The 115,343-nt window shown below is 47.3% G+C and carries 94 protein-coding genes, 1 tRNA gene, 1 other RNA gene, 1 pseudogene, 1 riboswitch and 1 other annotated feature (1 of these 99 running past the window's edge); of the genes and pseudogenes, 14 read left to right on the top strand and 83 right to left on the bottom strand.

Features of this window, described 5'->3' with window-relative positions; genetic code table 11:
- Positions 1–195: 195 nt before the first annotated feature.
- The 7 genes from QOX44_RS06355 to QOX44_RS06385 form a co-directional block, all read right to left on the bottom strand.
- On the bottom strand, positions 196–1,545 hold the full coding sequence (locus QOX44_RS06355) for a plasmid recombination protein (protein WP_283682307.1): 1,350 nt from the start codon (positions 1,543–1,545) through the stop codon (positions 196–198).
- Between the two features lie 171 nt (positions 1,546–1,716).
- Positions 1,717–1,953, bottom strand: a complete 237-nt coding sequence (locus QOX44_RS06360) for a hypothetical protein (protein WP_283682179.1) — start codon at positions 1,951–1,953, stop codon at positions 1,717–1,719.
- Positions 1,954–2,026: 73 nt separating this feature from the next.
- Positions 2,027–2,260: a complexin-2 gene (locus QOX44_RS06365; RefSeq protein ID WP_283682180.1), complete on the bottom strand. Its 234-nt coding sequence runs from the start codon at positions 2,258–2,260 to the stop codon at positions 2,027–2,029.
- Between the two features lie 97 nt (positions 2,261–2,357).
- Complete coding sequence (locus QOX44_RS06370) at positions 2,358–3,500, bottom strand: helicase RepA family protein (protein WP_283682181.1); 1,143 nt, start codon at positions 3,498–3,500, stop codon at positions 2,358–2,360.
- On the bottom strand, positions 3,490–3,825 hold the full coding sequence (locus QOX44_RS06375) for a plasmid mobilization protein (protein ID WP_118475137.1): 336 nt from the start codon (positions 3,823–3,825) through the stop codon (positions 3,490–3,492). The genes QOX44_RS06370 and QOX44_RS06375 overlap by 11 nt, the downstream gene beginning before the upstream one ends.
- Positions 3,815–4,906 carry a site-specific integrase gene (locus QOX44_RS06380; RefSeq protein ID WP_283682182.1) on the bottom strand — a complete coding sequence of 364 codons (1,092 nt, stop codon included), beginning with the start codon at positions 4,904–4,906 and terminating at the stop codon, positions 3,815–3,817. Before QOX44_RS06380 ends, QOX44_RS06375 begins: the two co-directional genes overlap by 11 nt.
- Positions 4,906–5,094, bottom strand: coding sequence for a transcriptional regulator (locus QOX44_RS06385; RefSeq protein ID WP_024739120.1), 189 nt, complete (start codon positions 5,092–5,094; stop codon positions 4,906–4,908). The genes QOX44_RS06380 and QOX44_RS06385 overlap by 1 nt, the downstream gene beginning before the upstream one ends.
- Before the next feature lie 337 nt (positions 5,095–5,431).
- Here QOX44_RS06385 and QOX44_RS06390 point away from each other — a divergent pair, with 337 nt between their 5' ends.
- Positions 5,432–5,965, top strand: coding sequence for a helix-turn-helix domain-containing protein (locus tag QOX44_RS06390; protein ID WP_283682183.1), 534 nt, complete (start codon positions 5,432–5,434; stop codon positions 5,963–5,965).
- A 13-nt stretch (positions 5,966–5,978) separates the two neighbouring features.
- Positions 5,979–6,308 carry a TfoX/Sxy family protein gene (locus QOX44_RS06395; RefSeq protein ID WP_283682184.1) on the top strand — a complete coding sequence of 110 codons (330 nt, stop codon included), beginning with the start codon at positions 5,979–5,981 and terminating at the stop codon, positions 6,306–6,308.
- 222 nt (positions 6,309–6,530) lie between these two features.
- Here the strand turns inward: QOX44_RS06395 and guaA are convergent, their stop codons facing one another.
- The 12 genes from guaA to QOX44_RS06455 all read right to left on the bottom strand — a co-directional run bounded on the left by guaA (position 6,531) and on the right by QOX44_RS06455 (position 19,858).
- The gene (gene guaA / locus QOX44_RS06400; protein ID WP_283682185.1) at positions 6,531–7,823 is read right to left on the bottom strand and encodes a glutamine-hydrolyzing GMP synthase; all 1,293 of its coding nucleotides are present in this window, start codon (positions 7,821–7,823) and stop codon (positions 6,531–6,533) included.
- 254 nt (positions 7,824–8,077) lie between these two features.
- Positions 8,078–8,284, bottom strand: a complete 207-nt coding sequence (locus QOX44_RS06405) for a hypothetical protein (RefSeq protein WP_283682186.1) — start codon at positions 8,282–8,284, stop codon at positions 8,078–8,080.
- A gap of 222 nt (positions 8,285–8,506) precedes the next feature.
- Positions 8,507–9,784: an L-cysteine desulfidase family protein gene (locus QOX44_RS06410; RefSeq protein ID WP_283682187.1), complete on the bottom strand. Its 1,278-nt coding sequence runs from the start codon at positions 9,782–9,784 to the stop codon at positions 8,507–8,509.
- A 156-nt stretch (positions 9,785–9,940) separates the two neighbouring features.
- Complete coding sequence (gene glgD, locus QOX44_RS06415; protein ID WP_283682188.1) at positions 9,941–11,083, bottom strand: glucose-1-phosphate adenylyltransferase subunit GlgD; 1,143 nt, start codon at positions 11,081–11,083, stop codon at positions 9,941–9,943.
- Positions 11,077–12,285, bottom strand: coding sequence for a glucose-1-phosphate adenylyltransferase (locus QOX44_RS06420; protein ID WP_283682189.1), 1,209 nt, complete (start codon positions 12,283–12,285; stop codon positions 11,077–11,079). The genes glgD and QOX44_RS06420 overlap by 7 nt, the downstream gene beginning before the upstream one ends.
- Before the next feature lie 92 nt (positions 12,286–12,377).
- Positions 12,378–13,481 carry an ABC transporter ATP-binding protein gene (locus QOX44_RS06425; RefSeq protein ID WP_283682190.1) on the bottom strand — a complete coding sequence of 368 codons (1,104 nt, stop codon included), beginning with the start codon at positions 13,479–13,481 and terminating at the stop codon, positions 12,378–12,380.
- 2 nt (positions 13,482–13,483) lie between these two features.
- On the bottom strand, positions 13,484–14,500 hold the full coding sequence (locus tag QOX44_RS06430) for a FecCD family ABC transporter permease (RefSeq protein ID WP_283682191.1): 1,017 nt from the start codon (positions 14,498–14,500) through the stop codon (positions 13,484–13,486).
- Positions 14,501–14,510: 10 nt separating this feature from the next.
- Positions 14,511–15,662, bottom strand: a complete 1,152-nt coding sequence (locus QOX44_RS06435) for an ABC transporter substrate-binding protein (protein WP_283682192.1) — start codon at positions 15,660–15,662, stop codon at positions 14,511–14,513.
- Positions 15,659–16,642 carry a hypothetical protein gene (locus QOX44_RS06440; RefSeq protein ID WP_283682193.1) on the bottom strand — a complete coding sequence of 328 codons (984 nt, stop codon included), beginning with the start codon at positions 16,640–16,642 and terminating at the stop codon, positions 15,659–15,661. The genes QOX44_RS06435 and QOX44_RS06440 overlap by 4 nt, the downstream gene beginning before the upstream one ends.
- 99 nt (positions 16,643–16,741) lie before the next feature.
- Positions 16,742–17,986: a sirohydrochlorin cobaltochelatase gene (locus QOX44_RS06445; RefSeq protein WP_283682194.1), complete on the bottom strand. Its 1,245-nt coding sequence runs from the start codon at positions 17,984–17,986 to the stop codon at positions 16,742–16,744.
- 256 nt (positions 17,987–18,242) lie between these two features.
- Positions 18,243–18,441: riboswitch (cobalamin riboswitch) on the bottom strand.
- Positions 18,442–18,490: 49 nt separating this feature from the next.
- The gene (gene cobI / locus QOX44_RS06450; RefSeq protein ID WP_283682195.1) at positions 18,491–19,177 is read right to left on the bottom strand and encodes a precorrin-2 C(20)-methyltransferase; all 687 of its coding nucleotides are present in this window, start codon (positions 19,175–19,177) and stop codon (positions 18,491–18,493) included.
- Positions 19,178–19,216: 39 nt separating this feature from the next.
- Positions 19,217–19,858, bottom strand: a complete 642-nt coding sequence (locus tag QOX44_RS06455) for a precorrin-8X methylmutase (RefSeq protein WP_283682196.1) — start codon at positions 19,856–19,858, stop codon at positions 19,217–19,219.
- A gap of 296 nt (positions 19,859–20,154) precedes the next feature.
- Between QOX44_RS06455 and QOX44_RS06460 the strand changes: the two genes are divergently transcribed.
- On the top strand, positions 20,155–21,366 hold the full coding sequence (locus QOX44_RS06460) for an IS110 family transposase (protein ID WP_283682197.1): 1,212 nt from the start codon (positions 20,155–20,157) through the stop codon (positions 21,364–21,366).
- A 154-nt stretch (positions 21,367–21,520) separates the two neighbouring features.
- Here QOX44_RS06460 and QOX44_RS06465 read toward each other — a convergent pair whose 3' ends face one another.
- The 13 genes from QOX44_RS06465 to QOX44_RS06525 all read right to left on the bottom strand — a co-directional run bounded on the left by QOX44_RS06465 (position 21,521) and on the right by QOX44_RS06525 (position 37,831).
- Positions 21,521–23,041: a cobyric acid synthase gene (locus QOX44_RS06465; RefSeq protein ID WP_283682198.1), complete on the bottom strand. Its 1,521-nt coding sequence runs from the start codon at positions 23,039–23,041 to the stop codon at positions 21,521–21,523.
- A gap of 2 nt (positions 23,042–23,043) precedes the next feature.
- The gene (locus QOX44_RS06470) at positions 23,044–24,102 is read right to left on the bottom strand and encodes a pyridoxal phosphate-dependent aminotransferase (protein WP_283682199.1); all 1,059 of its coding nucleotides are present in this window, start codon (positions 24,100–24,102) and stop codon (positions 23,044–23,046) included.
- A gap of 66 nt (positions 24,103–24,168) precedes the next feature.
- On the bottom strand, positions 24,169–25,131 hold the full coding sequence (cbiB, locus tag QOX44_RS06475) for an adenosylcobinamide-phosphate synthase CbiB (protein WP_283682200.1): 963 nt from the start codon (positions 25,129–25,131) through the stop codon (positions 24,169–24,171).
- On the bottom strand, positions 25,128–26,540 hold the full coding sequence (locus QOX44_RS06480) for a cobyrinate a,c-diamide synthase (protein ID WP_283682201.1): 1,413 nt from the start codon (positions 26,538–26,540) through the stop codon (positions 25,128–25,130). Before QOX44_RS06480 ends, cbiB begins: the two co-directional genes overlap by 4 nt.
- Complete coding sequence (cobK, locus tag QOX44_RS06485) at positions 26,537–28,507, bottom strand: precorrin-6A reductase (RefSeq protein ID WP_283682202.1); 1,971 nt, start codon at positions 28,505–28,507, stop codon at positions 26,537–26,539. Before cobK ends, QOX44_RS06480 begins: the two co-directional genes overlap by 4 nt.
- 4 nt (positions 28,508–28,511) lie before the next feature.
- Positions 28,512–29,246: a precorrin-3B C(17)-methyltransferase gene (cobJ, locus tag QOX44_RS06490; protein WP_283682203.1), complete on the bottom strand. Its 735-nt coding sequence runs from the start codon at positions 29,244–29,246 to the stop codon at positions 28,512–28,514.
- Positions 29,239–30,384 carry a cobalt-precorrin 5A hydrolase gene (locus tag QOX44_RS06495; protein WP_283682204.1) on the bottom strand — a complete coding sequence of 382 codons (1,146 nt, stop codon included), beginning with the start codon at positions 30,382–30,384 and terminating at the stop codon, positions 29,239–29,241. The genes cobJ and QOX44_RS06495 overlap by 8 nt, the downstream gene beginning before the upstream one ends.
- A gap of 32 nt (positions 30,385–30,416) precedes the next feature.
- Positions 30,417–31,184: a precorrin-4 C(11)-methyltransferase gene (cobM, locus tag QOX44_RS06500; RefSeq protein ID WP_283682205.1), complete on the bottom strand. Its 768-nt coding sequence runs from the start codon at positions 31,182–31,184 to the stop codon at positions 30,417–30,419.
- A gap of 54 nt (positions 31,185–31,238) precedes the next feature.
- On the bottom strand, positions 31,239–32,504 hold the full coding sequence (gene cbiD, locus QOX44_RS06505; RefSeq protein WP_283682206.1) for a cobalt-precorrin-5B (C(1))-methyltransferase CbiD: 1,266 nt from the start codon (positions 32,502–32,504) through the stop codon (positions 31,239–31,241).
- Between the two features lie 387 nt (positions 32,505–32,891).
- Complete coding sequence (metA, locus tag QOX44_RS06510; protein WP_283682207.1) at positions 32,892–33,812, bottom strand: homoserine O-acetyltransferase MetA; 921 nt, start codon at positions 33,810–33,812, stop codon at positions 32,892–32,894.
- 75 nt (positions 33,813–33,887) lie between these two features.
- Positions 33,888–35,852: an NAD-dependent DNA ligase LigA gene (gene ligA, locus QOX44_RS06515; RefSeq protein WP_283682208.1), complete on the bottom strand. Its 1,965-nt coding sequence runs from the start codon at positions 35,850–35,852 to the stop codon at positions 33,888–33,890.
- Entirely contained in the window at positions 35,849–36,616 is a 768-nt protein-coding gene (locus tag QOX44_RS06520) for a pseudouridine synthase (protein ID WP_283682308.1), read from the bottom strand. The genes ligA and QOX44_RS06520 overlap by 4 nt, the downstream gene beginning before the upstream one ends.
- A 273-nt stretch (positions 36,617–36,889) precedes the next feature.
- Positions 36,890–37,831 (bottom strand): SH3 domain-containing protein, encoded by a 942-nt coding sequence (locus QOX44_RS06525; protein ID WP_283682209.1) that lies wholly within the window; start codon positions 37,829–37,831, stop codon positions 36,890–36,892.
- A 279-nt stretch (positions 37,832–38,110) separates the two neighbouring features.
- Between QOX44_RS06525 and QOX44_RS06530 the strand changes: the two genes are divergently transcribed.
- Positions 38,111–38,183, top strand: a tRNA-Arg gene (locus QOX44_RS06530).
- A 601-nt stretch (positions 38,184–38,784) separates the two neighbouring features.
- Here the strand turns inward: QOX44_RS06530 and QOX44_RS06535 are convergent.
- Positions 38,785–39,735 carry a DUF5688 family protein gene (locus QOX44_RS06535; RefSeq protein WP_283682210.1) on the bottom strand — a complete coding sequence of 317 codons (951 nt, stop codon included), beginning with the start codon at positions 39,733–39,735 and terminating at the stop codon, positions 38,785–38,787.
- Between the two features lie 343 nt (positions 39,736–40,078).
- The gene (efp, locus tag QOX44_RS06540; protein WP_283682211.1) at positions 40,079–40,636 is read right to left on the bottom strand and encodes an elongation factor P; all 558 of its coding nucleotides are present in this window, start codon (positions 40,634–40,636) and stop codon (positions 40,079–40,081) included.
- Positions 40,637–40,869: 233 nt separating this feature from the next.
- Here efp and QOX44_RS06545 point away from each other — a divergent pair, with 233 nt between their 5' ends.
- A complete protein-coding gene (locus tag QOX44_RS06545; protein WP_283682212.1) occupies positions 40,870–42,264 on the top strand; it encodes a dihydroorotase in 1,395 nt (464 codons plus the stop codon).
- Positions 42,265–42,298: 34 nt separating this feature from the next.
- Here the strand turns inward: QOX44_RS06545 and QOX44_RS06550 are convergent, their stop codons facing one another.
- The 24 genes from QOX44_RS06550 to argC all read right to left on the bottom strand — a co-directional run bounded on the left by QOX44_RS06550 (position 42,299) and on the right by argC (position 72,166).
- Complete coding sequence (locus QOX44_RS06550) at positions 42,299–44,938, bottom strand: ABC transporter permease (protein WP_283682213.1); 2,640 nt, start codon at positions 44,936–44,938, stop codon at positions 42,299–42,301.
- Between the two features lie 4 nt (positions 44,939–44,942).
- Positions 44,943–45,608, bottom strand: a complete 666-nt coding sequence (locus QOX44_RS06555; protein ID WP_283682214.1) for an ABC transporter ATP-binding protein — start codon at positions 45,606–45,608, stop codon at positions 44,943–44,945.
- A 118-nt stretch (positions 45,609–45,726) separates the two neighbouring features.
- The gene (locus tag QOX44_RS06560) at positions 45,727–46,671 is read right to left on the bottom strand and encodes a sensor histidine kinase (RefSeq protein ID WP_283682215.1); all 945 of its coding nucleotides are present in this window, start codon (positions 46,669–46,671) and stop codon (positions 45,727–45,729) included.
- Positions 46,672–46,927: 256 nt separating this feature from the next.
- Positions 46,928–50,083 (bottom strand): InlB B-repeat-containing protein, encoded by a 3,156-nt coding sequence (locus QOX44_RS06565; protein WP_283682216.1) that lies wholly within the window; start codon positions 50,081–50,083, stop codon positions 46,928–46,930.
- A 290-nt stretch (positions 50,084–50,373) separates the two neighbouring features.
- Positions 50,374–50,722: RNase P RNA component class A (gene rnpB / locus QOX44_RS06570), an RNA gene on the bottom strand.
- Positions 50,723–50,824: 102 nt separating this feature from the next.
- Entirely contained in the window at positions 50,825–51,178 is a 354-nt protein-coding gene (locus QOX44_RS06575) for an arsenate reductase family protein (protein ID WP_283682217.1), read from the bottom strand.
- Between the two features lie 43 nt (positions 51,179–51,221).
- Entirely contained in the window at positions 51,222–52,892 is a 1,671-nt protein-coding gene (locus QOX44_RS06580; RefSeq protein WP_283682218.1) for a nucleoside kinase, read from the bottom strand.
- 29 nt (positions 52,893–52,921) lie between these two features.
- Positions 52,922–53,707 carry a Nif3-like dinuclear metal center hexameric protein gene (locus QOX44_RS06585; RefSeq protein WP_283682219.1) on the bottom strand — a complete coding sequence of 262 codons (786 nt, stop codon included), beginning with the start codon at positions 53,705–53,707 and terminating at the stop codon, positions 52,922–52,924.
- 57 nt (positions 53,708–53,764) lie between these two features.
- Complete coding sequence (locus tag QOX44_RS06590) at positions 53,765–54,469, bottom strand: tRNA (adenine(22)-N(1))-methyltransferase (protein ID WP_283682220.1); 705 nt, start codon at positions 54,467–54,469, stop codon at positions 53,765–53,767.
- A 14-nt stretch (positions 54,470–54,483) separates the two neighbouring features.
- Entirely contained in the window at positions 54,484–55,581 is a 1,098-nt protein-coding gene (gene rpoD / locus QOX44_RS06595; RefSeq protein WP_283682221.1) for an RNA polymerase sigma factor RpoD, read from the bottom strand.
- A gap of 45 nt (positions 55,582–55,626) precedes the next feature.
- On the bottom strand, positions 55,627–57,387 hold the full coding sequence (gene dnaG, locus QOX44_RS06600; protein ID WP_283682222.1) for a DNA primase: 1,761 nt from the start codon (positions 57,385–57,387) through the stop codon (positions 55,627–55,629).
- A 6-nt stretch (positions 57,388–57,393) separates the two neighbouring features.
- The gene (locus tag QOX44_RS06605) at positions 57,394–58,401 is read right to left on the bottom strand and encodes a deoxyguanosinetriphosphate triphosphohydrolase (protein ID WP_283682223.1); all 1,008 of its coding nucleotides are present in this window, start codon (positions 58,399–58,401) and stop codon (positions 57,394–57,396) included.
- Positions 58,402–58,555: 154 nt separating this feature from the next.
- On the bottom strand, positions 58,556–60,856 hold the full coding sequence (locus tag QOX44_RS06610) for a DNA internalization-related competence protein ComEC/Rec2 (RefSeq protein ID WP_283682224.1): 2,301 nt from the start codon (positions 60,854–60,856) through the stop codon (positions 58,556–58,558).
- Between the two features lie 4 nt (positions 60,857–60,860).
- Entirely contained in the window at positions 60,861–61,814 is a 954-nt protein-coding gene (locus QOX44_RS06615; RefSeq protein ID WP_283682225.1) for a GerMN domain-containing protein, read from the bottom strand.
- Positions 61,815–61,835: 21 nt separating this feature from the next.
- Positions 61,836–63,317, bottom strand: a complete 1,482-nt coding sequence (locus QOX44_RS06620; protein ID WP_283682226.1) for a sensor histidine kinase — start codon at positions 63,315–63,317, stop codon at positions 61,836–61,838.
- Positions 63,262–63,951 (bottom strand): response regulator transcription factor, encoded by a 690-nt coding sequence (locus QOX44_RS06625; protein ID WP_283682227.1) that lies wholly within the window; start codon positions 63,949–63,951, stop codon positions 63,262–63,264. Before QOX44_RS06625 ends, QOX44_RS06620 begins: the two co-directional genes overlap by 56 nt.
- Positions 63,952–63,969: 18 nt before the next feature.
- On the bottom strand, positions 63,970–64,671 hold the full coding sequence (locus QOX44_RS06630; RefSeq protein WP_283682228.1) for a helix-hairpin-helix domain-containing protein: 702 nt from the start codon (positions 64,669–64,671) through the stop codon (positions 63,970–63,972).
- Between the two features lie 102 nt (positions 64,672–64,773).
- Positions 64,774–66,855: a glycogen debranching protein gene (locus QOX44_RS06635; protein WP_283682309.1), complete on the bottom strand. Its 2,082-nt coding sequence runs from the start codon at positions 66,853–66,855 to the stop codon at positions 64,774–64,776.
- 198 nt (positions 66,856–67,053) lie between these two features.
- Complete coding sequence (locus QOX44_RS06640; RefSeq protein ID WP_283682229.1) at positions 67,054–67,482, bottom strand: DMT family transporter; 429 nt, start codon at positions 67,480–67,482, stop codon at positions 67,054–67,056.
- Positions 67,467–67,625: a hypothetical protein gene (locus tag QOX44_RS06645; RefSeq protein WP_283682230.1), complete on the bottom strand. Its 159-nt coding sequence runs from the start codon at positions 67,623–67,625 to the stop codon at positions 67,467–67,469. The genes QOX44_RS06640 and QOX44_RS06645 overlap by 16 nt, the downstream gene beginning before the upstream one ends.
- A gap of 34 nt (positions 67,626–67,659) precedes the next feature.
- Entirely contained in the window at positions 67,660–68,850 is a 1,191-nt protein-coding gene (locus QOX44_RS06650; RefSeq protein WP_283682231.1) for an aspartate aminotransferase family protein, read from the bottom strand.
- Positions 68,850–69,737 carry an acetylglutamate kinase gene (gene argB, locus QOX44_RS06655; protein ID WP_283682232.1) on the bottom strand — a complete coding sequence of 296 codons (888 nt, stop codon included), beginning with the start codon at positions 69,735–69,737 and terminating at the stop codon, positions 68,850–68,852. The genes QOX44_RS06650 and argB overlap by 1 nt, the downstream gene beginning before the upstream one ends.
- 83 nt (positions 69,738–69,820) lie before the next feature.
- Complete coding sequence (gene argJ / locus QOX44_RS06660) at positions 69,821–71,044, bottom strand: bifunctional glutamate N-acetyltransferase/amino-acid acetyltransferase ArgJ (RefSeq protein WP_283682233.1); 1,224 nt, start codon at positions 71,042–71,044, stop codon at positions 69,821–69,823.
- Between the two features lie 81 nt (positions 71,045–71,125).
- Entirely contained in the window at positions 71,126–72,166 is a 1,041-nt protein-coding gene (gene argC / locus QOX44_RS06665; RefSeq protein WP_283682234.1) for an N-acetyl-gamma-glutamyl-phosphate reductase, read from the bottom strand.
- A gap of 290 nt (positions 72,167–72,456) precedes the next feature.
- Between argC and QOX44_RS06670 the strand changes: the two genes are divergently transcribed.
- Positions 72,457–73,683, top strand: coding sequence for an argininosuccinate synthase (locus QOX44_RS06670; protein ID WP_283682235.1), 1,227 nt, complete (start codon positions 72,457–72,459; stop codon positions 73,681–73,683).
- 133 nt (positions 73,684–73,816) lie between these two features.
- Here the strand turns inward: QOX44_RS06670 and QOX44_RS06675 are convergent, their stop codons facing one another.
- The 5 genes from QOX44_RS06675 to QOX44_RS06695 form a co-directional block, all read right to left on the bottom strand.
- Entirely contained in the window at positions 73,817–75,832 is a 2,016-nt protein-coding gene (locus QOX44_RS06675) for a HelD family protein (RefSeq protein WP_283682236.1), read from the bottom strand.
- 71 nt (positions 75,833–75,903) lie between these two features.
- Positions 75,904–76,716 (bottom strand): DNA-3-methyladenine glycosylase family protein, encoded by an 813-nt coding sequence (locus tag QOX44_RS06680; protein WP_283682237.1) that lies wholly within the window; start codon positions 76,714–76,716, stop codon positions 75,904–75,906.
- Between the two features lie 72 nt (positions 76,717–76,788).
- Entirely contained in the window at positions 76,789–78,360 is a 1,572-nt protein-coding gene (locus tag QOX44_RS06685; RefSeq protein ID WP_283682238.1) for an ATP-binding cassette domain-containing protein, read from the bottom strand.
- Between the two features lie 311 nt (positions 78,361–78,671).
- Positions 78,672–79,277 (bottom strand): HD domain-containing protein, encoded by a 606-nt coding sequence (locus tag QOX44_RS06690; protein WP_283682239.1) that lies wholly within the window; start codon positions 79,275–79,277, stop codon positions 78,672–78,674.
- A gap of 81 nt (positions 79,278–79,358) precedes the next feature.
- Positions 79,359–79,679 (bottom strand): LPS biosynthesis protein, encoded by a 321-nt coding sequence (locus tag QOX44_RS06695; protein ID WP_283682240.1) that lies wholly within the window; start codon positions 79,677–79,679, stop codon positions 79,359–79,361.
- Positions 79,680–79,859: 180 nt separating this feature from the next.
- Between QOX44_RS06695 and QOX44_RS06700 the strand changes: the two genes are divergently transcribed.
- Complete coding sequence (locus QOX44_RS06700) at positions 79,860–80,765, top strand: helix-turn-helix transcriptional regulator (protein WP_283682241.1); 906 nt, start codon at positions 79,860–79,862, stop codon at positions 80,763–80,765.
- Positions 80,766–80,768: 3 nt separating this feature from the next.
- On the opposite strand, the gene QOX44_RS06705 is transcribed toward QOX44_RS06700, so the two are convergent.
- Positions 80,769–85,196: an efflux RND transporter permease subunit gene (locus tag QOX44_RS06705; RefSeq protein ID WP_283682242.1), complete on the bottom strand. Its 4,428-nt coding sequence runs from the start codon at positions 85,194–85,196 to the stop codon at positions 80,769–80,771.
- Between the two features lie 220 nt (positions 85,197–85,416).
- Here QOX44_RS06705 and QOX44_RS06710 point away from each other — a divergent pair, with 220 nt between their 5' ends.
- The 3 genes from QOX44_RS06710 to QOX44_RS06720 all read left to right on the top strand — a co-directional run bounded on the left by QOX44_RS06710 (position 85,417) and on the right by QOX44_RS06720 (position 87,451).
- Positions 85,417–85,824, top strand: a complete 408-nt coding sequence (locus tag QOX44_RS06710; protein ID WP_331488344.1) for a DUF4430 domain-containing protein — start codon at positions 85,417–85,419, stop codon at positions 85,822–85,824.
- Between the two features lie 29 nt (positions 85,825–85,853).
- Positions 85,854–86,384, top strand: coding sequence for a hypothetical protein (locus QOX44_RS06715; protein WP_283682243.1), 531 nt, complete (start codon positions 85,854–85,856; stop codon positions 86,382–86,384).
- Between the two features lie 98 nt (positions 86,385–86,482).
- Positions 86,483–87,451, top strand: coding sequence for an AP endonuclease (locus tag QOX44_RS06720; RefSeq protein WP_283682244.1), 969 nt, complete (start codon positions 86,483–86,485; stop codon positions 87,449–87,451).
- Here the strand turns inward: QOX44_RS06720 and QOX44_RS06725 are convergent.
- The 5 genes from QOX44_RS06725 to QOX44_RS06745 form a co-directional block, all read right to left on the bottom strand.
- Entirely contained in the window at positions 87,448–89,241 is a 1,794-nt protein-coding gene (locus tag QOX44_RS06725; RefSeq protein WP_283682245.1) for a S41 family peptidase, read from the bottom strand. The two genes, QOX44_RS06720 and QOX44_RS06725, sit on opposite strands and share 4 nt — an antisense overlap.
- Positions 89,242–89,314: 73 nt before the next feature.
- A complete protein-coding gene (locus tag QOX44_RS06730; protein ID WP_283682246.1) occupies positions 89,315–89,869 on the bottom strand; it encodes a uracil-DNA glycosylase in 555 nt (184 codons plus the stop codon).
- 72 nt (positions 89,870–89,941) lie between these two features.
- On the bottom strand, positions 89,942–90,775 hold the full coding sequence (locus QOX44_RS06735; RefSeq protein WP_283682247.1) for a tyrosine-protein phosphatase: 834 nt from the start codon (positions 90,773–90,775) through the stop codon (positions 89,942–89,944).
- Between the two features lie 117 nt (positions 90,776–90,892).
- A complete protein-coding gene (locus QOX44_RS06740) occupies positions 90,893–91,522 on the bottom strand; it encodes an alpha/beta fold hydrolase (protein ID WP_283682248.1) in 630 nt (209 codons plus the stop codon).
- A 58-nt stretch (positions 91,523–91,580) separates the two neighbouring features.
- Positions 91,581–92,165, bottom strand: a complete 585-nt coding sequence (locus QOX44_RS06745; protein WP_283682249.1) for a GNAT family N-acetyltransferase — start codon at positions 92,163–92,165, stop codon at positions 91,581–91,583.
- A gap of 332 nt (positions 92,166–92,497) precedes the next feature.
- On the opposite strand from QOX44_RS06745, the pseudogene QOX44_RS06750 reads away from it, so the two are divergent.
- Positions 92,498–92,665 (top strand): annotated as a pseudogene (locus QOX44_RS06750) (transposase domain-containing protein); the annotation flags it as partial.
- Positions 92,666–93,144: 479 nt separating this feature from the next.
- Here QOX44_RS06750 and QOX44_RS06755 read toward each other — a convergent pair.
- Entirely contained in the window at positions 93,145–94,098 is a 954-nt protein-coding gene (locus QOX44_RS06755) for a sugar ABC transporter substrate-binding protein (RefSeq protein WP_283682250.1), read from the bottom strand.
- Between the two features lie 297 nt (positions 94,099–94,395).
- Between QOX44_RS06755 and QOX44_RS06760 the strand changes: the two genes are divergently transcribed.
- Positions 94,396–95,607: an IS110 family transposase gene (locus QOX44_RS06760; RefSeq protein WP_283682197.1), complete on the top strand. Its 1,212-nt coding sequence runs from the start codon at positions 94,396–94,398 to the stop codon at positions 95,605–95,607.
- A gap of 167 nt (positions 95,608–95,774) precedes the next feature.
- Here QOX44_RS06760 and QOX44_RS06765 read toward each other — a convergent pair whose 3' ends face one another.
- From QOX44_RS06765 to QOX44_RS06795, 7 genes are all read right to left on the bottom strand, one after another.
- Positions 95,775–97,175: a M24 family metallopeptidase gene (locus QOX44_RS06765; protein WP_283682251.1), complete on the bottom strand. Its 1,401-nt coding sequence runs from the start codon at positions 97,173–97,175 to the stop codon at positions 95,775–95,777.
- A 21-nt stretch (positions 97,176–97,196) separates the two neighbouring features.
- The gene (locus tag QOX44_RS06770) at positions 97,197–98,582 is read right to left on the bottom strand and encodes a M24 family metallopeptidase (protein ID WP_283682252.1); all 1,386 of its coding nucleotides are present in this window, start codon (positions 98,580–98,582) and stop codon (positions 97,197–97,199) included.
- Positions 98,583–98,584: 2 nt separating this feature from the next.
- On the bottom strand, positions 98,585–99,526 hold the full coding sequence (locus tag QOX44_RS06775; protein ID WP_283682253.1) for an ROK family glucokinase: 942 nt from the start codon (positions 99,524–99,526) through the stop codon (positions 98,585–98,587).
- 44 nt (positions 99,527–99,570) lie between these two features.
- On the bottom strand, positions 99,571–100,467 hold the full coding sequence (locus tag QOX44_RS06780) for an amidohydrolase family protein (RefSeq protein WP_283682254.1): 897 nt from the start codon (positions 100,465–100,467) through the stop codon (positions 99,571–99,573).
- 46 nt (positions 100,468–100,513) lie between these two features.
- Complete coding sequence (locus QOX44_RS06785) at positions 100,514–101,467, bottom strand: sugar ABC transporter substrate-binding protein (protein WP_283682255.1); 954 nt, start codon at positions 101,465–101,467, stop codon at positions 100,514–100,516.
- Positions 101,468–101,568: 101 nt separating this feature from the next.
- Positions 101,569–102,576 carry an ABC transporter permease gene (locus QOX44_RS06790; RefSeq protein WP_283682256.1) on the bottom strand — a complete coding sequence of 336 codons (1,008 nt, stop codon included), beginning with the start codon at positions 102,574–102,576 and terminating at the stop codon, positions 101,569–101,571.
- A gap of 26 nt (positions 102,577–102,602) precedes the next feature.
- The gene (locus QOX44_RS06795; protein ID WP_283682257.1) at positions 102,603–104,081 is read right to left on the bottom strand and encodes a sugar ABC transporter ATP-binding protein; all 1,479 of its coding nucleotides are present in this window, start codon (positions 104,079–104,081) and stop codon (positions 102,603–102,605) included.
- A gap of 389 nt (positions 104,082–104,470) precedes the next feature.
- On the opposite strand from QOX44_RS06795, the gene QOX44_RS06800 reads away from it, so the two are divergent.
- The gene (locus tag QOX44_RS06800; protein WP_283682258.1) at positions 104,471–105,517 is read left to right on the top strand and encodes a LacI family DNA-binding transcriptional regulator; all 1,047 of its coding nucleotides are present in this window, start codon (positions 104,471–104,473) and stop codon (positions 105,515–105,517) included.
- Positions 105,518–105,532: 15 nt separating this feature from the next.
- Complete coding sequence (locus QOX44_RS06805) at positions 105,533–106,480, top strand: arginase family protein (RefSeq protein ID WP_283682259.1); 948 nt, start codon at positions 105,533–105,535, stop codon at positions 106,478–106,480.
- 73 nt (positions 106,481–106,553) lie between these two features.
- Here QOX44_RS06805 and ltrA read toward each other — a convergent pair whose 3' ends face one another.
- The 6 genes from ltrA to QOX44_RS06835 all read right to left on the bottom strand — a co-directional run.
- Positions 106,554–107,945 (bottom strand): group II intron reverse transcriptase/maturase, encoded by a 1,392-nt coding sequence (gene ltrA, locus QOX44_RS06810; RefSeq protein WP_283681000.1) that lies wholly within the window; start codon positions 107,943–107,945, stop codon positions 106,554–106,556.
- A 46-nt stretch (positions 107,946–107,991) separates the two neighbouring features.
- Positions 107,992–108,132, bottom strand: a complete 141-nt coding sequence (locus QOX44_RS06815) for a hypothetical protein (RefSeq protein ID WP_283680641.1) — start codon at positions 108,130–108,132, stop codon at positions 107,992–107,994.
- Positions 108,133–108,660: 528 nt separating this feature from the next.
- A complete protein-coding gene (gene leuS / locus QOX44_RS06820; protein WP_283682260.1) occupies positions 108,661–111,069 on the bottom strand; it encodes a leucine--tRNA ligase in 2,409 nt (802 codons plus the stop codon).
- A 79-nt stretch (positions 111,070–111,148) separates the two neighbouring features.
- Positions 111,149–111,370 (bottom strand) — a binding site (T-box leader).
- Between the two features lie 115 nt (positions 111,371–111,485).
- A complete protein-coding gene (locus tag QOX44_RS06825; protein ID WP_283681393.1) occupies positions 111,486–112,607 on the bottom strand; it encodes an ISAs1 family transposase in 1,122 nt (373 codons plus the stop codon).
- A 106-nt stretch (positions 112,608–112,713) separates the two neighbouring features.
- Positions 112,714–114,336 carry an AAA family ATPase gene (locus QOX44_RS06830; RefSeq protein ID WP_283682261.1) on the bottom strand — a complete coding sequence of 541 codons (1,623 nt, stop codon included), beginning with the start codon at positions 114,334–114,336 and terminating at the stop codon, positions 112,714–112,716.
- A gap of 169 nt (positions 114,337–114,505) precedes the next feature.
- Positions 114,506–115,343 carry the 3' portion of a glycoside hydrolase family 31 protein gene (locus QOX44_RS06835; RefSeq protein ID WP_283682262.1) on the bottom strand. The gene runs 1,157 nt beyond the window's last position, so 838 of the gene's 1,995 nt are visible here — the last part of the coding sequence; its start codon lies beyond the right edge, outside the window; the stop codon is at positions 114,506–114,508.

The following is a 115,343-nucleotide window of genomic DNA, read 5'->3' on the forward strand; positions in this document are numbered from 1 at the left end:
ATTGAACTCATCATACAGACTCCTTATGTTTTTTCTCAGCAATTAAACAATAAGATAAATCTGTATGATTGGGAAGAGGTTTCGATCTCTTCCCTTTATTTTTGCCAATGATAATTATACTCTAAGAAAACAGTGGACACAGCCTCTGCCATGCCCACTTTACTGTCATTCTAATTTTCTCTCGGTACACTGCTTCTATCTGTCCATTTCAAATGTTCTTTTCGGGTGTTTAGTTGCCTTTTCTTCCTGTTCTAAAGCTTTAGATCGCTCTATAATCGACTGCACCTGTTCTTTTCCCAAACAATGCTCCAGTCGTCCAAAATCTGCCGTTTTTTCCTGCAATTTATCAATCGCCTTCTCTTGCTCCATAATTCTGTTTGTTAAACGGCTAATTTTTTCTTCTTGCCGTTCAGATTTAGCAGCCAACTTCTTTCCCTGTTCGGTAAGCTGAACACATTTAATCGTCAGTGCCTTGATTACTTCTTTCAGTTTCTCTACCAATGGCAAAGCCTTTTTATCTCTATATGCCTTCGCACTCATCAGTGCCCCCGGCTCTGCCAACTGCCACTTTTCTTCCTCATCATAAGCGTAAATATTCCTTTCCATTGTCGCCTTAGACTGTACCATCTTCTCAATCTCTGTTTCTAATTTTTTCTGTCGCTTTTCCAGCTTCTCATTATCAGATAACAGCTTTTCCTTATCCTCCGCCAGCGTTGCAGTCTGCTCTTTCAATAAATCGCTTGCTTCTGAAAGTTCGGATATCTCCTGCCGGATTGCTTTGCTCTCCTGTTGGATCTGTTCCGTTTCCTGTCCCACCACAGCCTGCTGTTCAAGAATATGATTCAGTTCTTCCTTACTATCAGAAATTACCTGTTCCAACTCCGCTACTTCCTTTGCCCGTTCCTGTTTCTCAAAATCAAGTACCGACAAGTGTTTATTATGCGTTCCAAGCTGCTTCCATTCAATTCCATACCGCCCCATAATCTGGGCAATTTCCTGCTTTTCTGATTCTATCCACTGATTCCATTCCGTTGCTCCCCTCGTGCCGCCCTTAAAGCCCTGTTCTCCCAATGCTCCCTTTAAGGTAACTCTGGTATCAAGACCACGCTTGCTGTTACAAATAACCGGAACAAAATCTACATGGACATGTGGCGTTTCCTCATCCATATGCAGATGAGCAGAAAATACATGAAGATATGGATTCCGTTTCTGAAAATCTTTCATAAATTCAATCAGAATTTCCTTTGCAAGTTGCCCTTCGCCACTTTTGGCATTCATATCGTCCTTGTTTCCAATTTGAAAAACTGCTTCATGGAATAGCTTTTCCTGCTTGCCCTGCCGGATTTTTTCATAGTAATTATCAATTTTTCTGTCATTTCGTTTCTGTTTCGCATTATACCGTTCCAGAGCTTCATCAAATAATTCATGATAGACTTCTTCAATCTCTGCATGACAAAACTCCACATTGTAAATACTACGTTCTGTATCCACATTTTTTGCACTAAAGGCTCTTGTGTTATGATTGATAGAACCCTTTCCCATCATACCGCTAATCGTTCTCTCCAAGCTTTATCCTTTCTCCCTGTTTAGGGGTAATCAGTGCCGGCTACGGCACATAGCTTTGTTACTTTCGTCGAAAGTAACGCAAAAGCACTTTTGACAGCCGTTCCGTCCATCAAAAGTTGCCATTGCGTCCTGCCGGAGGCTTTTTCCGTCCTACGGACGGGCGGCTTCCAGCCTCTTTGCTTCTGCCGCCATAGCTTTTCGGATAGCCGATAGCACATTTTCTATCGTATATTCATCCCATCCGGCAAGCCATATCAATGTCCTTTCTTCATCAATCGTTAGCTCTACCTCTCCAAAGATTTCATTAAGATCAGCAATCCTCCGGGTTTCACTTTCATAAAAATATTTATTTACATTCCGAGTTCCCCACTCCGGCTGAATGATCATCCAATCACACCTTTCTCTTTGTCTGCTGTCCACAGGAGCGTGACACGCCCCTGTCCATTATCATCAAGGAAAACTACCATCGGAAACTGTCCTGCACTCCCCGCCTGTCCAGATATTCTTTTCTTGCCTGTTCCCGTTCTTCCTCTGTCGGTGCAGTTTTTGATTTTCCAAACAGGTCACGCATGACCATCCTGTCCAACTTTTTCTCCAATTCCTTCTTGATTTCTTCCTCGCAGCTTTCATCTTCCATCAAGTGAAAGCGAAGCAACTGCATAAATAATTCCTGTGATATTTGCACATTTCTCATCGTATCCCATCCTCTCCGTGACGGTATGTGACAGTTGTGACAGTTATTTCGATACTGCACTCGCTGTCAAAAATACCGTCACAACCGTCCCCAACTGTCACGCTGTTTCCGTATCGCCTTTCCAAAACCGTATTTTTCTTCCATCGTGAGTGCGGTTGCTCTTATAATAAATGCCATACTCTGCATACAATCGCCCTGAAAGAACATTCAGTTTTCTTGTAATAACATGGGGCTGAATTTCTACCTTTATCAGCGAAACCAGTTCCGTTGCTGAGCCTTCCCAAAAGAATTTATCCTTCATAACAAGTTCGTCAATCTCATCCAGTAAAGGCTCTGGCGGTTCCTTCCACAGTTCAGTTTCTGCCCTTTGCAGTTCCCACAATAACGTTTCTGTGTTGCGGATAAGGTATAGCTTTTGGTCTTGCTGATCTCTGCCCGATACTTCCAAAGTTGCGGCATTGCCTGTCCGTTTTTCTTTCTGAAGGAGAAACGCCCCATCCGCTGCACCGAGCAGTCCGCTTGTTCCCGAAATCATATCAAACTTATCATCCGCCGTCTGTTTCCTTGTGTGGTGTACGAGCAGGATACAAAGACCGTGGGCGTCTGCAAAACTTTTCAGCCTTGCCATAATCTGATAATCGTTTGCATAGCTGTAATTATCTCCACCGACTTCCCGTACCTTTTGGAGCGTATCAATGATAATCAGCCTTGTGTCTGCGTGTTCCGCTACAAACCTTACAAGCTGTTCATCCAACCCTTTCCCAAGCTGGCTGGCAGAAACAGCGAAGTATAGGTTCTCTGCACTCTCTGTCCCAAACATCCGATACAGACGCTCCTGTAAACGGCGATAATCATCCTCAAGGGCGAGATACAGTACCGTTCCTTTTCGGGTAGTATAATTCCAAAGCGGTGTGCCTGTGCTGACATGATAGGCAAGCTGTGCCATCAGAAAACTCTTTCCCAGTTTGGGAGAACCTGCAAAAATATAAGTGCCGGGGTAGAGCAAACCGTCGATTAACGGCGGCTTGCTCTGGTACTGGGTGTCAAACAATTCATTCATGGAAACTGTTTTGAGATAGGAGGGGTCTAAACTCAACTGCATTTCTCTCTGCATTTCCTCAAAACTCTTGATATTTTCCTCATACTCGGATATACTATTTTCAGCGTTTTTATGAATTGGCTGCCTTCCATCTGCGGCAACAGATGGGTTAAGGGCAGTCTTTTCTTTTTTATTCTCCATTCTCATCCTCTCCTTTCAGACCGCCAAGAATAATGGCGATTAGTTCAATTACATTCAACAGTTCCTCATCCACGCTGTTCCCTGCTTCAATCCGCTTTAACTCTGTAAGGACAGCGGCAAGTTCCAGTTTGAGTGCCTTATACACTCTCGGATTTCCCTGTACCACCACATCCTGATTCAGACAGCGGCGGTAACAGTATTCCTGTTTGGGCAGCCCCGATAAGGCAACCGCCTTGTTGATGCGTTCATTTTCTTCGGGCGATACCCGAAATCCTACTGTGATGTTTCTCCATCGGTTTTTGTTATCCCTGTTCTTAGCTGACATTTGCAATCTCTCCTTTCCCTAAATCATCTAATCTATCTGCCATTTCCGTCTGTTTTGACGGGAACAGATGAGCGTACTGGTAAGTGATGTCAATGCTTTCATGCCCCACACGGTCTGCAATCGCCACCGCCGAAAATCCCATATCAATGAGCAGACTGATGTGACTGTGCCTGAGATCGTGAATGCGGATACGCTTTACACCTGCGGCTTCTGACCCCCTGTCCATCTCGTGATGAAGATAACTTTTGGTAACTGTAAAAATGCGGTCTTTCTTCTTCAATCCGTAGAGCATTTTCAAATACTCCTGCATTTCTTCGCAAAGGAACTTCGGCATTTTGATCATGCGGTTACTTTTCTTTGTTTTCGGTGTGGTAATCACATCTTCTCCGTGTAGCCGCTGATAAGATTTGTTGATTCTGACCGTTTCTTTCTCAAAATCGAAATCCGCTGCGGTCAGTGCAAGCAATTCCCCTTCTCGGATACCGCACCAGTAAAGCATTTCAAAGGCATAGAATGAAACTGGCTTGTCCATCATCTCAAAAGAGAACTTCTTGTATTCTTCTTTTGTCCAGAACAGCATTTCCTTGTGTTCTTCACTTCCCATATTTCCCACCTTTGCGGCAGGATTGGAACGCAACTCATAATAACGTACCGCATGATTAAATATGGCTGACAGTTGATTGTGCAGTGTTTTTAGATAGGTCTGTGAGTATGGCTTTTTCTTCTCATCCCGATAGGCAAGCAGTTCATTCTGCCATGTGATAATCTCCTTTGTGGAAATCTCGCTGATTCTTAACTTGCCAAAATACGGAAGTATCTTTGTGCGGATGATATGCTCCTTTGTCAGCCATGTGTTCTCCTTCAGACGGGTTTTCACATCCCGGATATACAATTCAGTAAAAGCTTCAAAGCTCATATCAAGGTCAGACGCATTCTGCAACTGGAACATCCGCTCCCATTCCTGAGCTTCTTTCTTGGTGGCAAAACCACGTTTGCATTTCTGCTTACGCTCGCCTTTCCAGTTCACATACCTTGCCATCACATACCATGTTCCATTGTCCTCATTCTTAAATACCGGCATTACTTTTCCTCCTTTCCTGCTCCGTAGAGCCTTTCATAAAAATACTGGCGGTTCACACGCCCTGTAATCGTAATAAAACCTTTCGCTTTCAATTCCTCATTCAACTGCCGGATTAACTTATAAGCATAAGGCTTTGATACGCTTAGTTCCTGTGCCACTTCTTCGGCACGAATAAATTTGTTTTCCATATCATCAGTCCTTTCATTAAAGTTTTGTTTGGCTGCCGTTCTATCCGAGTAAAGTTCCAGCAGGCATCCCCTTTTCGGTGCTGTGCTGTCCCGATATACCGTGGTATGTCAGGTGCTCGCTTGCCTTCCGGCAAGGTCTTGGCAGTTTATGCTTTTCGGACGGTCATTCAGTTTTTCTAAGCTTTTTTGTTTAACTTTATTTTCATTATACTAAGCATATTTGTTTGTGTCAAGTGGTTTCAGGAAAAATATTAAGCTTTTTTGTTTTGTATTATCTTGACTTCGCCTAAACATATCTGCTATACTAATTACACTACATATACAAGGAGCGATGATTATGGCGATTGGAGAGAGAATACATTTTTTCCGCATTCTGCGTGGAATGACACAAAAATATCTTGGTACGATTGTCGGCTTTCCTGAACGAAGTGCCGATGTGCGTTTAGCACAATATGAAACAGGAACAAGAAAACCGAAAGCAGAACTTACTGCTTCATTGGCACAGGCACTTGATGTTTCCCCTCATGCCCTCGATGTACCCGACATTGACAGCTATATCGGACTGATGCACACTTTGTTTACCCTTGAAGATTTATATGGTCTGACTATCAGCGAAGCAGACGGAGAAGTCTGTCTGAAAGTCAGCAAGAACAAAGGAAAAGACGCTCACGAACTACTAAAAATGCTCTATGCTTGGAAAGAACAGGCGGACAAGTTATCTTCCGAAGAAATCAGTAAAGAAGAATACGATAACTGGCGTTACCACTATCCAAAGTTCGATACCACTCAAGTGTGGGCGAAAGTGCCATCACAGGAACTTAGTGACGCTTTAGTGGAAATGTTCAAAGAGCAACTCAAAAATGACGATTGAAAGTAGGTGTGTTATGGCTTCAAGTAAAGATTATTTGACTTTTGTATTAGAACAATTATCAGATTTAGACGGTATTTCCTATCGTGCAATGATGGGAGAATATATACTCTATTTCCGTGATAAAATCGTTGGCGGTATCTACGATGACCGCTTACTTGTAAAACCAGTGCCCTCTGCAATCTCACTTATGCCAACAGCAGCTTACGAATTACCCTATGACGGAGCAAAAGAAATGCTCTTAGTTGATGATGTTGACAACAAAGAGTTTCTCTGCAATCTGTTTCTTTCTATGTACGATGAACTTCCTACGCCAAAGAAAAAGAAAAGCACCTCCAAAAAATAACGACAAAAAGCCCTTAGCCATGAGTTTCATACCCACAGCTAAGGGCTTAGTTTATAATATGGATTTATTTGTTACACAACCGCCTGTCAATCATTCTCTAACCATAAAACCACTGGATTACAAGAATAATGGCTCTTATGCAACTGTTATCAATTTGTTATCAAAAGACTTTTTAAAGTGCCGCAAACCCGCATAAACACTGGATTTTTACGATGCTCCACCTTATTCCCACTCGATTGTCGCGCATGGCTTCGGGCTCATGTCGTAGCACACCCGGTTGACATTCTTTACTTCTTTCAGGATACGGTCCGTGATCTTCAGAAGCACTGGCCATTCGATCTGTTCGATCGAAGCTGTCATTGCGTCAATCGTATTGACCGCGCGGATGATGACCGGATACTCATAGCAGCGCGCATTATCCTTTACGCCAACTGACTTAAAGTCCGGAACGATTGTAAAATACTGCCATACCTTCTTATCCAGGCCGGCTTTTGCAAACTCCTCGCGCAGGATTGCGTCAGATTCACGTACTGCCTCAAGCCGATCTCTTGTGATCGCTCCAAGGCAGCGCACTCCGAGTCCCGGTCCCGGGAACGGCTGACGGTATACCATATCATGTGGAAGTCCAAGCTCTACGCCGCAGGCACGCACCTCATCTTTAAACAGCTGCTTCAGCGGCTCAACAAGATCAAACTGCAGATCTTCTGGAAGTCCGCCTACGTTATGATGAGATTTTACCATTTTTGCCGTCTTTGTACCGCTCTCAATAATATCCGGATAAATGGTTCCCTGTCCAAGGAAATCAATTCCCTCAAGCTTTCTTGCCTCTTCTTCAAACACCCGGATAAATTCACTGCCAATAATCTTTCTCTTCTGCTCCGGATCTGCCACGTTTTCGAGCTTGCCAAGAAAACGCTCTGTTGCATCCACGTAAACAAGATTTGCATGAAGCTGATCACGGAATACCTGTACCACACTTTCTGACTCATTTTTACGCATCAGACCATGGTTGACATGGACACAGACAAGCTGGGATCCGATCGCCTTGATCAGCATAGCTGCTACAACGGAAGAATCCACGCCGCCGGACAAAGCGAGCAGCACCTTTTTATCACCAACCTGCTTACGGATCAGTTCTACCTGGTCTGCAATGAAATTCTTCATGTTCCAGTTTGCTTCTGCCTTACATTCGTCAAAAACAAATTTTTTGAGCGTCTCCTGATCCGGGAGCTTATCGTACTGTTTTTCACATCTGGATGACGGGTAATCTACTGAAATCATCGGATAACCGAGATCATACAGCTCCGGTCTTACTTCTACTGCTGCACCGTCTACCATGCGGTTTTCTCCGCCGTTTAAAATGATTCCTTTTACATTATCAAGCGCTTTCAGTTCCTCTGCTGTAATATCATGCGGATGGATCTCACTGTATACGCCGAGCTCGCGCACTGCACGTGCAGCCACGGTATTTTCGGTACTGCCCAGATCCAAAATAACAATCATATCCTGTTTCATGACAAACCTCTCCTTTAACTTTTTTCTTTCTTCATTATAACGCCTGTCTCTCCAAAAATCATCAAATTTTTTTCAATTTTCTGGCAATTATAGACAGTTTATTTGTTTCTATTCTCTATTATTTCTGTTTTATTTTTTAATATTATATAAATTTCAGAATTATTTTCTTGACATTCATTAAAATCAGAGCTATTATGAAAATAACCTAAAATACATATCACAGTTAAAGGAGGTCGGAGATTATGTTAAAACTGTTACTTCATATCTTTATTCTCACAGGCGTCCTCCTCATTGTTTTCGTTGCGGCCGGATATTTCCGTTCCCGCACCGATTACCGGACAGGATGGCTTCACAGAATCGGCAGCTTTCTTTTGTATGGATACGTCAAAGTCTGCAGCGCCATCGAGTACGGTCTGGAGTATCTGAAAAGAAAAACGGTTTCCGTATTCCGCATGTACCATCCTGCAGATGGTCCCCTCTCCGGAACTGTCCAAAAGGATATGCGGCTGCATTCCCTTGGCAGCAGCTGTTGCCAGAGTACCAGACAGTTTGAATTAGGTGTCCGGAATAGATATTCATAAATTTTTAATCGTGATATCAAAAAGCGACGAGCTCCCTGCATATGGATCATCTGATCATCCATTGCAGGGAGCTCTTTTATCTGCTTTTTCATTCTGCCGTCATCATTCTTCTGTCATCATTTTTATGATCTCGCGGTTTGTCTCGCGCATTCCTTCTTTTCCAAGGCGGCCTACATTGCTGATCGTCTGCTCAATCCCCTTTGTCACGATCCCGTCTCCGCTGTAAAACTGCTGTCCTCTTAAATACATATTGTATCCTAATATTCCGGCATCCACGGAGGAAGCAATCTTCGCCGCACAGGAAGCCTTTGCTCCGTCGCATACAATACCTGAGACAATAGCGAGCGCATTTACAACCGTATGTACTACTTCCTCGTAGCCTCCGCCGCACAGATATGCGATCCCGGCTCCTGCCGCTGCGCCTGCACTGACTGCTCCGCAATATGCCGACAGACGTCCGATCCCTGTTTTCTCATGGATCGCAATAAGATTTGACAGGGCCAGTGCCCGGAGGGTTGTATCCTCATCTGCCTGCAGTTCTTTTGCATATTCCAGTACCGGCACGGAACAGGTAATACCCTGATTCCCGCTTCCTGCGTTAATGATCACCGGAAGCTCACAGCCATTCATCCTCGCATCAGATCCCGCCGCTGCCCTTGCCTTCGCACGGTTGCGCACATCACTCCCATACGTATCAAGGAGCACGCTTCCTATATTTGCCCCATAATCACCGCGCAGTCCCTCATCTGCAATCGCTGTATTATAGTCAATCTGCCGCTGCAGCACTTCCCGTATTTCCTGTGTGTCTACAGAACGAATAAAATCCCAGATCCCCTCCACATCAAGCAGGGAGCGATCGGTCAGCCCCTCTTCCCGCTCTGCCTGCACAGGCCGCTCAAAAAGCGTTTTATGATCTTTCTCTATCAGGACGATATTGGTATGATAGTTGGCGATCCGCACGACTGCGTAAGAATCGCCTCTGCTTACTGTTACAATAATATCGAAAATAATACCGTGATCAATATGCTCTACCTCTATTTTGGTGTTTTTTAAAAACGCATCAATCTGCTGCGTCTGCTCCGGCGTTACGTGCGCAATGACCTCCAGCTCATTTTCTGCTTTTCCTGCGATGATCCCGGCCGCTGCCGCTGCCGGGATCCCCTTTAAATGATTCGTATGCGGCACGATCACACTTTTTACATTTTTAATAATGCTCCCGCTCACCCCAATATGCACGCAGTCCGGTATCGCTCCAAGCGTCTCCCGGGCCTTCGCTGCAGCATAGGCAAGCGCGATCGGCTCGGTGCATCCCATAGCAGGCACCAGCTCTTCCTCCAGTATCCTGATATAGGCCGTATATCTTTTATCCGATCTGTCCATCTCGTTCTCCTTTGTTTTTTATTGTGCTGCATGTGCATAAGAAGCAGCTCACTCAAAATTTTTCTTCTGACGCAAAGAGACACGGGAATCGGATTCCTGTGCCTCAATACGCATTTGGATCAGTCTCCTTAATGGAAAGCCCAAACAGCGGTCATCTTATACTGTATGATATTTTGCAATATATACCGGGAACGTATCTGTTCCTTTCATTTCTTTTCCTGCTGTCACTGTTACGTTCTTGTCTGTGATCAGATATTCGATATTGCTGCCAGCCTCTACCACAGTATCCTGCATCAAAATACAGTTCTTTACCTTAGCGCCCTTCGCTACCTTGACGCCACGGAATAAAATACTGTCCTCAACCTCGCCCTCGATCACACAGCCGTCTGCTATCATGACATTTTTTGCACTGCAGCCATTAATATATCTCGTCGGATTATCATCACGGATCTTTGTGTAGATTCTTGGGCCTGAGAAAAGCGCATCCAGATTGTAGTCATCCAGCAGCTTCATGTTCTCATCAAAATAGCTCTTAAGGCCTGTGATGCGCGCTACGTATCCGTCGTATTTATATGCCTGGACATTAAGCTTGTTGAGCTGAGTCAGAAGAACATCGCGGTTAAAATGTTCCTGGCCGCGCACAAATGCCGTATTGACCATATCGATCAGCAGCTCCCTGTCGATCAGGTAAATACCCATGGAAAAGTTCTGTACTCCGCGTGTTTTCGGATTCACATAAATTTTTGTGATCCTTCCATCTTCAATATTATATGTATAATACAAAGCCTTGCTGTTATCAGAGGTACGCAGAAAGCTTTCCGGAAGCTCCTGCTCATTATAGGCAATACTCACATCCGCGCCTGTCTCGATATGATTACGGATCATATCCTTAAAATCAAAATTCAGCGCAATGCTCGTATCAGCCATGACCACGTACTGCTCCTTTTGTTCACGCAAAAACTCAAGCAGACTTGCCAGCGCGCTGATGCGTCCTGTATAGCGTGTCGACTCCTTCTCCGAGTATGGCGGGAAAATATTCAATCCTCCGTTCTTGCGCACAAGATCCCATTCACGTCCGGAGCCAAGATGATCCATCAGGGAGTGATAGTTGCTGTTTACCATTACGGAGATATTATCTATATCACAGTTTGACATACTTGAAAGAATAAAGTCTATCATGCGGTAACGGCTCGCAAAAGGTATAGAAGCCATCAGACGCACATTGACCAGCTCCGGGACAAGCGGATCATAATTATTCGGGAAAATTATACCGAGTGCACTCGTCTTCGCATTTACCATTGTTCGCCACCACCTTCTACATTTTTCTCTACCATTGCATTCGGTCCGATCGTTGCATTATCGCCGATCACAACACCCGGCCCTACTGTCGCAACACCATTTTCATCACCCTCCGGCATCGCACCGACAACGGCATTTTCTCCGATCGTGACCTTCTCCGCGATAATACAGTGCTTTACAACGGCGCCCGCCTTGATCACTGTGCCGCCCATCACCACTGCATCCTCGATCACTGCACCTTCCTCCACTGTAACACCGGAGAAAAGGATCGAATGCTTCACCGTTCCCTTGATGCGGCAGCCATCTGTGATCATAGAATTTTCAACGATAGCCCCTGCACTGATCTTATGCCCCGGCATTCCGCTGTTTCGGCTGTAGATCTTCCAGTCCTCATCAAAGAGATCAATACCGCTGTGCTCCGGATCAAGAACCTCCATGTTTGCCTCCCAGAGCGAAGAGATCGTCCCTACATCCTTCCAGTAACCGCTGAAATGGTACGCATACATCTTGCGCCCATCGCGCAGCAGATTCGGAATGATATTGTTTCCAAAATCATTTTCTGAATCCGGATCTGCCTCGTCCTCTGTCAGGTACTTCTTCAGGATATCCCAATTAAAAATATAAATACCCATGGATGCCAGATTCGACTTCGGCGTCTTTGGCTTTTCCTGGAACTCGGTGATCTTATCATTCTCATCAGCAACCATCAGTCCGAAACGTGACGCCTCTGACCACGGCACCTCCATAACAGCTACACTGAACTCTGCCCCCTTTTCCTTATGGAACTTGAGGAAGTCACTGTAATCCTGTTTGCAGATCTGGTCACCGGAAAGAATAATGACATATTCCGGATCATAGCGCTCAATAAATGCGAGGTTCTGATAGATCGCGTTTGCTGTTCCCTTATACCAGTCAGAGCCAGAGGCCTGCTGATACGGCGGCAGGACATGAACACCTCCATGGAGACGGTCCAGATCCCACGGCTGTCCGTTTCCGATATATTCATTCAGCACAAACGGCTGATACTGTGTGAGGATCCCTACGGTATCGATGCCGGAATTCACGCAGTTGGAAAGCGGAAAATCAATAATACGGTATTTCCCGCCAAATGGAACTGCAGGTTTTGCAAGCTTCCGGGTCAGAGCATACAGACGTGAGCCCTGTCCGCCGGCAAGAAGCATTGCAATCATCTCTTTAGCCATAAATACTTCCTCCCTGTACAAAAGTGTTTATAGCTAAAGTATACACTATATTTTTAAAAAGTGGTAGTTTTTTTGTGCATTTTTCGAAAAATTTATGTAAAAAAAACTTCCAACCCCCGCTTCTGCGCTTCCTCCAGAAGCTCTTCATTTTTTTTGTTCATTGCTGCGAATGTTTTCACACAACAGACAACCTTCTGACACTGTGCAAGCACTTTTTTGGCTTCCTGCAGCGCATCCTCTCCTATCGGCTCAAATGACTGTTCTGTTATGACACGGCATGCCAGAAATTTCGCCACTGCATAGTCTACATCATTTTCATGCAGAACACCTGCAGCAAAGGGGATCCCCTGCCTTTGGAGCTTCCGGTATACCGGTATTCCTCTCCCGTTTCCTCCGATGACAAAAATCTGAGGCTCTCCCTGTGGGCGCGCCATCTCCAGGCAGCCAAAATCAGCGTTATAGCTTCCGCTTGTCATGCCATAGAGCGTATGTATATATTCGTTTGTAAAAATCTCTTCCGGTGTCCCAAACCGCTCGATCGTATCTCCGTGTACGCAGACTACGATATCTGAAATCTTCTGCGCCAGATCAAGCTCATGCAAAGACATGATCACTGCCAGATTCTTTTCCAGCACCATATTTTTCAGAATGCCAAGCAGCTCCAGCTTATGACGGATATCCAGAAAAGACGTTGGCTCATCCAAAACGATCACCTCCGGCTCCTGGCAGATCGCCCTTGCAAGGAGCACCCGCTGGCGCTGTCCGTCACTGATCGCTGTAAAATCTTTATCCTTCAGCTCCAGGGCATGCACCAGCTCCATTGCGCTGTACACCTTCTGCCGGTCTGTATCGCTTAAGATGCCCAGCCTTCCCGTATAGGGATAGCGTCCTGTCGAAACAATATCCTCACACGTCATAAGCTCTGTGTGCATCCGTCCCGTCATTACAACAGCCAGCTTTTTTGCCACCTCTTTTCCTGACATGTGATGCATCAGCTCACGATCCAGGTAAACTGCTCCCCCGATGAGGGAAAGCTGCTTGGTGATACTTTTTAATATGGTTGACTTGCCTGCTCCATTTGGCCCGATCAGTGTCAGGATCTGGCCGCGCTTTAAACGGATCTCAATATCCCGGATCAGCGGTTTTCCGTCATATCCTACCGTCATTTTATCTGTATATACGAAATAATCGTTCATGCTCACACCTGCCTCTGTCTGCGGATCATAATATAAATTACAACGGGAGCCCCGAATACTGCCGTCACAGAGCTGATACTGAGCTCAGTCGGCGCAAATACCGTCCTTGCGATCAGGTCGCAGCCCAGGCAAAACACTGCCCCGCCCAGAAAACAGGCCGGGATCACCAGGATCGGCTTCGATGTCGCAAGGAGGTTTTTTGCCAGATGCGGTACAGCGATCCCCACAAATGAAATCGGGCCCGCAAAGGCTGTCACACATGCGGATAAGATACTCGAAAGCAGGATCAGCGCAATACGGAACAGCCGGATATTCACTCCCATATTCTGCGCATACGCTTCACCCAGCTGATAGGCGCTGATCGGCTTGGACATTAAAAAGGTGAGCACAAGTGTCACAAGGATCACAACAGACATGATTTTCACATTTTCCCAGGACATTCCGGAAAAGCTGCCCATAGACCAGTTATGCAGATTTACGATATTGCTGTCATCTGCAAAGGTGATCACAAAATCTGTCACTGCAGAACAGATATAGCCTATCATGATCCCGCTGATCACAAGTATTGACATGCTTTTTACCTGCTTTGAGATCAAAAGGACAAACCCCATAGAGATCATGGAGCCTGCAAAAGCTGCAAGGATCAGCACGCCGGAGCCTGCTACCATAGATTTTTCCAGAAGGTAGATCATGACGAAAGAAACGATCAGCTTTGCTCCCGATGAAATGCCAAGTACAAACGGACCTGCGATCGGATTGCCAAAAAAGGTCTGAAGCAAAAAGCCTGACACGGAAAGCGCACCTCCCAGAATAATAACAGCAAGTATTCTCGGCATACGGATCTCCCAGACAATATTTATCGCAGTCTCCTCACCTGTGCGGCAGAAAATAATATCCAGAATTTCTTTTACAGAAAGCTCTACACTTCCTGCGTTAATATTCCATACCGTAAATAACATGAGCAAAACTGCAAGCACTGCAAAAGCAACACAGTACCTGCCATTTGACCTTTTTTCCATAATCGTCTCCTTATTTTAACCGGTGCATATAGGTAAGCTCTGTAAGAGAAGCATCCTCACTTGTAAACATCCGATGCATATCCTCGATCATCACACCGAGCCCCGTCGTCTCCTGAAAAAGATTTTTTCCGGTGCACCAGGCATTTCCTTCCTTTACCGCCTTAAAATCTGCAAGAAGCGGGCTTTTTTCCAGAAGCTGGTCGATCGTCTCAAGCTCTCCGTCGATTGCGCTGTTGTAGATCAGATAGTCCGCGTCCTTTGCTCTCGCATAAAACTCTTCCATCTGCATATTCATTGTAGAAAGCGCATTGTCCTCTTCTCCCAGATCATCAAAAATATACCGGCCGCCTGCCAGTTCGATCATTTTAGAAACATAATCTCCACTTTTGCGTACATTTGCATAGCCATTTGTGCTGATGTAAAAAAAAGCTGCCGTCTTGCCTGTATTTTTTTCTGAGAGGACACTCTGCAGACGGTCTGACTGTTCCTGAAATACCTTCTGTGCCTGTTCCTCTTTTCCAAGCAGGACTCCGTAAAGCTTCATCCATTCGGTACGTCCAAGGGGATGACTTTCATAGCTGGAACGCTCCACCAGAACTGGTATCCCAAACTGTTCCAGCCTCTCTTTTACCTCGGGATTGTGATAGATCATCGTGGACTCCACTGCCAGATCACACTTTTCTGAGACGATCCGTTCATAGTCAGGTGCATTATATTTTCCCGCGTATGCGATCGTCCCCTGCTCCATCGCTTTCTTTGCCTCTTCAATATACCAGCCATCCGCATCCGTACCTGACAGTGTGATACACTCCAGCCCGCCGATCGAGCAAAACAGATCCATAGCAGAGGTAGCCACCAGATAAATATGATCCAGAGGCTGCTGCAGCAGGACGATATCTTCATCCAGCTCCTTTGGTACTGCTCCATTTTCCGGAACAAGCAAAAAACGTCCTCCATCTGCAATGGATATCAGCGCATATCCGTCATTATAATAATCTACTGCAAACTGATCTGCATACAAAAGCTCCAGACTGCCCGTCACTTCCATGTCCTTCCACAAAAGCTCTTTTGCTCCTGCCGTTGTCTCCTGCCTGATACACAGGCAGAAGAAGATCAGAAATATCAGAACAGGCTTTTGAAGCACTCCTTTTTTTGTTTTCATTTGTCCGCCTTTTCCAGTGTCGTAGAATCAAAGTACAGGGTATAATCAATTTCATGCGGCGTGCTCATTGCGACCGTATCCGCTGTCACTGCAAGCTCCCCGTCAAAGCCCGCTACCGGAATCTCAAATACAGAGTTTCCTTCTGTATTGACCGTCATATATTTTTCCCCGTCAACTACCATATAATCATAGTTCGGACTGCTCCATGTGATCACTGCGACCACCTCGCCGTCTGTTACGGTAAGCTGCGCCGGACTCTCCACGGTAGATTTCCCGGAGCCGCCCTCCAGTGTGACCTCTGCCATATAGCTACCGTCACTGATCCCAAGCGTTTCTGCCGATGCCAGAGCAGAATCACCTTCTTTTTCTTCTGACTGGCCTTCCTGCTGCGCCCCTTCCTCTAAAACTACCGGGTCGCTCACACTGACCTTATGGTCATACCACTTTCCCTTTTTCCCGATCAGCGCCACATCAAACTCTTCCTCCAGTACCGGCACCGGAATATCAAAGCCGTATACCGTCTCTGTATAGCCATCGCTGTATGTGACGGTATCCTCTGTCGGATCAAGCAGCTGTGCCCCCTCTTTCTGCGCATCTTCTGCCAGCCCCGGAAACAGATTCAAGATTCCTTTCGATGCAAGGCTTACGTGGATCGTCATCTGACCATCCTCCACAGTCAGTACACCGCGTCCTTCCTTTGCTTCATTCACATGGAACATCGAGCTGTCTGTATCAAATCTGGCGCTGTAGATGCCATCCTCCAGCTGCTCCTTCGTCTCTGTCTGCATTTCCTTTTCCGTCTCAGAAGCTTCCTCCGTCTGCACCTGTTCCGCCTCAGAAGCCTCCTCCGTCTGCATCTGCTCCACTGCCTCTGTTGCTGCCTCTGTTGCTGTCTCCTGCGCATATGCTGCAGGGGCTGCAGCTGCAAGTGTCATAGCAGTACCTGCCATACATACATAAAATCTGACTGAACGTTTCATATTATCTTCTCCCTTCATAAAAAGCTGCCCGGGAATCCGCATGCGGTCCGGGCAGCCAGATCTTACTTTATCTGCTGTTTACTGTGTCCAGATCTGTCCTCATTCTGCCATCGAATCAATAGCTGCCTGCGTATGTGCGACATAAAGCTCTTTTATCGCATCAATTCTTCCAAGTCCTGCGATCTGCGCGTCTACGCGTTCAAAATCTCCGGAGGCTTCAAACATGCTCTTCCAGGAATCAGCTTCACTGCCTGCCATATCATTATTTGCATGATCTCCTGCAACTACCATCAGCGGCCGCAGGATGACCTTCGTAAATCCGGCTTCCTTCACAGCCTCGATGACCGCCTCACATGCAGTATCCTCCGGCTCTCCTTCTACCGTTCCGATAAACGCATTTGTATATCCCAGCTGTGCCATCTGCGTCTGCATCTGACTGTAGCTTACCTTTGCAGTATGAGAAGTGCCATGTCCAAGGAAAACAAAGGCTGTGCCATCCTCCTCTGCCGCCTTCATGCTGTCAAATCCGGCATCCAGAACCGCGGCATCCACAACTGCCTGTGCCACTGCTGCTTTATCCTCATTGATCACGGTTGCGTCATCGCCTACTTCTCCAAGCATCGGCTCTGCGATGACTACTGATTCAAACTGGTCTGCGTACTGATCCAGCATCTCCTTCATCTCGTCATATTCTGCACCGTGCATCAGATGTGTTGGCTGTACCACCAGATTCTTTACACCATTTGCCACCGCACGGTCAAGCGCCTGCTGCATATTGTCGATCTTTTCCCCGTCTCTTGCCTGTACGTGATTGATAATGATCTGAGCTGTAAATGCTCTTCTTACAGACCAGTCCGGGTATGCCTGCGCCAGCGCGTCTTCGATTCCCTTAATGTCCTCTACGCGGCTGTCATTATAAGATGTACCAAAGCTTACAACAAGCAGCTCATTTTCACCGATCTCATCTGCATTGCGCGCATCATCCAAAGAAGCGTCCCCGGTATCCAGACCGAAATAATCAGGGCTCGCGTTTTCTCCCTCTACTAAGGCTTTTTCCTCCTCACTTAACGCATCCCACGCTTCCTTTGCAGCCGCACAGTCATCATCTGTCGTATCGGTGCGTTCCTGCACGTAGATTGCGTCAATCAGTTCTGCCGCCTTATCTGCTGCCGCCTGTGCGTCTGCGGTATTCTCTGATTCTGAGGCTTCCTCTGCCGCTTCTTCGAGCGATTCTGTCGCGCTTTGTGTCTGCCCCTCCTGTGCCATACCAGCCGTGCCGGTAAGCATTGCTGCGGTCGATACCGCCAGTCCGAGTACCATTCCTTTTACTACTTTGTTTTTCATGTCTTTTTCCTCCTGTTTTTTTCTTCTGACTTCAGAATCGGAAAATGTGACGTCCTCACAAAAGCTTCTGCATCTTTTTACGCGTCAGGAAATAATTCTTTTTACATCCGTACGCATCCTGATCTTATGGTATAAGAAAATGAGAACTTTCCTGTAACATAATAAAAACCTTTTACGCATGGTAAAAGGTCATCAAAAAAAGTGCTAAAAGCTCCTTCACTGGTACAACCAATTACTCGTGATCTGGAACATCAAGTTCCCGTACCAACACCGGGCAGGTTTCCTGGCTTATAGATCATCATATACGGCGCCTTCCCAGATTTCCCCAGTGACGTTCCTGCTTTCGCAGTGCCGTATACTCCTTAAATACAGTGACGAGATCGTACAGGATTCTCACCTGTTTCCCTTTTCGGCATATACGATATACATGCCGCACCCGCTGTTTTCTTATTCTGTTGTCTTTGTTATCTTATCACAGTTTTTTCTGGTTGGCAAGAGCGCCCCTCAGCCTTCTTCCCTGGCAATGATCAGAGAATAATACCCTGCATCCTCCGGTATTTCTTCCAGACTCCTGTAGACCCGCTCGTTTGCCATACCGCAGTTTTCTACCATACATACCTCACGCCCGCTTGCCTGAAGAAGCTGCTTGACCTGATCCATTTTTCGCCCGGACTTCATCACAACATAAGTCCCCGGCTGGTCGAGCCTGCCGTCCAGTCGATGTACGCCCGGGATTACGTGGAGCGGCTCATTCCATTCTACAAGCGGCAGATTCAGTCTGGCTGCTGCTGCACAAAACGATGTGATCCCGCTCACAAAAGCAGTCTCGTATCCCTGATCCTCCACCCGTTTTTGCAGATATGTAAAGGTAGAGTAGACTACAGGATCTCCCAGTGTCAAAAACACTACATTTTTTCCCTGTTCCAGATACGACAGGATCCGTTTTGCACCCTTTGCATGATTCTCCTCAAGCTCTCTGCGGTCATGTGTCATAGGCATGTAGACCGGGAGCAGCTCCTTATCCGCAAGCTCCGGCACTGCCTGCACCGCAATCTGATAGGCTACCGTATCCTCTACCTGCGCTCCTGCTGCCGCAATCACCTCGTTCTCCCGGATCATACGCACTGCCTTTAATGTCATCAGCTCCGGATCCCCGGGGCCTACGCCTACTCCATATAAAATTCCCTTCATCCCTGTTCTCTCCTTTTCTGTCCGGTATCTGTCCGCCTGTCAGTCCCGTTTGTCGTCTATCATATAAAGCAGCGCATTGCAGATGCACGCAGCAATATTGCTCCCGCCCTTGCGCCCGCGCGCTACGATATACGGCTTCCCGCTTTGCATGATCAGCTCCTTGGACTGTACTACATTGACAAATCCTACCGGAACACCGATGATCAGCGCCGGATCGATGCGCCCCTCCGCGATCAGCTCATACAGTCTTACAAGCGCCGTCGGAGCGTTTCCGATCGCAAATATCAGTTTTTTGTTCATTGCAGCAGCTTTATCCATGCATGCGGCTGCTCTCGTTGTCCCATCCCGCTTCGCAGTCATTGCCACATCCTCGTCTGACATAAAGCAGTACACCTCTGCTCCATAGCGTGCGAGCGCACGCTTATTGATCCCTGATCTGGCCATCTGCGTATCTGTCACGATACATACACCGCTTTTTAGCGCCTGTGTCGCCTTTTCGATCGCGTTTTCTGAAAAACACAGATTTTGTGCATAATCAAAATCAGCGCTCGTATGGATACACCGTTTCACGATGAGCTCTGTTCCGGGGACAAGCGGCGTATCTCCAAGCTCCTGCGTAATGATCTCAAAGCTTCTTTTTTCAATCTCCATCGGTCTGACTTTTTCCAGCTCTGTCTTCATCTTTTTCTCCCTTCTACTACAATATAAATATGGTTAATATCCCTTACAGCCAGTAAGGAATTATCCATCTTGTTGCTTAAGCTGTATAATGATGGAGCAATCGGTATGTCGGCTTCCTTTCTTGGACTTCGCGTCCGTTAAGTAGACTGATAACCAGCTCCTCATTCGCAGCGTTCGTTTTATGCAGGTTGAATCGCCTTAGGCGCATTCGTGTCACACCACAGTAGATTGAATAGGCAATGAGTAAAACTGGTATTTATCCATTGCATGATCAATTTTTAAGGAGTGACAAATTTATGAACGCAGTAGGTATCGATGTTTCTAAAGGTAAAAGCATGGTTGCTATTATGCGCCCTTTTGGCGAAATTGTTGCTACGCCTTTCGAGATCAAACACACAGCCAGTGATATTAATTCACTTATAGAACTCATCAACTCCATTGAAGGTGAATCCCGCATCGTGATGGAGCACACCGGACGTTATTATGAAGTCCTTGCCCATCAGCTTTCCCAGACAAATCTTTTCGTCAGCGCCATTAACCCAAAACTTATCAAGGATTTTGATAATGATTCCCTTCGCAAAGTCAAATCTGACAAAGCTGACGCCGTCAAAATCGCCCGATATGCACTTGACAAGTGGCAAAATCTCAAACAGTATAGTGTTATGGATGAATTACGCAATCAGCTCAAAACCATGAACCGTCAGTTCGGCTTTTATATGAAACACAAGACGGCTATGAAGAATAACCTCATCGGCATCCTTGATCAGACCTATCCTGGCGTCAATACCTACTTTGACAGTCCTGCACGTAGTGACGGCAGCCAGAAATGGGTTGATTTTGCATCTACTTACTGGCATGTGGACTGTGTTCGTAAAATGTCTCTAAAAGCCTTCGTAGACCACTATCAAAAGTGGTGCAAAAGAAAGAAGTACAACTTCAGCCAATCCAAAGCTGAGGAAATCTATGGAAAAGCAAAGGAGCTTGTTCCTGTACTTCCAAAGGATGAAATAACCAAACTTATCATTAAGCAAGCGGTTGACCAACTCAATAATGCCTCGGCAACTGTAGAAGAACTTCGCACTCTTATGAATGAAACAGCCTCTAAGCTGCCCGAATATCCCATCGTCATGCAAATGAAGGGCGTAGGTCCATCACTTGGTCCTCAACTCATGGCTGAGATCGGCGATGTTTCCCGTTTCACTCACAAAGGCGCAATTACAGCTTTCGCCGGTGTAGACCCTGGTGTAAATGAATCCGGCTCTTATGAACAAAAGAGTGTTCCAACCTCCAAACGAGGTTCCGCAGACCTCCGCAAGACACTTTTTCAGGTAATGGATGTTTTAATCAAAACCATGCCTCAGGATGATCCAGTTTATAAGTTCCTTGATAAAAAACGAGCACAAGGTAAACCTTATTACGTCTACATGACCGCCGGAGCTAATAAATTTTTACGGATCTACTATGGTCGGGTGAAAGAATATCTTTCGTCACTTCCAGAGTCCGAATAATCCCACAACGCTTTCTTTCAGACCAGCACTGATGTGGTGGTCTTATTGTGATACCCATTTTTTCAACCTGTATAAAATTATCAATTTTCAGCAATTTAGCCTTGACTTTTTATTTGCAGGCTACTGTCAAAATCGCGCTCCGGGATTTCCCCGATCACGCATCCTGCCTGCCTCCAAGCCCCAGTATCTCATATATCTTTTTCATATCAAGATTTTTTCTAAGCTCGTCAGCCAGAATGTCATACTGTGTCTCTTTAAATGCAGCATAGTCCATTTCTGCCAGTTGGTCCATGGAGATACCTTTTTTTTCTGCAAGTGACCGAAGCAGCGCGTTCGTCACAGTCTCACGGTCAAAAATACCGTGCACATAGGTGCCGTACACATTTTTGCAGTATCCTCCGTCTTCCTTTGCCTCTCCGCTCACGGTGTCATCCATATACGTCACCGGATATGCCCCGTCTTTTAAGCGGCTCTCCCCCATGTGTATCTCATAGCCGGAAAATGCAGCGCCGCTCATACCGCCAAGATCGCCCGACAGCGTCTGAAACCTTCCTTCTGCCCTCGTGCGCGTCTTGTTTTGCGTAAACTCTGTGTCCATCGGGATCAGGCCCATTCCTTTCATACTGCCGCCATCCTCCACGCCAAACGGATCATGCAGTGTATCACCCAGCATTTGATAGCCGCCGCAGATACCGAAGATCACCTTGCCTTTTGCCGCCTGCTTCAGGATAGCAGCCTCCATCCCGCTCTCCCGCAGCCATCTCAGATCGCCCATTGTATTTTTAGAGCCCGGCAGGAGGATCATATCCGGATCCTTTAATTCTGCAGGACGCTTTACATAACGCAGGGAGACGCCCGGAATGTTTTCTAGTGGATTAAAATCTGTAAAATTCGATATTCTGGGTACGCGTACAACTGCAAGGTCGATCAGCCCTGCCTCCTGCGACCGGTCAAAGCGCTCGCTCAGGCTGTCCTCATCCTCCACAGAGATATTGAGGTACGGCGCTACACCTACCACCGGGACTTTGCACAGCTCCTCCAGTGTTTCCAGTCCAGAGTCAAGCAGTGTTTTATCGCCGCGGAATTTATTAATGATCAGCCCCTTTACCAGCGGCCGCTCTGTCTCGTCCAGAAGCATGACAGTCCCATAAAGCTGTGCGAATACGCCGCCTCTGTCAATATCTCCGACGAGAAGAACCGGAGCATCCGCCATTTTTGCCATACCCATATTTACGAAATCGTCACTTTTCAAGTTGATCTCTGCCGGACTGCCGGCTCCCTCGATCACGATAATATCATAATCCGCAGCCAGAGAATCAAAGGTCTCTTGTACAACAGGGCGGAGCGTTTTTTTATATTTAAAATAATCTCGTGCGCTCATGGTACCGCGCACCTCTCCGTTTACGATCACCTGAGAGCCTGTATCGTTCGTCGGCTTTAAAAGAATTGGATTCATCCGGACCTCCGGCTGTATGCCGGCTGCTTCTGCCTGCATGACCTGCGCACGCCCCATCTCCAGTCCTTCTTCTGTAATAAAAGAATTCAGCGCCATATTCTGTGATTTAAACGGAGCCACACGATAGCCATCCTGATGAAAAATCCGGCACAATCCTGCTGCCAGAAGGCTCTTTCCTGCATTTGACATCGTTCCCTGTATCATGATCGTTCTGGCCATCCTTATCCCTCCTTCTGTATTTCCATGAAAGACTCTGTCAGAGCCTTCACCAGCAACTCATTTTCTTCATGTGTTCTGACTGCCACCCGAAAATACCCTTTGCAAAGTCCCGGATAATTGCCGCAGTCCCGAATCAGCACGCCTCTTTTTTCACACAGGGAAAAAAGTGCTTCTGGTCCTTTGAAAAAAATATAATTTGCCTGCGGGGGATACACCGTAAGCCCCAAAGCAGTAAACTGTTCCACCATCCACTCCCGCTCCCGAAAGATGAGAGCGCGTGCACGCCGGACGTAGTCCTCCTCCTGAAGTGCGGCAAGTCCGGCTGCCTGCGCCGGCACAGAGACATTCCACGGCTGTACCATTGCCGCCATCTGTTCAAGAAGCTCTTTATTTTCGCAAAGTCCGTATCCCAGACGCAGCCCCGCCATAGCATACCGTTTCGTAAATGCTTTCAGCAAAAACAGCCCTCTGCTTTTTTCGAGCTCTCCTTTTAAGGTATATTCAGACGGAGTCTTTACAAAATCCAGAAAACATTCATCGACAGCAAGAAAGATCCCCCGTGTTTCGCACCGCTCCAGAATACGTAAAAGCAGGCTGCGGTCTGTAAGCGCCCCTGTCGGATTATTCGGATTGCATAAAAATACAATATCCAGATCCTCCTGCAGCAGGTCTAAAAACTCCTCTCCGACCGCAAATCCGTCTTCTTCCCGCAGTCTCGCGCAGGTTATCTGACATCCGACCGATGACAGAGCCTGTCCGTATTCCGCAAAGGTAGGCGCCAGAAGCAGTGCCTTTCGCGGCTTCAGTGCCTGGCAAAGAGAAAAGATCAGCTCCGCGGCGCCATTTCCGCAGATCACCTGCTCCGGCCTGACAGCCTCGTATTCCGCAATCGCCGCACGCAGTGGCACACATCCGACTTGTGGATAATGTGCGATCTGTTCTATGCTTTTTACTGCTGCGCGCTGCACACTAAGAGGCGTACCGAGCGGGTTACAGTTTGCGGAAAAGTCAAGACAGCCCTCGTGCTCATAAATATTCCCGCCATGTATATGTTTCTCCATCTGTATTCTCCTGTGTTCTCCTATACTTATATCTCCATTGTCCTGTATACCCATCTGCTCATCCTTCTAGTGCAGGATCAGCAGACGTACAGCGACAAATAAAATCACCGCCAGAACAGATACTGCATAGAGAAGCCGATCTGCCCTGCAGATGTCCTCTGCTTCAACTGCACGAAGAGGATCCCCGATCGTCGGTTTCTTATACAGCTTTCCGAAATACCATGCATCGCCTGCAAGCTGTACGCAAAGCGCACCTGCCATAACCGCCTCCGTCTGTGCGGAGTTCGGGCTCGCATGATTGCGCCGGTCCCTCCTGTATATGCGGGCAGCCTCTTTTGCATTCAGACCGGCAAACGGCGCCGCCAGAATCATCAGCCCTGCTGACAAACGTGCCGGAATATAATTTGCCACATCATCCAGCCTGGCTGCACATCGTCCGAAATAAAGATATTTTTCATTCTTATATCCAAGCATCGAATCCATTGTATTAATGCCCTTATACAAAAACATCAGCGGTACGCCGCCAATCGCCATATAAAGCATGGGCGCGATCACTCCGTCTGACGTATTTTCCGCTACTGTCTCAACGGCTGCACGGATCACGCCCTCCTTCGACAGTGCCTTCGTATCACGCCCTACGATCATGGAAACAGCATATCTTGCTTCCTCCAACGTCCCATTTTTCAGGCGGTCACAGACCCGCATGCTTTCCTTTTTCAGTGAATTTGTTGCCAGAAGCTGATAGCACCAGAAGCTCTCCAGGACAAATCCGGCAGCGGTACTTATCCTGTATACTCCTGAAAGTACTGCAAGCGGAATGCCGCCGCACACCATACACACGATCAAAACCTCGAAAAAGCCGCCCCACAGCTCGCCTTTTTGTGATCTGGGCAAAATCCCCCGGATTCCTTTTTCAAGTGCGGCGATCAGGTTACCGATCGCACAGACGGGATGATAAAGCCGCCTCGGATCTCCAAAAATCAGATCCAGTAAAAAGCCCGCCAAAAGTGCAAATGCTGTGTATTTCATACCGATCTCCCCGCTCTCTCTTTCTTATAGCATGCACACTGCTTCAAAAACTCCCATGGCACGGCAGGATTCCCATAATAATACAGATGCGGAAAGCCTGCAAGCAGTCTCCCGTCTGCATGCATGCACTCCCACTGCCTGTTTCCAGCAGGCTTTTTTGCAGAGAATGCCTGCCCGCAATTGGTCGAATCAAAATAGTGGAATTCATGTGCGGGGACTTCTCCATACACATCCTTTTCATGCTTTTGCAGTGTAACGTAGCCAAAACGGGACAGCCTTTCCGTCCGAAATGCCCGCCCCTTTATCACACCTGTCATTTCATGCAGGCGGCCTTCCATATCTTCCATCTCCTCATGCAGATACATAAATCCTCCGCACTCTGCCATGCAGGGCATCCCCTGCGCTAATGCACTGCGGATACTTTCCCGCATACGGATATTTGTTTCCAGCTCCGCTGCGTGCAGCTCCGGATAGCCTCCATAGAGCAAAAGCCCGTCAATATCTTCCGGAAGAACTGTATCTGCAAGTGGAGAAAACGGGACAAGCTGCGCCCCCATCCCTCGCAGAAGCCGGAAATTATCTTTATAAAAAAAGCAAAAGGCTGCATCGCTTGCCACACCAATACGCACCTGCGCGCCGCGGTCCGGCTCCTTTTCTGCCGGTTTTTCATGGATCCCTTCCAGAAAAATTTCCAGCGGATCTTCTGGTTTATGAAGCTCTGCCGCCTCCCTGGCAAGCGCAAGAATCCCATCTATATCCAGTGTCTCCTCCAGAATATGCGCCAGCCTGTCAAGCTTTTCACGCAGTGCGAAAATCTCCTGCGGAAGCACCAGGCCAAGATGGCGGCTGTCAAGCGCACATTCCTCTACTCTGGGAACGTACCCCAGCACGCGCACACCTGTCCGCTCTTCCACCAGAGCCTTTATCCTGGGATACAGCATGGCAGACATCTGATTAAAGATCACACCGCGGATACGGCTGTCCTTTTCATATTCCAGAAATCCCTTTACACACGCTGCCAGAGAGCCGCTCATTCCCGCGCTGTTTACCAGAAGGATCACCGGCGTCTCGGTCACACATGCCAGATCATACGCGCTGGCAGTCTGCGTCACTCCTGCGATACCATCGTAGTACCCCATCACACCTTCGATCACTGCGAGGTCACACCCTGCCGCATTTTCTGCGAGAAGATAGCGGACGCACTCCGGTGATGTGAAAAAGGTATCCAGATTTGCAGAGCCCGTCCCTATTACCTTCTCATGAAACATCGGGTCAATATAATCCGGACCGCATTTAAACGCTGCCGTTTTTATTCTCCTGTTTTTCAGAGCCTGCAAAAGCCCGCAGGTGATCAGTGTCTTTCCGCTCCCGCTGGAGCACGCACTTAACAATACCCTTGGAAGCCTCATTCTTTTGTCTCCTTCTGACACGTAATGATATAAATCGGATTTTCCCCCATCATCATATGATAGGGGCCCGCTGTTTTTGCACGTGACACACCCATCTGTACGATCTGAGGATCCTGGAAGGAAAATTCCTTTATTGCCATAAGCGCCTCGGAAAGCGTCTCAAGTGTGATACAGTTGATCACGATCCTGACCGTCTCATTCTTTTTCAGGAGCACCCCGATGATCTCCCTTAGTTTTCCAGAGGAGCCGCCGATAAACGCATGCGTACAGGGTGGAAGGTCGTTTAGCGCCTCCGGCGCAGTACCCGATATGATCTCGACATTATCTGCGGCGAATCTCACCTTGTTTTCCTGCAAAAGGGCAAGCGCCTCCTCCTTCTTTTCCACTGCAAATACTCTGCCGCGGCGGGCACGCAGCGCCATCTCTATAGCGACCGATCCGGTCCCCGCTCCCACATCGCAGCATACCGAATCTTCTGTAAGGCACAGCTTTGCCAGTGAGACTGCCCGCACCTCTGCCTTTGTCATAGGGGCCTTGCCGCGCAGAAACTCCTCATCTGCGATACCGTGCGTTTCCGGCCGGTCACAGGCTGTCGGATGGTATGCGCAGACTACGCTCAGGCTGCTCCCCTCATATCCGGTCAGCTCCCGCGCAGGCTTCGCAAAGATCCGTTCTGTATCATAGGACAGATTCTCTCCTACATACAAAACCACATCCCCCATCCCGTACTGCGTCAGCTTTCCGGCAAGCTGCGCGACTGCATCTTTTTCTCCGAGGATCGCAAACGTTTTTTTATGGTACTTCACATATGATACAAGATTCGCTGATCTGCCGTGTGCGCTTACGAGCGCTGCGTCATCCCACGACAGGCCGATCTTTGCCATAAAGTACACGACCGATGAAATTCCGCAGATCAGCTCTGTATCATCGGGCAGCAGTCCCAGCAGCCCTTTCGCTCCGCTGAAAAATCCCACATCTCCGGAGAGTGCAACAACAACCCTCTCATATTCTGGATGCGCTTTTATGTAAGCGGCTATTCTTTCACTCAGATACTCATGGACCACGGCGTGATGCGGCATTTTCACAGCATCTGTCATACGTTTTGCCCCGATTAAAAGCTCAGCCTGTTCAAGCGCCCTCTGGCCCTGGATCGTGAGAGTTTCCTGGCTGCCCATCCCGATCCCAAGCAGCGTCACATGCTGTATCTGCTCCAGCCCGAAGCGTTCGATCAGCATTTTTTTACATTCCGGAACAGACAGTCCGGTTTCTCTGAGCGGTCTGCCAATAATGACAGGAGTAACGCCGCAGATACGGGCTGCCTCCAGCTTTTCTTCAAAGCCTCCTGCTCTTCCTGTATTTTTGGTCACCAGATACTGGCAGGAAAACTGTCTGAGCATTGCGACATTTAATTCTGTTGAAAAAGGTCCCTGCATTCCGATCAGGTGCTTTCCCTCAAAGCCATGTCTTCTGCATTCTTCCATCACAGAAGGCAGCGACAGCACACGCGCATACAATCTGTTCTCATAATCCGGTACGCACGTAAACGCTGCCAGCTCCTTACTGCCCGTTGTAAGCAGCACATTTCCCTGCGTCGTCTTGAGATACTGTGCGGCAGCAGCCGTATCCTCCACGCAGACAGCATCCATCTCACAGCTGCCTTCCCTGCGCAGTACCCGTACACGGGATATGCCTGCCGCCTCACAGGCCTTTTTGATATTTTCTGTCACTTCTGCCGCGTACGGATGCGTCGCATCCAGCACAAGCCCGGGAGCTTCTCTCTGGAACAGCTCCGTCATTTCTTCGCAGGTAAGCCGGCCCGGCCGCACCTTTAGATATTCACTTTCTGTCAGAGACCTGCTCCCATACTGTGTCGCCACACACGCCAGCACCGTCACACCGCGCTTCCCGAGAAAACGGCAAAGCTCATATCCTTCTGTCGTTCCCGCAAATACTATTACGCGATACATACGCTCACCTTTCCATCCGGTAGCCTCTCGGCGTCACCATTTTTCCATTCTGTACCTTTGTCTGCGAGTTTCCGACAAACACAGTTGTAAACATGTCGACCTGCGTGTCACGCAGCTCCCGAAGCGTCATAACCGAAGCGCATTCTCCCTGCCTTGCGATCTGTGATACGGTCCCGCAGACGGTGTCCGGAGATTTGTAGCGCATCAGCAGATCACACGCCTTCTGGAGATAATCATGACGTTTTTTACTGGAAGGATTATAAATACATACAACAAAGTCTGCCTGTGCAGCCGCCAAAAGACGCGCCTCGATCTTCTCCCACGGTGTCAGCAGATCGCTCAGACTGATCAGACAAAAATCATGGATCAAAGGCGCGCCCAGCACAGCTGCTCCGCCTGTTGCCGCCGTCACTCCTGGAATGACTTCAAGCCCGATCTGCGGATAATCTTCTCCGACCTCGTACATCAGCCCTGCCATACCGTAGACTCCTGCGTCTCCGCTGCAGATCATGGATACATTTTTCCCCTTTTTTGCCTCTTCAAAAGCCAGAATGCATCGATCGACTTCCTTTCGCATTGGAGTCGTCAAAAATTCCTTTCCGGCAAAATGCTCCTTCACCAGATCCACATAGACCGTATAGCCAATGATGACATCGCTGTTCTCAAGAGCATATACTGCCCTTCCGGTCATCTGTTCATAGGAGCCCGGTCCGATTCCCACTACGTATATCTTACTCAAAATAAGCCCTCCATTCTTTCCGGGCAGCAGCGATCGTCACGCCGCCGCCCCCTCTTTTCCTTACAAACAGCCGTCCGCCGCCGCTTGCGCATACGGCGCTGCGCTCGCACACATTATCGACTCCTGTCACCTGCTCTACAAAAGCAGACGGGGTAAACTCACCTGGTGCGCCAAGCAGCTCCTGCGGCAAAAATGTACAAAACGGCACATTCCATTCATCCGAAAGAGCCAGCAGCCCCGGTTCTTCTTTTTTTAGTTCATGACTTGCCAGAGCAAGGACCGCTTCTTTATAAAGCCCCTCCTCCGCAAGCAGCTGCTCTGCCATATCCTTTACTGCTTCTTTTTCCTTTCCCTTTCGGCAGCCCATTCCGACTGCCACTACTGGCGGCACTACCTGCACCGTAGACTCAAACGGCATACAGTTTTTATGTATCGTCACAGCAACCCCGATGCGAAGCGGCCTGTCCTGTCCAAATCCCCGCTCTTTCGAGGCTTCCGCGCCATACTCTGTCTTTGTATTTTTTACCGGATATCCGTCTCTTTTGCACAGGACCAGTCCCTCCGGGAGCGGCCCCTCCCACGGATATTCACTGTAAAAACCAGCCTGCTCTCCTGCCAGAAGCGCTGCCGAAAGCTCCTTTGCCGCTTTCATGTGAAAGATCGCACATCTGTTTTTTTTTGCAAAAACGTCGACTGCAAACCGATGGTGCAGATCTGTTGCAGTTGTAATGACGGGAACTGCTCCTAAAATATCTGCCGCTCTTTGTGTAAGTTCATTTGCTCCGCCAAGATGCCCGGACAAAAGTGAAATCACAAACCTGCCGCATTCATCCGCCACAAGCACTGCAGGGTCCTGCTTTTTTCCTGCCACAAATGGCGCGATACTGCGCACTGCGATCCCACAGGCGCCGACAAAAATAATCCCCTCCGCCTGCAAAAACTGCATCCCGGTCCATTCCTGCGTACTCTGTGAAATGCTGTCCTGCAGATAACGGCTTTTCCCGTCCAAAAATACCTCATATCCGCATGCGCGCAGCCCCTTTGCCAGCCTCTGTCCGGTCGCCCAGCCCGTAAGGCTAAAACACAGGATCGAAAGCCGCCCGGACCTTCGCGGTGTCTGCTCCCTGTCAGCTTTCATGACTCCGCCTCCTTCCGAAATGCTGCTGTATCCTACTGCGCCTGATCGTTCCCCTGGCGGAACATGGTGGTAAAGCCCGGATCATACAGCTTTGAGCGTTCATAATGAGCTGCCTTCACCGCATCTCCTATGAGCATCAATGCGGTCTTTGTGATCCCATGCTCTGCCGCTGTCTGAGCCAGTGTCCCTACCGTACAGATAAATTTCTTTTCGTCCGGCCAGGTCGCTTTATAGACAATCGCCGCCGGCGTATCAGAACGGTAGCCGCCCTCGATCAGACGTCTTGAAAGCTCCTCCAGCATTCCGGTACTTAAAAATACAACCATGGTAGCGTTGTGTGCCGCAAAAGACTGAATGCTTTCCTTTGGAGGGACTGGTGTTCTGCCTTCCATCCGTGTGATAATGACACTCTGAGAGATATCCGGAAGTGTATACTCAAGATTCAGCGCGCTGGCTGCCCCGCAAAATGCACTGACTCCGGGACAGGAATCATAGCAGATCCCCTTTTCATCCAGAATATCCATCTGCTCCCGGATCGCTCCGTAAATGCAGGGGTCTCCCGTATGCAGCCTCACTGTCATCTGTCCATTTGCTTCTGCCTGCTCCATAACGGCAATAACCTCTTCCAGCGTCATTTTTGCGCTATTATAAATCTGACATTCGCCCTTTGCATACTCCAGAAGCTGCGGATTTACAAGAGAACCTGCATAAATAATCACATCCGCCTCTTCCAGATATTTTTTCCCTCTCACCGTGATCAGATCCGGCGCTCCCGGTCCTGCCCCTACAAAATGTACCATATGTACTCCTTTCCTGACCGCCGTATATCACGGCTGATCCATCCTCTGTGATTGTTATAATCGCTCCTGCTCTTTCGCAGGATGTTTCTCTCCAAGAAGAACACGCAGCTTTTCTGCGTCCTCCGTCTCTCCTAAAAATCCATATTCATTGGAAAACATGACCGCTCCGAGCAGGATCTGGTCATATGAGCGATGATTTAAGTAAAATTGGATTTTCTGCATGACCTTTTGCATCGTTCCTTCCAGAATACCGTATTGGTCCAGTATCCGCAGCGCTTCGTCTGTCATCGTGCACGCCAGAAGCTCTCTTGCACAGTCAAGCGTTCCCCCTGCCCGGATCGCATTCGACGCCAGGATCTCCATCCGTGCATCCGCACTGTGGGAATGAGTATTCATGATACCCGCTGCCAGCTTAACAAGTTTGCCGATATGCGCTACAAATAAAATCCCCTTCACGCCCATATCAACAGCCATATCAATCGTTTTCCCAAAGTAATTGCTGCATTTTAAGCTCTTTTCAAACGGAAGCGTCATATGCTCTCTCAGATACTCTGCCCCGTAATTTCCTGGTGTCACAAGCAGATAATCCTCCCCACAGGCGTGATGCTGCCCCATCTCCACACGAATACTGTCGATCAGCGCGCGTTCACTCATGGGCTCCACAATCCCTGTAGTTCCCAGGATAGAAATCCCGCCCACGATCCCCAGTCGCGGATTAAAGGTGCGCTTTGCCCGCTCCCTGCCCTCCGGTGCATAGACCGTGATCAGGATCCGCCCCTGGTATCCATACTGCTCTGCGACAGATTGTACCTCGCGGAAAATCATCTCTCTTGGTACCCGGTTGATCGCAGCCTGCCCGATCTGCTGAGAAAGCCCCGGCTTTGTCACACGGCCGATGCCATCGCCTGCATCCAGTATAATATTACCGCTCACAAACGCAGTATCCGCTATCTCCGGACAGGTTACGGCTTCCTGTATAGTTTGACTGTCCATGTTCTTTGACATCCCGGCTTTTTCTGATACGATCTGCGCTCTCGCATAGATCAAAATCCCGTCTGTCGTATCCGGGTCATCGCCTGCGTCCTTCCTGACCGCGCAGGAGACACTGTGCTCATCTCTCACCCGGTCGACAAGAGCAAGCCGCAAAAGGATACCCTTTGGAGTCAGAAGCTGTGTCTGCAAAACATCCGTTCCCGAAAGCAGCATCTGCACAGCGCCTTTTGCTGCAGCTGCCGCGCAGGAACCTGTCGTGTATCCAAACCGCAGCTTTTTATGATTGCGTATCACATAATAATCCTCCAGTTGCTTCTCCTGTCCCATCAACTGCCTCCCTGTTTTATCCCTTACAAACCAAAACGTACTCCCGATCTGCCGCACTGCGATCCCCGGGAAGCCTTTTCTTCCACAGAACGTACATTTCTATGCAACAAAAAGCTGCCGCAGCACACATCAAAAATCCACCGGATGCGTGTTGCAACAGCCCTGCCCCGCTGGAATTTCCCGGTGCCCGCAGGTCATTCCTCTTCTGAAAGAGCATTCAGTATCTGGCTGTACAGTAACGGACTTGCGCAGGAATTTCACCCGCTTCCTGAAAATGCTCTTTCCTGTTTTGTCTTTCGCTATTATAATATTTTAGACCTCAAAAGTCAAATACTCAGAAATTTAAATCGCGACAACATTTTACGACACAACCTTTGAAATCCCGCATTAAAACGGCGTTCCCACCATATCGTACGGCGTTACCTGATACACGTAATAGTTCAACCAGTTCGTATACAGATTGTTTGCATGGGAGCGCCAGCGTAAAAGCGGGCGGTTCTGCGGATCATCGTCTGTATAATAGTTTTTCGGGATGTCAATTGCAAGCCCCTTGCCAAGATCCCTTTTATATTCTCCATCCAGCGTCACACGGTCATACTCCGGATGCCCCATAACAAAAATCCGTCGTCCACCATCCGCCATCGCAAGAAACAGCCCCACCTCATCGGATTCTGCAAGAATCGTCAGCTCCTTTACTTTTCGGATCTCCTCAATCGGCACATCTGTGTGGCGGGAATGGGGCGCGAGAAATACATCATCAAATCCGCGAACGAGAGGAACCTTGCGGTTCAGGACACGGTGCCAGAACAGACCGAACACTTTGTGATCCATAACTCTTTTTTTCAGTCCATAATGATGGTAAAGGCCTGCCTGTGCTGCCCAGCACAGATAGATCGTAGAGGTAACATGCTCCTGCGTCCAGTCCATGATCAGGGTCAGCTCCTCCCAGTAATCAACCTCCTCAAACTCCAGCATCTCTACCGGCGCTCCCGTGATGATCATTCCGTCAAAGCATTTATTCTTTATGTCATCAAATTCTACATAAAATTTATTCAAGTGACTGGTGGAGGTGTTTTTGGATTCATGCGATCTGACTTTAACAAACGTCACATCCACCTGCAACGGCGTATTAGAGAGCGAGCGCAGAAGCTGCAGCTCTGTCTCCTCCTTAAGCGGCATCAGATTGAGTATCGCGATCTGGATAGGCCGGATATCCTGATGCACCGCCCGGCTCTCATCCATTACAAATATATTTTCACGTTCCAGGATCTCCCGTGCCGGCAGATCACTTTGTACTTTAATCGGCATACCGTATTTTCGTCCTTTCTGCTCTTTATGCTACATTTCTGAAATGATTCCGGCAAATTTCTCTGTCCGCATCATTCATTTATCTGATCCTTCGGCCAGCGAAAGAAAATCCGCTTCCGATAAAATCGGAATTTCCAGTTCCCGTGCCTTTTTATTTTTTGAGGATGCAGAATTTACATCATTATTGATCAGGTAATCTGTATTTCTGGAAACGGATCCCGTCACCTTTCCGCCCCGCTCTTCAATATATGCTTTTAATTCATTTCGATTTGTAAAATGCGTCACACTGCCGGTGATCACAAAGGTTTTTCCAGAAAAAATCTGTTCATATTCTGCCGCCTGTACCTGCTCAAGTTCCAGCTCGCAAAGAAGTGCATCAAGATTTTCCCGGTTGACTGCGTCTGAAAAATAGGCGCAGACGGAGGCTGCAATGACTTCTCCCAGCCCCTCTACCTCCGCAATCTCCTCCGCTGCTGCGCTGCGTATACGGCCGAGGTCATAATCGAAATGTCTGCATAAAAGCTTCGCATTCGCCACACCAATATTCGGTATCCCCAGACTGTAGATCAGTCGCGGAAGCGTTGTATGTCTCGCCTGTCTGATACTCTGCATCAGGTTTGCATAGGATTTTTCTCCAAACCCCTCCATCTCCACAATTGCTTCTTTCTCACGATCCAGGTGAAAAATGTCCGCAAAGCTGTGTATAAACCCTCTCGCAATAAACTTTTCCAATGTCGCTTCAGAAAGCCCCTCAATGTTCATCGCGTCACGGCTTACAAACAGTGTGAATGATTTGATTTTTTTTGCACTGCACTGCTCATTTGTACAATAAAGCGTCTGCACGCCATTCAAATCACGGATCTCTGTTTTCCCAGCGCACACCGGACAGGTTTCCGGGATTCTGACCGTGTCGCTTCCTGTCAGATTCTCAGCAATCTGCGGAATGATCATATTTGCCTTGTATACTTTGACCGTATCGCCGATCCCGAGCTTTAATGCTTTCATAATGCTCAGATTGTGGACACTTGCACGGCTGACTGTTGTCCCCTCCAGCTCCACTGGTTCAAATACTGCGATCGGGTTGATCAGCCCTGTTCGTGATGGACTCCACTCAATTTCCAGAAGCCTCGTCTCCCGGATCTCATCCTGCCATTTAAACGCAATGGAATCACGCGGAAATTTTGCTGTGCGTCCCAGAGACTGCCCATACGCAATATCATCGTACGTCACAACGAGGCCATCGGATGGAATATCATAATGCAGGATTTTTTCTGCAAAGTAATCCACTGTCTCCTCTACCTGCGCCGCAGATGCCAGACGATACTCCACCACGTCAAATCCCTGATTGGCAAGCCACTCGAACTGTTCCTTCCTTGAATTATGGAAATCTACATTTTCTGCCTTCACCAGCGCAAATGCATAAAAGCGTACATGCCGCTTTGCCGTGATCTCATTATTGAGCTGGCGCACCGAACCACTGCACAGATTACGCGGATTCTTATATTTTGCGTCTGCCTCTCCGATCTCGCCATTGATCTTTTCAAATTCAGAATACGTGATCACAGCCTCCCCCCGCAGGATCAGCTCGCCCTGATAGGAAATGCGAAGCGGAATATTCTGAAATACTTTTGCATTATTTGTGATGACCTCCCCGATCTCGCCATTGCCCCGGGTGACAGCCTTCTCCAGTAAACCGTTTTTATAAGTAAGCACCACGGTCAGTCCATCCAGTTTCCAGGAGATCAGCACATCATGACTGTCGGCAAAGCTTACAAGCTCAGACCGTTCTTTGGTCTTACCCAGAGAAAGCATCGGCGCATCATGCCGCTCCTTTGGCAGGCTTTCCAGCGCCTTATATCCCACCGTAACAGTCGGACTGCCAGCCAGTACAACACCGCTCTCTTCTTCCAGACGCTGCAGTTCATCATACAGGGCATCATACTCATAATTGCTCATGATCTCCCTGTCCTCCTGATAATATGCTTTTGAAGCTTCTGCCAGCTTTTGTGACAGCTCTCTCATTCTCTCTATCTGATTCATTGATTTCCTGTTTCCTTTCGTGAATGCTCCTGCAGCTGCTGCCTTAACTGTGCCAGCTCCTTTCTCGTAATGCTGCGATACTCTCCCGGCTTCAGATTGCCAAGCTCAATATTCATGATGCGTACCCGGAGAAGCCGCGTCACCTTATAATGGAAGGCTTCGCACATCCTCCTGATCTGGCGGTTCAGTCCCTGGGTCAGCACAATACGAAACTGCTTTTCTCCTGCCAGCTCTATGCGGCAGGGACGCGTCTTTACCCCAAGCTCTTTCAGATAAACACCCTTTCGCATCTTCTCCAGAAACTCTGCCGTGATCTTTTTATCGACCGTAACCAGATATTCTTTTTCATGATAATTCCCTGCACGCATAATTTTATTCAGGATATTTCCATCATTTGTAAGCAAAAGAAGACCTTCTGAGTCCTTATCGAGCCTTCCCACAGAAAACACCCGTTTCTCTGTATCCAAAAGCTCATACACCGTTTTATCTCCCCACCTCGTATCCGTTGTGCATACTGTACCGCGAGGCTTATTCATGACAAGCAGGAGCATCTCTTTCTCCCGTCTTACCTCTTTCCCCTTTACTAAAATATGCTGTTCCGGGCGGACTTTCATTCCCTGCTGTGCCTTTTCTCCATCCACGCAGACCAAGCCGCTCTCGATCAGCCGATCCGCTTCCCGTCTGGAACAGATTCCTGCCTCACTCAGATATTTATTCAGACGGATTTCCCCCGTCACCTTTTCCTTTACAAATCCTCGATTCATACCCATACGTTTATCCTCAACTGTCCATAATTTTCCCAATTAGTTTACCACAATCCCCTCTCCCAGACAACTGAAAATACCTTCTCAGACGCATCCTCAAATTCCGAAGAGGCTCTAAAACAAAGTCTGCCGTCAGATCTCCTGAACACTTCCGGATATCTGACGGCAATCCTGTTTTTGATGATCTTATTCAGTTTTTATGCAGGCGTCCTGCTTATATCCTCCAGCAGGATCAGAAACTGCACTTTACCTGTAATCTGGCTGCTTTGTCACTTACTGCACTGCAGTCAGATACTGTGTCATAATATAACCCTCTACTGTATTTCCATTTGACGTATAGCTGATCTTTGACCACCCGCTGTCAAGATTCTCCAGCACCTCAACGGACGTCCCTGCTGTCAGTACCCCATAGAGTGTCGCTTCTGCCGATGCCTCTCCACGAACATTGACCTCTGTCGTAGTCTGCATCGTCCCTGTCGTGGTACCTGTCACAGGCTCGCCATCTGTACCATTTGCATCTGTCTGTCCCTGCTGGGCATCTCCGGAATTGTCGCTCTCCCCTGCCAGTAATGCTGCAAGCGCGTCATCCGATGCGATCACCTCATCGTACTTTTTATTTACATCCTTTAGCAGCGCCTGGACATCGTCATCCTTGCGACGCTCTTCCACCAGAGCCTTCATCTCTGCCGTCATATCCGCCCGCACGAGACTTCCCTCCGCGTTTTTTATCAGATAAAACTCTCTCAGAGACGGTACCAGCGTTTCACTGCCCGTTACCTTCGCGTCAAAGTATGCATATACAATATAGGAGCCTTCTGTCAATCCGGCCTTTGAGTATGTCATAATATTATTATACGCCTCAACCGCCGCATCCTGAGCCTCTACCTCTGTACGTGCTGCATCGTCAAACTTCTCGCACAGCTTGCCAAGCGCATCATAGTCCTTGCTTTCCTTTGCATCATAATACTGCGTCACCCACGCAAGCACATCCTTCTGATCCTTTTGCAGAGATTCACCGTTTTGCACGCTCTTTTCTGTCTCCGCCTCCTCTGTACCTGCCTCCGTCTGTACTGTATCCGGCTTCTCTTTTGGAGAGCCAAGTCCCTTCACCAGCCGAAATGCGAAAAATGCAATTACAATAAGCAGGATGGCTGCCAGTCCCAGCAAAATGTATCGCAAATTGTCAGATAGCCACTCTCTAAAATTGTCCAACATCTGTTATCCCCCTGTTTCTGAATCTGGTTTTTCCGGTCTGCCAGGTCTAAAAACAAACCTTCGCATACTGTTCACAGATTAACACAGATTGCAATAAATGTTAAAACAATTTTAGCATATTCGTATAATTATGTAAAGATTATGTTTCTTAAAGAAATTCTAAATTTAAAACAAGAAAAAATTTTTACTAAAAGATTCCCTGAAAGTTTTTTATTCTTTCGTTCAGTAATGCTTTACTTTTTCAGAAAACTGTGATAAGATAATTGAGCAATTCAATTTGCACCTGTAGCTCAGGGGATAGAGCAATGGTTTCCGGTACCATGTGTCGGGGGTTCGAATCCCTCCAGGTGTGTCGCAGAAAGCCCGTGTTTACGCGGGTTTTCTATTTTTTTATAGTCTAAAAAGGACACTACTTTGGTGTTCCACGGTGTTCCACTTTTTTGACTGCCGCCTAAAACCTCTTCTGCCTTTGTTTTTATCTTCTCATTGCTCTCGATTGGATAAGAACAATACTTGCGAGTTGTCTCTATATCACGGTGTCCCATGAAACGTTTTATTTCCTCATCTGTCATTATGTTAGATGCAAATAGTTTCGATGCACACGTTTAGAGTTACAGGTAGCGCACTCACCGTCCCCCATAATATTATTTGCAATTTCCATACGTTCCATATCAACACCCTGTATTAAATTTACTACCACCGCAGACTGACCCCAACTCATAGTCTCAAATCAAGTTCCTGTATTCCTGCCTGCTATCTAGTACAGGATAGCTGGTTACTGTATGTGCAGTTTCATCCACTTTATAAAATATAAGGTGACGCTCTGCGAGCAATATACGGGAGCCCTGTCTCTGTAAAATACAATAATGGGGAATACTGCAGGAATATAGAAAATCTTCCAGATGCATAATAGCTGTTTCAACTGGTAATACAAAAAGGACACTGCTTCATCATCACACTTTTGGTTCCATTTCCGCACCGCATACGAGCTCCAGATACTTTTTATTTCTGCTGTATTGATAAACAGAATCTCCCAGTATCTCTTCTTCCTTGACACAATTTCTGTTGATCTCGATAACCATTTCTCTCAGCTCTTCTGTCTGGATCCCTTTTTGTACCGGAATGATCATACATTCATGGACACTGCTGGGCAGTACGAAAAAGTCCTGTCCCAGTCTCTGGGCTATCTCGCTTAACACACTGTCATAAATCATACTCACTGCGCCCCAGTATTTTTCCGAATTGGTCAGCACATACATGGGGGCCTCTCTCTCACTGATGACAGCAGACACAGGATGTTCCTCTTCTATACAGTCCTTAGCAGAGTCATGAGCCATAATTTCCTCGATCATATCGGTAATGCTGTAACATCTGTAGGGTAAAATATTCAGTGTATTAAAAAATGCCGCTTCATGGATCTGATCCGCGTCTGCCTGCCACAGTCTCAGATGGTCATTTAATACCAGAATACTGCCTTTTCCAAGAACAGCGTGTTCTGTCCGGCAATAGTAAACGATTGCCAGGTCATGAAACGTTCGGTGGGGGACCTGATGCAGCATGTATTTATTTTTTTCATAGTTGACAAGCTTGCAGACAAGTCGATGTTTTACACGCGTAAAATCTGTATAAAAGGAAACATCTGCTGTTCCTTTTCTGTCACACTTCTCATATTGTTCCAGAATATATTCTGCCACTGCATCTATACTTGCTCCACTGCAATATTGCTTATAGCAGATCTCCAGTCCGATAGCCGGAGAAACATTCGTTCCAGGGGAAAACAGCGTGATCTGATGAGCCGGATTTTTGTTATTTTTTAATGTTTCGGAAATGGTCACTCTTGCTGCCTTTCCGGCTTTTTCCTGTACCTTTTTTTCAATCTGAACTAAAAATTCTCTGTATTCCAATAAAAAACCACCTTTCTAAGATATGATAACTGATATTGCCAGACGGATTTGTGTGCGGACCCGCACAGGATGCGTAAAACGCCAGATATTTGTCTCTTATTATATTTTATATTTTCACTTTTTGCAAGTGCTTTTTTAAAAAATTTAAGGCTGCTTCTGAAATATATGCTTCAACAGCACAATTCCTGAAACAGCCTTTTCTTTTCCTGTTATTGAAACAAATGCATACTTTGCACAGTCCCGCGTTTTACACGAAGCTCACAGAGCACACGTTTGCCTCGCCGGATGCATCCTTTATAGCAGGGAAATCCTTTATGCATCCACGGACAGATCCCAAAACCGATCAGACTCTGGAGAGGTACTCTCCTGTTCTTGTATCGATCTTAAGCTTGTCCCCAGTCTCAACAAACAGCGGTACGTATACAACCGCGCCTGTCTCTACTGTAGCCGGCTTTGTTGCGCCTGTAGCTGTATCGCCCTTAAATCCCGGCTCTGTATCTGTTACCTCAAGCTCTACGAACAGAGGAGCCTCTACTGCAAATACATTTCCATTATAAGAGCAAACCTTTACCATTTCATTTTCTTTTACGAATTTAAGCGCATCTCCGATCGTCTCCTGATTCAGTGCGATCTGATCATACGTCTCTGTGTTCATAAAATGGAACAGATCTCCATCTGAATACAGATACTGCATCTCCACACGGTCAATACGAGCTGCCGGGAACTTCTCTGTCGGGCGGAAAGTCTTCTCAATCACGCCTCCGTTGATGATATTTTTGAGCTTTGTTCGTACGAATGCCGCACCCTTTCCCGGTTTTACATGCTGAAACTCAATGATCTGCACAACAATTCCGTCAATCTCCAAAGTAATGCCGTTTCTAAAATCGCCTGCTGAAATCATGTGTGTTATTCCTCCTTATATTTATCCAAACAGGATTTTATCGAATCTCATTATCTGTAATATTCTATCGTATCTGCACACATTTTTCAACTGTTTTTTTAGGAAGCTTGACACCGCCGCATTCCTTCCATAAAATAGCAGTATCAGAAACAGAAAGAAGCTGTATTCTATCTGTAAAATATACGCTTTGATCTATATTCTATGAAAATTTCCAGAAAATGGAGGATTATTGTATGCTTATTAAAAACGGAACGATTCTTTCTCCTGCCACGCAGGAAGAGCTTCACGCTGATATCCGGATAAAAGAAGGTCTCATCTGCGAGATCGGTGATCTCAGCCCTGTCGATGGAGAAGAACTTCTCGATGCCAGCGACTGCATGATCGCCCCGGGACTCGTTGACGTGCATGTCCATTTCCGTGATCCCGGACAGACATGGAAAGAGGACCTGCATACCGGCGCATGCGCAGCAGCAGCAGGCGGTTTTACCACAGTTGTATGCATGGCAAACACAAAACCCGTCATTGACTCTGCGCAGCTTTTGACTGACCTGTGCAAACGCGCAGAGAATGAGCCTGTCCGTATCCGTTTTGCCGCTGCGATCACGAATGGCTTAAAGGGTGAGTCTCTTACGGATTTTGATGCGCTTTTTGCCGCAGGAGCCTGTGGTTTTACAGATGACGGCGTCCCGCTCCTCAACGAGAAGCTGGCTGAGGATGCAATGCGCCACGCAAAACGACTGCATCTGCCGCTTTCTTTTCACGAAGAGGATCCTGCATTTATTGAAAAAAGCGGCACAAACCGTACTGCTCCGGCAATCGCTGAAGACATCATGGTGGCCCGCGACTGTATGCTCGCCCTCCACACCGGCGCTCTGGTAAATATCCAGCACATCAGCTCCGCTGCTTCTGTTGCCCTTGTGCGCCTGGCAAAGTCCCTCGGCGCTCCTGTATGGGCAGAAGCGACACCGCACCATTTCACCCTGACCGAGGACGCCGTCGATGTCCACGGCACCTATGCAAAGATGAACCCGCCGCTTCGCACAGCCAAAGATCGGGCTGCGATCATCGAAGGGCTGCGCGATGGAACGATCGATATGATCGCTACTGATCATGCACCGCACAGCACACAGGAAAAGCACCAGTCTGACTTTTTCTCCTGTCCAAGCGGTATTATCGGTCTGGAAACAGCTCTGGCACTGGGCATCACAAATCTGGTGCGTCCAGGCCACTTAAGCATGATGCAGCTGATGGAAAAAATGTCTGTCAATCCGGCAAAGCTTTATTCCTTTAACGCGTGCGCCGCGCAGGATACCTCGCTCTATGCACAGGATACTGCCTGCGGAAGTCCAACAGATGATTTGCACTCTCCTCTGGTGTCTGCACACAGCGATCATCTGAAACACTCCTTGGACGGTCACAGGGCTGCATCAGATGCTTTACGACTGCCCTATGGTACGATCACGGTTGGAAGTGCCGCCGATCTCGTTATTTTTCATCCAAATGAAACGTTTGTAGCAGGAAATTATCATTCTAAATCTGAAAATACGCCGTTTACCGGCGAGACGCTGTACGGAAAAATCCGGGCTACGATCTGCCGGGGCAAGGTCACGTACCGCCCTGCCCCATAATACAGCAAAGCAGCATGCGGACCGGGGACAGCAGTTATCCCTCTGTCTCCCGCAGCCGCTCCACCACACTCTCCTTTGCGGCTCTCTGGTAGGCTATGATCGGAGCGATGACCGCGATCACCGCAAAGAATGGCAGCATGATCAAAAACGCCAGTGCATTATACCGGTACTCAAAAAACAGGATCACCTGATTCAGCGCATGCAAAACAGCATAGGAAATCGCACTTCCAAACAGGATGCTGATAATACCGGAGAGCAGCACATAATACAGCCCCTCCTCCATGAGCATGCGCTTGATCTGCTGCTGCGTCATCCCGATGCTGCTTAAAATCGCAAGCTCTCTCTTTCTGGAAATAATCCCTGTCAGAATAGAATTGATAAAGTTCAGTACACCGATCACTGCAATCACAAGGCCAAGTGCCAGTCCGATCCCCTGGATCACATTCGTCATATCACGAAACTCTTCGATAAGCGATTCCTTTGTCATGTATCCCATGTATGGATTTATATTTTCCGTATAATCTTTCACTGTTTCGATAAATGCAGGAAGCGCTTCCTCCTCCAGCGTATAGGATACCGCAAAGCAGTAACCGTCCTGTCTTGCTCCTGCCAGTTCAGATTTTGGAAGAATGATCTGCACACCGTTCACGGAATAACGGTGTTCATCCATACTGGATGGAGCCTCTGCTGTCACCGCCATGACCTCATATTCTTTCTCTATGACCTTCTCTGGTGTCACGCCGCTGATCTCCCCCGACTCTGTGCGTTCTTCGATCCACCCGGTATCCGGTGCGGGCATACGCAGCGTAACGGTATCTCCCGGTTCATAGAGTATGCAGTCCTGCGTATCATCTCCAATCACAGGTGAAACGAGAATATAACCGCCCTTTTGAAATTTTTCTATATCCAGTTTTCCTTTTAGCACGGTGAGATTCTCCAGCAGCTCATCATCATAGGCATACACATCTGTCGAAAGCTCACGGGTAGATATGCTCTGTTCGAGATGGCTGATCTCATAATCATCTCTCATGTCCAGCCTGCCCTGATCGTAATAGTCCTGATACCTTGCGACCGCCATATCGCTCATTACAATATCTTTCGCATATACAGGCGACCACATTTCATTGCGTGTCAGAATCCCCGGCTGCTCATCCAGCAGTGCAAGCATTTCCTCATCTACAACAAAATCAACAAGTCCGTTCTGAGCTGTTGCTGTATAGTTAATACTTCCGACCGTCACATCTCCGACAAGACGGCTTTTTAAATAATTGTCAATCCGGAAGCTTCCGACTGCAGTCAGGACAATACACAGAATCGATACGCTCAATGACAGGGACAGGACAACAAAGATGGTCTTCTTTTTGTTCCTGCCAAGGTTGGAAAGCGCCATGCGATGTACGCGCGCGCCTGTTTCTGATTTCTTTGTTTTTTTCCGCTTCATATTTTTCTCACTGTAGCGCACTGCTTCTATCGGAGAAACGCTGCCTGCAATCTTGCCCGGTCTGTGACAGCTGATCAGTACGGTAAGCAGGGAAAACGCAGCGCCAAACACCAGAATCCACAGATCAAAATGCAGCCTGATCTCCATGCCGTTGTGCTCCACCATTGACATCATAAACGGAAACAGACCACAGCTTGCAAAATATCCTGCAAAAAGTCCAAGCGGGATGCCAAATACCGAAAGTACAAGAGCCTGCCTGCGTATCAAACGCCGAAGCTGTTTTTTGGTCGCTCCTATGGTCTTTAGCAGACCGTAAAAACGGATGTCTCCTATAACTGAGATCTGAAAAATATTATAAATGATCAGATAGCCCGTCACCAGAATAACAAGCAAGGCAGCGCCAAGAAGCACCACCGCCATAGGATCCATAGCCTCCATGCGGCTGCTCATATACGCCCAGTTTACGCCGTATGTAAGCTCCCGGTCCGGATCATAGCCTGCATCCTTTATAACAGAACGAACCGTTTCTTCAATGTTTCTATCTGTTTCAAAATAGAGCCCCACACTGTACAGACCCACAGATTTGTCTTCCGGGTGATTTTCTCCCCATGCAAGAAAATCCTCATCTGTCCGCCCGTCTCTTAATTTCTCCCAGAAGGCACTGGAGATGTAAAGCTGCGACGCATGGCTGACCCGATCTCCCTGATACCATCCGCTCACGGTAAAGGTCTTTTCCACCGTTTCTCCCTGGAACCGGAAAACAGCCGGAAACTGAACGCCCACCTCATGCGGCAGTTTCAGCTCATCCAGGACAATCGTATCCACCACAATCTCATTCTCTTTTTGCGGCAGCTTCCCTTCTTCCAGTTCAATAAAACAATTTGTAAGCTCCTCCTCGCCCTGCGGATAACGAAGCTCCGCACTGCGTTTTAAAATATTATCTAAAACGGCAATAAACTGGTTCCACGTATAGCTGACCACACGAGGATCTTTTCCCACCTTCTCCATCTGTTCCCGTGTCGCATTTTTTAGCCCTGCATGAAATTTGCCACCGACCTCACGCATCGTCTGTTCCTGCGCGACCTGTGTCATCCCGATCCCCATTGACGCAAGCGCGGTAAAAAGCATACAGGTAAGCGCGATCGCCATTACTGCAAAGGTATTGCGCATCCGGTTGCTTTTCAGACTTCTTTCCGAAAGCCGCCGGATCGCTTTTTGATTATTGTTTTTCATCGCCCTACCTCCAGATCTTTCCGTCTTCAATACGGACAATACGGCTGCATAACTGTGCAAGCATCTCATTATGTGTGATCATAAGAATCGTCTGTCCAAACTGTTCTCCCGTAACTTTTAAAAGCCCCATCACCTCCTGCGAGTTGCGTGAATCAAGATTGCCGGTCGGCTCATCAGCCAGTACGATCGCCGGCTTTGCCGCAAGTGCCCGTGCGATCGCCACTCTTTGCTGCTGCCCCCCTGACAGCTGGTTTGGCATGGCAAATCTCCGTTCATATATGCCAAGCGATTCCATCACCTCGCGTACAAACGACTTATCTGGTTTTTCTCCGTCCAGCTCGATCGGAAGCACAATATTTTCATACGCATTCAGTACCGGAACCAGATTATAGCTTTGGAAAATAAACCCGATATTTCTGCGCCGAAAAATAGTAAGTTCCGTTTCTTTCAGATTAAAAATATCCTTTCCATCTACGATCACTTTTCCCTGTGTCGGATAATCAAGCCCGCCAAGCATATGCAAAAGCGTTGACTTTCCGCTCCCACTCGTACCTACGACTGCTACAAACTCCCCTTCTTCTACGGATAAATCTACTCCATCTAATGCTTTTACGAGACTGCTTCCGCTTCCATAGTATTTTTTCAGTCCTTCTGTTTTCAGGATCTCCATATCTTATCCCCTTTCTTTCTGGAAAATATTCCCTGAACTATAGTTCTTATATTTGAGATTATACACAGTCATTCTGACAATACCCTGACAATCCACCAAAAAAATCCTGACAATCTTGTCAGGATTCTCCCGGGGGCGCTCCATTTAATAAAAACACTGAAAAGCAGCTCCCTCCTTCTGGATTTTGCGTGCAGGTAATATACCCCTTCTCCCGGGTCAGGATCACCTGCGCCAGATACAGCCCGAGTCCGCTGCCTGGCTCCTGTTCTACGGCCTTTCCACGAAAAAAGCGCTGGAAAATTTTTGTACACTCATCCTTTGGCACTCCCGGCCCCTCATCGCAGAAATCGATTTTTGTATATAGCTCCATTGGACATATTCTGATCCGTACCACACTTCCCACAGGACTGTACTTGACTGCATTTTCCAATACATTTGTAAAGACCTCTGCCGTCCATTTTACATTATGATAAAGCTTTCTGTCATCAAACAGCTCTGTCTCAATATAGATATTTCGTGCCTGTGCCTGCGCATAGACTGCACTGACGCTCTTTGCAAGCGTCTTCCGGATACTGTGCATACCGGCTTCAAACGATACGATCCCATTTTCCAGTCTTGACGACTTCACCAGCGCTGATATAAGCCATTGCATCTTGGCTGCCTGCTGTGCAATGTGCACAGAAAACTGTTCCTGCTCTGATTTCGTAAGCGCTTTTCCCTGCAGTAATTCTGCATCCATCAGAACATTTGCCAGCGGCGTTTTAAGCTGATGAGACAGATCAGAAAGCAGCCCTGCCAGATGTTCTCTGTCGTTTTTTGCCTGCTCCTGTGCCTGCCTGGACTGACGCAGTATCCTGCGAAGCTGCGCTTCCAGCTTCGATTCCCTTGTCTCTGCCAGAAGCTCCTGTCCCGGTTCCCCGTTCTGATAATGGCGCAGCATCCGCTCCATCCTCCGCAGCAGCATAAAATAATACAAAAAAGCAGTCAGCCCTGCCAGAATGCAAAAAACTGCAGCAGCAAACAGCATGATCTGCCAGAAAACCGAAAAAGATTGTTCTGTCATACGCTCTCCCACATCCAGCGCCCATTCATCCATGACGCTGTTTCTATTACACCACTGTTGATTTTATCATATCATTTCTGACTTTTCTACATTCATTCTGCTTTTATGAAAACAGGAGCAACGATTGTCCCTTCCTCAGAGTTTTCACAGATCAGCCGCTGGATCTCTGCATAAAGAACAGAGCCCGGAAACCACTGTATGGTTCCGGGCCCTGTTCTTTTCGTCTATTACAGAAGACAGCTTATGCTTTTAAAGATTATTTCCTTCTTCTTTTGATAAATACCACCAGAAGTGCGATAAAGATCAGGCAGGAAACTCCTGCTATTACGGCAATCGCGATAACTGGCGTGTTATCCCCGGTCGCTACGCCTGCAGCCTTTGGAACAACACGGAATGTCACAGACTTCGTATCTGTTGTCCCGTCTGATACCCAATTGCTTCCATCATATACCTGCTTATTAAATGTCACCTTCAGTGTATATTCACCGGAAGCCTTGATCGCCATTGTGGTCGTATAAGGAGATGCCTTCCAGCTTCCTGTCACATTGCCGATCTGGTAGCCGGACGGACAGTAACGGTAATCACCCGGGTTCGGATTGGAATTATCCATCCCTGCTCCGGAAGCGGTAAACTTGATCGCGTCTCCTGTGTAGTATTCTCCGCCTGACTTAATATCAAGGATCGCATTATTATCTGCAGACGGTCCGTCCTGGTACGTTGCCTTAACTGCCACATCACTTCCCGGCATCGTAAATGTTGTCTGCCATCTCGATGCATCTTCGAAGGTAACATTGCCACTGACTGCTACCCATTCCTTGAATTCTTTTCCGCCTGCCGGATAATCGGAGCTGACCTTCGCCTTATCTCCCATTTTATAGAATTCATAATCGCTGTAGCCATTTGTCACATCAAGACGATACTCTTTGTTTTTGTAATGCGCTTTCACTGTCACCTCTGCGGTCGGCATCGTAAAGGTAGTTATCTCACTGTAAGCATCCTTCAAGGTAACATTTCCCGATTTTACTTCCCAGTAATCAAACTCTTTTCCTTCCGGTGCATCATCAGCTGTGATCGTTACCGTAGTACTGCTCACTGCCAGGGTATAATCTGCAGTACCGTTCTTTACATGGATCTTGTATTCGATTCCTTCATACTGCGCCTGAAAATTCAAAGCCTGTGATACCGTCACGGTCACAGAAGAGCTGTTTGCGTCAATACCAAGCGCAGCCGGATCTACTGCATTGCCGGAAGCATCTGTGATCTTCCAGCCCGCAAATGCCTGACCGGCCGGATTTGGATTCGCCGTGACCGTCACCTGCGTCCCCTGATCCACTGTCACATCTGTGGAGGAGCCATTGATCGTTCCGTTCGCCACTGTTACACGATGGGTTGGGATAACAGTTTCATAAACTGCTGTCAGATCAACTTTGCTTGCCGGCATCACGAAGCTCGTCTCTGCCTGAGAAGCATCTGCAAAAGCAACCGCTCCGCCTGTCGACTGGATCACGCCGGACCAGCCGGTAAATTTCGTGCCGTCCGCTGCTGCATTTGCCTTTACCGAAACCGTATCACCTTCTGCATATACTCCCGAAGTCTGTCCGTCTGCAAGCACTCCGTCTTTAACAGAAACGCTGTACACGGATACAAAGTTTGCTGTAATCGTCACTGCGCTCTCCGGCATTGTAAATGTTGTCTCCGGATTTGTGCTGTCTGCAAACGCGATCTGTGCGCCGCTGGCATCCGTACCGGACCAGCCGGTAAATTTTGTGCCATCTGCTACCGACGCCTTCACAGCCACTGTTTCACCCTTTGCGTAAGCTGTTTTTCCAGATCCGTCATTGAGCGTACCGCCTGTTACTGTTACTGTATAAGTCAAAGGCGCCTGAGATTCTGACTGATCAGATGTAGTGTCAGACTGCGGTGCTTCTGTCTCCTGAACCGCTTCATAATGTGCTGTCAGACTGACCTCTCCTTCCGGCATCGTAAAGGTGACAGAAGATGCTTTCAGATCCGGCAGCTCTACGTTCAGAGAATCTACAGACCAGGAGTCAAATACCAGCCCCTCTGCCGTGCGGTCATTGGCACTCACGCTCACCTGTGTGCCTGCCTCATAGGTGCCTGCACCGGAACCATCCATAACCGTCACGCCATACACTGCCGGTTCTGCCTGCTCTGACTCTGTCGGTGCCTGTGTTTCCGGCTGCTCTGACTCTGTCGGTGCCTGTGTTTCCGGCTGCTCTGACTCTGTCGGTACCTGTGTTTCCGGCTGCTCTGACTCTGTCGGCGCCTGTGTTTCCGGCTGTTCTGACTCTGCCGGCGCCTGTGTTTCCGGCTCTGCATAATTTGCGGTAAGCGTCACGTCTCCCTGCGGCATCGTAAAACCGGCCTGTGCTGCCACCGGATTATCAAGTGCTACCTCTGCCGGCTCGATCGTCCAGCCTGTGAACTCCAGCCCCTCTGCCGTGCGGTCATTGGCAGTTGCCACTACCCATGCGCCAGCCTCATAGCTGCCCGTCTGCATGCCATCCGCCAGAACACCGTCTGCGACAGTTACCGTGTACATCTGAGGTGCTTCCGGTGTCTGCGGCTCTGTCTGTACCTGTTCATAATTTGCCGTAAGCGTCATGTCACTCTCCGGCATCATAAATGTCATCTGCGCTGCTGACAGATCCATATCTGCCACCGCTGCTTCTGCCGGCTCCACCGTCCAGCCTGTAAACTCCAGTCCTTCTGCTGTACGGTCTGCTGCACTCACATTTACCTGTGCGCCCGCCTCGTAGCTGCCTGTGCCCTCGCCCTGAGCCACGGTCACATTATATACTGCCGGTGTCTCCGGCTGTGCTTCCTGATACGTTGCCTTTACTGTTACTTTCTTTTCCGGCATCGTAATCGTAGTCTCCGGACTGGAGGCATCCTCAAATACAACATCGCCCGGCTCTGCCGTCCATCCTGCAAATGCCATGCCCTCTGCCGGATCATCTGCTTTGATCTTTACCGTATCCCCTGCCGGATAGAATGCGATATCCTTTGACTCTCCTTCTGCGATCTCGCCTTCCTGAAATACATAATGATTCGACGTATCATCCTTTTTTCCGGATTTTCCGTTTTCTGTGACAAGAACATAGCCTGCCGGAGAAAGTGTGATCGCCGTTCCATCCTCCGTCATCCCGGCGCGAAATACCTGAGCCTCATCGGTATTCGTCCATGTTCCCGGAGTATCGAGTGCCACCTCTGCCCCGTCCATCATCACCGGAAGCGCTGCATTGATCAGCTTATCTCCCGGAAAAAGTATCTCATCTGCAGCTCCTGCAGATACATCATATGACACAGCGGCCATCGCCTGTGCCGCTGGCAGACATACCATCATGCATGCCAGCAAGAGTCCAAAAAATCTTTTTTGTATTTTTCTCATATAGACCCCTTCCTCTCGTCTGTCTTGATAATACAACCTTCTTTCTTTTGGTTACTGTGATTATAACACAGCTTCCGCTAAAAGCAAATAAGGGTTTTCCGATTACTTTTCTTAAGACTTTTCTAAGACACATTTTCAAATTTCCAAAGAATGCCTGCAATACAAAAGTCTGTCGTTCTGTATGTCTGTGAAAGGTACGTCGTGTCTGAAAGTATCGTGATGCAAGCAGAGCCTCATACGATGCGTTCTGCTGCGTCGTATGAGGCTCTGCTGATGGAAATCTCAGTTTTAGAGTAAGCAGGACGATAAGCCGGGTTATGTCGTGAATGGCCATCTATCCAGACCTGCCGTTGCCGGCAGGTTCCAGCGACCTACCTGAAGCTGACGGGCCGCCATATGCTTCGTTGCGGTCTTGCTTCGGATGGGGTTTACATATGCCCCTCCCGTTACCGGGAGGGCGGTAGTCTCTTACACTGCCCTTCCACCCTTACCGGTTGAAAAACCGGCGGTTCATTTCTGTTGCACTATCCTTGGAGTCGCCTCCACCGGACGTTATCCGGCATCCCTGCCCTGTGAAGCCCGGACTTTCCTCGTCTGACACCTTTCGGCATTGCCAGCCGCGGCCATTTATCCTACTTACTCAGCGGTTTTCTCCGCCAAACGCTGCTATCTTACCATATATGCTGTCTTTTTGCAATCAGCAATTATAAAATTACGCAACCGCTGCGCCTTCTGCTCAAATCAGCTGCTGCGCCCCCACTCCTTTTCCTTAAATCCTACCAGCACGGTATCCTCTCCGACAAGAATCGGACGCTTTACAAGCATACCGTCCGTGGCAAGAAGGCACAGCTGCTCCTCCTGCGTCATTTCCGGCAATCTTTCTTTGAGCTTCAGCTCCTTATAGAGCACACCGCTCGTATTGAAAAAGCGTTTCAGCTCCAGACCGCTCCTTTTATACCAGTCTGCAAGCTCCTCCCGGGAGGGATTGTCAAGCTTTATATCGCGCAGCTCGTAGGCAACTCCACGCTCGTCCAGCCATTTCTGTGCTTTTTTGCAGGTACTGCACTTTGGATAGCAGATAAATGTATATTTCATTGTGATCTCCTTTCTCTTACATCCGGTTCATCCGATGCTGTGTTTACAGGTCAAAGCAGCCGCCGCCGATGAACTCCCGGATCAGCGAATTGTTCGGTATCTCATCGCCCGGGATCGGCAGAAAGTAATCAAGGAATTTCAGAAGCCGCTTTGCCTCCTCATACTCCGGCTGATCCGGTGTGACGGAAAACAGCAGCGGCTCTGCGTACTGCTTCAGTACTGCCAGCTCATAGATGAGCGCAGAGTTGAACATGATGTCTGCTTCTTCCTGATACGGAAAAATATTATTATCTTCGCCCCGGCGTACAGACGGCCACATCTCAATCGTCCTTCTCGCATCCGCTCCGCGGGTCCGCGCATCGCGCACGATCCGGCGCAGCAGGCGCCCGTCTGTCGTAGGGATGCGGTTATGCTCGTCAATATTGAGCTGTGTCAGCGCACTGACATAGATCTTGAATTTGTTCTCCCGAGGCAGGCGGTGTGTCAGCCTGTCATTGAGGCAGTGGATCCCCTCGATCACCAGGATATCCTCCGGTCCCAGGGTTTTGAAGTTCCCTTTATATTCGCGCTTGCCTGTTTTGAAATTAAATGTCGGCAGCTCAACTGTCTTTCCTGCCAGCAGATCCAGCATATCCTGATTGAGCTGTTGTGTATCGATCGCGTCAATATGTTCAAAATCCAGTTTCCCGTCTGCATCGCGCGGCGTTCTCTCCCGGTCTACGAAATAATCATCCGCAGCGATCGGGTGCGGTTTCAGACCATATACGGCAAGCTGTGTCGTCAGTCTGTGTGAAAATGTCGTTTTCCCGGAGGAAGAAGGGCCTGCGATCAGCACGATCTTTTTTTCCGGCATGGATGCGATCTGTGCCGCCATCTCTGCGATCTTCTTCTCATGAAATGCCTCCTGGATCATGATAAGATCCTTTACATTGTGGTTCACAATATAATGATTCAGCGCGCCGACCGTAGGAATGCCGAGCTTTGCGCCCCATTCCATTGATTCCTTCTGTACCTGAAAGATCTTCATATCCGGCTTGAATCCGGGCAGCCGCTCCGGATCCTCCCGTGTCGGAAGGCTCAGTACAAAGCCCTCATCAAAAAGTCTCAGATCAAAATATTTTAAATAAGAGGTGTCCGGAAGCATATAACCGTAAAAATAGTCTTCAAAGCCTGCCAGATTATACAGATTTACCTTGGATGCCCGGCGATAGCGGAACAGCTCTTCCTTATCATACATCCGGTATTTTCCAAATTTCTTACAGGCCTCATATGTGTTTTCAGACGTCTTTACGATCGGATGCACTTCTCGCACCATCTGTTCCATGTACGCCTTCACCTCATCCAGAAACTCCTGTGTAAGCGCTGTTTTCCCCTTCATAGTGCAGTAATACCCGTCGCTTACGCTAAAATGTATGCAGACACGATCGATATTGCTGTTATCCCCCACAACATGGTACATTGCTTTTAGCATCAGCATGATCAGACTGCGCAGGTACGTGCTGTGGCCTGCCTTGCTTTCTACGGTCAGAAATTCTATCCGCTGTGCATCCGCCGCCTTTTTACTCAGCTCGCGCAGACGTCCGTCCGCCCTTACCAGTACGATCGGATAACGCTCCTGGTCCTGATGCTTTTTTGCGATATCAAGATACCTTGTCCCCTGTTCATACGTCTCCTGCACTCCGTTTATTTCTACTGTGATATTCTTTCCGCTCATCTGGTCTCCTCCTTCTGCCTCTTTTTGCGTCACAGGACAATAAATGGCGAACCTGCCTCGACTGCCTCCACCTCAATTCCCGGAAAGCACTCCCTTAAATACTCTGCTGCCTGACGGATAAATATATGCTCTATGCCATAGTGCCCCGCATCGATCACGAGCAGGCCCTGGTCAACCGCATCCAGACCGTCGTGGTGTCCGATATCTCCGGTCACCAGTACCTGTGCCCCGGAAAGGAGCGCCGGAGTGATCATACTTTTCCCGGATCCGGGCGACACCGCGAGTTTCTCCACGGCTGCTTCCTGACTGCCAAACAGCCTGACATTATCAAGGCCAAATGCCTCCTTCACATACGCGCAGCACTCCCGCGCACTCATCGGATGCGGCAGTCTCCCGACGCTTCCGATCCCGCACGCAGTCCCGTCCTCCAATCTTCCAGTCACTTCAAGCACCTGCGCATCCGCAAGCTTTAATGCGTCCTTTGCCAGCTCTGCCATTTTCGCCACATCATAATTTGTATGCATCGCGTAATGAGCAATCCCATATTCTGCCATTGCAAGCACTTTTCTGCCGTGGTAATCCTCATCGTTTATCTTTTTCACACCAGACATAAAAAGAGGATGATGAGTCACAAGAAGCTGCACGCCTTTGCGGATGCACAAAGCAATCACCTCATCCGTCGCGTCAAGCGCAACCGCGATCCTCCGCACCTCCCTGTCCATGCGCCCAACCTGCAGCCCCGGATTGTCCCAGTCCATTGCAAGCTGAGGCGGATATGCCTTTTCCAGTCTGTCTGTAATCTCTCTTACCTTCATCTCTTCTCCTCCGTACTGCACAGGATCCTCTGACACGGGATGTTCCTGCCCGCTCCCTTAAAATCCTCCAAGCGCAGTTTCTATCATCTGTATCTCCTCTGTCACCTCATCGCGGCGCTTTGCAGCTGCCTCTGCGCGCTGCCCCTCCAGCGCAGAAAGGATCCGTTTTCCCAGTATAAGCTCATGTCTTAGAAACGCTTCCAGTACCGGATCGCGGCGCTGCAAAAGCAGCCTGCCATACTTTTTTTCCACCTGTGACAGAGGCTTTTCGTCCTCTGCACTATCTATTTTTCTGATCGCACGCATCATGGGATAATATTTTCCGTCCTCCCGGATCATCTCCTCACGCACGATCTCCCATCCATGTTCTTCTGTCCAGGAACGGACCGCCGCAATCTCTGACTGCGGCTGCAGGATCAGCTCTGTATGTACGCTCAGCTTTCCTTCTCCCTGAGTCAGGATACGCACAGTGAGCGGACCGCCCATGCCTGCGATCACGACACAGTCTGCCTCCTGCGGTTCAAGCGCCTCCAGCCCATCCGACAATCTGGTGTCAATGAGCCGATCCAGCGCATGCTGTAAAATATGCTCCCTGGCACGCTGCAGCGGTCCTTCATTCACATCCATTGCGATCGCCCGCTCTGCTTTTTTATTTTCTATCAGATAGATCGGTATGTATGCGTGGTCAGTCCCTATATCTGCCACGACACCGCCCCGGGTCACCATATCAGCGACCATTTCCAGCCTCTTTGAAATCTGCATAACCTTGCTTCCTCCTAATCCAGATAATCCCGCAGCTTCCGGCTCCTGCTCGGATGACGCATCTTGCGCAGCGCTTTCGCCTCGATCTGCCGGATCCTCTCGCGCGTCACATGAAACTCCCGGCCGACCTCCTCGAGCGTACGCGCATGCCCGTCCTCCAGTCCGAATCGCAGGCAGATCACACGCTGCTCCCGCTCCGTAAGCGTCGCAAGCACCTGTGTAAGCTGCTCCTGCAGGACTGTAAAGGCAGCCGCTTCCGCGGGTATGGGCATATTCTCATCTCTGATAAAATCACTTAAGTTCGAATCATCCTCCTCACCCACCGGAGTCTCCAGGGAAACCGGCTCCATGGAAATCTTAAGGATCTCTTCTACCTTGCGCGCAGGCATGTCCAGTCTTGCGGCAATCTCCTGCGGCGCAGGCTCCCTGCCGAGCTCCTGCAGCAGCGTCCGGGATGTGCGCACAACACGGTTCATTGTCTCTACCATGTGCACCGGAAGCCGGATCGTCCTTGCCTGATCCGCAAGCGCTCTCGTGATCGCCTGCCGGATCCACCACGTCGCATAGGTACTGAACTTAAATCCTTTTTGATAGTCAAATTTCTCCACCGCCCGGATCAGTCCGAGATTTCCCTCCTGGATCAGATCCAGAAGCTGCATGCCCCGTCCCACATACCGCTTTGCGATGCTGACGACCAGACGGAGATTCGCCTCCGCCAGACGCGCCCTTGCCGCTTCATCTCCACGGCTCATACGTTCTGCCAGACGCAGCTCTTCTCCTGCATCCAGAAGCGGGATCTGTCCAATCTCTTTTAAATACATGCGCACCGCGTCATCCACCAGAATGCTGTCCGCAGCCCCTGCCGTGTCCGGTGCGCTTTCTGCCCCATCTGCTGTGTCTGTGCTGGCAGACAGCAGCTCCTCCTGATCCGGAACCAGCACGACCCCTTTTTCTTCGAGCCATTCCAGTATCTTCTCATACTCCTGCACATCCATTGACTGGCACGCAAAGGCCTCCTGAACCTTTCCATATTCCAGTACATTTTTTCCCTCCTCTGCCTGCGTCAGAAGCAGCTCGAGCTTTTTCCAAATGTCAATTTTCTGTGCACCCATGTCTGTCCCTACCTTTCCCGGCTTTGCATTATAAGTCTGTCCCGGTTAGAGGGAAATATGCAGCCCGCCAAGCTCCTGAAGCCTTTTTTTTGCATCTACCAGCTTTTGAAGCCCGGCAATATCGGTCGGATCAAGCTGCGCGGTTCGCTGTTCGATCCCGTATTTCATGACCTTTTTTATCGTCTCGGCAATTGCCTTTTCCTGTTCCTTCGGACTCTCTACAGGCACCTCTGTGTTAAACAGCTGCGCTACGGTCCTTTGCTGCTGCGGGTCCGTAAACCGGCTGGTGATCCTCGCCGGATTCAATTCACCGCGCTGCAGCTGCTCATAAAGCATAGAAGCAACCTTGCGGTACAACTCATCCGAGAAATCCTCCGGGTGAACGTACTGGGAAACTGTAACAAACAGCTTCGGATATTCTGTCAGCCAGGTCAATAGCAGTCTCTGGGATTTTTTGATGCCATCCTCTTTCTCCGGCCGTTCCTGCCTGCGCACCGGCGTCTTTCGCACCGGAACGCCCTGCATCAGCACATTCATGACCATTCTGCGCATTCCCTCAAAGGAAACCCCAAACCTTCCTGTCACTGCCTCAATATAATTCTCCCGCTCGATCTCCAGTTCAAAGTCTGCGATCTTCGCTGCCACTGCCTGAAAAAACCGCGTCTTTGCATCGGGATCCTTCATATCATACGACCGCTGCATCACAGACAGCTCAAACAAAAAGCTGTTTTCCGCCCGGTCGATCCGCTCCTGGAACGCATCTGTGCCAAGCGCCTGAATAAACTCGTCCGGATCCTTATACGGCTCCATGTGGAGCACCCGCGTCGAAATCCCTGCTGCTTTTAAAAGAGGGATCGCGCGCAGAGCAGCCCGCACACCGGCATCATCACTGTCGTACGTCAAAATCACCTCTTCGGTATAGCGCTTCAGGAGAGAGGCGTGCTGACTCGTAAGCGCTGTGCCAAGCGATGCCACTGCGTTCGTAAATCCCGCCTGATGCATGGAGATCACATCCATATATCCTTCACATACGAGTATGTACGGCTTCTTCGCTGTTCTCGCAAAATTCAGGCCATAGAGGTTGCGGCTTTTATCAAAGATAACCGTTTCCGGAGAGTTAAGATATTTGGGCTTTGCATCTCCCATCACACGTCCGCCAAAGCCGATCACCTTGTTGTTGACATCCATGATCGGAAACATGACCCTGTTCCAGAATTTATCGTACATCCCGTTTTTTTCGTTGACCTGCATCAGGCCGGATTCCTTGAGCAGCTGATCGGATATTCCCTTTTTTTTCAGGTAACGATACAGCGCGTCACTGTACTGTCCCGCGTAGCCAAGGCCAAACTTCTGCATCGTCTCTTCACTTAGCTGTCTGCCCTTTAAATACTGCATACCGCGCGCGCCCTGCGGGGAGCGCAGCACATAGTAATAATATTTTGCAGCCATGCGGTTTATGTCAAGCACTGCGCTCTTTAGATCGCGCTGTTTTTTTGCCTCTTCTGAATATTCCTGCTCCGGAAGCGCCACTCCTGCCCGGTCTGCGAGCATTTTTAAAGCCTCCGGAAACGTATAATTTTCGTATTCCATAATAAAGGTAAATACATTGCCCCCTGCCCCGCAGCCGAAGCAATAATACATCTGCTTGCCGGGACTTACGGAAAACGATGGGGATTTTTCATTATGGAACGGACACAGCCCAAAATAGGAGCTGCCCTTTCGCTGCAGCTTTACATAGCCTGATATTACATCTACAATATCATTTCTCGCCCGTACTTCTTCTACTACATCATCCGAATAAAACATGTTCTGTCACCCCTGCCATGATTTTGGAACAAACAACTCTTTATATACATGTATGGAATACAGGTCTGTCATCCCTGCAATATAATCACAGACAACCCGCTCTCTGGGTTCTCCCTTCTCCCGCATCAGGTACTGATACTCATCCGGCATCTGCTCCGGATAGTCATTGTAATAGCGATACAGCTCCTGTATCATCCTGACTGCCTTTTCTTCCTCCCGCTTCGCCGCGGGATTATTGTAGACATGCTGGAACATAAATGCCCGCAGATATTTCATCGCAGCCTCCATCATATCTGACATTGCGATCGTATTTCTGCCCTCGCTGTGGCGCACGACATCATGGATCAAAGTATTAAGCCGTTCTCCGGTCGTATCTCCCATCATCATCCGGCTCTCCTCCGGGATATCCTCCTCTTTCAGGATCCCGGCGCGCAACGCGTCATCAATGTCGTGATTGATATACGCGATCTTATCACAGTAGCGCACGATCTGTCCCTCCAGCGTGTGCGGCGTCCCGGATGTCCTGTGATTGCGTATACCGTCACGCACCTCCCAGGTCAGGTTAAGACCTTCCCCTTTTTTTTCCAGAAGCTCCACAATCCGGACACTCTGCTCAAAATGGGCAAACCCGAACGGACAGACGGCATTGAGCGCGCGCTCCCCGGCATGTCCAAACGGCGTGTGGCCAAGATCATGCCCAAGAGCGATCGCATCTGCCAGATCTTCATTTAGCCTGAGCGCTTTTGCGATCGTACGGGCCAGCTGGGCAACTTCCAGCGTGTGCGTCAGCCTCGTCCGATAATGATCTCCCTCCGGTATCAGAAATACCTGGGTCTTTTGTTTCAGCCTCCGAAAGGACTTGCTGTGCAGGATCCGATCCCGGTCGCGCTGATAGACCGTGCGGATATCGCACGGCTCCTCTTCCCTGTCACGCCCCCGCGAATTTCTGCTGAACGAAGCGTAGGGACTGAATACTGCAAATTCCTGTTCTTCTGTCCTCTCCCGTATCGTCATATTTCTCCTCCACCGATACATCTATTATTATATTCGGATCTTCATGAAAAGTTGCTGCTGTATCATCAGAAAAAATCCTGCAAAGTAAAATTCAGTAATATTCTATCAAATTTTTACCATCTGACAGCTAATATTGCTTATTATACACAGGATTTCACGGTAAAACAATAGGTTTTCTGAAAGTATCGGCAAGAAACGTCCTGCCGTTTGACCGGATCATGACTGCCCCTCCCTGCGGAGTCTGTAAAATCCTGCTGCCTGCATCCTCCAGCCGCTTGAGCGTCTCCCGGGACGGATGCCCATACCGGTTGACCTCTGCGCAGGAGATCACTGCGACCTGCGGCTGCACCTGCTCCAGAAATTCATCGGATGACGCTCCAGCCGATCCGTGATGCCCGACCTTCAATACGTCTGCGCGAAGCTTTGTCCCGGACTGTGCCAGTCTTTTCTCAGCCTCCTTTTCAAGATCTCCCGTAAAGAGCATCCGAAACCTGCCATACGTAAGCATCAGCACCATGGAATCCTCATTGCTCTCCCCGCACAGCTTTTCTGCGTCCGGAGCCAGGCAGGAGATTTCCCACAGCCTGCCATCCTTCGCCGTGATCCGATCTCCCGCTTCCATAGAAAGTACTTCTATCTCTTTTTCATTTGCCAGCTCCTTTAGCCTGGCAAAATCTTCGCGATCCGCAGACGGCGGGAGCACCAGATGCTTCACCGTAATTCCGTGGACATTTTTTCCTCCCGGTCCGCACTCATAAGATTCCAGGAATTCTTCCGCTCCGTTTATATGATCCTGATCCGCATGTGAGAGAAATATGTAATCAAGCGTGGCAGCGCCGTAATATTTTACACTCTGGCTGATCACATACTCCCACACCTTTTTCTTTGATGTGCTCCCCGCATCGATCAGGCAATTCGTCCCCTGCGGCAGCCGCACCAGAGCACAGTCTCCCTGCCCGACATCCAGGGAGAGCACCTGCAGCTCCCGCTGCGGACGTACTCCCATCAGCAGGACACACAGCACTGTGGTGACTATGCAAAGTACCGGGCCCGTCAGTTTTTGCAGCCTCTGTGCGTTCTCTTCCGCCTTCTTTCGTTTCCTTCCTGCACATTTTTTTTGAAAAAGGCCCCATTGAAGTGTCGCGATAAGCACGACGTAATACAGTACTATCCTCCACAGCGCCGGACGTCCCGCCACCCACAAAGCATTCGGAAGCCTTTGCTGAATGCGGCACAGCCATTCAAACAGAGCCAGCAGATAATGTACCGGCGCTGCCAGAAAGGTTCCTGCCGCAATACTTACAAGCCCCGTCACAGAAGCGGCAAGTCCCGATATCATTAGTATCGTCATCAGAGGGATCACAGCCAGGTTCAAAAGGATACTCCACGGCGCGCTCTGATAAAAGAAATACAGTGTGCATGGCAGAGTCCCCAGCCACACAGCGCAGCCTGACAGCACTGCATTTCCCGCCCTGCTGCGTACACCGCACAGCTCCTGCACTGCGGGTGCCAGTGCAGCAACCGAAAGGACTGCGCAAAAGGAAAGCCAGAAAGGGGACTGTCCTGCATTCCTGTGATCCTGGCATACAATGACAGCCGCTGCCAGCGCCACAGCTGTCATCGTGTCATTTTTCCTTCCACTGATCTGCGCTCCTGCCCACACAAAAAACATAAAGACAGCGCGCATTGCAGAAATTCCAAATCCTGTCATCAGACCGTAGAGAAAGACAGCCGCTCCCGCCAGGACTGCCGATGGCACATAGCTGCAGCGCAGACGGCGCAAAAAGCGAAACAGCCCCATTCCCACGAGGGAAACGTGCAGTCCCGACACGGCAAAAATATGCGCGATCCCGCCTTCCTGATACAGCGTTTTCCACTCCCGCTGCATCAGGCCCTTCTCTCCCAGGCTGATCGCAGCCATCGTTCCCGCCGGTTTTTCTCCCAGTACTCTGCCATAAGAATCCGTCAGCTCCCTGCGCAGCTGTGCGAGCATCCTGCTCACAGAAATGTTTCCTTTCTGCCGGTCGAGAATCTCTGGTTCCCACAGGGTTCCTATGACATCATCGGACAGATAATAGGACTGCGCGTCAAATTCACCTGGGTTGCCTGCTGCTTCATGCTCTGCGAATTCTCCTTTTACGGTCAGGCGGTCTCCCGGCAGCAGATCCGTTTGTTCTGTTGTAATTGTGATTTTATATTCTGATGATAAAGAAAGAACAGATTTGTCTTTTTTTTGGATAGATAATTGATTTACAGACAGGCGTAAGCCTGCAGATACCATATCGCATGTTTTTACAGTGCCCTGTACGATTACCTGCGTATCTCCAGCCAGAGCTTTCGATACTGCGCATTTTGTCAAAAACGGCGGGGAATCCTCTGTCCGTTTCCCCGCCGTGCCCGATACTGCCATCCAGATCACTGATACCATGCACAAAATTGCCAGTGGTCTTTTCAATGCCTCACTCCTTTTTGTGCTCCGTCTCGATCTCATTTACCTCGATGTAGGAACGGTCCGCCACAAATACCTGGTCCAGATCGATCTTGCCGCGGAATTTTGCATCCGCATCCCCGGCGATCTGTATCCTCACGCCTTCGATCTTATCGCTCGTCTCACAGATAGAGTTTACGACTGCGTACAATACTGTCTCAGGATCCGGCGGATTCTCCGACGGAGCCTTGTTCGCCGCATCATTTAGTGTGATCGTGCAGATATTCTTCTGCGTATAAATATTTTCAATTTTTACATCACTCGTAAAAAGAGGTCTGAGACCGGACTCCTCCGGTCCGGCGATCAGCTGCTCCACGATCACCCGCTCCAGCACCATATTGCTCGAATAATGCAGCCTGCGCACTTCCTTTACAAGCTGATCTTTCTCCTTATCTGCGAAATAAAGCATCAGCTTCGTATACTGGTAGGAATTGATGCCGCCCTCCTTCGTATCAATAAAGGTGTTCGCATCCATCGCCGGGACAGGCTTGCCCTGTGCATCGACCAGCTGCTGCTGATCTACGGTGATCATGATCTTCGTCACTCCCGGGATCTGGCTTACTGTCTTTACGACTGCCGCACGCAGGAGCACTTCTTCTGTATTGCTCAGATCATAATATTCTCCGGAAAAATCAATCCTCAGCGCATCAATCCCCCGCTCAAAGCCATTGATCTTCACTTTGTCCGGGAGCGCACTCCTGTACCCTGACGGAGGCTTGGAAAGCTGCCCCAGCAGTTCCTCCATCATCTCTTCAAATGTCTGAGCACCTGGAGTGTATGCTTCTTCCATCAGGCGTGTGCCGGCATCATTAACATAATATACCTTATATCCGCCTTCCTCCTTCTGTCCCTTTGTACATCCTGCCGACAGCATCAGCACGGCGGCAAGCGCTGCCAGAAGGAGAAGCTTTGTTCTTTTTTTCACCAAATGCCTCCTGTCCATCTCCTACGGAACGTATTTCAGCGGGATGCGCACGGTGAATGTCGTGCCTTCTCCCTCTTTACTGTATACCTTGATCGCGCCGTGATGCATCAGCACCGCGCTTCTCGTGATCGCAAGCCCGAGCCCTGTCCCGCCGATCTCCCGTGAATGGGATTTATCAACGCGATAAAAGCGCTCAAAAATATGCTCCTGATCTTCTTCCGGTATTCCCATGCCGGAGTCTTCTACTCTGACATAAAAATATTTGCTGTCAACATTCAGAGATACATGCACCCATCCATCCTCGCGGTTATACTTAATCCCGTTTTCTATCAGGTTGGAAAGTGCAAGCGTCAGCTTTGTCTCATCTACCTCTGCCATGATCGGCTTAAAGCTCTCCAGCACAAGGTCTATGTCCTGCTTCGCAGCGATCGGACGCAGCCGCTTCAGGATCAGCTCGATCAGCTGGTTGATATTTGTCTCTTCTATATGGATATCAGAAGACTTCTTGTCCATTTTTACAAGGGACAGCAGATCAGAAATGATCTTATTCTCACGGTCGATCTCCTGTGCAATGTCTCCCATAAACTCTTTATAAAGCTCTACCGGCACATCCTCCTGCGCAAGCAGGGAGTCTGCAAGCACCTTCATGGAAGTGATCGGCGTCTTCAGCTCATGCGAGACGTTTGAAACGAACTCCTGTCTGGAGTCCTCCTGCTGCTTCATGCGCTTAAGCATGCGGTTGTATGCCTCTGCCAGAAGCTTCGTCTCCGTATAATCAGGGATGGATATCTCCTGCTCCAGCACGCCCCCGCGCACCTCTTCCAGAGACTGTGTGATCCTGTCAAAAGGCTTGGTCAGGACTCTCGCCACGTAATAAGCCGCTGCGAGGATCATCACCATCATCACGATCTGCAGAATCAAAACGGTATTGTCAAGCGCTTCCTTGCCGGCATTGATATCCTCTGTCGAGACGCTGACGATCATAATACCGTCTGTCTGCTTTGTTTCTGAATTTTTGACCGGCATCGTCAGCTCCAGAAAACGGCTCTCCTCGTTGTAATTCGTAATAGAATCCGTGCCAAGAAAGCACTGCAGCACTTCCTCGGAAATGATCGCTTTTCCTTCGTCTATTTTGTAGGTGTCCCGGACGATCCAGAAATTGCTGTCAACGATGATCACCCGTCCATTGTAAATATTCGCAAGCTGCGTCACCTGCTTGTCCACCTGCTTCGCAGAGGATACATCCTGGATATATCCGGAGCTTCCAAGCTGTGAGACAAGCTGCTGGCACTGATTCTGGATCAGCGTCGATTTCTGGTTCACAGACTGCGCCACATAATTTTTCAGGATAACGGTCTTCATCACCATGATCGGGATCAGTCCGACCAGAAGGACGATCACAAAAATACGCGTGCGGAGACTTTTCAGATACTTTGATGCCTTCTCCTTAATGCTGGAAATAATAACCCACTCCCCACTTCGTATGTACGTATTTTGGTTCACTCGGATTTGCCTCGATCTTTTCGCGCAGACGCCGGATATGTACATCTACGGTCCGCACGTCCCCCGGATACTCATATCCCCACACGATATTCAGCAGGTTTTCCCTGCTGTATACTTTATTCGGGTTAAATACAAGCAGCTCCAGCACGTCAAATTCCTTCGCCGTCAGATTGACTTCCTTTCCTGCGATGCTCACACGTCTGCCTTCGCAGTCCAGCGCCAGATCTCCCACCTCAACGATCTTTCCCTTCGGCTCTGCCACAGCTTTCTGCGAGGTCCTGCGGATGATGGCTTTCAGCCGCGCCTTGACTTCAAGGATGTTAAACGGTTTTGTAATATAATCATCCGCGCCGTATTCCAGTCCGAGGATCTTGTCCATATCGTCTCCCTTTGCCGTGAGCATTACGATCGGCACATCCGAAAACTCTCTTACCTCGCGACAGACCTCAAGTCCGTCCATCTTCGGAAGCATCAGATCAAGCAGGATAATGTCATAGGACTTTTCCCGCGCCATGCGCACAGCCTCTTCTCCGTCATACGCACAGTCTACTTCCATATCATCCTGCTCCAGACTGAAGCGAATCCCTTTTACGATCAGCTTTTCATCATCTACTACCAGAACCTTCTTTGCCATGATTCCACTCCTTTTATCTTATACCGTAATACGGTCTTCTATTTTCGAATATACGGCACCCTTAATGCCTGAAATCTGCTGAATCTCCTCAATCGCCGTAAAGCCTCCGTGCTCCGTGCGGTACTGTATGATCGCTTCCGCTCTCGCTTCTCCAATACCAGGCAGCGACATCAGCGTATCCTTATCGGCTGTATTCAGATTGACCCTGTCTGTCTCGTCCGCCTGCTGCAGCTGCTGTCCGTCCTGCACAGACTGCTGCGCTGCCGGATCCATCTGCTGTGTCTGCGACTGTGACAGTTCCTGCGTCTGCTCGCGCGTATAGACGTACCATCTCTGTCCGTCCTGCAGCTGCTGCGCCTGATTCAGCCACGTCTCGTCTGCCTCCTGCGAAAAACCGCCCGCAAGCTCGATCGCCTCAAACAGACGCATCCCCGGATAGATCGGATACACCCCCGGACAATTGACCGCGCCGCAGATGTGAACGTAGCCCACCGTCTGTCTGGCAGTCTCCGGCTGCGGCTCACGCAGTTCTTCTTCTGTCCCGGACTCTGTCTCAGGCAGATCGCTGTGCGCAGGTTTTTCTGTAGTCTGTGAGGTCTGTATCTGCACCGTCTCCTCCACACCGGCGGTATAAACGCTGCTGTCACGACGGCATCCACCCATACCAAGGGTCAATAGGAATAACAGGGCTGTCACCAGCCCTTTTCTTACTTTTTGCATATTATACCTGCAGCAACAAGCCGCGGTTCCCCTTATGCAAATCTATTTTAACGAAAAAGTAATGGTTTTGCAATATTTTTCTTATAATTCCATCACTTTTCTCTAACAGAATACTTTTCCTGTAAAAATTGCCACGGATCGGGGCCGCATCACAAATTCGTGCGTGATCATAGTTTCTTCCCCTTCCGGATAGAAATATCTTCCATTTTCATCTCCGTACGTATTCACGCTCAGATACCAGGCTCCTGCTGCTTTTAAATGCGGGAGGGTGATCGTCACATCTTCCCAGTACGTATTCACAGACACATACACAAAATCATCGCAGCCCTTTTCCGGATCGTAGCCGATAAAGCTGACAGAAAAGGTCCTGGCCTCCCGCGGGATCGTCAGCTTTTCCGCCTGAAGGTCATGCGTATGCATTCCCTCCATCCCGCACAGCGCATCCGGCAGCTTCTTTCTGATGATCGTGTGCCTGTGGCGATAATCGATCATAAACTTAAAGAACTCAAAAAGCTCTCTGTTTTTGTCAAGCAGCGTCCAGTCCAGCCAGAAAATATCGTTGTCCTGGCAGTAGCAGTTATTGTTGCCATACTGCGTGTTTCCAAATTCATCCCCGGCCAGAAACATCGGCGTTCCCCGGCTGCACATCAGAACCGCACAGGCATTGCGGATCATGCGGTAACGCAGCTTCAGTACCTCCGGATCATCGGTCTGCCCTTCTGCACCGCAGTTCCAGCTCAGATTATTGTCGCTGCCGTCTGTATTGCTCCAGCCGTTGTTCCAGTTATGCTTATCATTGTACGCATACAGATCATACAGTGTGAATCCGTCATGGCAGGTCAGAAAATTGACGCAGGAATTATATCCTGCATACCGCTCATTATGTTCTCTGTAATAGCCCCCGTAGAGATCGCCGGAACCGCAGATGCTCCATGCAGCATTCCATGCTTCCCAGCAGTTTCCCTTCAAAAATCCGCGCATGGAATCTCTGTAGCGTCCGTTCCACTCTGCCCAGCGCCTGCTTGCCGGGAAGCTTCCGACCTGATACATCCCGCCCGCATCCCACGCCTCAGCGATCAGCTTCACATTCGCAAGGATAGGATCAAACGCCAGGCTTTTCAGGAGCGGCGGATTATTCATCGGGGAGCCGTCCGTATTTCTGCCAAGAATACTGGCAAGATCAAACCGGAAGCCGTCCACGCGGTAGTACACCGTCCAGTAGCGCAGACATTCCAGGATCATCTGGCGCACAACCGGATGATTGCAGTTGAGCGTATTGCCGCAGCCGCTGAAATTATAATAATTTCCATCCGGCGTCAGCATATAGTAGATTTTATTATCAAACCCTTTGAAGCTGAAGGTCCTGCCCTTGTCGTTTCCCTCTGCTGTATGGTTGAACACAACATCAAGGATGACCTCGATGCCATTTTCATGCAGCGCCCTGATCAGCGTTTTCAGCTCTGTCCCCTCATGGTTTGTCTCTCTCGCCGCCGTATAGCTCGTATTGGGCGCAAAAAACCCTACCGTATTGTAGCCCCAGCACTCCAGCAGACGGTTTCCGTCTACCTCGCGCTCATTGACTGTCTCGTCAAACTCAAAGATCGGCATCAGCTCTACTGCATTAATGCCCAGCTCCTTTAAATACGGGATCTTTTCCATCAGCCCGGAAAAAGTCCCCCTGTGTGCCACGCCGGAGGACTCATGCATGGTAAAGGCTCTCACATGGAGCTCATAGATCACCAGATCACTCAGCTCGCGCCGCGACTGCGGCATATCGCCCCAGTCAAACAGATCCCGCACGACCCTTGCGTGGTATGATTTCGTCCGCTGCTCGCCCCATACTCTCTGCCCTGTGACTGCCTGCGCATATGGATCGAGCAAAACCTTTGTTTTATCAAAAAGAAGCCCTTCCTTCTGATCATACGGCCCGTCGATCCGGTACGCATACTCGAACTCTTCTATATCAAGGCCGAACACGATCATAGAATACACGTCGCCGATCTTATACGCCTCGGGAAATGGCAATACCGCATACGGTTCTTCCTCCCCGTTGTGAAACAGTAAAAGTTCACACGACGTACCATCATGCGTGTGAACCGTAAAATTTACTCCGGCCGGAAGCGCTGTCGCCCCGACTACGTCAAACATCCCCGGGCGCACCTGATATCCTTCGATCTCTCCCATCGGACTTACCGATGTCGCGACATCCAGCGTCGATTTATGCTTATAAAATTTCAAAATGTATCCTCCCGTCATCGGTCATTCATACCGTCTTCTTCCTGTAAACAGCCAGAGATTTCCAGCTTCCAACAATTATACGTTCAAAGTCCCGATGCGTCAAACACATTTTTGCCATCGCCACAGGAGGGCGAAGCGTATGCTCTACCATTTAAAAATCACAATGCCAGTGACTGCGATCGCCATTCCGATTACCTTCCTCCATTCAAACGGCTGCTTTTCCACTCCAAACATCCCCAGAAGCTCGATCACATACGCCACACCCAGCTGTGCGATCACGATGAGCATTGCCGCACGTGCCGGTCCGAGACTGTCCATGCTTTTTACTACTGTGACTGTGATAAAAGCACCGATCGCCCCTCCCAGCAGCAGATATCGCGGCTCCACACGCGTAATGCTCATAAAACTGGTCCTGTCTGTGACCAGCCATGCGCCAAGACAGACGAGAAGCGCCGTAAGCTGCACAAAAGCAGACGACACCCAAAGGCTCGTCTGCTTCGTCACTTCTGTGTTAAATACCCCCTGTACGCTCATCAGCGCACCGGAGAGTAAAGCGATCACGATTCCCCACATACATTTTCCTCCATTCCCCTGCTCTGTTTCCGGCGTGTTTCCTCCCGGTATCCTGCCATCCGGTCCACATAGGCACAGGTCACGCAGCGTGTTACGCAGGCTCCATGAAGGGAGTATATGCAGTTTTCTTTCCGATTATTCATCCGATCCCTGCGCAGGCGCTTTTTTCTACGGCACTTAAAAAGAACGCTCCAGACGCCGGATCATCTCGTCAATATCTTCCTTTTCTATGATAAGCGGCGGCACAAAACGCAGTACATTTCCTCCTGCGCTCATCACCACCAGCCCGTTTTCAAGCGCTCTGCCGATCAGTTCTCCTACCGGTCTTTCCTTTACCACAAGCCCCTGCATCAGCCCCATTCCCCGGCGCTCACTCAGAAAATCGTATTTCTCTACAAGCAGATCAAGCTTCTGTTCCAGATAGGATGCCATCTGCTGTACATGGTTCAAAATCCCGAGTTCTTCATACAGGTCAAACACCTTTGATACTGCGGCGCACGCCAGAGGATTGCCTCCATATGTCGTGCCGTGATCTCCCGGGACAAGAGAGGACTTTGCCACCTTTTCATTTAATACGAACGCGCCGACGGGGATACCGCAGCCAAGCGCCTTTGCACACGTCATGATATCCGGCCATACTCCGTACTGCTGATATGCAAAATAGCTGCCTGTCCGGCCCATGCCACACTGTATCTCATCTAAAATAAGCAGGATATCCCGTTTATCACACAGCTCTCTTATTCCCTCCAGAAATCCGCGCTCTGCCGGGTAAATGCCGCCCTCTCCCTGCACCGTCTCCAGAATGATCGCACAGGTGCGGTCGCTGATCTGGGCATTCACACTGTCCAGATCATTAAAATCAGCAAACCGCACGCCTCCTACCAGAGGCTTAAACGGCTCCTGATACTGCGCATTCCCGGTAACGGAAAGTGAGCCAAAGCTCCTGCCGTGAAACGAATGGCGCATAGCAATGATCTCATGATCCGTGCGCCCGTCCTTTCCATAAGCATACCTGCGCGCTGCCTTTAGCGCGCCCTCCACTGCCTCTGTGCCGCTGTTCGTAAAAAACACCTTATCCAGACCGCTTTTTTCTACCAGCTTTGCGGCCGCCTCCGCCATCGGGATATTGTAAAACAGATTTGATGTATGGATCAGTTTTCTGATCTGCTCCTGCAGCGCTTCCTCATAAGCCTGGTTCCCATACCCAAGCGCAGCTACCGCGATTCCCGCTCCAAAGTCGAGGTACTCTTTACCCTGCACATCCACGAGATATACACCGCGTCCCTTTTCAAATACGACTGGGAAACGGTTGTATGTGTGCAGGACATTGTGTTCTGTAAGCTCCATGTACGGTCTGCTGTCTGTCATCACGCATCCCCCTTTCCATCTCCGATAATGGCTGTTCCGATCCCCTCATCTGTAAAAAACTCAAGCAAAAGGCTGTGTGCGATCCGTCCATCCAGAATATGCACGCGGGATACGCCTGACTCAATCGCCTGTATACAGTTTTGCAGCTTCGGGAGCATTCCGCCTCCTGCATTGCCCGCCGCAAGGAACTGCCTTGCCGCAGGGACAGTCATCTCGCTGATCAGAGAAGATTTATCTTCCGGATCCCGGTATACACCCTCAATATCTGTCAGGAATACCAGCTTGGATGCCCGGACTGCCGTAGCGACCGCGCACGCTGCATCATCGGCATTGACATTATAAGAACAAAACTCGCTGTCAAATCCGACCGGACAGATCACCGGAACAAAATCATCCTGTAAAAGAGTATCGATAAGCTGTGTATTTACCTTCTTTACTTCTCCGACAAATCCGATATCCTGCCCGTCTGCCGTCCTGCGCTCTACCTTAAGAAGTCCTCCGTCCTTTCCGCTGATCCCGACCGCTTTAAGCCCTACCCGCTGCATCATGGAGACAAGATCTTTATTGATCTTTCCAAGTACCATCTCCACGATCTCCATTGTCGGGCGGTCCGTCACACGCAGCCCGTTTACGAACCGCGTCTCAAGACCGATCTTATTGATCCACCGCGTAATATCCTTCCCGCCTCCGTGTACTACGATCGGCCGGAATCCTACAAGCTTTAAAAGCGCCACATCGCGGATCACACTCTGTTTTAATTCCTGGTCTGCCATTGCACTTCCGCCGTATTTCACTACCACAGTCTTTCCATGAAAACGCCGGATATAGGGGAGCGCCTCAACCAGAACATTTGTCTTTTCTACCCACTGTTTCATCTTTTCATCCATGACTGTCCTCTGCTCCTTTTGCCATATTTCTTTTATTTTCTCTCCCGGAGATCCGTGAGGCAAAGCCCTTCCTGCACAATCCCTTAAGAACGATAGTCTGCATTGATCCTGACGTAATCATACGTAAGATCGCAGCCCCACGCTGTCGCCTGCGCCTTTCCCATTTTCACATCAGCGATCGCTGTCACTTCTTTTTCTGAAAGGATTCTTGTCGCCTCTTCTTCACTGTACCCGGTCGCAACGCCATTTTTAATGATCTGCAGACTGCCTGCAGCACTTTCAAAATACAGGTCCACCTGCTCCGGATCAAAGGAAGCGCCGGAATATCCCATGGCGCACAGGATTCTGCCCCAGTTCGCGTCATGTCCGAAAATAGCCGCCTTCGTCAGTGTAGATGTCACGATCGATTTGCTGAGTGTAACAGCCTGCTCCTTATCCTTTGCCCCGATCACTTTTACCTCAAACAGCGCTGTCGCTCCCTCGCCATCTGCCGCCATACATTTTGCCAGATGTGTGTTCACCTGATCAAGCGCCTCACAGAACAGATAGTAGTCCTCATTCTCCTGTGTAATTGGCGTATTTCCCGCCAGACCGTTCGCGAGCAGCAGACACGTATCATTGGTAGACGTATCACCGTCCACAGAGATCATATTATACGTATCCTTTACATTATCTGAGAGCGCTTTCTGCAGCAGCTCCTGCGAAATATCTGCATCGGTCGTCACAAAGCTGAGCATCGTGCACATATTCGGATGGATCATCCCGGAGCCCTTGCTCATACCGCCGATGGTCACCACCCTGCCGCCGATCTCTATCTGTACGGCAATCTCTTTTTTCACAGTGTCCGTTGTCATGATCGCCTCTGCCGCCAGTGTCCCTGCCTGCACGCTGTCGGAGAGCATCGGCTTCATCTGCTCTATACCGGCTGTGATCTTATCCATCGGAAGCTGCTTTCCGATCACTCCGGTCGAAGCAACCAGCACCTCCTCATCCTGTATCCCGAACAGCTGCGCCGCTTTTTGTGCCGTCTGGCGGCAGTAACCGTAACCCTCCTGTCCGGTGCACGCATTTGCGATCCCGCTGTTTACCACAACGACCTGCGCTTTTTTATGTTCATGGACCACCATCTGATCCCACTTTACCGGCGCCGCCTTCACGATATTTGTCGTAAAGGTACCTGCTGCCGCACACGGCACCTCACTGTAGATCAGCGCCATATCCTTCTTTTTTCTCTTAATGCCGGCCGCTATGCCGACTGCCTGAAATCCTTTCGGGGCAGTCACGCCCCCCTCAATGATACGTTTCATAATCCTCTCCTCTTTCTTTTCATTATTGCGCATACACTGCGGCTGCCAAGCCGTCAGCCAGGAGCAGCTGTAACCATATACCTATGGAAACAGCGGTGCAAAACGAAGCCCCTGCGTCTCCTCAAGCCCGAACATCAGGTTCATATTCTGGACCGCCTGACCCGCTGCTCCTTTTACAAGATTATCCATTGCGCCCATCATAATAATCCGCTTTGTCCTCGGATCGATCCGGGCATTCACATCCACGTAATTGCTTCCTTCTACCCACTTTGTCTGCGGACAGACATCCTGCGGCAGCACACGCACAAACTGCTCTTTCTCATAATAGCTGTCGTATACTGCTCTCACATCCTCATAGGAAACATCCCTCGTAAGAGAAGCATACGCAGTGATCAGGATCCCCCTGTTCATCGGCACCAGGTGCGGCGTAAAATTCAGATATACCTTTTTTCCTGCCGCATATCCGAGCTGTTCCTCAATCTCCGGCGTATGTCTGTGTCCTGCCACACCGTACGCCTTGATATTTTCATTCACTTCACAGTAAAGGTTGTCCGTCTTAGCTCCTCTGCCTGCTCCCGAGGCGCCTGATTTTGCATCAATGATCAGTGTCGCCGGATTGATCAGCCCTTCTTTTACAAGCGGATAGACCGACAGAATACTGCAGGTGGGATAGCAGCCCGGATTTGCGACAAGCCTTGCATTTCTCACCTGATCCCTGTTTATCTCGCACAGTCCGTACACCGCCTCATCCAGATACTGCGGCGCCGGATGCGTAAGCTTATACCACGCCTCATATGTGTGCACATCCTTCAGACGAAAATCGGCGCTTAAGTCGATCACCTTCGTTTTCTGCAAAATCTCTTCCCGGATCATGGACGCGCACAGTCCCTGCGGCGTAGCGGTAAAGATCACGTCTGCCTGATCTGCCAGCGCCTCCATATTATCATCCATACAGGATGCGTCAACGATCTGAAACATATTCTGATAAATAGAAGAATACTTCTGGTCCACATAGCTTCTGGAACCGTACCATACGATCTCTACCTCTTTATGTCCTGAGAGTATACGCACGAGCTCTCCTCCCGCGTATCCGGTTGCTCCTATAATCCCTGCCCGTATCATAAAATAACCCAAGCCTCCTTTTTCTTAGCTCTGCTGCCAGATATTTTTTCCTATCATATACCCTCCCGCTCTCCTTGTAAAGTGTTTTTTTGCGAATTATTATACATTTATACCTCGTTTTTTATGTATATTATTTCTTTTTTATACAAAATATAATTTCATACTTGCATATTTATGATATTTGGAGTATACTCACAGACAGACAGGGAGCCTGTGTATCCGCACAGTCGTCCCGGTGCCTTTTCGCACACCGACAAACCATACACAAGAAAAAACAGGAGGATATCATAATGAAAGAAAAAGTAGTTCTGGCATATTCCGGAGGACTCGATACCACGGCAGTGATTCCGTGGCTGAAAGAAAATTTTGGTTATGAGGTTATCTGCTGCTGCATCGACTGCGGGCAGGGCAATGAACTGGATGGTCTGGATGAAAGAGCCAAGCTTTCCGGAGCTTCTAAGTTATATATTGAAAATATCGTAGATGAATTCTGTGATGACTTTATCATGCCGTGCGTCCAGGCCGGCGCCGTATACGAGCACGAGTATCTGCTCGGCACCTCCATGGCACGTCCTGCTATTGTGAAAAAGCTTGTAGAGATCGCAAGAAAAGAAAATGCCTCCGCCATCTGCCACGGAGCGACTGGAAAAGGAAATGATCAGATCCGTTTTGAACTCGGTATCAAAGCGCTCGCTCCTGACCTCAAGATCATCGCTCCATGGCGGATGACTGACGTATGGACGATGCAGTCCCGCGAGGACGAGATCGAGTACTGCAAGCAGCACGGCATCGTACTTCCCTTTGCCGCTGACTCCAGCTATAGCCGTGACCGCAACCTCTGGCACATCAGCCACGAAGGTCTGGAGCTTGAAGATCCGTCAAATGAGCCAAATTATGACCATATGCTCGTACTCGGCGTGACGCCGGAAAAGGCACCGGACGAGGGCGAATATGTGACCATGACATTTGAACAGGGCGTTCCGAAAACACTGAACGGGAAATCCATGAAGGTCTCCGAGATTATCACACAGCTGAATGCTCTGGGCGGAAAGCACGGCATCGGCATCGTGGATATCGTAGAAAACCGCGTGGTAGGCATGAAATCCCGCGGCGTATATGAGACGCCGGGCGGAACGATCCTGATGGCGGCACATAATCAGCTTGAGGAGCTGATCCTTGACCGCGAGACAATGGAGACAAAGAAAAAGCTCGGCAGCCAGTTTGCCCAGGTCGTATACGAGGGTAAATGGTTCACTCCGCTGCGTGAAGCGCTTCAGGCATTCGTAACCTCCACACAGCAGTATGTGACCGGAGAAGTAAAATTCAAGCTCTATAAAGGAAACATCATCAAGGCAGGCACAACATCTCCGTACAGCCTGTACAATGAATCGCTCGCCTCCTTTACCACGGGAGATATGTACGATCATCACGATGCAAGCGGCTTTATCACCCTGTTTGGTCTTCCGCTGAAGGTCCGCGCCATGAAGCTTGCAGAAACCAAAAATAACCAGCAATAATACCGCCAGAAAAATGGGGGATGCTGCAAAATACCAGTTTCCAGGTGTATTTTGCAGTATCCCCTCTTTCTTTATTTTATACCGTTTTGTTTGCTTTTTCGTCTGCTGTCTCTGCCGCTTGCGCGCGCATCCGTCAGAGCACAGAACAGATAAAAAGCTCATGCAGCGCTCTTGTCGCACTGATATACTGGAACTGTTTATAAAACGGATTCTCCCGATCTCCTCCCAGGACAAAGACCTGGTCAAATTCCAGTCCCTTCGCCTGGTAATACGTGGTAACAGTGATCCCCCTGCAAAACGCACTGCTGTCTCTGTCAATATAAGAGACCTGCGCAAAGCGCTTTTCCAGCAGAGAAAAACACTGCTTTGCCTCTTCCTCCGTCATGGTAAGAACTGCTGCAGTCTCAAACCCATCATCCCCAAGACGTACGCTGTGAAGGATTTCTTCTACTGCATCCGATACACTGGAAAAGTCCCTTCGTTCTACCTCCTTCCCCTGACGGTTCATATATTCAATGCCCGTAATTCCTGATACTTCCGCTGCATAGGCAGATATCTGCGCAGTATTGCGGTAGCTTTTATTCAGCTCGATCCTGCGCACATCCCTGCCAAAAATCCCGGGCAGAAAGGTCTGTACATCCTGCGCGCTGCCGTCTACGGTCTGTGCCCGATCGCCAAGTATCGTCATATTGCAGGAGAACATCTTTTCCAGAATGACATACTGCAGATAAGAATAATCCTGCATCTCATCAATGACCAGATGCCGGATATTCCTGCGTCCCTCCCCTCCGAGCAGACGCTGTTTCAGATAAAGGATCGGATAGACGTCCTCATACTCCAGTATACGCTGCTCTCTTGGCACATACGAAAGCTGCGGCAGCCCGCAGTCTTCTAAAAGCCAGTTGTAGATCTGATAAATCTCCCGCGTCACATACATTTTCTGAAAGCGCTCCCTGATCTGCTCCAGCTCATCCTCGCACAGAGTCTTGTTTTTCAGGGTTTCGACCTCATCGACAAAGCACTCCATCACTGCATCCATTCTGGAAAGCAGCGGCACCTCAGAAAACTTTTCGTAGAACAGACGCATCAGCCTCGGCGTCTGCATGCAGACACCCCTGTATTCTACATCAGAAAACTCTACCAGACGGTCTTCAAGCTCAATAAGGAATCCTTCCACAGCACGCACATACTCCGAAGACTGCTTCCACTGTGCGTATCTGGAGCTTCCGCCGCGTATCTGATGCTCAATAAAATGGTACCTGTCCTCACAGTCAGAAGCTACATCCTGCAGATTGCGGTATGCAAACAGGTCAAAGCTCATCTCCTGGATATGTTCTTCCCCGAGCTCCGGGAGCACATGCGAAATATAATCCGAAAATACACCGTTTGGAGAAAGTACCAGAACATTCGATGATTTTAAGTGCTCTCTGTCATGGTACAAAAGATAAGCGATCCGGTGCAGAGCGATCGAGGTCTTTCCGCTGCCTGCCGCCCCCTGAATGATCAGTATGCGATCCTTTGTATTCCGGATGATCGCATTTTGTTCTTTCTGGATCGTCCGTACGATATTTTTCAGCTGTATATCACTGTTTGCCCCAAGCTCCTGCTTTAAAATATCATCATCTATCTTCGTATCGCTCTCAAACTCATAGATGAGCTTTCCGCCGCGCACCTTATACTGCCATTTGGAAACGATCTCTCCTTCCATGGTGCCGCCCGGAGCCTCATAAGAAGCTTCCCCTTTATCATAATCATAAAACAGGCTGGAGACCGGCGCTCTCCAGTCATAGACAAGGGGCGTCCCTCCCGTGCGTTTTGCAAAGCTTCCGATACCGATATAAAAAATCTCCGGCTCCTCTTCTCCGTCATACACAAAATCCACACTTCCGAAAAACGGAGCGTCCAGCATACGTTTCAGTCGGCGCTTCATTTTCTGATTTTCTTCCTTTGCGTTGACCTGTGCAAGCAGCGCCTGCTGATTGTCAAAATTCTCATATCCGTACTGGTCCATCTCCGTATAATTCTGCCAGTAATACTCGTGCATGTCCTCGATGTCCTTTTGTACTGTCCCGATCTTCTCCTCAAGCTCCAAAAGCCTGCGCGTCAGCAGCCCTGTGACAAACGTAAGATATTCTGCTCCTCTGCCCATACGTATCTCCCTTAATATCGCTGATATATTCTGTTTATTCTACCACCAAGTCCGCCGTCTTACAACAGCTATCAGGGATTCCCCCATAATTCATAGTAAAATATGTACTGCTGCATGATCCCCCGCACACAGTGGTAGCGGCGGTTTGGAAAGCCTCTTTTATAATGTTTCTCAAGAGCCTGACTGATATGCGTATCGACCGGGAAGGCTTCCAGATGATGCAGGGCAAACAGACAGATACAGTCCGCCACCTTTTCCCCTACTCCAAAGAGCGTAAGAAGCTCTTCTTTTGCTTTTTTGTATGAAAGACACGAAAGCTTTTCCAGATCCAATGCGCCGGATGCCACCCGTTTTGCTGCCCGCACTACGTATTTGCTCCGATAGCCGAGATTGCACGCTTTCAGCTCCTCCTCTTCGCACTGCGCCAGAACCTGCGCCGTTGGAAAAGCGAAATATGTTTCTCCGTTTTCGGCGATTTTCCGTTCCCCGTAAGCGGCACAGAGGTTTTCAATGCATTTTCGTATCCTGGTAATATTATTTTGCTGAGAGATCAAAAAGGAGACGATCATCTCCCAGAGCTCCTGCCGCAGGATCCGGATCCCCCAGCCAAGCGCTGCCGCCTGCGTCAGATATGCGTCCCTGGGATTGATCCTGGCAATACATCCGGCATAATCGCCATCCAGGTCAAAATATGCGTTCCAGAACTCCTCAAATTCTTCATCGCTGCATGAAAAACTGCACTGATCCCCTCTCTGCCAAACCTCCAGATAACGGTCTCCTGCTATTACCACAAACTGTTCCTCACTTTTTTGCGTCATGCGAAAGCACTGTCCGGAGCGGCAGATCTGCTCCATGCAAAAATGGCTGACTGTTCTTTTTACCATATCATTTCTCCTGTGTCCTTTTTTCACTTTTGATACTATGCTCTGCAGCAGACTGGCATCAGACCGCGCGGCTTACGCATCCTCTGCCGTCACATCCGTGCGCCTGATCAGTCCCCTCCCGGTCAGCTCGTAGACCGTATCACAAACCTCTCCAAGATACTTTCTGTCGTGCGAGATACTGATCACTGTACCCGTATATGAGGCAAGGACGCTGCGGATCACCGGCCCTGATAAAGGAGAGAAGTTGCGGGTCGGCTCATCCAGGATCAGCACATCTGCTCCCGACATGCTCATCTTCAAAAGCAGCACTTTCGCCTTCTGTCCGCCTGAGAGCTCTGCGACCGGATGCTCCATTTCCTCAGGCGTATACTTCATAGATCCAAGGTACGTACGTATCCGCGTGATCTCCGCCTTTTCTTTCGTGACACATAAAAACTCGACCGGGGTCTTTTCCATATCGAGCAGCTCCTCATAATCCTGCGGCATATAGGCTGCATGTATGTCCTCTCTTGCCAGAAGCTCCTGTGCGATCTTTCTCAAAAGAGTCGTCTTCCCGACTCCGTTTTTCCCGATGATGCAGACCTTTTCACCGCCTTTTACACGCAAAAAGATATGCTCCGCCAGAACCGCCTCTGAATGTGCGTATGGCTGCGGCACGGTAAGCTGCTCCATACAAAGCTCCAGGACCGTTTTTCCTGACGGCATACGGATACCTTCTCCAAATTTCATAAAAATCGCTTCTTCCGTCTCCGGTATCTGCGTCATCTTCTGCGCTTCGCGCACGTAGCGGTGCTCCAGAGATTTTACTGCCTTCATCTTTTTCTTCAGCAGTTGTCCGCCATGTGGATCCTGACGGGAAATCGTCCGCTGCTCATGCTCTACCTTCTGCTGGATCTTACGGAATTTTTCCTGACGGATCTGCTCCTGCCGCCGCTCATTGTATGCTTCCAGACGCTGCTTTTCCAGATGTGCCTCCCTGTGCTTCTTATATTCCTGATACGTTGTCCTTGCGATCGTATACCTGCTGACCGTTTTCCTGTGTATCTGTTCGATATGGATGATCACATTCGCAGTGCGCTCTATCAGCGTCTCATCATGAGAAATATAGAGTACCGGCACAGAGGAGTCAAGCAGCAGCCTCTCCAGCCACTCCAGCGTGCCAATATCAATATCATTTGACGGCTCGTCCAGGAGCAGCACCGTTGGCTGTGCGATCAAAATCCTTGCCATCTGGAGCTTGATCCGTTCCCCGCCGGAAAGCGTTCCCACCTTTTGCTCTCTGTAGAAAAAATCCTTTTCTAATCGCAGTTCTCTTGCCAGCATGCCAAGCGATGCAGGAGTCTGTTCCCAGAAAAGCGGCTCCTCGCAAAAAAACTCGTAAATGCTTTTATCCCTTTCTTCCCGGGGCAGCTCCTGCGGCAGGTAGCCAAAACGTTCTCCTGCACAGATACGCTCTCCGCCCGCTTCTGCATATGCGTCAATCAGCTGCGGATCTGCAATCCATTTCAGAAGCGTTGATTTTCCATTCCCCTCTTCCCCTATGATCACCGCCCGGTCGCCTTCTCTTAAAACAAACGAAAAGTTTTCCAGGATCGTACGTAAATCCTTTTTATGTGTAATGCTCAAATTTCTAATCTGCAGCACAGCAATCCCTCCTGTCTTCTGCCGGAAGTACGCATATACTGTATGACAAAAAAAATCCGTTTTCACACACGAAAACAGATTTACGCACAAAAAGAAACCCCTATACTATATAAGATATAACAGGTTCCGAATTGTCCAGCAATCTGATTTGGCATACAGGCACAGCAATGACCCGGCAGGTCCTCTGATATGATCCTTTTGTTACAAGCCAAATAAGATTATCTGAACATTTCATCACCAAAACACGCATCAGGCGTGTCCCTTTCCTGTCTTTTGGGACGGATTATAGCACATCTTTTCCGAAAAGGCAATCACAAATCAGTACACTTTTCTTCCCTTATATTCCCCTTTTCGATATTTTCCCGGATCAGCCGGTCCGTCAGCTCGTAGAGCGTCTGTGAACCTTCTTTTGTCTTCTTTTGCCGTCCATATACCTGTGTCGCGCTCACCTGATGCGCTCTCCAGTCATTTCCGTTATTGCTGTTATTTAAAAGAAGCGGCTGGAGATTATCCATTGCATGTGCAAATTTTGCCTCAGCGGTCTGATTCTCCTCAAATTCATCAAAAATTGCACTGAGTTTTTTCTTCTGATCCTCGGGAAGCAGAGAGTAGATCCGCTCCTTTGCTGCTTCCTCGCGCATTTTCTGAGTTTTCAGCCCTTCTGCATCGTACGCATATGTATCGCCCGCATCGATCTCCACCACGTCATGGATCAGGCACATCAGCATCACGCGGACAATATCTATCGGCTCATTCGAGTATTCCTGCAGTAAATATGCCATAACTGCCATATGCCATGCATGTTCTGCGTCATTTTCATTTCTTCCGTTTCCTGATAAATGGGTCTGACGGAAAATATTCTTTTCCTTATCAATCTCCAGAATAAAATCTATCTGTTTTTTTAACCGTTCCTCCATCCGTTCATTCCTCCTGTTCCTGATCTGTGGCCTTTGTCCGGCTGTATTTCTATTATACCATACAGCCGTCCGGAAACCACCTTATTTTTTACAAAAAGAGCGCTCCGGTATATCCGGGCAGAATGTATGCTCTGTAAGCTCTGACAAGACCTGAAGCTTCTCATTGACCATCTGCCTCATACAGGCTGGTACGTGCTCACCATGCGCGCGGTGAATAGCCACACACTCCTTACAGTTTCCATGATAGCGGCACGCTTTCGTACACGGGCAGTGATCCTTCCGGTCATATTCCCGGCGAAATTCAGCCACAAATTCCTCCTGGATCCGAAGCCCCTGCGCTCTGTTGCCTCTGTGAAATTCTCTCATTGCCGCTTTCTCTGTCTCATTTCCTTCGATCTTCATCTGATTTCCTCCCGGCTCTTTTTATGGCATTCCTCTCCCGGATCTTTTTGCATCTCCAGGCAATAGCAGTATAGCTCCATATATTCTTGAAAAATAGGCGTTTTTCGCCTATAATATATCAAAATAACGCCAAACCGATCATTACTAAAACCAGAATCACTCTTTTGGAGTATAGATAAGATGACACATTCCAATACTGCAGACACTGCCCCGGTCTACTCGCACAATCCATACCACACCACAGGCTTCCCTCTCCTTGTACTGAATATCAGGGATGGCGTCTGCATACCGGAAAATGAAGGCTTCCAGATGCTTCACTGGCACGAGGAGGTCCAGTTTGTCCTCGTACTGCAGGGAGCGGTCCATATCACCGTCTATGATGAATCGTATGATCTGTATGCCGGAGACGTGATGTTCCTGAACCGCGCTGTGCTCCATCACATCGCAGGCGCTCACGGCTCCTGTTATCACAGCTTCCTGATCCCGACCCGTATGCTCTCCTTTTTTCCCGGAAGCATCATGGAACAAAACAGCGTACTGGCGATTACCGGGAACCCGGCCTTTACCTGCTGCCATATGAAACGGACAGATCCGGGCTGTCATCCGGTCCTGTCTGCTGTGCAGGCTCTTGATACGCTGTATTTTGAACGGGAGGAAAAGTCAAAAACAGACAGACAGTATGAATACCGTCTGTCTGTCCGTCTGGTCCAGCTATGGCTGGAATTTATCACTGTGCTGCCAGAATCTGCTCCGGCTGTCCCGGAAAAGAGCTATGAAAGAATCCGGCTGCTGCTTGGCCTCATCCACAGGGATTACAAAAAGCCTCTGCACATAGAAGATATTGCCGCTGCCGCACATATCAGCAAAACAGAATGTCTGCGCTGTTTCCAGAAATTTGTCCATGCCTCCCCGTATCAGTACCTGATCCGTTATCGTCTGCATATGAGTAAAACGCTGCTTGCCACAACAGATTTATCCGTGACGGATATCGCACTGGAGACAGGCTTTTCCTCTGCGAGCTCCTATATCCGCTATTTCCGCAGGCATTATCAGATGACGCCGAGCCAATACCGCAAATCGCTGTGACCTTTACAGCTCTTCTTCTGTCATATCCTTTTTCCGGTTCAAAATGTCATAAATACACGGTACGACAAAGAGCGTCAGCAGGGTTCCATACGTCAGTCCGCCAATCGTAACGATCGCCATAGGCTGGATCATGTCGGCTCCCATACCCATCCCAAATGCCATCGTCAGCAGTCCCAGGATGGTCGTAAGCGCTGTCATAATGATCGGGCGCAGACGTGTCCGCCCGGCTTCCACGATCGCTTCTTTTTTGTCCAGACCGGACCGGCGAAGCTGATTGATATAATCCACAAGCACGATACCATTGTTTACGATAATACCGGAGAGCATCACAAAGCCGATCATCGCGATAACGCTGATAGGATTTCCTGTCAGATACAGCCCAAACAGGCCGCCGGTAAATGCAAGCGGGATCGTAAACATCACGATAAACGGTGAAAGCAGTGACTGGAACTGCGCTACCATGATCAGGTACATAAAGACAACTGCGAGACCAAGCATCTTGGCAACCTCACCCATTGCCTCATTGATCGTCTCATCCTCACCTGCCATCTCCATACTGTAGCCTTCCGGAACCTCGTAATCTTTAAGCGCCTCTTTCGCCTTTGCCGATACCAGTCCGATATTGTAGCCATCTGCAAGCTCTGCCGTTACCGTCACATAGCGGTTCTGTTCCTCGCGGCTGATAGATGAAAAGCCGTCTGTATCCTGGAATTCGACCAGCTCCTCAAGCGGTACTTCAACGTCCTTATTCTCCTCATCCTTGCCCGTGATCGTCAGATTTTTGATCTTCTCTCTCGTAAGCGTCTCATCTGCGTCACTTAAAACAAATACAGAATAGTCCTTTGAGAGGGTAGACAGCGTCGTTGCGCTGGATGCTTCTGCAAGCTTCTCCTGAAGCATCTGATAAATCTGCGCCGTCGTCAGCTGATATTCCATCGCTTTGTTTTTATCTGCGACCAGACGGAACTCCAGCGTCTTTTCCTCAATACCATCCGATACATTCTGAGTTCCTTCTACACCAGAGAGGATGTCTGCCACCTCGCCGGCCATTTTCTTGAGTTGATCAAGTTCACGTCCCTTTATCTTGACTGAAATACCGCTTCCGCCAAGCGCGGAGGTATCCATCGTGGAAGTCTCAACCTGCACCTCACACTCCAGATCCTCTGTTCGTTTGAGGATCTCCTCTGCCAGCTCATCTCCAGAAAGCTTTTTGTCCTCTCTCAGGAGCACATACATGGATACCTGCTCTTTCGCACTCTGTCCGCTTCCTCCCGTGCCCGTCATGGAGCCTGAGCTGTTCATCGCACCGACATCCGTGACGTCTGGCAGCTCGCGAATACGCGCCATCACCTCATCCGATAATGCGCCTGTCTGTGCCAGCGTACTTTCCTTTGGAGCCTGCACCGATACACTGATCTGCGTACTCTCCATCTCCGGCATAAATGCCGTACCTCTGGACACCGCCAAATATCCTGACAGAACAAGCAGACCGACTGCCAGGAGCAATACCAGAGCCTTTCCTTTCAGGGATACGCGAAGCACTGCCGCATATCTGTTCTGAAGCGCTGTAAAAAAGCGGCTTGGTTTTTCCTTTATATTTTTCAAAAGACCTGCTCCCATCATAGGAACAAAGGTCAGTGCGACCACGAGACTGGCAACGAGTGAATACGCGATCGTAAGTCCCATATCTACAAAAAGCTGCCGTGTGATCCCTTTTGTAAATACGATCGGCGCAAATACACAGATCGTAGTAAGCGTCGAGGCTGCGATCGCGCCTGCCACCTGCCTTGCCCCCTCGACGGCTGCTTTCCTGGCAGAGTATCCTTCGCCTCTTAAACGATAAATATTTTCGATCACGACAATAGAATTATCGACCAGCATACCGATCCCCAGCGCAAGTCCGGAAAGGGAGATAATGTTAAGCGTAATATTGCTGAAATACATCAGCACAACTGCCGCCATAATACTGATCGGGATGGAGCACGCAATGACGAACGTCGGCCGTACGCTCTTTAAAAAGACCAGAAGCACAAAGATCGCCAGTACTGCTCCTGAAATCATATTGTCAAGCACAGAATCCACCACAAGATCAATGTACACTCCCTGATCCATCAGCCGGATGATATGTATGTCACTGTTTGTTTTTTCCAGATCTGCAAACTTTTCTTTAATCTTTTTTGATACATCACCAGTCGAATATCCCGACTGCTTCTGCATCGTGAACATGACGCCTTCCTTGCCATTCACCTTTGCGTAGATTGCATCACTGTCATCCTGTACTGTGATATCCGCAACGTCACAAAGGCGGATCGGATCCACTCCATCTATGTGCAGATCCAGGATCACCAGATCATTCAGATCCTGTACTTCATCAAACTTATTGCCAATGCGGATCAGAAAATCCGTCCCCTCCTCGGTCACATAGCCGGCCGGCATACTGAAATTCTGCGCGGCAAGAATTCCTTTTACCATTTCTGCTGTAATGATCTGCGACGCATCTGCCTGATCATAGGCCGTTTCCTTCTGGGTACGCACCTGCTCCAGCGCCGTCTCGATCTCGTCTTTTCCCGCACTAAGCTGCGCCTTACCGACTGCCATCTCTATGGTAGCCGAAATCTGTGCGCGGTTGAGCTGTGCGATCGCTTCCGTCACTGTACTTTGCCCGGAACCGATCTGCGCCTTGGCCTGCTGAAGCTGTGCTTTGGCCTGCTGGAGCTGCGTTTTACCAGAGGACAGCTGTACTTTTCCAGACGCGATCGCAGACTTTCCTGCCGCAATCGAGGCGAGCTGCTCCGGCATCTGATTCAGAGACTTCTGGAGCGTGGTCATCCCGTCATCCAACTGCAGCTTTCTGGAAACAAGCTCAGACTTTATGGTATCGATGCTCTGTGTCATCTCTATGTAGCTGCCGCCCGTGTTGACGCCAAGCGACGCCAATGCTGCCATCGCCTGCGCCTTTGCGCTCTCATAAGAAGCCTTTTCTGCTTCCTTTTGCACTACCTGACTTTGAAGCTGTGCGATCTGAGCCTGCGTCTGGGCGTCCTGCGTCACCTGCCCGATCACTTCCTGTGAAAGAATCGTAAGAGAGTCCTCCGTCTGCGCACCGCTTCCTTCAGAAGCCATCCCGGATCCGTCTGTTTCCGAGTTCTGCGCTGCCCCGGCATCTGTCTGTGTTTCTTCTATAATAATCTCTTCCTGAGCCTCCCCAACAGCAGGCGCCTGATCCGATGCCTGCGTAAGGGTCTGCTCCTGTAAGACAAGATCACCCGTTTCCCCGTCCGGCTCCGACTCTGCCATATCCGTCTGCGCAGGCTGTGTCTCTTCTCCGGTCTCCGACTGCTCCTCACCCGGCATCTGCGCATCGCCGCCCCCGTGTTCCTGAAGCTGCGCAATGGCCTCATTTAAGGCTGCGATCTCCGCATCAAGCTTCACGATCGCCGCTTCCATACCTGCAAGCTGCGTCGGGGCAGCTTCCAGCTGGCTGATCGCCTGCTCCATCTGCGTCTGCTGTGCTGCCAGTGCCTCTTTTTGTGCCGGAAGCTCCTTTAATGCTGCTTCTCCTTCAAGCAGCTCCTTCTCCTGCGCTGCCAGTTCACTTTCAGACGTTTCTATCTGTTTGAGTCCAGCCTCTACCTCCGCAAGCTTCTGGTCGATCTGTACCTGACCGGTGATCATCTGCGATGTACCCGAATTCAGCTGTCCCTGCGCCGCAGCCGTCTGATCCGCGAGCTGTGCCTGACCGTCTGCAAGCTTCTGCTCTCCATCTTCCAGCTCAGCCTGCGCCTCCTCAAGCTCAGACTGCGCCTCTTCAAACTGTTCATCCAGAGCTGATCTTATCTTCTTATTGACTTCTTTGATCTTTTCTTCACGCAGAAGTACCTGCACCTGTTCCTCGATCGTTCCATTCACCGATACAGACGCTACTCCCTCGATACTTTCCAGCTCAGGAAGCACCTCATTGTTCACAAGATCAGTCAGTTCGCTCTGCGTCAGCTCACCTGCCTCCATCGCCGCCACCATGACCGGAAGCATATCCGGATTCATTTTCATAATGATCGGACTGCCAATCGAATCATCCCAGTAGCTCTCGATCTGATCCAGACTCTCCCTCATCTCAATCGTCACCGCATCCATATTCGCAGACTGCGAAAATTCCAGAACTACGACTGACATATTTTCACTTGAGACAGAATTGATATTTTCTATATTGCTGGTAGTCGCCATCGCCTGCTCTACAGGTCTTGTGACAACCGACTCTACCTCTTCCGGACTGGCGCCCGGATAAGCTGTGTATACGACTGCATATGGAAGTGTCATATCCGGAAGCAGGTCTGTCTGCATATCAGAAAACGACACATAACCAAGCAACAGGATCAAAACGATCCCGACAACAACTGTATATGGTCTTTTTACACTATAGCGCGATAACATAAAAACCTCCTGAAGCATCCCGGGCGTTCGCCCCGCGGACAGCTAAAATATTTTTTTCATTATCGTACCATACCGTTCTCTCCGTCAAGAACGCATCCGGAATTTATAAATATTTTATATTTATTCCATAAGCACAGAACCAGCACTGCGCATCTCCAATGAAAAGCGATTGCTTTTTCTCACAAAATAGTGTAAAGTGTGACAGGAAAGGAGAATCTCTATGGAAATGAAACAGAAAAACACGAAAAAAATCATCTTTGCTCTCGCAGCGCTTCTTGCAGTCATTGCTGTTTTGTTTGCTGTTTACCACTTTACAAAAGGTAAAACGGCAAAAGGAGAAAAAACAATCACGGTAGAAGTCGTACATAAGGATGGCAGCACAAAATCCTTTGAATATACGACACAGTGTGAATTTCTTGGTGAAGTTTTAAGCGATGAGAAACTCATTGAAGGAGAAGACGGAGCCTACGGTCTTTTCATCACTACTGTAGACGGTGAGAAAGCAGACGATTCCAATCAGGAATGGTGGTGCATTACAAAGGGCAATGAACAACTGAATACGTCTGCAGATCAGACCCCGATCGCAGATGGAGAGAAATACGAGCTCACTCTGACCGTCGGATATTAATACGAAAGAATACTATTGGGAGATTTGCCATGAGACAGACGCAGCACAGACAAAAAATAATGTACATCGTGACAATGGGACTGCTCAGTGCCATTTTGCTGATCGGTCAGCTCGGCATGGCTTTTCTCCCTAATATTGAGCCCGTAAGTTTTCTGATCATCGCGTACACGCTCGTTTATAAAAAACGGGTGTTTCCGATCATCTATGCTTTTGTTATCCTCGAGGGGCTGATCTTTGGCTTTGGTATCTGGTGGGTCAGCTATCTGTATATCTGGAGCATACTTGCTCTGCTTGTACTTCTTTTGCAAAAAACAGATTCTGCCATTTTATGGGCAGTGATCGCCGGCGCATACGGGCTCGCCTTCGGTGCACTGTGTTCGATCCCCTATCTGATCTCCGGAGGTCCGGGTGCGGCTCTTACATACTGGGCTGCCGGCATTCCTTACGATATTTTGCACTGTGCAGGGAACTTTGTGATCATGCTGGTTCTGTATCATCCAGTCTTACATGTACTGAAAAAGCTTCACGCCTCCCAGCTTGAAAAGCTACCCGTCCGGTAACCCCCGTCAAACCTGGAAACAATCGAACAGAAAAACAAAAAAACAATCTCAGGAAAACACAGAGATAAATACACAAGGAGGCCATACAGAAAATAGCCATGAAAAAGCTGATCAATATTACAGACTATAAAGATGATCTGGCCCGCTATACGGATGCTTCTGATCTTCAGAATATGATCACCCGATTTGGACTGGATGGGCTGGAGGTGATGCCCTCTTCTGCTCAGGCGCCGCTCTATCCTTTTCTCCCTGGTCAGGTGATCGGCGTACATATGCGATGCCAGTCAGACTGGCTTGATCTGTGGAACCATGATGTGGACGCCCTGAACCTGGAATACGGATCCCCAGCCATCTGGGAATCCGTATTTTGCGGGTCTACTCGTAACGTACTGTTGCAGCGTGGAAAGGAAGATCTCGAATACGCGCGCCTTCACCGCGCTCAGTACGTTGTCTTTCATATTTCTAATGTGCGTACAACGGATATCCTCACAAACAGCTTTTCTTATTCTGACAAAGAAGTCATCCTCGCAGCTGCTCAGCTGATCAATCAGCTTCTCGCCGACTATACGGACACTCCATTTTATTTTCTTATGGAAAACCTCTGGTGGCCCGGACTTCGCATGACAGAGCCGGCTCTTACAAAAATGCTGCTTGACCATATCTCTTATCCCAAAAAAGGGATCATGCTGGATATCGGACATTTTCTTCACACGAATCCCGGGCTCCGTACCCAGAGGGAGGCTATCGCCTGTCTCAAACAGATGCTCCACGCTCATGCAGAGCTGACTGATTTCATCAAAGGGATCCATCTGCACCAGACGCTCTCCGGCGCCTATATGGAAGCGTACCTAAGCAGTCCGCCCGAAATTCCACTGGATTATTATGAACGCTTTACAAAAGCGATGTATCACGTTCTGGCAATTGACAGACATGAACCCTTTACGGATCCTGCTATTTGTGAAATCATTCATCAGATCTCCCCTGACTATCTGACTCTGGAGCTGATATCCGGCAGCCGCGCGGAGCATGAACACAAGATCCGTACACAGCTGGAAGCGCTGCATTAAAGCCGGGGTTCTTCAATGATCTCTATTGCTTTTTCGATCAGTTCATCCCGCCCGGACCGGATCCCTTCCAGGGTCGGATAGCACGCTACATCCGGCTCAAGTCCGCAGCGCTGTGTCTGACCTCCTTCTGGTGTATATACACCCAGACCGGAAATATACATGATCACGCTTCCCGGCAGTGATACCTTAACGACATTGCCATCCGCTCCAATAGACGGGCTCCCTACCACCACTGCATTTGGCGACTGCCGCAGCGCCATAACCGTGAATTCACTCTGACTCTGACTTTCCTCATTCATCAGAAGAACGATTTTCCCCTGATACGGCGTAAAAGTCCGTACGTCATCCATCAGCTCCTTCAGTGTGCCTTTTCCTGTCACCATTTCCTGCTGCCAGTACGCACCCGGCATTGCCTGATTCGGCAGACCGATCCTGGCAAAATTTTTCTGTTCTGGCACGATATATTCTGCCAGCAGGTAGAGGATCGCAGTTGATGGATAATACCGCAGATCTACGATGATCCCTTCCGTATCCTGAAATTCCTTCATCAGCGCTTCCAGATCTCCTGTTTCCAGTGCAGACGGATCAATATAGCCGATCTGTGTGGATTCCAGTCGTCCATTTTCCACAGGATTTTTATAAGAATACTGGTATTTCATAGTCGAAATATGCAGCGTCATTTCCTGCTCCCCACGCAGCACCACAACTTCCGCTTCTTCCCCCTGCGCTTCAAGCAGTAAATGTTCCATTTGGTTTAATATCTTGTCCCTTTCCGGAAGTGCAAGATATTGTCGCTGTTCTTCGATCCGGTCTTCGGTCCTCATCCCATCGATCGCAAGCAGAATATCTCCTGCCTGCAGCTGCTTTTCACCCGCTTTCACCTGATCGATCACCGCCTGTCCATCGATCATTTTGATGCTGCAGGGCAAAAAATATTTTCCATAATAGTAATACAGCAGCCTCTCTTTATCTGCAAGTGCAATGTGCGCATCCCCTGTCATAGACGCCACCCGTGCGATCGCAAGTACGTAGCTGCGGTAATCGAGAGCCTGTGCAACATCCGGAATCGCTTCCCTCAGGACTTCATCCCAGTCCTCTGCTGTGATCTCTATATTCGGAGAATAGTATTCGTATATATTCCAGAATCGAAACAGCCCTAAAAGCTTCATTCCCATATCGCCATCTGCAACCGGATACATCGTCTCATTTTCAAAAGAAACACATCCGCTCTCTTCAAATGAAGCGTAGGCCGTGTCCCGGTCTGAAATATACAGATCTGACATACTGCAAAGGTAGTCACTCAGCTCTTCTCCCAGAAATGACGGATCCTCGATCCATCCAGTATCCAGAGTCTGTTTACCGGCCTCAGCCTGGATCTGCTCCCAGATATCTTCCTGTTCCGGCTCTTCTTTTTTCACCGGAAACTGTTTTAGCCATTCCATCAGGACTTCATTTGCTTCATCGCTGCTGCCTGCCTCCAGTATACCCGGCATCACACGAAAAAGCTCTGCATCCCAGTTCCACTCTCCAGAGATCACCGAAGGATGGTGGTATTTCGTATAGCCCCATACCTTACATAATTTATACAGAGAGTCGATCTGTATATCCGAAAGATCTCTACTGGAAATATCCGATCCCTTCTGAAACTCCGTATCCTTCTCCCTTGGCAGATGCTCTTTCTTTTCTCCCAGGCCTGCTGCGATAAGCAGAAGCACTACCGCCGCCCCAATCAGCAGGATACCAAAAAACACAAACCGCTTCTCTTTTGTCTTCTCTTTGATCTTCTCCATGGAATTCCCCCTTTTTCCCTCTCTTTTTCTTTCCACGGCTCGCTGTTTGCTTTCTCAGAAACTTCATTAATATTCACGCTGTCTCCTGATATTTCTGTCTTATTTTTTCAAAGTCCTCTTTTGCTTCTGCCATTTTAGAAGGATCCCGCAGTATTGCAGAAGGATGATAAACTGCAGTCATCCACGTTTCCTTTCGGTACAAAAACTTCCCGTGTTCTCTTGTGATCCGGTAATCCGGAGCAAGGATCCTCTGAGCCGCAATCCTCCCAAGACAAACAATTATTTTTGGCTTTATAAGAAAGGTTTCATACTTCAGATAAGCAATGCAGGCTTCCTGTTCCTCCGGCCTGGGATCTCTGTTTCCCTGCGGATGACATTTCACAATATTTGTCAGATAAATATCCCCTCTGGTCAACCCGATCCCTTCTAAAAGCTCATCCAGTACACGGCCGGAAGGGCCTGTAAACGGAACTCCGTCACGGTCCTCATTCGCACCCGGAGCCTCCGCGATAAACAAAATTCCAGAGTCCATATTTCCCTTTCCCATAACTGCTTTCTTTCTCGTCCTGGCCAGCGGACACCGGCTGCAGTTCTCCACAAAAGCCTTTAATTCCTCATAGGTATACATCGCGATCTCTCCTGTCTCCTTCCTGCGCCGAAATCCTTTGCAAGCTCCTCCACCACACAAAACTGATATGGTTCAGCAAAGCACAGACTCCTGAAACCTTAGGATCAGCTCCGACGGAATATCCAGTCCGTCGCACAAAAATGCGTCGATACTTTTATACTGTTCGTCTATCGCTAAAAAAGCTTCATTTAGATACTCCTCTTTCGCCAAAAACATATCCCGCATCCTCGCGGCTTCTGCCTCGGTTTTCCCGGATGCGCGCAGCATCTGAGCGTATCTTTCTGCCTTTGCCTCATTAACATGATTTGTCAGCATATAATCCTCTGTAATTGTGCCGCGGTCTACGCCAAGTGCCAAAAGCAGTACTGCAGACAGCAAACCGCACCGGTCCTTTCCCTCCGTACAATGCCACAAAACACTGCCTTTTGAAAAATCATGCTCCATCACACACCGGGCCGCCCTGCCCAGATTTTTTCTGCATAATTCATCTGTCACTATTTGGCGGTACAGCTGTTCCATCCTGGGTGCTACAGCAAAAAGCTGTTCTACGGTAAGGCTTTTTTCATGTGAAATACCCGCCATGCTTTCTGTAAAAATCGGGATCGTCAGATAGTCTGTATGCGGCAGGGACACATCCGGACGCTCCCTTCGTTCTATTTCAGTGCGCAGATCAATGATCTTTGCAATATGCCAATACTCTCGCAGCTTTCTTTTATCCGACTGCGTTGCATCTGCCAGATTTGCCGAACGAATCAGGCATCCCGGAGAAATCATATGACCGGAAACAGTCTGTAATCCGCCCAGATCCCGGGCATTGGATATTCCCTCAAAAGCAATACTTCTTTTTTTAACAGCGTCAGCCACAACGTCTTTCCGTTCTGCAGGTTCATTTGTCTGAAAAAGCATACTGCCGTCTCCTTGTGCTTTAAATTTATATGTCAATCATACCAAATCAAGTTAATCGCGTCAATCGACCTGTGGCTCGCTTTTGCATGTGCAGAATGTGTATGGATATAAAATTGTTTATCGGGTGTATTGTCTGAAAAATACACTTAACTTTTGCCCGAGCACTGCCGGGTTATCAGTATTTACTTCGTGTCCTGCATTTTCAACAATAACTATTTCTGCATTTTCTATCTGGTGCTGCAATGCGAAAGAAGCTTTTTTATTTATCTTATCCTTATCACCACAGACAACAAGTGCCGAACATGATATTTTTTTCAGTTCATGTTTAAAATTAAGTTCCGTCATAGATTTGCATAGATTGATAAAATCTGTTTTCTGAAAGCCCATTTTTTCAAATGCTGAATAAGGCATAATACGAAATATCATATTTTGCATTTTCAACAGATACTTTGGCATTTCATATTGTGTTCCTATTAACACCAATGAGTTCACTTTTTCTGGGTGTTCTATCGCATACTGCATAGCAAGAATACCGCCTAAAGACAGTCCGCAAATATTTAACGGTTCTTCCAACTGTTCACAGTATGTTTCCAATGCCCGATACAATGTATCATAACATGGTGTTTTCCCGGAAAGCCAGTCTGATAAATTCGGGCATAAAACTTCAAATTCATCATTGAGAACTTTTACGGTATCACTCCAGCTTTCAGAAGATTGTCCCAGCCCATGAAGCATTATACATTTCATTTCATCACTCCTAAATATTGTGTTTCATATCCAAACCTGTCTGCTACAGCCTGGAATTTTATAATTCCTCGACAAAATGATTTTCAGAATCATTCCAATATTTTCGATATACAAAATCTGTATTGCCATCAAAATTGAGTTGATACATTCGGAATATGACAGGAAAATTTTTCGGTTGCCATTGTTCTTCGTAGGAATAGCAGTATTTCATACCCAACTTCTTCATAACATTGCCGCTTCTCGGATTGTTTTTGTCATGTGTTGCTGTAATATAGGGCAATCCGTCTTTTTTCACCTGTTCGATTATAGCTTTTGCTGCTTCGGTAGTAATCCCTCTATGCCAAAACTCTTTACGCAATCCATATCCCAAATCATGGGCTTCTTCCATATCAACATTGATGTAACCAATCGGAAAATCGTCTTCCTTCAGACAGATTGCATATACATACCCTTGTGGCTGTGCATAATTTAAAGCATATCGTTCCTCATAAAATTGCCTTGTTTCTTCTAAATCTTTTAACGGATACCAAGGTAGGAACCTATTCACTTCTTTATCTCTCAAAATAAGAAAAAGAGCTTCCATATCTTGTTCTGTAAACTTCCTTAAAACCAAGCGTTCCGTTTTCAATGTCGGTGTATTCATGCTATCTTACCTCTAAAAATTCCAGATTGTTTATTTCTCATAATATCATACTTTGTAATTATTTGTACCATGATAATTTAGACGATATATATATTGCTATGATGACGCAATATGCCGCCCGAATTCCACACTTTTATGTCCTTGTCAGCTTAGAATATAATTATCATTGGCAAAAAGCAAAAAAATAAAGGAAGAGGTCGAAACCTTTTCCCATTCACGGTGGTCTGGCGCACCCTCTTATGTCTGTATTTGCTCTTATCCCGCTCCTGCATCAGCATCTGGTCATACCATTCCAAAAACTCCCTCGTAAAGTTTCGGCCGATTCCACTGATTCATTTAAAAGTATCCGTTCATTTACCATAAGCAGAAAGAACTGGCTGTTCTAGGAAAGCTCAAAAGGTGCACGGGCCAGTGCTGGTGTGTATACATTGATAGAAACAGCAAAGGCGAATGACCTGAATCCAAGGAAATATATCCAGTATATTTTGAGTGACATCCCTTGATCAGCCCTTCGGCAATATTCTGAATTTCTTGAAAAGTATATCCTATTATTCAGAAGCGAGCTGTGTCGCTAACTGCCAGCAGCTGAGACAATCGGTGGGTTGGCTGCTTTTCTATACACATTTATATTTGACGCTAACCCCTAAAATACATACCAAAAAGAGAAAAATAAAAATCTCCTGTCGAAAATCAGGTATAAAAACACTAAGTTCTACAGGAGATTCATATTTTAAGATTTAGAAGCTAAAAATCGGTATTTACCGACAGCCCCCTATTTTTTTACAATATGTCATAGATTAAATATGTATTTTTTCTTTAACACACGGCAGAACCATCCGTGTTTGTATATGAAGTAGAGTATCCCATCTAAGCTAAAACTTTAACATTTTCTATTTCATATTCTTGAACCAATCTTATAACAATACCGCAATAGCCAGCACATGTTACTATATCAGCTTTCAATAAATACACGTCACTTCTATTCATTAATATCAAATTCCTGCGCATTATGTACGTTCAGAAGCACAGGTTCCAGCGCAAAAATATCTTCCGGTCCACTTCTTGTGTATTCTCCTGCAAAAATCTCTTCCATAAACTGAATACACTGCGTAGCCATCTTAGTCGGCGACATTCCCAGACTTGCATATAGCTGACAATCTTCTCCAACAGACCTCATTACTTCCTGCTGTTCTTCAGTAGCATCATATCCAATAATTTTAACATTTGTATTCCCCGCATCCTGCACTGCATTATAAGTTGCCATTGCGCATTCTGCCCAGTAACAGAAAATCGCATCAATATCAGCATGAGCGGTAATCATATCAGTCGCCCAAATATAGCAGCCATCTGATGTTTTATCCTGTGTTCTGTTTAATACTACTTCGACATTCGGATAATTTTCAGAAAGATAATCTACAAATCCATTTACACGCAATGTACTGGAAGAAATAGAGGGATCATCTTCAAACACAACAATTTTTGCATCTTCTTTACCATTTAATGCTTCCATTGCCTGTTCCGCAGCCATCTGTCCCCCCCTATAATCATCATAACGAATCGCTGCATCTTCGCCACCTTCTGATGCAAGACAATCGTAGCCAATAATAGGAATTCCGGCTTCTTTTACCTTTTCAACAAGATCATTTGCTCCATCAGAATCAATTGCTGTATAAATAATGCCGTCAACCTGCTGTGTAATTAAGTTTTCAATAATGGTATATTCTGAAACCCAGTCTCCTTTTGGATCCATAGTAACAGATTTCCATCCTCTTGCCTCAATTTCTTTTTCTGCTTCATGTGAAAAATCTACTGCAAAAGTTTCTGCCATGCTCCACGGAACGATTGCAATCATCTTTTCTTCTGCAACTACAGTCATAGCCCCTGATACTACCATTGCTCCCACCAGTAGTATTCCTAACATTCTCTTTTTCATAGTCGGTCTCCTTTCTACTACAATATAAATATGGTTAATATCCCTTACAGCCAGTAAGGAATTATCCATCTTGTTGCTTAAGCTGTATAATGATGGAGCAATCGGTATGTCGGCTTCCTTTCTTGGACTTCGCGTCCGTTAAGTAGACTGATAACCAGCTCCTCATTCGCAGCGTTCGTTTTATGCAGGTTGAATCGCCTTAGGCGCATTCGTGTCACACCACAGTAGATTGAATAGGCAATGAGTAAAACTGGTATTTATCCATTGCATGATCAATTTTTAAGGAGTGACAAATTTATGAACGCAGTAGGTATCGATGTTTCTAAAGGTAAAAGCATGGTTGCTATTATGCGCCCTTTTGGCGAAATTGTTGCTACGCCTTTCGAGATCAAACACACAGCCAGTGATATTAATTCACTTATAGAACTCATCAACTCCATTGAAGGTGAATCCCGCATCGTGATGGAGCACACCGGACGTTATTATGAAGTCCTTGCCCATCAGCTTTCCCAGACAAATCTTTTCGTCAGCGCCATTAACCCAAAACTTATCAAGGATTTTGATAATGATTCCCTTCGCAAAGTCAAATCTGACAAAGCTGACGCCGTCAAAATCGCCCGATATGCACTTGACAAGTGGCAAAATCTCAAACAGTATAGTGTTATGGATGAATTACGCAATCAGCTCAAAACCATGAACCGTCAGTTCGGCTTTTATATGAAACACAAGACGGCTATGAAGAATAACCTCATCGGCATCCTTGATCAGACCTATCCTGGCGTCAATACCTACTTTGACAGTCCTGCACGTAGTGACGGCAGCCAGAAATGGGTTGATTTTGCATCTACTTACTGGCATGTGGACTGTGTTCGTAAAATGTCTCTAAAAGCCTTCGTAGACCACTATCAAAAGTGGTGCAAAAGAAAGAAGTACAACTTCAGCCAATCCAAAGCTGAGGAAATCTATGGAAAAGCAAAGGAGCTTGTTCCTGTACTTCCAAAGGATGAAATAACCAAACTTATCATTAAGCAAGCGGTTGACCAACTCAATAATGCCTCGGCAACTGTAGAAGAACTTCGCACTCTTATGAATGAAACAGCCTCTAAGCTGCCCGAATATCCCATCGTCATGCAAATGAAGGGCGTAGGTCCATCACTTGGTCCTCAACTCATGGCTGAGATCGGCGATGTTTCCCGTTTCACTCACAAAGGCGCAATTACAGCTTTCGCCGGTGTAGACCCTGGTGTAAATGAATCCGGCTCTTATGAACAAAAGAGTGTTCCAACCTCCAAACGAGGTTCCGCAGACCTCCGCAAGACACTTTTTCAGGTAATGGATGTTTTAATCAAAACCATGCCTCAGGATGATCCAGTTTATAAGTTCCTTGATAAAAAACGAGCACAAGGTAAACCTTATTACGTCTACATGACCGCCGGAGCTAATAAATTTTTACGGATCTACTATGGTCGGGTGAAAGAATATCTTTCGTCACTTCCAGAGTCCGAATAATCCCACAACGCTTTCTTTCAGACCAGCACTGATGTGGTGGTCTTATTGTGATACCCATTTTTTCAACCTGTATAAAATTATCAATTTTCAGCAATTTAGCCTTGACTTTTTATTTGCAGGCTACTACAAGTTAATCATTTTTATAATAGTTTCTAAATAAAACTTATTTATTTATATGAAACAACAAAGGCTTTTTTCCGGTTTAAAAATAATGGATTATACCATCCCGCCAAATCACTCATCGGGAAAATTTCTGGTTTCAAATGAATTCCAATCACATCTTTCATATAAGTCTTTCTTTCATTCATTCTTCTCCATACATCTGGATAATTTTGTGCTAATTCTTTTTGTAGTTCTTTATCTGCGATACAAATACCATCTTCACAATTAGGGCCTCCATACCCTTCCATGCTAGGACTAATATCCATCTGTACCAACATTCCACTTCTGAACTCTATATCAGATCCCGGATAAATCGGTGAAGAAAGCCATTCTTCCGTAGCAATCAGATGACCCGGATTCAAAACCCATCCATAAGTTTCTTTTGGAATGATATTTTGAACAGCTTCATACATAGCGCCGCCGGTAATTCCTATACCAATCATCTCATACCATGTAACTACTGCCGCAAAATAAGGTTTTGCGAGTTTCTCCATGTAGTCCTGCTCTGTTCCTTTCAAATCTGTAATCTCTTCAGCTACATATCCTGCTCTGTTGGTAAGACCGCCTTCCAATCCCATAGAGGTGCAGAGTGCATCTCCCTTTTTCACTACATAATCAGTAACACTGATCAAGCCTCGAAATCTATTCTTTCCAGCCACTAGATACGGATGACATGACATCACTTTACCTCTTGGGTTCAAATACGCGCCCAATTCTTCTTCTGTTTTTCCGGGTTCTAAAGCCTCCAGCATTTCTGCCACTCTTCTTGATGCCTGTGTCGCACCGTGCTCCATCTGCGCAATCGTGTGAACATCATTTACAACTCGGATACCATCATCAGGTGCAATAAACAAATCTGTGGCATTTTCTATATTATTATTTCCCGCAACATGCTTCAATGCTTCTACAATATAGCTCGGTACATCAAAGATATTTTTTGCGTCTGTCTTTGCTGTAAATAATTTCCAGCCAACAACGCCAACCTTCATACCAACTTTTATTTCTGCTCTTTCAAACAACGCTTCCATTGAAGAAAACTGATTCATCGTCTGGTTGGGCAAAGAAAGAATCTGACACAATACAGGTGTTACCGCAAATTTGCATTCCTGGTACAGGCAAAAACACTCGTTTCCCAATAGCACATAATTCTTTCCATTTCTATGTATGACCAGTATTCCTTCTTCAAATCTTGGTTCAAAAGCTGCTAAATATCTAAAATTTGAATAATGTTCTCGATCTGCGTAGAGTACTACTGTATCAAGCCCTTCTTCATCCATTTTAGAATAAAGCTTTTCCAATCTTTTCTCATATACTGTATCCGGCAATTCTGGGCAAGCACCCAGCGTTCCCCAATGTAACTTTTCCACCGCTTTATAGTGTATCATATCCGGTGATCTATGGTTCATTTTCTCTCCTCCTATTTCATTTTATACTTTTTCCTTTTTTAAAGCATATCCATGATTCAGAATCAGCGGCCGCAAATAACCACAAATATCACTCATCGGCAGAATCTCATCTTTCAAAACAATGCCAAGGTTACTTTTCATATACGCTCTACGCGCCTCTATCCGCTTCCATGTTTCCGGATATTCTTCTCTTATCTGATTTCGAAGCTGCTCATCCGCAATTGCAATTCCATCTTCCGCACTCACTCCACCATACCCAGAAACCGAAGGAATAATATCCATCTGCAACATCATGCCACTTTCTAGCTTCACCTCAGAATCTGTATACATCGGCGATGCCGTCCATTCATCAGCACTTGTATAATGCCCCGGATTCAAGGTCCAATGGTAAATATCTTTCGGCAACACTTCTTCAATGGTCTGATAGATTTCTGCACAAGACTGACCAATCCCAATCATTTCATACCATGTAACAGCAGCTTTATAATACGGCATAGCTACCTTTTCAATATAATCCTGTTCGTTTTTTGGCAAATCTGCCTTTTCATTTGCCACATATGCTGCCCGAGACGTTAAGCCACCTCTCAGTCCAAAAGTAATTGACATTCTATCGCCCTTTTGAATTTGTTTATTTCTCGGAAAAACAACAGCATTTGTAAATCGTTCACCAGCAGCACATATTGTTGTTACTGTGGTCGGCTGTCCAAATGCAGACAACTTTTCTGCAATTTCCATTTCTGTTTTTCCCGGTTCTACTTCATTAAGCGCCTTCAGAACTTTCGACGATGCCAATCCCGCTCCAAATTCATAATGTGCAATCTCATTTGCATTTACCCGGTTTCTCAATCCATTCTCAGCATCGAGAAAGATATTGCTTGCCCTACATACCACGCCAGTCGGATTATTCTGCTTTATAGCCTCTACAATGAATTCCGGAATGTCCAGCAAGTTTTCTTCTTCTTTCAGACTGCTCGTAAAATGCTTCCATCCAACGCATCCAATTTTCATACCATCATGGATTCCTGCTTCGGCTACAAGCTCCTTCATAGACTTTATCGTCTCCATGGGCTGATTGGGAAGTGAGAAATGAGGTACATGAACCACTTTACTCTTTATAAAACTATATTTTCCCATTTTGAGATTTTCATTTCCAAGCATCAGATAACTTGTTCCATCTCTATGTAAAACCAAAGCAGCTTCCTCAAACCGTGGTTCAAATCCGGTCAAATATGCAAAATTTGAACCGTGTTCCCGATCAGCGTAAATAATCACTGCATCCAACCCATATTTTTCAATTTTTGCAAGAACATTTTGTTGATGTTCTTTCATTGTATCTGCAGAAATATCCACTGGGAAATAATTTTCATGAGCTATTGGCATACTCACCTTATCATAAACAATATTCATTTTTATTCTCCATTCATAACCAACATACAGGCGCCAATAATGCCCGCATCGTTTCCGAGTGTTGCTAACTTAATATCAGCACCTTTGTCGATCAGAAACAGCCTTTTTAAATATGCTTTTTTTATCACATCAATAATCAGACCACCGGCTCTGGAAACTCCTCCGCCAATTACATAAACTTCGGGATCAAATGCGTGAGAAAAGAATGCCAGTCCAGTTCCCAACGCACTCATACAAATATCAATGCACTGTAAAGCTAATTCGTCACCCTGTTCTGCTGCCATACATACATCTTTTGCTGTAAACTTTTCTTTATTACACAGTTTCGAAAAACCATCCTGCTCATTTAAAAGTTTTTTCATGATGCGTACAATACCGGTAGCCGACGCAAATTGATCAATACATCCCACATTTCCACAGTTACATTTTTCCGTTTCTGCAATACCTCCCGAAATATGCCCTACTTCACCTGCCAGTCCGTTTGCACCCAGCAATACTTTTCCATCAATTACAATCCCACCTCCGACTCCAGTGCCCAGAGTTATCAGCATCATACTTGAATATTCTTTTCCTGCTCCTCTATAGTATTCCCCAAGAGCAGCAACATTCGCATCATTTCCTGCTGCAATTGCTACATCCGGAAATTCCTTTTTCAGTTCTTCTACCGGATTGAACTCTGTCCAGTGAAGATTTACACATGTTTTCACATAACCTTTTTTATCTACCGGCCCTGGTATACCCATACCAATACCGCCGATATTATATAAGCCTTCTTTCCTTGCAATATATGTGTTTATACTTTTCACTACATCCGGTATGATTTTCTGACCAGAATCTGATAAATTTGTAAGAATTGACCACTTGTCAATCAACTGTCCGTTTTGATCAAAAGCTCCGAACTTTACTCCAGTGCCACCAATATCTACTCCAAAAAATACTTTCATCTCTTCACCTCCTACATCTGAAATATTTTTCTTTATTATCAGCCTTACAGACTGTAAAGGCGTGCAGCATTATCATGAAGAATTCCATTAATCTCTTTTTCTGTAAATGTAGGCCATCCAGACTGCTTACAAATCTTATTCATACCATTCTGCACAAGATCAATCCATTCCAGCAGATCCTTAGTTGGATTTTCTGAAAATAAATCATTATTTGATGCCACAAAATCAGAAGCAAACATAACTCTGTCCAAAACACCCAGTTCTTTTGCAAGTACCATATTCCAAGTCATCCAAAGCGGGCGTTTATAAAGCATCGCCAGATCTGTCCATAAATTTTCATCATTAACCATCATAGTAAACAAATATTCGCTGAACGGATAGCCAATATGCTCTATCACAATTTTCATATCCGGAAAATCAAACGTTACATCATTCAGATTTTCCATTTTTGCATATTTTGTATGTGCCAATACAGTGGGACCACCTGCTGCTGAATGATGATACTGAACTACCGTTCCTGTCTTCTGAGCAAATTCGTAGAACGGATAAATCGCTCTATCATTAGAATTAAACTGTCCATAAGGCGGGGTAAATAGAATTCCTTTATACCCGCAGTTGGTCACCTTATCTACCACATAATCATAATTCTTCTGATTAAATCTTCCCGCACTGTCAATAGGTTCCACGCTGCAGAACGGAATAAAGAAATCGGGATATTTTTCATATGATGTTTCTACCGCGATTTCTCCGAATTCCGAATTCCAGATTCGGTGCATATCTTGTCCCATGCATACACATTTTTCAATGCCTGCATCTTTCATCCACTTTACAAGCTGATCAATGTCTGTATCCTTAGGAATAGTCTGTCCCAGCCTGTCATAGGTTGGTTTATCAAAACATTTTGAATTAATTAAATGCATATGAGAATCAATAATCATCATTTTCCTCCTTTACTTTACTGGCGGAGCATTTTGCCCCGCCAATCTTTTATTTATCAATATCAAATTCCTGCGCATTATGTACAGTAAGCAGTTCAGGTATCATCTGACAAATATCTTCTGCTCCTGCTCTTGTATAAGTTCCTTCAAAAATCTGTCCCATATATTCCACACATTTATTTGCCATCTTAGCTGCCGACATTCCTGGACTTGCATACAGCTTACAGTCTTCACCTACAGATTTCATCAGGTTCTGCTGTTCTTCCATTGCATCGTATCCAATTACATAAACTTCTGTTTTTTCTGCATCCTGCAGTGCATTGTAAGTTGCCATGGTACATTCATTCCACCAGCAGAAAAATGCGTCTGCATCCGGATATGTTGTAATCATATCAGTTGCCCAAATGTAGCAACCATCTGCAGTTCTATCGGCAGAACGATTCACTACAATTTTTACCTCCGGATAGTTTGCCTCCATATACTCCACAAAACCATTTACTCTCAATCCACTAGATGCGATGGACGGTTCTTCTTCATATACAACAATCTGAGCATCTGTTTTTCCTTGCAATGCTTCCATAACCTGTTCTGCTGCCATCTCACCACCTCTGTAGTCATCATATCTAACAGCCGCATCTTCTCCCCCTTCCGAAGCAAGGCAGTCATAGCCTACAATCGGAATACCCGCTTCTTTACACAATTCAACAGCATCATTTGCTCCGTCTGCGTCAATCGCTGTATAAATAATTCCATCCACCTGTTGAGTAATCAGATTCTCTATAATAGTATATTCTGAAGCCCAATCACCTTTCGGATCCATAGTTACCGCTTTCCAACCATTAGCTTCAATCGCTTCTGTTGCAACTTCTGCAAACTGTGCTGCAAACGCCTGAGATATATCCCACGGAACAATTGCAATAGTTTTTTCTTCTGCCTGTGCGGCCATTGTACTCGCTATAATCACTGTTCCCGCCAGTAACATACTTGCCAATTTTTTATTCATTGTCAAATCCTCCTGCTTTTTTTCATTAACGACTATATAAAAAGAACATAATCCCTACGGCCGCTAGAATTTTGTTCTTCTATATACTACTTTTTTATCCACTACTTCTTGGTTGCTTTATTTGAAATTTTACTGAACCACTGAGCATAGAATACTGCAATTACCATCAGACATCCTCTGACTACATACTGCCAGTTACTACCAATAAACATCAGATTCATTCCGTTTGTAATCATACCCATCATCAGAGCACCAAGAAATACGCCAATTGTCAGACCTTTACCACCGGTTAACGCCACACCACCAATCGCACATGCAGAGATTGCAATAGTAGCGTATCCACTTGCAGCATTTGGTGTTGCTGATCCTACACGAGCAGTAGAAAGTATACCTGCTATACATGCCAATGCTGCACTGATGATATATGTAGAAAAGCGAATTCTTTTTACATTAATTCCAGAAATATATGCCGCAACATAGCTTCCGCCGATTGCATAGATTTTTCTTCCATAAGAAGTTTTTCCAAGCACCAACGCCATCATCACAAATACCAGAAGTAAAATCCAGATAGAAACTGATACTCCTAATATTTTTCCGGAACTTAAAAACTTAAATGAATCTGGAAGAGACGTTACTGCGCTATTATTACATACAATATAAACAATACCTCTTACCGCAGTTTGTGATCCCAATGTTACAATGAACGGATCTATTTTCGTCCTGGATACCAATAAACCATTCACAACACCTACAACACAACAAATCAAAACAGATATAATAATTGCAAAAAACAAATTTGTTTTCAGTCCAAACAAACCGTCTGTTACCAGTAGTGCACAACAGGTTCCTCCTAATGCACATGTGGATTCAATCGATAAATCAAAAGTCCCATTAATCAGAGGAAACGTCAGTGCACTTGCCAAAATACCATATACTACAATTTCCTTAAGAATATTGTTAATATTGCCAACTGTAAAGAAATTTCCACTCCGGCTCTGTACAATAATAGAATATACAACGATCAAGCAGATTAAGCCTGACAGTTCAAAATATTTTGAACTCTTTACTTTCTCAAATAAAGTCATGTTATTATCATTTTTTGTCTTCATTATTTACCTTCCTTTCATTTTATCAATTAATGGTTAATCGCTAACTTCATAATAGTTTCTTCGCTTGCTTCATTCATAGACAACTCACCCGACAAATGTCCTTCATGCATTACTAAAATCCTATCACTGATGCCTAAAAGTTCTGTCATCTCAGAAGAAACTACTATAATTGACATCCCTTCACTTGCCAGATCATTTATAATTTTATAAATCTCAGCCTTTGCTCCTACATCAACCCCTCTGGTAGGCTCGTCCAGCAATAATATCTCCGGATTTGATGCAAGGCATTTACCAATTACCACTTTCTGCTGATTACCTCCACTTAACATCTGAACAATCATAGTTCTTCCCGATGTGCGAATCTTAAGCTTTTTAATGTATTCATCACAAACATCCATCTCTTTTTTAGGATTCATGATCCCCCAGACAGACATCTTTTTTAAAATACTTAAAACAACGTTTTGAAGAATCGATTGATTTAATATCAGGCCTTGATCTTTTCTATCTTCCGGAACTAATGCAAATCCTCTGTTCAGCCCATCTATCGGTGAATTATTTTTTATTCTTTCCCCTTTCAGAAAAACATCGCCCTGACAGTCATCTACTCCAAAAATTGCTCTTAAAAGTTCTGTTCTTCCGGCACCAACCAGACCGCCAATTCCAAGAATCTCACCCTTTTTCAACTCAAAAGATATATTCGTTATTTTTGAATTGGTTAAGCCTTTCACTTCTAAGAGTTTCTCTCCGGGGCTATTTGTTTTTTTGGGAAACTGCTGAGTCATCTGTCGTCCAATCATCAGTTGAACAATATCGTCAACCTTCGATCCCGCAACTTGCAGTTCTCCTGAATTTTCTCCATCTTTCAAAACCACTACCCGATCGCCTACTGCATAAAGGTCTTCCATACGATGAGAAATAAGGATAATTGCCATTCCTCTTTCTTTCAGCTGTCGAATAATCTTATACAGTTTTTCAGTTTCTTCGATAGTCAGTGCTGCTGTCGGTTCATCAAAAATAATAATTGAGCAGTTATGAGACAATGCTTTTGCAATTTCGATCAGTTGTCGACTAGCTACGGTATACTGTCTGATCAAAGAATCTGGTTCAAAGTAAATACCTAATTCTTTCATCAAATTTAAAGTATCTTCTCTTAATCTTTTGTTATCAACAAACCCCGCTTTGGTCTTATACCTTCCAACGAAAATATTTTCAGCAACCGTCATCTCTTCAATTTGTACCAACTCCTGATGCACCATGCTAATACCAAAGTCAAAAGCATCAATCGGCTTTGATATTTTCACCAGTTTTCCATCAATAAAAATTTCTCCTTGTGTAGGAGTTTCTACCCCCGCTAAAATTTTCATCAGCGTAGACTTACCTGCTCCATTCTCTCCACACAGACATAGCACTTCACCCGCTCTCAGTTCTAAACTTACATCTTTTAAAGCTTGAATTCCTCCATAACTTTTATAGATTTTCTTCATTTCAAGAATAACTCGACTCATACTTCCTCCTATCTTTAGATTCTATCTTAGTTTGTAATTCTTCTATTGCTATACATTTAACCATTTGCTACTTTGCATTAAATTCTACATAGTTTCATCGAATATATCCCTGTTTAATGCCATTTTTCTTAAATCGTTTTTTTATTTGTTGAGTATATTGTAGCAGTGATACAATATTTATCACAAGCATTTTTTTCACTGAATTTTCAACAATTATTACTTATTATTTTTGTATTTATTGCACAATCATCAAAAAATTCATTATTTTTCTTCATCAAAAGGCTATCTAACAAAACATTTTTGTTTTTTCTATTGACTCTTTCAATTATAATTGATAAAATCTTTAAAAAAGATAAACTTTTACTTGTTTTACAGAGAGTGAGGACATAATGAACAATAAAAATGTTACATTACAAGTGATTGCTGATAAAGCTCATGTATCCAAAGCTTTAGTGTCTAGAGTTTTAAATAATCGTCAGGTTCGTGTGTCAGAAGAAAAACGCGCACAAATTCTACACATTGCAAACGAACTAAACTATACTCCATCAGGACAAATAATCAATGTTTCTCCTTTTCCAAAATTAAATAAAACGATTGCCCTGATTCTGCCACACATAAATAGCCGATTTATGTCAACAATCGCTGATACTGTTACAAAAATAGCATACGAAAATGGTTACTCTGCAATTATATTTGATTCAAAGGAAGATAGTTCTCTAGAATTCAAATATCTAGAGCTCTGCCATTCCTTAAACGTTTCTGGTATTATCATGGATTCGTTCGCCAATGCAAATAATCAAAAATACCTTGACAAAATAACTGAATGGGAAATTCCTTTCGTTTTCCTTGACTGTTATCCCAATAACTCTCAATTCTCCTTTGTTACGTCCAACAATAAAGAGGGTATATATCAATTAACAGAAAGCCTTATCAAACGTGGTCACAAGAATATCCTGAGTATCATTCAAAACAAGGCGACTCTGACAAACGTTTCTTTAGAACGATTAAATGGTTATTACCAAGCCATGTACAAACACGCTTTACCTGGATACAACGAAATTATTTACCCCGATCGAGATTATCAACAACAGCCAATATATTCCCTTATGAATTCTTCTATTGAATTCACTGCATTTATTATTCACACCGGTTCGGATGTACAACATTTTTGTAATCTACTTCCAGTTACCAAATATGCACAAAATGCAGACTTTGAGATAGGTGTTTTTGATGACTTCAATTTATCATTTGTGGAAAATATCACTGGCACAAACCAGAATATTTATCAAAAAATCGTCAGCCTAGTATCTCAGAAAACAGAAGAAATCGCCATTCGAGCCAGTGATATTTTACTTGACAATATAAAAAAGGGGGCAAATTTTACCCCCACTCAAGTATTTATTGACTGTAATTTATCAAATTTAAATTTTAAATAGTAGAGGAGGAAAATTATGAGTACAACAAAAATCAATCACTTAGGCGTCATCGAAATTCCTTATGGTGATCTAAACTGGGGACCCGATCCAAAACATATCAGAAAAGGTATTTATTCTGATATTCAGCACTGGAAAAAATATCGCGAATTAGATGACTACAAACTATGTGGAATATACAATAAAGCTACCGTACCTTACACGGTCGAAGAAATTGTTTATCAGCCTAAAGAAAATGAAGAAGTATATCTTACTTTAACAAGACAGGTTTCTGATGCTGTATATCAGCATTTATCCAATAAAGAAGCGCTACTTCTAACTGGTGGTTACTGCAAGGACGCAGTTGGCGTCTGTGGTGGAATTCAGCGTGCTATCGGTTCCGATAAACGTGTCGGAATCATTTATCTTGATGCCCACAGCGATATGTCTACCCCAGCTGTTACGCACACTGGGATTTTAGGCGGCATGGATATGGCCGTAATTTTGGGTGTAGATATGGAAGAATGGAGAACTGCAGCCGGTCTTGCAATTCCTTATGATGACCGCTTGGTAATCCTGAGTGATTTCCGAGAAGCAGAAATCGACGATGATGGTGCATTAGCGATTATAGAAAAACTGCACATTAATTGGCTCAAATCTGAAGAGTTCGAAAACGCAAATATCTGGCGAGAAAATGTAGAAAAATTGGCAAGCCAAGTAGATGCAATTTACCTTCACATTGATGCTGACATCTTAAATAACCGACACGTTCCCAATGCAGCTTGTGTTGCAGAAGGTGGACCTTCAATTGACACAGTCATGCGAAATATCCGAATCGTAATGCAGACAGGAAAAGTTCTTGTCTATGGCACTTACGGCTTCTATTTCGATACTGATATCCCAGGGCAAGATTCTTTAACTCTGAGTGGCTTAAGAGTTGTTTCCTCTGGATTAGAAGAGTGGAAAGAATATCCGGAATTACTGTAAAAATCGAGTAGGAGGCGGTGATTAGCCGCCGTCCTCTCACACCACCGTGCGTACCGTTCGGTACACGGCGGTTTCAATAGTTGATGTGCAGAGACTGATAGGCTGTGGCTAAATCATAGAAGCCCCAGTTTATCAGTCTTTCTTTTGTTAATGCTCTTTTGACCACACCCGTGTTAGACATCCTCCAGTAGGATTTTCTGCTGTATGCTCCTTCGCATGCTGCCCACTCTGATAACCCCAGTCCTATCAGCTTTCTCCTCCTGGTCTTTGGCAGTTTCCACTGTTTCCAGATACACATCCGTATCCGGCGGTACAGCCATCCGTTCACGCTTTCGATATTGTTCTTCATATCCGCTATCCCATAATAGTTTAGCCATCCTCTCATGTAGACTTTTACCTTTTCCATAGTTCGGACGACACTTCCGCACTTGCTCCGGGAAGTGAGCCTGCGCAGTTCATCCTTGGCTTTCTCCCATGACTTTCCATGGACTCGGATATAGATTCCTTTTCCGTTCTTCCCAAAACAGAAGCCAAGGAACTTAAAATTTCGGATTGCGAATACACTGACTGTCCGGCTCTTTTCCCGGTTCACTCTCAGTTTCAACGTTTCCTCCAGATATTTCGTGCTGGATTCCAGCAGTCGCTCTGCGGCCCGTTCGCTTTTCGCCAGCAGTACGATATCGTCTGCGTAGCGGATGCATGGCACACCCCGCCTGTGAAACTCCCAGTCGAATTCATTCAGATACACGTTTGCTAAGAGTGGAGATAGATTTCCTCCTTGCGGGGAGCCTTCCTCCGTCTCTGTTACAACACCGTTTTCCATCACTCCGCTCTTCAGATATCGCTTTACCATCTGTACCACTCTTTCATCTTTTACCTGTTTCCTCAACTGGTTCAGCAGTATCGTATGGTTCAGCGTATCAAAGTATCTCGACAGGTCGAGGACGACTGCCCTCGTATATCCCTGCTCGATGTACTCTTTTATCCTCCTGACAGCGTCTTTTGCCCCTCGACCCGGACGATAGCCATAACTGTCCTTCGAGAACAGAGGTTCATAGATTGGCATCAGCTGCTGTGCCATGGCCTGTTGGATGATGCGGTCTATGACAGTAGGGATTCCTAGCTTTCTTGTCCCTCCATCCGGCTTCGGGATCTCCACTCTCCTGACTGGGGAAGGGCTATATTTCCCCTTCCTGATTCTTTCTACCAGTTCGTGATTATTCTCCCTCAACCATGGTAACGCCGCTTCAATAGTCATCCCATCAACTCCTGGCGCTCCCTTGTTCGCCTTCACTCTTTTGTAAGCTCTGTTCAGGTTATCCTTATTCAGTATCTTACTTAGGATATCTGGCTCTGCACTGTCCCTTTCCTTCCATATCCGGTTGAATGAGCGGTGCGCTCTCACATACCCTTTGCGTTCCGCGCTATCTCTTTGTGAGCAGCTTTCTCTGTTTTCTGTACCCATTCTGCCCATTCCTCCTTTCCCAGTCGTACGAAAGACTCCTATTGATTCAGCCCTTCGCTGAAAAAAAATCAACTACTATGGCCTCTGCTGACTTCTGTACGTTCAGCGTTACCTTCCGATAACGGTTACTCTTTTCAGAGCGTTCCGTACAGACCTCCCTGGGTACCACACGTTTCTTTCCCTCCATCCATCTGCCGCATTTACTGCACATGATTCCGTGTAGTTATCGGGCTTCATCTTGTCTTGCAGACTTACCCTCATGTACAGCCTTATATGCGATTTCTGTCCGTCAGACCAGAGGTTTGCCCGTGGGTTAGTAAGTTTCCCACATCTGGCTTCCTTCAGATTCCATCTCACGATGGACACCCTTGCCTTCGGCTATATCCTTCCCACTACCGGGCGAATTCGGGACTTGCACCCGTTAGAAACGTGCGCCGCCAGGCGCACAAGAAATCAGGAGGAGGTGAGGGAGCCCCCTCCTCTTTATATAAATCTACATCTGGGCAACAAACAAATATAAATATCCGAATGAACTAATATCACTCACTGTAACCTTTCCTACATTTTCGTTCATTCATCAATAAAAGTATCTGTTTTTCGTTCCAATAAAAATCGCCCTTTTCTATACCACAAAAATAACGCAGACAATATCTCTACCATCTGCGTCATTTCTCTAATAATAAGTACCTATTCTGCTGTGAGAGTTTCTCTCGAATTATTTTTGAACGATATTTACGATCTTCTTCGGCACGTAAATCTCTTTTACGATCGTACCGTTTAATTTATCACCAAGTGCTTCTTTCCCTTTTGCGATAGCATCCTCCTTGGAGATGTCGAGCGGGATCTGGATCACGGCCTTTGTCTTGCCGTTGATCTGTACCGGAATCTCGATAGTGTTCTCTACCGTCTTCGCCTCATCGTACTCCGGCCACGGCTGCTCATAGAGGAATCCCTCATAACCGCAGGTACTCCACAGCTCTTCTGTGATATGCGGAGCCACCGGATTGAGCAGTGTCAGGAAGGTCGCATATTCTGCGCGTGTGATGCTGCCCTTTTTCACAAAATCATTAAGAAGCGCCATCAAAGCTGCAATCGCTGTATTATACTTGAGACTCTCAAAATCATTGCTTACCTTCTTGATCGTCTGGTGCATCTTCGTCTCAAGATCAGCGCTGTAGGAATCACCGTCTGTCAGAATATCCTGCAGTTTCCAGACACGCTCCAGGAAACGACGGCAGCCCTTTACGCCATTCTCTGACCAGGATGCGCTCAGATCGAACGCTCCAATAAACATCTCATAGGTGCGGAGCGTATCTGCACCATACTCACCGACAATATCATCCGGATTGACAACATTGCCGCGGGACTTGGACATCTTCTCTCCGTTCTCGCCAAGGATCATGCCGTGGGAAGTACGCTTCTGGTACGGCTCCGGACACGGCACTACCTGATTGTCATAGAGGAACTTGTGCCAGAATCTGGAGTAGAGCAGATGAAGCGTCGTATGCTCCATACCTCCATTATACCAGTCTACCGGCAGCCAGTACTTCAGAGCCTCCGGACTTGCCAGCGCTTTCGTATTATGCGGATCCGTATACCGCAGGAAATACCACGAAGAACCTGCCCACTGCGGCATAGTATCTGTCTCACGCTTTGCCGGACCGCCACAGCATGGACACGTTGTATTCACCCAGTCTGTCATGGCAGCAAGCGGGGATTCTCCATTATCTGTCGGCATGTAGGTCTCAACATCCGGCAATTCCAGCGGAAGCTCGCTCTCCGGCAGCGCTACATAGCCGCATTTGTCGCAGTGTACGATCGGGATTGGTTCGCCCCAGTAACGCTGACGGGAGAACACCCAGTCTCTGAGCTTGAAATTCGTCTTTCCGGTTCCAAGCTTCTTCTCTTCCAGCCATTCGATGATCGTTTTCTTTGCCTGTGCTACCTCAAGTCCGTCAAGGAAACCGGAATTGATCAGCTTGCCTGTTGCCACATCCGTAAATGCTTCTTTCTGCACATCTTCTCCGCCTGCCACAACCTCAATAATCGGCAGATTAAATTTCTTTGCGAACTCCCAGTCACGCGTATCGTGCGCCGGTACTGCCATGATCGCGCCGGTTCCATAGCTCATCAGTACATAGTCCGACACCCAGATCGGGATCTCTTTCCCATTGACCGGATTTACAGCGCGGATACCGTCGATCTCGACACCTGTCTTTTCTTTCGCAAGCTCAGAACGCTCAAAATCAGACTTTCTTGCAGCCTGCTCCTGATATGCGTGGATCGCATCCAGGTTTTTGATCTCGTCTTTGTATTTCTCAAGCATCGGATGCTCCGGAGACACTACCATATAGGTCGCTCCAAACAGCGTATCCGGTCTTGTCGTATAAACTGTCAGCTTATCCTCTTTGCCTGCAACTGCAAAGTCTACCTCTGCGCCCTGGCTCTTACCGATCCAGTTTTTCTGCGAAACCTTCACGCGCTCAATATAATCGACGTCATTTAAGCCTTCCAGAAGTTTGTCCGCATACTCTGTGATCTTGAGCATCCACTGGCTCTTTACCTTGCGGACAACCGGAGAACCACACCGCTCGCAGACACCATTGACGACCTCCTCATTTGCCAGTCCCACCTTACAGGAAGTACACCAGTTGATCGGCATCTCACTCTTATATGCCAGTCCGGCTTTAAAGAGTTTCAGGAAAATCCACTGCGTCCATTTATAATATTCCGGATCTGTGGTATTGACCTCTCTGTCCCAGTCAAAGGAATATCCAAGGGAACGAAGCTGATCTTTAAATCTCGCCACATTATTTGCTGTTACGATTTTCGGATGGATCTTATTCTTGATCGCGTAGTTCTCAGTCGGCAGTCCAAATGCATCCCAGCCCATCGGATAGAGCACGTTATAGCCCTGCATTCTTCTCTTTCTCGCTACGATATCGAGCGCAGTGTACGGTCTTGGATGGCCGACATGAAGCCCCTGTCCTGACGGATATGGAAACTCCACCAGTGCATAGTATTTTGGCTTGCTGTAATCTTCTGATGCAGCAAATGCCTTATGGTCATCCCAGATTTTCTGCCATTTTTTTTCAATCGCTTTGTGATTGTATGGTACAGACATTTTTTTCTCCTCCTGATTTCGTATTTCTTTAAGTGTGATTTAAGTGTTCATAACACAAAAAACCTTTCATCCCCAGTTTTCCAGAGACGAAAGGTTCAATTCCGTGGTACCACTCTAATTCATCTGATCCTTATCATCAGATGCACTCATAAAATCTGTAACGGGATCTCCCGTCCAAAGCTACTGTGGTTCACTTCGGAAACTCCAAGGCGAGTTCAGAAAACATCCATCTCTGCCTCACACCACCCGGCAGCTCTCTGTGCATATCTGCTTTCCTACTATTCCTTTTCTGCGTCTTTTGCATTTATACGAGTGTTATTCTACTGACTTATACCGCGTTTGTCAAGGACTTGTTGTCTGTTTCCAGGACAAACGCATGAATTGTTTTCCTTCCTCTTTCTCAAAATATCTTGTTTTTAAAAATTTAATACCTGCTCCAAAAACTCCGCTGGGTTCATACTGATTACAAACCGTTTCTTTTTCATTGACAGATTAGAGCGGAAAATTTCTACCATTTTCAGTATACTTAAACACCATTTCCTTACGATGTTTAAATTTTCTGCTGCCTGCTTATCCAGCGTTGTGTTGCCATCTTCCTTAAATGTTACATCCAGCTGCCAGTGCATACTTTCTACACTCCAGTGACCTCTCACTGCACGGCTGAACAGCTCTATATCTTCATTTAGGCTGCTGATATAATAACGGAACTCTTTTTTCTCCTCGCCATCTTTTTGAATCGTCTTTTCTTCCATTCCAATACTTTTAAGCCCTTTCCAGTCCTTCTTCTGAGACAGCCATCCAGTTTCTTTTGTCTGGTAATATTCCCGGATTTCTAACTGGCTGTGGGCTTTTTCAATTGTTTTTTTATAATTCCCCTTCTTACGCAGTTCTTCTTTTATCTTCATATCATTCAGGTACAGACTCACATCCTCATGCAGCGTCCTTTGGTTTTCCTTTAACGCCAATACATAGTCTCCCTGTTTCGAACGGATCTTTTCGGCTATGGCTGTCTGCGTTCCCATAGCATCAATCGTCACAACCTGACCTTTGATCCGGATTTTCTCCAGTAATTCCGGTATCGCCGTAATCTCATTACTCTTGGTATTTACCACCTTCTGACCAAGACTGAAGCCATCTTCTTTACTCCAGGCGGTTATGATATGGTTCGCTTTTCCTTCTTTTCTTTTATTGGAACGCATTGTTTTTCCATCAATGCAGATCAGCTTACGCAATGTTTCTCCTTCATTTTGATTCAGTAATTCCTGCCATTTACCATAAAGCTGCTGCAGGATTTCCGGTGACAGCATTCCAAACACACGGCAAAGTGTATCATGAGACGGAATCCCGTTTTTCAATTCGATATATTTTTTCAAATATGCTTCATGATAATGGGCAAAATACTCCATTTCAACCCAGTCATCCACATTTGCAAGTGTAGCAAACAAAACAATCACGATTATGTCCTTCAGCTTGTGCCGTACTTTCCTCTGCTGTCGTTTATCTTCGATATAATCCATCCATTCCAGCAGCTCATCCATAGCAAAACCCCCTTTTTCTTTTTATCATACCAGAAAAAGGGAATTTGTTCACAATTTATTTACTCATGCGTTTGTCCTGGTCTGTTTCTGAGCTGTTCTGAGCTGTTTAAGCTTCTGTTTTTTCATTCTTTAATTCCTCTACTTTACAGTGATGCTTCTTTTTATCTTTGTCATAGCTGATCCCGACCAGCAAGATCCTGCCAGTTTGAGGCAGCTTTCCAGCAAAACGAATCGCATAATTCTTTTCGCGAATCTGCGCGATCGCCGCCTCCGGTGAGTGATCTATTTTCAGTTCCAGAATGATCCCGTCCTTTACCGATGACGTTTCCGGATAAAAGATAAAATCTACAAATCCTTTTCCTGCCTTTTCTTCCCGCTCTACACGGTAATAATCCCTTGCAGATAAATAGGCCAGATTGACCACTGCGCTTAATTCTGTTTCGTGATTATACGAAAGGATCGGCGTTTCCATATCGTGGGTCTGTTCCAAAATACGTTCCATCGTCTCCGTATCTCCCAGAAGAGTGGCCTGAAGCATCCTTTCTGATTCCTTTGCCAGCCGGTACACGTATCCAAAGGAGGTTTCCCTTTTCAGCATATCTGCAAACTGATCCATCAATTCTCTGTTTGGAATAGAGATCATCCCGTTTTCATAGCTTAAAAAGCCATAGACCACCATTGCCGATAAGATCTGTTCTTTTGTCTTTAGCTCCTGCGCCGTCGCTGCATACTCCCATATCCTTACAGGAACTGCGTTTCCGGATACCATCAGGGCAAGATCGTCCCGCACGGCGTCTACATTATTTTGAATATAATAAAAAATTTCATCGTAAGGTCCGGAGCTGGTCCAGTAATTACCCAGATTATTATTCGATAAAGCGAGTACTACAGATCGTGGATTATAAAGCCGCTCTCCAGCTTTCGTGTGGTATCCATCATACCATTTTTTCAGGTCTTCCCGCGTCACCTGCTCCGACTGCCATTTCTGTTCCTGATAGCGTTCAAACAGCAAATCCACTTCCTGCTCTGTAAATCCAAAATACTCAGAAAACCGTTCCTCGGAAGCCATCGTATATTCACTGAACATATTCAGCTCCGATCCGCTGCTGTACTTCGCAATCGGAAGAATCCCCGTCATATAGGCGAGCCGCACATACGGTCTGTCTTTTAAGAGGTTCCGCAAAAACAAAAGATACTCTTTTCTGTCCTGTTCCGTAATAAAATTCTGGTGAAAAATAAAATCCCATTCATCAAAAACAAAGATAAATCTTGTCCCTTCCTGCGCATGCAGCTCTAAAAGCACATCCGCCACACTGTCCGTTTCCTCAATGTCAGCTTGCTGGTATTCTTTTCTTATATCCCGTACCAGCCGTCTTTCCATGCGTCCGATGTATTCACGATAAGAACTGCAGGCTCCGTCCAGTTCGTGAAAAGAAATATGGATCACAGGAAACTGATTCCGGTATTCGTCATATCCACTCACTGCTGCAATCTGCAGCGTATCAAAAATATCCCCAGAATCACAGCCCTCCGAAAAAAAGGCTGCAATCATATTTGCCGCTACAGTTTTTCCAAACCGCCGCGGTCTGGTAATACAGACATGATTATTTCCAGTCCGCACCAGAGGAAATAATTCTTCCAGCATTCTGGTTTTATCTACAAAATATGGTTTTTCTGTCTCGCTTTTATATAACGTATACGCTGTTTTGCTGTTTACATAAATCCCCATACGCGCTCTCTTCCCCTCTATGTCTGCATTCCGAAAAGCTGCCTGCTTCTTTTTATTTTATCATGAATAAAAAGGTTAAGCAAGATTTCTACACTCCAGTGCCCTCTCACTGCACGACTAAATAACTCTATATCTTCATTCAAACTTCTATTGTCCATTCTGCATTATTTTAAAGAACAATCTCTGAAATATGCTCTTCCAGCTTCGGGTGGCGTTCTGCGCCATCGTCATCATACAGCTCATACACAGCCCCCGGCTGTGCAAAATGTATCAGTTCCAGCGTATCCCAGTCTACATCGTCTACCTTTTCTGCTGTCTGTGCAAGCGGAAGAATCCTGCCTTTTCGGATAAAGATTACAACCTCATCCAGAGCCACTTCGATGTAGTGATGTCCAGCCGGAAGTTCTCGCTCTTCGGTAATCTCTGTCCCGCCAAACCGCACAAGCTTCATCTCTTCCGGCAGATAAACCGTCCTGCCTGCTGCATTCTGCTCATAAACCGGAGCGATCATCACACTTTCACCGATCATAAGCTGATCCTCTGTGCGCCGTGCCACAGGATCCTCTCCCCACACAAAACCGAGCGGTCTTGCGTACATCTCATTTTTCAGAACAGCCTTCATAAACTCGCTGTAAAGATAAGGAAGCAGACGGTATCTCAGACCGATAATGCCGGCGAAAGCTTCTGTATCTTCAAATGCGTACGCCTCCTGTCTGCGTGTACCGTCGCAGGAGTGGTTTCGCATCAGCGGCGTAAAGATGCCAAGTGAGAGCCAGCGCAGGACAAGATCTTCTGTCGCATCACAGCTAAAGCCGCCGATGTCTGCACCTGTGTACAGGAAACCGCACATATTCAGCGATGGAAGCATTTTCAGGTTCATCAGGATATGCGACCACCATGATTTATTGTCGCCCATCCAAATGCCGCCATAGCGGTGCATTCCTATGTAAGAGGACCGGGAGAACATCAGGATACGGCGGTCCGGCTCCAGCTCCTCAAACGCCTCT

It is taken from the genome of Parablautia sp. Marseille-Q6255 (assembly GCF_951230155.1).
GTDB lineage: Bacteria > Bacillota > Clostridia > Lachnospirales > Lachnospiraceae > Choladousia.

Coding starts and splice junctions, on each gene's coding strand:
- QOX44_RS06355 (WP_283682307.1), bottom strand. CDS start 1,545: ATGATGGGAAAGGGTTCTATCAATCATAACACAAGAGCCTTTAGTGCA.
- QOX44_RS06360 (WP_283682179.1), bottom strand. CDS start 1,953: ATGATCATTCAGCCGGAGTGGGGAACTCGGAATGTAAATAAATATTTT.
- QOX44_RS06365 (WP_283682180.1), bottom strand. CDS start 2,260: ATGAGAAATGTGCAAATATCACAGGAATTATTTATGCAGTTGCTTCGC.
- QOX44_RS06370 (WP_283682181.1), bottom strand. CDS start 3,500: ATGGAGAATAAAAAAGAAAAGACTGCCCTTAACCCATCTGTTGCCGCA.
- QOX44_RS06375 (WP_118475137.1), bottom strand. CDS start 3,825: ATGTCAGCTAAGAACAGGGATAACAAAAACCGATGGAGAAACATCACA.
- QOX44_RS06380 (WP_283682182.1), bottom strand. CDS start 4,906: ATGCCGGTATTTAAGAATGAGGACAATGGAACATGGTATGTGATGGCA.
- QOX44_RS06385 (WP_024739120.1), bottom strand. CDS start 5,094: ATGGAAAACAAATTTATTCGTGCCGAAGAAGTGGCACAGGAACTAAGC.
- QOX44_RS06390 (WP_283682183.1), top strand. CDS start 5,432: ATGGCGATTGGAGAGAGAATACATTTTTTCCGCATTCTGCGTGGAATG.
- QOX44_RS06395 (WP_283682184.1), top strand. CDS start 5,979: ATGGCTTCAAGTAAAGATTATTTGACTTTTGTATTAGAACAATTATCA.
- guaA (WP_283682185.1), bottom strand. CDS start 7,823: ATGAAACAGGATATGATTGTTATTTTGGATCTGGGCAGTACCGAAAAT.
- QOX44_RS06405 (WP_283682186.1), bottom strand. CDS start 8,284: ATGGTACATGCGGAATACGGAAACCGTTTTTCTTTTCAGATACTCCAG.
- QOX44_RS06410 (WP_283682187.1), bottom strand. CDS start 9,784: ATGGACAGATCGGATAAAAGATATACGGCCTATATCAGGATACTGGAG.
- glgD (WP_283682188.1), bottom strand. CDS start 11,083: ATGGTAAATGCGAAGACGAGTGCACTCGGTATAATTTTCCCGAATAAT.
- QOX44_RS06420 (WP_283682189.1), bottom strand. CDS start 12,285: ATGGCTAAAGAGATGATTGCAATGCTTCTTGCCGGCGGACAGGGCTCA.
- QOX44_RS06425 (WP_283682190.1), bottom strand. CDS start 13,481: ATGAACGATTATTTCGTATATACAGATAAAATGACGGTAGGATATGAC.
- QOX44_RS06430 (WP_283682191.1), bottom strand. CDS start 14,500: ATGGAAAAAAGGTCAAATGGCAGGTACTGTGTTGCTTTTGCAGTGCTT.
- QOX44_RS06435 (WP_283682192.1), bottom strand. CDS start 15,662: ATGAAAACAAAAAAAGGAGTGCTTCAAAAGCCTGTTCTGATATTTCTG.
- QOX44_RS06440 (WP_283682193.1), bottom strand. CDS start 16,642: ATGAAACGTTCAGTCAGATTTTATGTATGTATGGCAGGTACTGCTATG.
- QOX44_RS06445 (WP_283682194.1), bottom strand. CDS start 17,986: ATGAAAAACAAAGTAGTAAAAGGAATGGTACTCGGACTGGCGGTATCG.
- cobI (WP_283682195.1), bottom strand. CDS start 19,177: ATGAAGGGAATTTTATATGGAGTAGGCGTAGGCCCCGGGGATCCGGAG.
- QOX44_RS06455 (WP_283682196.1), bottom strand. CDS start 19,858: ATGAAGACAGAGCTGGAAAAAGTCAGACCGATGGAGATTGAAAAAAGA.
- QOX44_RS06460 (WP_283682197.1), top strand. CDS start 20,155: ATGAACGCAGTAGGTATCGATGTTTCTAAAGGTAAAAGCATGGTTGCT.
- QOX44_RS06465 (WP_283682198.1), bottom strand. CDS start 23,041: ATGGCCAGAACGATCATGATACAGGGAACGATGTCAAATGCAGGAAAG.
- QOX44_RS06470 (WP_283682199.1), bottom strand. CDS start 24,102: ATGGAGAAACATATACATGGCGGGAATATTTATGAGCACGAGGGCTGT.
- cbiB (WP_283682200.1), bottom strand. CDS start 25,131: ATGAAATACACAGCATTTGCACTTTTGGCGGGCTTTTTACTGGATCTG.
- QOX44_RS06480 (WP_283682201.1), bottom strand. CDS start 26,540: ATGAGGCTTCCAAGGGTATTGTTAAGTGCGTGCTCCAGCGGGAGCGGA.
- cobK (WP_283682202.1), bottom strand. CDS start 28,507: ATGTATCGCGTAATAGTATTTGCGGGAACGACAGAAGGATATGAGCTT.
- QOX44_RS06495 (WP_283682204.1), bottom strand. CDS start 30,384: ATGAAAGCTGACAGGGAGCAGACACCGCGAAGGTCCGGGCGGCTTTCG.
- cobM (WP_283682205.1), bottom strand. CDS start 31,184: ATGGTACATTTTGTAGGGGCAGGACCGGGAGCGCCGGATCTGATCACG.
- cbiD (WP_283682206.1), bottom strand. CDS start 32,504: ATGGGACAGGAGAAGCAACTGGAGGATTATTATGTGATACGCAATCAT.
- metA (WP_283682207.1), bottom strand. CDS start 33,812: ATGCCGATTAAAGTACAAAGTGATCTGCCGGCACGGGAGATCCTGGAA.
- ligA (WP_283682208.1), bottom strand. CDS start 35,852: ATGAATCAGATAGAGAGAATGAGAGAGCTGTCACAAAAGCTGGCAGAA.
- QOX44_RS06520 (WP_283682308.1), bottom strand. CDS start 36,616: ATGAATCGAGGATTTGTAAAGGAAAAGGTGACGGGGGAAATCCGTCTG.
- QOX44_RS06525 (WP_283682209.1), bottom strand. CDS start 37,831: ATGTTGGACAATTTTAGAGAGTGGCTATCTGACAATTTGCGATACATT.
- efp (WP_283682211.1), bottom strand. CDS start 40,636: ATGATTTCAGCAGGCGATTTTAGAAACGGCATTACTTTGGAGATTGAC.
- QOX44_RS06545 (WP_283682212.1), top strand. CDS start 40,870: ATGCTTATTAAAAACGGAACGATTCTTTCTCCTGCCACGCAGGAAGAG.
- QOX44_RS06550 (WP_283682213.1), bottom strand. CDS start 44,938: ATGAAAAACAATAATCAAAAAGCGATCCGGCGGCTTTCGGAAAGAAGT.
- QOX44_RS06555 (WP_283682214.1), bottom strand. CDS start 45,608: ATGGAGATCCTGAAAACAGAAGGACTGAAAAAATACTATGGAAGCGGA.
- QOX44_RS06560 (WP_283682215.1), bottom strand. CDS start 46,671: ATGACAGAACAATCTTTTTCGGTTTTCTGGCAGATCATGCTGTTTGCT.
- QOX44_RS06565 (WP_283682216.1), bottom strand. CDS start 50,083: ATGAGAAAAATACAAAAAAGATTTTTTGGACTCTTGCTGGCATGCATG.
- QOX44_RS06575 (WP_283682217.1), bottom strand. CDS start 51,178: ATGAAATATACATTTATCTGCTATCCAAAGTGCAGTACCTGCAAAAAA.
- QOX44_RS06580 (WP_283682218.1), bottom strand. CDS start 52,892: ATGAGCGGAAAGAATATCACAGTAGAAATAAACGGAGTGCAGGAGACG.
- QOX44_RS06585 (WP_283682219.1), bottom strand. CDS start 53,707: ATGAAGGTAAGAGAGATTACAGACAGACTGGAAAAGGCATATCCGCCT.
- QOX44_RS06590 (WP_283682220.1), bottom strand. CDS start 54,469: ATGCAGATTTCAAAGAGGCTGGAAATGGTCGCTGATATGGTGACCCGG.
- rpoD (WP_283682221.1), bottom strand. CDS start 55,581: ATGGGTGCACAGAAAATTGACATTTGGAAAAAGCTCGAGCTGCTTCTG.
- dnaG (WP_283682222.1), bottom strand. CDS start 57,387: ATGTTTTATTCGGATGATGTAGTAGAAGAAGTACGGGCGAGAAATGAT.
- QOX44_RS06605 (WP_283682223.1), bottom strand. CDS start 58,401: ATGACGATACGGGAGAGGACAGAAGAACAGGAATTTGCAGTATTCAGT.
- QOX44_RS06625 (WP_283682227.1), bottom strand. CDS start 63,951: ATGGCAAAGAAGGTTCTGGTAGTAGATGATGAAAAGCTGATCGTAAAA.
- QOX44_RS06630 (WP_283682228.1), bottom strand. CDS start 64,671: ATGCAAAAAGTAAGAAAAGGGCTGGTGACAGCCCTGTTATTCCTATTG.
- QOX44_RS06635 (WP_283682309.1), bottom strand. CDS start 66,855: ATGGGAGAGATCGAAGGATATCAGGTGCGCCCGGGGATGTTTGACGTA.
- QOX44_RS06640 (WP_283682229.1), bottom strand. CDS start 67,482: ATGTGGGGAATCGTGATCGCTTTACTCTCCGGTGCGCTGATGAGCGTA.
- QOX44_RS06645 (WP_283682230.1), bottom strand. CDS start 67,625: ATGAATAATCGGAAAGAAAACTGCATATACTCCCTTCATGGAGCCTGC.
- QOX44_RS06650 (WP_283682231.1), bottom strand. CDS start 68,850: ATGACAGACAGCAGACCGTACATGGAGCTTACAGAACACAATGTCCTG.
- argB (WP_283682232.1), bottom strand. CDS start 69,737: ATGGATGAAAAGATGAAACAGTGGGTAGAAAAGACAAATGTTCTGGTT.
- argJ (WP_283682233.1), bottom strand. CDS start 71,044: ATGAAACGTATCATTGAGGGGGGCGTGACTGCCCCGAAAGGATTTCAG.
- argC (WP_283682234.1), bottom strand. CDS start 72,166: ATGATACGGGCAGGGATTATAGGAGCAACCGGATACGCGGGAGGAGAG.
- QOX44_RS06670 (WP_283682235.1), top strand. CDS start 72,457: ATGAAAGAAAAAGTAGTTCTGGCATATTCCGGAGGACTCGATACCACG.
- QOX44_RS06675 (WP_283682236.1), bottom strand. CDS start 75,832: ATGGGCAGAGGAGCAGAATATCTTACGTTTGTCACAGGGCTGCTGACG.
- QOX44_RS06680 (WP_283682237.1), bottom strand. CDS start 76,716: ATGGTAAAAAGAACAGTCAGCCATTTTTGCATGGAGCAGATCTGCCGC.
- QOX44_RS06690 (WP_283682239.1), bottom strand. CDS start 79,277: ATGGAGGAACGGTTAAAAAAACAGATAGATTTTATTCTGGAGATTGAT.
- QOX44_RS06695 (WP_283682240.1), bottom strand. CDS start 79,679: ATGAAGATCGAAGGAAATGAGACAGAGAAAGCGGCAATGAGAGAATTT.
- QOX44_RS06700 (WP_283682241.1), top strand. CDS start 79,860: ATGACACATTCCAATACTGCAGACACTGCCCCGGTCTACTCGCACAAT.
- QOX44_RS06705 (WP_283682242.1), bottom strand. CDS start 85,196: ATGTTATCGCGCTATAGTGTAAAAAGACCATATACAGTTGTTGTCGGG.
- QOX44_RS06710 (WP_331488344.1), top strand. CDS start 85,417: ATGGAAATGAAACAGAAAAACACGAAAAAAATCATCTTTGCTCTCGCA.
- QOX44_RS06715 (WP_283682243.1), top strand. CDS start 85,854: ATGAGACAGACGCAGCACAGACAAAAAATAATGTACATCGTGACAATG.
- QOX44_RS06720 (WP_283682244.1), top strand. CDS start 86,483: ATGAAAAAGCTGATCAATATTACAGACTATAAAGATGATCTGGCCCGC.
- QOX44_RS06725 (WP_283682245.1), bottom strand. CDS start 89,241: ATGGAGAAGATCAAAGAGAAGACAAAAGAGAAGCGGTTTGTGTTTTTT.
- QOX44_RS06730 (WP_283682246.1), bottom strand. CDS start 89,869: ATGTATACCTATGAGGAATTAAAGGCTTTTGTGGAGAACTGCAGCCGG.
- QOX44_RS06735 (WP_283682247.1), bottom strand. CDS start 90,775: ATGCTTTTTCAGACAAATGAACCTGCAGAACGGAAAGACGTTGTGGCT.
- QOX44_RS06740 (WP_283682248.1), bottom strand. CDS start 91,522: ATGAAATGTATAATGCTTCATGGGCTGGGACAATCTTCTGAAAGCTGG.
- QOX44_RS06745 (WP_283682249.1), bottom strand. CDS start 92,165: ATGAATACACCGACATTGAAAACGGAACGCTTGGTTTTAAGGAAGTTT.
- QOX44_RS06755 (WP_283682250.1), bottom strand. CDS start 94,098: ATGAAAAAGAGAATGTTAGGAATACTACTGGTGGGAGCAATGGTAGTA.
- QOX44_RS06760 (WP_283682197.1), top strand. CDS start 94,396: ATGAACGCAGTAGGTATCGATGTTTCTAAAGGTAAAAGCATGGTTGCT.
- QOX44_RS06765 (WP_283682251.1), bottom strand. CDS start 97,175: ATGAACCATAGATCACCGGATATGATACACTATAAAGCGGTGGAAAAG.
- QOX44_RS06770 (WP_283682252.1), bottom strand. CDS start 98,582: ATGAATATTGTTTATGATAAGGTGAGTATGCCAATAGCTCATGAAAAT.
- QOX44_RS06775 (WP_283682253.1), bottom strand. CDS start 99,526: ATGAAAGTATTTTTTGGAGTAGATATTGGTGGCACTGGAGTAAAGTTC.
- QOX44_RS06780 (WP_283682254.1), bottom strand. CDS start 100,467: ATGATGATTATTGATTCTCATATGCATTTAATTAATTCAAAATGTTTT.
- QOX44_RS06785 (WP_283682255.1), bottom strand. CDS start 101,467: ATGAATAAAAAATTGGCAAGTATGTTACTGGCGGGAACAGTGATTATA.
- QOX44_RS06790 (WP_283682256.1), bottom strand. CDS start 102,576: ATGAAGACAAAAAATGATAATAACATGACTTTATTTGAGAAAGTAAAG.
- QOX44_RS06795 (WP_283682257.1), bottom strand. CDS start 104,081: ATGAGTCGAGTTATTCTTGAAATGAAGAAAATCTATAAAAGTTATGGA.
- QOX44_RS06800 (WP_283682258.1), top strand. CDS start 104,471: ATGAACAATAAAAATGTTACATTACAAGTGATTGCTGATAAAGCTCAT.
- QOX44_RS06805 (WP_283682259.1), top strand. CDS start 105,533: ATGAGTACAACAAAAATCAATCACTTAGGCGTCATCGAAATTCCTTAT.
- ltrA (WP_283681000.1), bottom strand. CDS start 107,945: ATGGGTACAGAAAACAGAGAAAGCTGCTCACAAAGAGATAGCGCGGAA.
- QOX44_RS06815 (WP_283680641.1), bottom strand. CDS start 108,132: ATGGAGGGAAAGAAACGTGTGGTACCCAGGGAGGTCTGTACGGAACGC.
- leuS (WP_283682260.1), bottom strand. CDS start 111,069: ATGTCTGTACCATACAATCACAAAGCGATTGAAAAAAAATGGCAGAAA.
- QOX44_RS06825 (WP_283681393.1), bottom strand. CDS start 112,607: ATGGATGAGCTGCTGGAATGGATGGATTATATCGAAGATAAACGACAG.
- QOX44_RS06830 (WP_283682261.1), bottom strand. CDS start 114,336: ATGGGGATTTATGTAAACAGCAAAACAGCGTATACGTTATATAAAAGC.